This window comes from Cellulomonas sp. P4_D11 (assembly GCF_056401915.1).
This window is the reverse complement of the sequence record NZ_JBFUIK010000005.1, coordinates 1-107,217: the sequence shown is the minus strand read 5'-3', so window position 1 is coordinate 107,217 and position 107,217 is coordinate 1. Positions and strand designations below refer to the sequence as shown.

Below are 107,217 nucleotides of genomic sequence, written 5' to 3'. Positions count from 1 at the left end.
TCGGACGGGTCCGGGGTGCCGGCGGCGCTCGACGCCCACCCGGTCGACGTCGTGCTCATGGACCTGCGGATGCCGGGCGTGGACGGCATCGCGGCGACCCGGGCCGTGCGGCGCCGGCAGGACCCGCCCGCCGTCGTCGTGCTCACCACGTTCGACACCGCCGACGAGGTCGAGGCCGCGATGCACGCCGGCGCGAGCGGCTACCTGCTCAAGGACGCGGACCCGGAGCGGATCGTCGACGCCGTCCTGGCGGCCGCGGCCGGGGAGCCGGTGCTCTCGCCCCGGGTGGCGCGTCGGCTCATGGACTCGACCGCCAGGGCCGGCGGCTCCCGGGCGGCCGCGCGGGCGTCGCTCGGCGCCCTGACCGAGCGGGAGCGGGACGTCGCCGCGGCGATCGGCCGGGGCGCGAGCAACGCTGACATCGGCCGCGAGCTGTACGTCTCGCTGGCCACGGTGAAGGCGCACGTGTCGAGCGTCCTGCTCAAGCTCGGGCTGGAGAACCGCACGCAGGTGGCGCTGCTGGTCCACGAGGCGGACCTGCCCTGACCGCACGGCGAACCGGACTACCGTGGCCCCGTGCTGCTCTCCGACCGTGACATCAGGGCCGAGCTCGAGTCCGGCCGCGTGGCCCTCGACCCCTACGAGCCGGCCATGCTCCAGCCCTCGAGCATCGACGTCCGGCTCGACCGGTACTTCCGGCTCTTCGACAACCACAAGTACCCGTTCATCGACCCCGCGGTGGACCAGCCGGAGCTGACGCGGCTGGTCGAGGTCTCCGCGGGCGAGTCCTTCGTGCTGCACCCCGGCGAGTTCGTGCTCGGGTCCACGTACGAGGCCGTGACGCTTCCCGACGACATCGCCGCCCGGCTCGAGGGCAAGTCCTCGCTCGGCCGCCTCGGCCTGCTCACGCACTCGACCGCGGGGTTCATCGACCCCGGCTTCTCGGGGCACGTCACGCTGGAGCTGTCCAACGTGGCAACCCTGCCGATCCTGCTCTGGCCCGGCATGAAGATCGGCCAGATGTGCTTCTTCCGGCTGTCGTCGGCCTCCGAGCACCCGTACGGCTCGTCGGAGTACGGGTCGCGGTACCAGGGGCAGCGCGGCCCCACGGCGTCGCGGTCCTGGCAGAACTTCCACCGGACGGACGTCTGAGCCATGGCGAGCCTGCCTCGCCTCCGGGCCGAAGACCCCGAGCTCCGCACCCGCCACATCCTCGCGCTGCCGGAGGACGTGGGCGCCGACGAGGTCGAGGTGCTGGCCATCAGCCGGTTCGCCCAGGCGCGCTGGGAGGACGGCGACCTCCCCCAGCCTCGCGGGATCATGGGGCCGATGACGGCGGCGCTCGGCATCCGCGTCGTCGGCTCGTCGACGACCCCGGCCCGCGCGTTGCGGCTCGCGCGGCTGTCCACGCTGACAGGCCCGTACCGGGTGGAGGCCGACGATGCCGTGAGCCTCGGCCTGCCGACCACGTCGACCCTCGCGTACGTGCTGGTCGCCCCACGCGAGCGCGGGGAGAGGCCGTACCCGGGCGGGGACCGCGACGGCCTCAAGCGCGCGTTCCCCGAGGGGATGCCGATCCGCGAGGAGGAGCGGGTGCTGCAGTGGCTGGTCGCGGCGGCGCGCCGGCTCGGCGGCTCGGTGCGCGTCGGCGAGCACGGCACGGTGCTCACGCCCGACGTGGACAGCGCGATCGACCTGACCGTGCTGTCCGACGCCTGGCTCGAGCCCGCCGAGGCGCTCGCCGTGGTCCAGTCCGTGCTGCCGCGCGCGCGCCTCAGCGAGGCGACCGGCAGCTGGACCGGGCCGCAGCCCGGGGTCGGGCGGGACTCGGGCGACCGGCCCGGGTGGGTGGCCGAGGTCGGGGGCCGCGGGCTGTCCGCCGCGCTCGAGCGGTACGGCGTCGGCGACGAGGTCGAGCGTCGGCGCCTCATGGACGAGGCGGCCGCCTACGACGAGATCATGATCGCGGTGCCCCCGGCACCCGAGGCCTACGGCGTGCTCGTCGACCTCGGCCACGACGGGACCCTCTCGGTCGAGGCCGGCGCCGAGACGATGCTGCCGCCGCTCATGCGCGGCCTGCCGTGGACCGCCAACGGCGTCGTGGCGTACCGCGTGCACTGGGAGCCCCCGTTCATCGAGGAGCTCGAGGCCGAGCGGCCGTCGTTCGAGCACCGCGTCGCCCGCTCCCGCGCGGCGCCGCTCGTCCAGTCGGTCGCGCGCGCGGTGCACGGCGCCACCGGCGGGGAGATCGCCGACGAGGCCGACTTCCTGGTCGACCCCGAGGACGTGTGACCGTGCGCGGCCCGGTGGTCCTGGTCACGGGGATCATGGCCGCCGGGAAGTCGACCGTCGCGCAGCTGCTCGCGGAGCAGCTGCCGCGGGCCGTGCACGTGCGGGGCGACGTGTTCCGTCGGATGGTCGTGTCCGGGCGAGCCGACGTCGAGCCGGACCTCTCCGACGAGTCCGTGGCTCAGCTGCAGCTGCGCTACCGGCTGTCGGCCCTCGTGGCCGACGAGTACGCCGACGCCGGGTTCACGGCCGTCGTCCAGGACATCGCGCTCGGCGACGACCTGCCGGCGTGGGTGGCGATGTTCCGGCACCCGCCGCAGGTCGTCGTGCTCGCGCCGTCGGCCGCGGCCGTGCGCGCACGGGAGGATGCGCGAGCCAAGACCGGGTACGGCACGTGGACCGTCGAGGACCTCGACGTCGGGCTCCGCGTCGGGACGCCGCGACTCGGTCTGTGGCTCGACACGTCCGACCAGACGCCGGCCGAGACGGTCGACGCGATCCGGGCGGGGCTGGGGCTGTGACGGCCCGGACGAGCGCCGGGATCCTGCTGTTCCGGCGGACGGCGGGGCTCGAGGTGCTGCTCGGGCACATGGGCGGTCCGTTCTGGGCGCGCAAGGACGAGGGCGCGTGGTCGATCCCGAAGGGGGAGCCGTCGCCCGGCGAGGACCCGTGGGCCACGGCGCTGCGCGAGTTCGCCGAGGAGCTCGGCGTGCCCGCGCCGGCCGGATCGCCCGTCCCGCTCGGGGACGTCAGGCAGAGCGGCGGCAAGGTCGTGACGGCGTGGGCTCTGGAGGGTGATCTCGACGTGTCATCGATCGCGAGCAACCAGGTCGAGATCGCCTGGCCGCCGCGGTCCGGGCGGACGCTGATGGTGCCCGAGCTCGACCGGGCGGGTTGGTTCGCACCCGACGAGGCCCGGCGGCTCGTCGTGAAGGCTCAGGCGGCGTTCGTGGACCGGCTGGAGGAGCTGCTCAGGTGAGGTGGTCGAAGTCGCCGTTCACCCAGCCGATGTGCCGCTCGGCGGAGCGGCGGACGACCTCCTTGGCGTCCGAGGCGATGACGTTGGCGAAGTTGCCGTAGAGGCGGTCGAACTCCAGGCGGTCCAGGTGGTCGGCGACCCGGCGGGCGACCGCGCCGGACAGCGGCAGGTGGTTCGGATAGCTGCGCATGAAGGCGACGGACCTGCGGTCGGGGTTGGGGAAGACCGTGTCGCCCGTGAGCAGGACGCCCTTGCCGCTCGCACCGGCGGCCCAGTGCACGATCGCGCTGCCGGGGAAGTGGCCGCCCGGCTGGGACAGGGTGACGCCGGGCAGCAGCTCCACGTCCTCCGACCACGTGCGGATGGCTGGGTCGGGGCGGTTGACCCAGCCGGCGTCCGCCTCCGCGACCAGCACCTCGGCGCCCCCGAGCGCCCGCGCCCACTCGACCTGCACGCCGAACATGTGGGGATGGCTGGCGGCGACGGCCCGGACCGGTCCCAGGGCCAGGATCTGCTCGACCACGGCGTCGTCGAGGAATCCGATCGGGTCCCACAGCAGGCTGCCCTCGGGCGTGACCAGCAGCTTCGACTGCTGCGCGATCCCGGCGCCGGGCGTGCTGGTGATCGCGTGCAGGTCGAGCTCGAGCTCCTCGATGGCCGCCCGGTAGCCCTGGGAGCGGAGCTCCTCGATGGTGGTCCAGCGTTGGCCGGTGGCCGGCACCCACTGGCGCTCGTCGGCGCAGATGGCGCAGACGTCGGACCGCTCGGCACTCTCGACGGCGCACGTGGCGCAGATCCAGAAGGACATGTGCGTCACGCTAGCCGGACGTAGAGGTCCCTGAGGAGGGCGATCTCGGCGCCGTGGTGGACAACCTCCTGGTTCATCCACCACACGACGTCGAGGAACGTGTCCTCGGCGTCCGACCCGTTCGGGTAGGTGCTGTAGCCGACCGTGTCGAGGGCGGCGTCGTCGGCCGCCAGCAGGGTCGCGCGCCAGGCGGCGATCGCCGTGGCCAGGCCCGCGATCGCCCCTGCGGCGGTGCCCTGCGGCTCGTCGCCCGCCTCCGTGTGGGTGTGGGTGCCGTCGGTGTGGTCAGCGCGGCCGGCCAGCGTCTTGGCCACGTGGTTGATCCGCCAGCCGATGCTGGTGACCGGCGGCGGCCACGGGTGCGGACGGCCGCCGTCGTGACCCCACTCGCCCGACCCGACGAGCCGCGTCGCGCCGAGCCCGCCAGGACCGTCCGTCTGCCGGCGGATCGTCCAGGCGCCCGGGACCGGCTCCCAGAGGAGCTCCGCGTCGGTGAGGGGTGGGACCTCGACCTGCAGGCCGTCGCCGCTGTCCACGGTCGGGCCGCTGAGGCGCTGCAGGAGGCGATGGCTGGCGAAGTCGTACTCGGCCAGCAAGGGGGCGAGGCGTGGGGGGACCGTCATGCCCTGACCGTTCACCCGGGGCTCATCCGCCGCAACAGGATTCACGAGAGGCCGAGGGCCTCGACGGTCGCAGGGTCGAGGGGCACCGCGTTGTCCGGGGTGGCGACGGCCCGGTCGTTCTCGACGGCGTAGAAGCCCTGGTCGATGTTCACGGGGGTCGGTGTCGCGTCGTCCGCGGGCACGGAGAGCAGGATCACGAACTCGTCGCCGACGTCCAGGCCCAGCTGCTCGGCGTCGTCGCACCGGGTGTAGGCGATCTCGAGGGGCGACCCCGGCTTGGCGTCGCCCTTGGCGGTCGCCGAGACGTCGACCGTCGCGACCGTGCGCGGGAAGCCCTCGGAGTCGTCGTCGGTCATCGCGGCGAACGTGTCGCGCACGATGAGGTCGGCGCTGGCCTCGAGCTCCGCCGTCGTGCCGTAGTACGGGTAGTCGGCCTGGCACGACGACCCGGACGCGCCCCCCACGCACGAGGTGAGACCGACGACGAGCAGCGTCGGGACGAGCAGGACGGCCGCGAGCCTCACGCGGGCTTCACCACGCACCACTCGTTGCCCTCGGGGTCGAGCAGGACCTGGAACGAGCCGGCGGTGTCGGAGTGGACCTCGCCGACCCTCGTCGCGCCGAGCGCCTCGGCCTGCGCGGTGGCCGCCGCGATGTCCTCGACCTCCACGTCCAGGTGGACGCGGTTCTTGGCGACCTTGCCCTCCGGCACCCGTTGGAACGCGACGCGGGTCCAGCCGGGCGGGTCGACGTAGTGCCAGTCGGCGTCGCGACCCCGCGGTTCGCCGCCCAGCACGTCCGCCCAGAACCGGGCCAGGGCCGGCGGGTTCGCGCAGTCGAAGACGACCTCGTCGATGCGTCCGATCATGCCCGTGACCGTACCGGGTCGCGGGGGCCGGCTCAGGCGGCGGCGGTCGTCGGCTCCGAGGCGGCGAACTGCGTGCGGTACAGCTCGGCGTAGGTGCCGCCGCGAGCCAGCAGCTCGGCGTGCGTGCCCTGGTCGACGACTCGGCCCTGCTCCACGACGACGATCGAGTCCGCCTGGCGGATCGTCGAGAGGCGGTGCGCGATGACGATGCTGGTGCGGCCGGTCAGCGCCTCGTCGAGGGCGGCCTGGACCGCCGCCTCCGACTCGGAGTCGAGGTGCGCGGTCGCCTCGTCGAGCACCACGACGTCGGGCGCCTTGAGCAGCAGCCGGGCGATGGCCAGGCGCTGCCGCTCGCCGCCGGACAGGCGGTACCCGCGGTCGCCGACCACGGTGTGGATGCCGTCGGGCAGGCTGGCGACCAGGTCCGCGATGTGCGCCTGGCGCAGCGCGCGCTCGATGTCGGCGTCGGTGGCCTCGGGCCGCGCGTAGCGCAGGTTCTCGGCGATCGTGTCGTGGAAGAGGTGGGCCTCCTGGCTCACGACGCCGACCGTGGCGCGCAGCGAGGCGTGCGTGACGTCGCGCAGGTCCACTCCGGCGATCGTCACCGAGCCGCGGGTCGGGTCGTACATGCGCGTGACCAGCTGGGAGATCGTCGTCTTTCCAGCGCCCGAGTGGCCGACGAGCGCGACCATGTGGCCGGCCGGGACGGTGAAGCTGACGTCGAGCAACGTGTCGTCGATGGGCTCGTGGCGCAGGGTCGCGACGGACTCCAAGGAGGCGAGCGAGACCTCGTCGGCACCCGGGTAGCGGAAGCCGACGGCGTCGAGCCGGACGCTCGCGCCGTGCTCCTTCACCTGCGGCCGCAGATCGGTCGCGTCGGGCTTCTCCGCGACCGTGGGCTCCAGGTCGAGCACCTCGAGCACGCGCTCGAAGCTGACCAGCGCGGTCATCACGTCGACCTGGACGTTCGACATCGCGGTGAGCGGTCCGTACAGCCGGCCGAGGTAGGCGGTGAGGGCGACGACGACGCCGACCGTGAGCTCGCCGCGGATCGCCATGACCCCGCCGAGGCCGTAGACGATCGCGACGGCGACGGATGCCAGCGTGGTCAGACCGACGCGGAACCAGGTGGAGTACAGGGCGCGTGTGACGCCGATGTCGCGGACGCGACCGACCTGCGCGGCGTAGCCCGCCGACTCGCGCTCGGGATCCCCGAAGATCTTCACCAGGTGCGCGCCGGCGACGTTGAACCGCTCGTTCATGATCTGCGCGGCGTCGGCGTTGAGCTCGTAGCTCTCGCGCGTGATCTTCGCGATCTTCTTCCCGAACCAGCGGGCCGGGAAGACGAACGCGGGAAGCAGGACCAGGCTGAGCAGGGTCAGCTGCCAGGACATGCTGAGCATCGCGGCGAGCACGAAGACGATGGTGAGCGAGTTGCTGACCACGTTCTGCAGGGTGCTGGTGAACGCCTGCTGCGCCCCGAGGACGTCGCCGTTGAGCCGCTGCACGAGGGCGCCGGTCTTGGCGCGGCTGAAGAACGCCAGCGGCATGCGCTGCACGTGGTCGAACACGGCGGTGCGCAGGTCGAGGATGAGCCCCTCGCCCACCTGGGAGGACACCCAGCGGTCGGCCACCGAGAGGCCGGCGCCGAGGATGGCCAGGCCGGCGACCGCCGCGGCGATGCCGAGGACGAGCTGCGTGTTGCCTTTGCCGATGCCGTCGTCGATGAGGGTCTTGAACAGCAGCGGCGTCACGGCGCCGGCGGCGGCCTCGAGCGCGATGAGGCCGACGAAGACGGCGAGCTTGGCGCGGTACGGGCGCGCGAACGTCAGGATCCGACGCAGCGTGTCGCGGGTCAGCTTGTGCTCCTGGACCGAGCGGTCCTTGGCGAAGCTCCGCATGTTCGGGCTACCGGGTGTCATCGACACGGGCCCACCTCCTCCTCTGCCGCGCGGTGGGGACCTCGCGCGACCGATGGTGAGGTTAACTCACTATGTGCCTGGTTCACAAGTGCGATAGCCTCCCGCCGTGGACGATTCAGGGGAGCTGCTCGAGCTGCTCTACGGCGTGCTGCGGGGCGTCCGGCGTGACGCCGCCGCCCGCCTGGAGCTGCAGGGCACCACGCCCGGGCAGCTGCGGCTGCTGCGCACGCTCCAGCGGTGCGACGGGCCGCGCCGGCTCGGCGAGCTGGCGGCCGCGCTCGACGTCGCGCCGCGGTCGGTGACCTCGAAGGTGGACCAGGCGGAGGAGGAGGGGCTCGTCCGGCGGCTGCCCGACCCGACCGACCGGCGCGCGACGCTGCTCGAGCTCACGCCTGCCGGGCACGCGCTGCTCGCGGCCATCTCCGCGCAGCGGCACGAGGGTGCGGCCGAGCGGCTGGGGCGGCTGACCGAGGCCGAGCAGGCGGAGCTGCTGCGGTTGCTGCGGGTGGTCGCGGAGCAGTAGCGGGACGATCGGCCCGGACGACGGGCATCGCCCGCGACATCATGGTCTCGTGCCCACGACGCCGGACGACGACGAGCTCGAGCTGATCCGGCGCTCGGGCGTGGTGCTCCAGGTCGGGCGGCTGAGCCTGTCGGCGGGAACGGGCGCCTACCGGGTCAAGGCGTCGATGGCTCGCGTGGCCCACGCGCTCGGCGTCGAGCGGCACGAGGCGCACGTGACGCTCACCGAGATCACGACGACGTCGCACCGGGGCGCCAGCTTCCGCACGGAGGTGACCGAGGTCCGCAGCATCGGGGTCGACGTCGACCGGCTCGCGGGGCTCGAGCGGCTGGCCGGCCGGCTCGACACGGCGGGGACCGCGACCGTCGAGGAGGTCACGACCGAGCTGGGCCGTATCGCCGCCAAGCCCGCGCTCTACCCGGTGCTGCTCAACGCGTTGTGGGCGGCGATCGCCTGCGCCGCCTTCTCGTTCCTCAACAACGGGGGCGTCGTCGAGATCGCGGGCGTCTTCGTCGGGGCGTACCTGGGTCAGGCGCTGCGGCGCACGATGCTGCATCGCAAGTTCAACCAGTTCGGCGTCACCATGCTCGCCGCGACCGTGGCATGCCTCGGCTACCTCGGGTTCGTCACGCTGCTGCAGGCGGTGGGGGTCACGGGCGGACGGCACGAGGTCGGCTACGTGTCGGCGGTCCTCTTCCTCATCCCGGGGTTCCCGCTGGTGACCGGCTTCCTCGACCTGGCCAAGCTCGACTTCTCGGCGGCGGTCGCCCGGCTGACCTACGCGCTGATGATCGTGACGTCGGCCGGCCTCGCGGTCTGGGCCCTGTCGCTCGTCGTCGGGCTCACCCCGGACCCGCCCGGCCCGCCCGCCCTCGCCGCGGGTCCGCTGATCGCGCTCCAGCTGGTCGCCAGCTTCCTCGGGGTGCTCGGCTTCGCGCTGATGTTCAACAGCCCCTGGCGGATCGCGCTCGCGGCGGCCGTCGTCGGGATGGCCGCCAACGTGCCGCGCATCCACCTGGTCGCGGCGTCGGTGCCCCCGCAGGCCGCTGCGGCGATGGCGGCGCTGGTGGTCGGCCTGCTCGCCGCCGTCGTGGCGCCACGGCTCGACGTCCCACGCATCACCGTCTACGTCCCCGCCGTGACGATCATGGTGCCCGGCGTGCTGGTCTACCGGGCGGTGTTCCACATCTCCAACGGCCGGACGGTCCAGGCGCTCGACTACGGGGTGCAGGCCGCGCTCGTCGTCGCGGCGCTGGCGATCGGGCTGGCCATCGCGAGGATGCTCACCGACCGGACGTGGGCGTTCGAGCGCTGACGCTCAGACCTGCTGGGCGCGCTGGAGGCGGGCGTAGCGGCCGTCGGCGGCGAGCAGGTCCTCGTGCGTGCCGACCTCGACCACGCGGGCGTCGTCGAGCACGACGATCCGGTCGGCGGAGCGGATCGTCGACAGCCGGTGCGCGACCACGAGCGTGGTGCGGCCGCGCATGAGCCGGGCGAGCGCCTCCTTGACCGAGGCCTCCGACTCGGGGTCGAGGGCGGACGTGGCCTCGTCGAGGAGCAGGATCCGCGGGTCGCGGACGAGCGCGCGGGCGATCGCGATGCGCTGGCGCTGGCCGCCGGACAGCCGGGCCCCGCGCTCGCCGACGACGGTGTCCCAGCCGTCGGGCAGGGCGTCGACGATCTCCGCGGCGTTGGCGTCGACGAGCGCCGCACGCACCCGCTCGTCGGACACCCTCGGCATCCCGTAGGCGACGTTGTCCCGGATGGACCCCTCGAACAGCACCGACTCCTGCGGCACCACCGAGACGTGCGTGCGCACCGAGCGCAGGTCGAGCAGAGCGGTGTCGACGCCGTCGAGCAGCAGCCGGCCGCCGGTGGGCCGCAGGAAGCCGAGCGCCAGGTTGAGCACGGTCGACTTGCCGGATCCGGAGGGGCCGACGAAGGCGACGGTCTGCCCGGCCTCGATGGTCAGGTCGATGCCGTCCAGGGCGTCGGTGTCGGCGTCCGGGTAGCGGAAGTGGACGTGCTCGAGGGTCAGCCGCCCCTCGACGTGGGCCACGCGCCGCTTGCCCGCGTTCTCCTCGAGGTCCGGCTCCTGCATGACCTCCGCGATCGACCGGACCGACTCGATGCCCTTGGCGCCGATGGGCAGGAGCATGAGCAGGTTGGTGACGGCGCCGGTGATGAGCGCGAAGTACGAGCTCAGCAGCACCACCTGGCCGGCGGTGATCGCGATGATCCCGCTGATCGACATCCAGGCGGCGAGCACGAGGCACAGGACGCCCAGCAGCTGCAGGCTGACCCAGCTGAGCGAGGCGAACCGGCCGTTGAGCACGTCGAGGCGGTAGCCGGCGGACCGCACGCCCTCCGCGCCGACCGCCACGCGCTCCTCCGCGGTGGCCTCCAGGCCGTGCGCCCGGGTGATCGGCATGAGCGTGGCCATCTCGCCGACGCGGGCGGAGAAGTGCTCGACCTCGCGCCGGAACGACTCGTTGCGCTCGCGCGACCGCTGCGCCAGCACCGCGCGCAGCAGCACGGCGAGCGGGATGGTCAGCGCGTAGACCGGCAGGAACTCAGGGACGGCCAGCGCGGTCATCACGATGGCGCCGAGCATCACCATGGTGGCGGAGAGCAGCGGGTGGGCGATCTGCTGGAGCATCACCTCGACGTTCTCGACGTCGCGGACGACCTTGGTCTGCACGATCGACGCGCTGACCCTGCTGTGGAAGCCGATCGAGAGGCTCTGCAGGCGGGACGTGAGCCCGTTGCGCAGGTCGGCACCGATCTGGCGGACCACGCCCATGAAGAGCTTGGTCCACTGCACGTGGTTGGGGTAGTTCTGCAGCAGCGCGGCGACCGCGACGGCGGCCCACAGCCACAGCTCGCTGGTGGGCCCCCCTGCCACGACGACGTCGATGACCTTGCCGGTGATGACCGGCATGAGCCAGAGCGGGATGTCCTTGAGCGTGAAGAAGGCGACCGCGCTCAGGACGCGTCGGCGGTGGGCCCCCAGCAGCCCGAAGACCGACCGGACCGGGTGGGCGCCGTCGATGTCGACGACCGCGAGGTGCGCGTGGGTGCTGTCGGTCACGGGTTCCATCGTGACATCCGGCCCGGCTCATGGATAGCGCCTTCCCGCGTGCCGGACGGATCGATTCGATCCAGGTGTGGCCGGACGGGTGGGGCTACGTTGGGCGGGCTGAGGACGACCGGCCCCAGCGGGCACCCTCCACCGCCGAGAAGGAGCTCTCCGCGTGCGCGAGACCGCATGACCGTCTACCGCGACGCCCTCGGCGTGCCCCACGTCCGCGCTGCGGACCACCTGGCGCTGGCGTACGAGCAGGGCCTGGTCACGGCGCGCGACCGCGGGTGGCAGGTCGAGGTCGGCCGCTGGCGGGCCCAGGGGCGCCTGGCCGAGCGGATCGGCCCCGACGGCCTCGCGTGGGACCGGTTCGCTCGGCGCGCGCGGCTCGCCGACACCGCGCAGCGTGCCTACGCGGCGCTCGCCCCGGGGGACCGCGCGTTCGTCGACGCGTACGTCTCGGGCGTGGACGCGGGGCTGACGGCGACGGGTCGGCCCGTCGCCGCCGAGCGCGCCGCCCTCGACGCGCGGTTCGGGTCGGTCACCCCGCACGAGCCGTGGCCGGCGTGGGCGCCGCTCGGGATCATGCTCGTCAACCACGCGCTCTTCTCGATGTTCCCGCGGCTGCTGTGGAACGAGCACGTCAGGCTCACGCTCGGCGAGTCCGCGATGGACCTCTTCGACTCGGCCGAGACCGCCGCGTCGGGCTCGAACGCGTGGGCGCTGCACGGGTCGCGGACGGCGTCCGGCAAGCCGCTGCTCGCGGGCGACCCGCACCGGATGATCGAGCTGCCGGGCGTGTACCAGCAGGTCAGGCTCGCGTGCGACGAGTTCGACGTGGTCGGTCTGGCGTTCCCGGGCGTGCCGGGCGTGCAGCACTTCGGGCACACGGGGGCGGCCGCGTGGGGGATCACCAACGCCATCGCGCACCACGTCGAGGTCTTCCGGGAGCGGCTCTCCGACGACGGCCTGACCGCGCTGGGCCCGGATGGCTGGACCTCCGTCGCCCGGCACACCGAGACGATCCGGGTGCGCGGCGGAGCCGACGTCGCCGTCGACGTGATCGAGACCGACCGCGGACCACTCGTGCTCGACGGCCTGAGCATCCGGTTCCCGGCCCGGGTGGCCTCCGACGTCGGGTTCTCCTGCCTGCTGCCCCTCCTCCGGTCCCGGTCCGCCGCCGACGTGGCCGACGCCGTGCGCGCGTGGGTCGACCCGGTCAACCGCGTGCTCGCCGCCGACGCCGACGGTGCCGTGCTGACCTTCGACGCGGGTCTCGTCGTGACGCGGCCCGCGCACGACCGCCGCCTGCCCCACGACGCCTGGTCCGACGCCGCGCGACCGTCCCCGTGGCACCCGCTGGCGGACCCCGCGCCCGTGGTCGGCGTGGCGGTGGACGCCAACGAGAAGCCCACCGCCCCCGAGCGCGACCTCGGGCGCGCCTACGTGGCGCCGTACCGGGCGCGACGGATCCGGGCGCTGCTGTCCGGGGGCCGCGCCTGGACGCCCGCCGAGATGACCGAGGTCCACGGCGACACCCTGCTCGGCAGCGCCGACGAGCTGCTCGGGTGGGTGCGGCGCGCCGACGACCTCTCGCCCGCGGCCGCCGTGCTGCGCGACCGGCTGCTGGCGTGGGACCGCCACATGTCCGCGGGCAGCGCCGACGCCGGCTCGTTCGCCGCGTGGCGGTCCGAGGTGGCGGTCCTGCTCACCGCGCACCCGGCGCTCGCGCCGCTGCACGAGCCGCACGGGCACGGCGTGCTGCTCGACCCCTGGCTCACGGTGGCCGGACGGGTCGCCGACGCGCTGCCGCAGCTCCTGGCCGCGACGACCCTCGGGATCGACGGCGCGGCCGTGGCGCGCGAGGCCCTGGAGCGTGTCGCGTCGTCGCCGACCGACGAGACGTGGGGCGACCGCCACCGCCTGCAGCCGGTCCCGGTCCTGCTCGGCTTCCCCGCCCCGGCCGTCGACCCCGTCCCGCTGTCCGGAGACACGGACTGCGTCCGCTGCACCGCGAGCGTGCCGGGCGTCAGCGACCGGTCCTGGCGCGGGTCGGTGGCGAGATGGGTGTGGGACCTCGACGACCGCGCCCGCAGCCGGTGGGGCGTGCCGTTCGGCGCGTCCGGCGACCCGGCGAGCCCGCACGCGACCGACCAGCTGGCCACGTGGGCGTCGGCTGGGTCGGTCGAGATCGTCACCGACTGGGACCAGCTCGTGCAGGAGCCCCTGTAGCTGCTGACAGCAGCCCAGACCCGTGGTGGTCGCTTGCGTGAAGACTTCGTCGCGCCCAGCGAGACGAAGTCTTCACACAGACCTCAGACGTCAGGCGTCCGGAGTCAGCCAGGCGCCGTCGCGCATGATCCAACGGCCCGCCAGCTCGTCCTCCTCGCGCCAGGACTGGATCGTCCGTGGCGTGAGCCGGAAGTACGGGTACGGGTCGCGCAGCGAGCGGGGCTCGAAGCCGGCCTTGGCCGCGAAGGCGTCGCCGAGCTGCTCGGTCACCTCAGCGAGCACCTCGACCGTGCCCTGGACCAGCAGGACGTCGCGGGTCAGCCCGATGCCGACCTGCACGGACGGGTTCGTCGCGAGGTTGTGCGCGGTCGGGCTGGTGCCGAGGGTCGAGAAGATCAGCGCGTCGTCGTGCCAGAGGAACGAGAGCGGGGTCAGGCGCGGCGCGCCCGTCGCGGTGTCCGTCGTCGCGACCCACGCGTCGACGTCGTGGCCGAGCCGGTAGAGCGCGTCCTGCTGGCGTTGCTCGGTGCTGCGGGGGCCGATCACGGGGTCTCCTTCACGCGGTCCAGGAGGAGCAGGGCGATGTCGGTGACCTCGGGGACGCCGACGGTGTGGGCCGCAGCGACGCCGTCGGACAGCATCACCGTGCAGAACGGGCAGGCGGTCGCGACGACGTCGGCGCCGGTGGCGATCGCCTCGTCGGCCCGGACGGTGCCGATGCGGGTGCCGATCGACTCCTCCATCCACACGCGCGCCCCGCCCGCGCCGCAGCAGAACGACTGCTCGCGGTTGCGCGGCATCTCGGCCAGCTGCAGGCCCGGGATCGCGCCGAGCAGCTCACGCGGCGGCGCGTAGACCTGGTTGTGCCGGCCCAGGTAGCAGGGGTCGTGGTACGTCACGGTCCGCTCGTCGGTCGACGGCAGCGGGGTCAGCCGACCGTCCGCGACCAGGGTGTTGAGCAGCTCGGTGTGGTGGACCACCTCGTACCGGCCGCCCAGCTGCGGGTACTCGCGCGCGATGGTGTTGAAGCAGTGCGCGCAGGTGACGACGATCCGCTGGGCGCCGACCTCGTTGAGGGTCTCGACGTTGCCGCTCGCGAGCATCTGGAAGAGCAGCTCGTTCCCCGCCCGCCGCGCCGGGTCGCCCGTGCAGGACTCCCGCTCACCCAGCACCGCGAAGCCGACGCCGGCCGTGTGCAGCAGCTCCGCGACCGCCTTCGTCGTGCGGATCGCCCGGTCCTCGTACGCGCCCGCGCAGCCCACCCAGAACAGGTACTCGAGGTCGGCCGCGGACTCCACGTCGACGCCCACCACCGGCACGTCGAAGTCCAGCCCCTTCGCCCAGCTCAGCCGGTTCCGCGCGGGCAGCCCCCACGGGTTGCCCTGCCGCTCCAGCTTGCTGAACGTGCCGCCCAGCTCCTTGGGGAACGCCGACTCCATGAGGACCTGGTAGCGCCGCATGTCGACGATGGCGTCCACGTGCTCGATATCGACCGGGCACTGCTGGACGCACGCGCCGCAGGTGGTGCAGGCCCAGAGGGCGTCGGGGTCGATGACGCCGGACCCGAGCAGGTCGAGGCCCGCGTGGTCCGCCGAGCCCGCCTGCAGGTAGGGCGCCGTCGCGGCGGCGTGGTCCCGCAGGGCGAGCGTGACCAGCTTCGGCGAGAGGGGCTTCCCCGTCGCCCACGCCGGGCACTGGTCCTGGCAGCGGCCGCACTCGGTGCAGGTGGAGAAGTCGAGCAGGCCCTTCCACGTGAAGTCCTCGATCGCGCCGACGCCGAGCCGGGCGTCGTCGGGCAGCTCCTCGAGCGCCGCGAGGTCGACGGGCGCGCCGCCCAGCGTCAGCGGCTGCAGCGGGCCCAGCGCGACGCCGCCGGCGGGCTCGCGGCGCGCGTACACGTTGACGATCGCGAGGAACCGGTGCCACGCGACGCCCATCGTGGGCTGCAGCCCGACGACGACGAACCAGGACATCGAGACGACGATCTTCACGGTCGCGACGACCACGACGGCGGCCTCCAGGGTCGTCGTCGCCACTCCGCTCCACGACGCGCCGAACCAGGCCGTCAGCGGGAAGTGCCACGCGTCCTGCGGGCCGAGCGCGTACTCCAGGCCGCGCAGCACGAGCACGCAGAGCACGACCACGAGCACGGTGGCCTCGACGAAGAACGCCTGCGGCTGGTTCGACCCGAAGAACCGCGACCCGCGCTCCGACGAGCCGAGCCGGACCCGCAGCGTGATCAGCGCCAGGATGCCGACCAGCGATGCCCAGGCGATCGCCTCGATGGCCCACTCCAGCGGCGGGAAGTGCCCGATCAGCGGCAGCGAGAAGGACGGGTCCACCACCTGCCCGTAGCCGGTCACCAGCGTGAGGAACAGCAGGGCGAACGACACCATGACGACCCAGTGCGCGACCTTGACCACCGGGCGGTGCTGGAACCGCCTGTGCCCGAGGACCTCGCGCGTGAGCGTCGCCACCCGGGGACCCACCGGCGCCCAGCGCCCGGACGCCGGCCGGCCGATGCGGACGGTCCGCACGATGGCGCCCGCGCCGCGCGCGAAGATCGCGACACCGACCACGGTCGCGACGATCACGACGACCAGGCACACCACCTGCAGCGCATCCACGCCGCCACGCTAGCGGCGCCGATGCGCCCGCGGCCCGGGACGTCCGTCGCGTCGCCGTCCGGACGGCACCCACCCGTCGGCCGAGGTCGTGAGTCGAGGACGAAGTCGTGCGCTACGACTCGCGACTTCGTCCAGAACTCACGACCTCGGCGCCGGTTCGTGGTGGGTGAGGTCTGAGGTGTGGGAGGGGGTGTGGGAAATCGGTTGGTAGAGTCTTGACCAAATCTTCAGTGCATCGCGGGGGCTCAGGACGACGCCGGCCGCGCATGCTCGTAGCTGCCCGTGACAACGAGAACCTGACGACCTGACCCGACCGACCACCCGCCCTACAGGACGGAGCCGGACGTGCTGCTGCTGCTCGCCGTTCACCTGGCCGCAGCCGTCGTCGCGCCCCTGCTCGTCCGCGTGATGGGTCGCAAGGCGTTCTGGGTCCTGGCGCTCGCGCCGGCCTCGGCGGCCGTCTGGGCGCTGAGCTGGACGTCGCAGGTGCAGGCCGGGAACGGCCCGGTCGAGCAGGTCGACTGGATCCCCGCGCTCGGGCTGGAGCTGACGTTCCGGCTGGACACGCTGTCGTGGCTGATGACGCTCATCGTCGGCGGCGTCGGTGCCCTGGTGCTCGTCTACTGCACGGCGTACTTCAAGACGAGCGCGTCGGGCCTCGGGCGGTTCGGCGGTGTGTTCGTCGCGTTCTCCGGCGCGATGCTGGGCCTGGTCACGGCCGACGACATGCTGCTGCTGTTCGTGTTCTGGGAGCTCACGACGGTGACGTCGTACCTGCTCATCGGCCACTACAACGAGCGCAAGGCGAGCCGGCGCGCGGCCATGCAGGCCATCGTCATCACCACCGCGGGCGGGCTGGCGATGCTGGTCGGCATCGTGCTCCTGGGCGAGTCGGCGGGGACGTACCGGCTCTCCGAGGTGATCGCGAACCCGCCGCAGGGGACCCCCGCGGTGACCGTCGCGATCGTCTGCCTGCTGGCCGGCGCGGTGACCAAGTCGGCGCTGATCCCGTTCCACTTCTGGCTGCCGGCGGCGATGGCCGCACCGACCCCGGTGAGCGCGTACCTGCACGCCGCGGCGATGGTGAAGGCCGGTGTGTACCTGGTCGCGCGGTTCGCGCCGGCGTACTCGCTGGACCCGACGTGGCAGTGGATCGTCGTCGTGCTCGGCTGCGGGACCATGCTGCTCGGCGGGTACCGGGCGCTGCGGCAGCACGACCTCAAGCTCATCCTGGCGTTCGGCACGGTCAGCCAGCTGGGGCTCATCATCCTGCTGGTCGGGCTCGGCACGCGGGCGACGGCGCTGGCCGGGCTGGCGATGCTGGGCGCGCACGCGATGTTCAAGGCGGCCCTGTTCCTCGTCGTCGGTGTGGTGGACGCCGCGACCGGCACGCGGGACCTGCGGCGGCTGTCGGGCGTCGGCCGAGAGCTCAAGCTGACCGCGCTCGCGGGCGCGCTGGCCACCGCGTCGATGATCGGGCTGCCGCCGTTCGCCGGGTACGTGGCCAAGGAGGCCGGGCTCGAGGCGCTCGGGCACCTGGACGAGTCGGCCGTCGGGATGGCCGTGCTGGTCGCGGTGTCGGTGGGCTCCGTGCTGACCGTCGCGTACGGGCTCCGGCTGTGGTGGGGGGCCTTTGCGACGAAGCCGGCCGTGGTGCCCGAGTCGCTCGAGGAGTCGACCGCGCCCGGCACGTCCCTCGGCGAGGCGGCGCACGACGACGCCCGCCCGGCCGCGATCACGCACCCGTCGTTGCTGCTGGTGTGGCCGGCGATGATCCTCGCCGTGCTCGGGCTGGCGGTCGCGCTGCTGCCGCAGCTGGGCGAGCACCTGCTGCGGCCGTACGCGGACACCTATCCCGAGGGGCTGCCGGGCCACCTCGTCCTCTGGGCCGGGTTCACGCCGACGTTCGTGCTCACGCTGGCGATCCTGCTGGCCGGCGCGCTGCTGTTCGTCGTCCGCGACCGCGTCGAGCGCCTGCAGACCGCGGCGTACCACGGGCCGGAGGCGGACAAGGTCTACCGACGCTTCATGCGGCGTCTCGACGACGTCGCGGCGGACGTCACCGCGGTCACCCAGCGCGGTTCCCTGCCGCTGTACCTCGGCCTGATCCTCGTCGTCTTCGTGCTCGCCGTCGGCACGACGACGCTGGTCAGCACCACGGTCCCCAGCAGCTTCACGGTCTGGGACAACCCCGCGCAGCTGGTGTTCGCCGCCGGCACGATCGTCTCCGCGCTGCTGGTGGTCCGAGCTCGTCGCCGGCTCAAGGCCGTGATCCTGCTGGGCATCGGCGGCTACTCCGTGGCCGGCCTGTACCTGCTGCACGGCGCCCCCGACCTCGCGCTGACGCAGGTGCTGGTCGAGACCGTGACGCTCGTGGTCTTCGTGCTCGTGCTGCGGCGGCTGCCCCCGTACTTCTCCGACCGCCCGCTCGCCGCCAGCCGCTGGGTGCGCCTGGCCCTCGGGCTCGCCGTGGGACTGACGGTCGCGGGTGTCGCGCTCGTCGCCCCGGGGGCGCGCATGCACCTGCCGGTGTCCAAGGACTTCGCGGAGGAGGCGGTGCGGTTCGGCGGCGGGAAGAACATCGTCAACGTGACGCTGGTCGACATCCGCGCGTGGGACACGATGGGCGAGATCTCGGTGCTGCTGGTGGCCGCGACCGGCGTGGCGTCCCTGGTCTTCCTCTCCCGGCGGGCCGGCGCCATCTACCGGGCGCAGGACGCGCGCCAGGACCGCGCGGTGTGGGGCGGCACCGCCGACCCGATGGCCGCGCTGCGGCGCCCCGGCGGCGACGAGGCGGTGGTGGACGCGGGCGGCATCGTCGCCGATCGTGACGAGTCCGCGGTCCCGTCGAGCGCCTCACGCGGGCGGGAGTGGCTGCATGCGGGCCGGACGCTGGCGCCGCAGCGGCGGTCGGTCATCTTCGAGGTGGTCGTCCGCCTGCTGTTCCACACGATGATCGTCTACTCGGTCTACCTGCTGTTCAGCGGCCACAACGCCCCCGGCGGCGGGTTCGCGGCGGGCCTGGTCACGGGCATCGCGCTCATCGTCCGCTACCTCGCGGGCGGCCGGTACGAGCTGGGTGAGGCAGCGCCGGTGCAGCCGGGTCTGCTGCTGGGGCTCGGGCTGTTCCTCTCGGCCGGCGTCGGGCTGCTGGCGCTGCTGGCGGGCGGCGAGGTGCTGCAGTCCTGGATCCTCGACATCCACCTGCCGGTGATCGGCGACCTGCACCTGGTGACGTCGCTGTTCTTCGACATCGGCGTGTACCTCGTCGTCGTCGGCCTGGTGCTCGACATCCTGCGCAGCCTCGGCGCCGAGATCGACCGACGGGCCGAGACGGGCGAGGACCCGGTGTCCGTCGACGCCGCCGGCGGCGCCACGGACAGCGAGCGGGACGTGCCGACGCAGGTGCAGGCCGGCGCCAAGCCGTCCGGCTGGGGCGGGGGCGTGCCGTGATCGACATGAGCCCCAACATCGTCCTCGTCGTCACCATCGGCGTGCTCTTCGCGGCGGGGGTCTACCTGCTGCTCGAGCGCAGCCTGTCGCGCGTGCTCATCGGCGTCATCCTCATCGGGAACGGCGCCAACCTGCTGTTCCTCGTCGCCGGCGGTGCCGCGGGCCGGCCGCCGATCGTCGGTGTGGAGCCCGAGGGGCAGATGAGCGACCCGCTGCCGCAGGCGATGGTGCTCACGGCCATCGTCATCACGCTCGGCATGACCGCGTTCCTGCTGGCCATGGCCTACCGCTCGTGGCAGCTGCACCGGCACGACGAGGTCCAGGACGACGTCGAGGACCGCCGCATCGCCCGCCTCGCCGCGCTCGACGAGCTCGCCGTCACGGACTCCGACATGGCGGTCGCCGCGGAGACGCTGGACCAGGAGGCCGCGGAGGCGCGGGACGAGACCGACGAAGGCGCGCCGGCACGAGCCCCGGAGGTGTCGTCGTGAGCGACTTCACCTGGGTGGTCCCGCTGCCCGTCGTCATCCCGCTGTCCGCGGCCGGCCTCGCGCTCGCGCTCTACCGGCGGCCCAACCTGCAGCGGTTCGTCTCGGTGGTGGCGCTGAGCCTGGTGCTGCTGGCCAGCGTGACCTTGCTGGTCCTTGCCGACGACGGCCCGCTGGTGGTCGACGTCGGCGGCTGGGCCGCGCCCGTGGGCATCGACCTGGTGGCCGACCGGCTGTCCGCGCTCATGCTCACCATCTCGAGCGCCGTGACGCTCTGCGTCCTCCTGTACTCGCTGGCGCAGGGCAGCGAGGACGACGAGGAGTCCGCGCCCGTCTCGATCTACCACCCGACGTACCTGGTGCTGACCGCGGGCGTGGCCAACGCGTTCCTGTCGGGGGACCTGTTCAACATCTACGTCGGGTTCGAGATCCTGCTGGCCGCCAGCTACGTGCTCATCACGCTGGGCGGCACCGGCGAGCGCATCCGCGCGGGGACCATCTACATCGTCGTGGCCCTGCTCAGCTCGGTGCTGTTCCTGGTCGCGATCGCGATGATCTACGCCGCCTGCGGGACCGTGAACCTGGCGCAGCTGGCGCTCCGGCTGCCCGAGATCGACCCCGGCGTGCGGCTCGTGCTCCAGGTCCTGCTGCTCCTCGCGTTCGCGATCAAGGCGGCCATCTTCCCGCTGTCCGCCTGGCTGCCTGACTCCTACCCGACCGCCCCGGCGCCGGTCACCGCGGTGTTCGCGGGCCTGCTGACCAAGGTCGGCGTGTACGCGATCATCCGCACGCAGACGCTGCTGTTCCCCGACGGCCGGCTGGACGACGCCCTGCTCTGGGCGGCGCTGGCCACGATGGTGGTCGGCATCCTCGGCGCGGTCGCTCAGGACGACATCAAGCGACTCCTGTCGTTCACGCTGGTCAGCCACATCGGGTTCATGGTGTTCGGCGTCGCGCTCGCCACCGACCTGGGCTACACGTCCGCCATCTACTACGTCGTGCACCACATCACGGTGCAGACCGCGCTGTTCCTCGTGGTGGGCCTGGTCGAGCGCGCGGGCGGGTCCACGTCCCTGACCAAGCTGGGCGGGCTGGCCAAGCTCACGCCCGTGCTCGCGATCCTGTTCTTCGTGCCCGCCATGAACCTGGCCGGCATCCCGCCGCTGTCCGGGTTCCTCGGCAAGGTCGGGCTGCTCGAGGCCGGTGTACAAGTTGGGACACCACTGGCGTACGTGCTCGTCGTCGGCAGCGTCGTGACGTCCCTGCTCACGCTCTACGCGCTGGTCAAGGCGTGGAACAAGGCCTTCTGGCAGGTGCCCGAGACGCCCCGCCCGCCGGTCCGCCTGCCCTTCGGCATGGTCGCCCCGACCGCCGCACTCGTCGGAGTCGGCCTCCTGCTCACCGTCGCCGCGGGTCCCCTGTACGCCTACACGGAGCGCGCGGCCGTCGCGCTCACCGAGCAGACGCCCTACGTCGACGCCGTGCTGCCCGACGGCGAGCGCGGCCAGGGCGTGTCCGACGACGTCGCGGAGACGCACCCATGAGCCTGCACCCGCGCCGTCGAGCCTGGCGCACCCAGTGGGCGACGGTCGCCTGGCTGACCGTGGTCTGGGTCTTCCTGTGGGGCGACCTGTCCGTGGGCAACGTGCTCGCGGGGCTGGTCCTCGCGCTCGCCGTGACCAGCGGGCTGCGGATGGCGCCCATCGAGTTCCACGGCCGGATCCGGCCCGTGGGTCTGGTCCGGCTGTTCGTGCGGTTCGCGGCCGACCTGGTCCGCGCCTCGTTCGAGGTCAGCCTCATCGCGCTGCGGCCCCGCTACGTGCCGCGCGGCGCGGTGATCGGGGTGCAGCTGCGCAGCCACTCGGACCTCTACCTGACCATGACCGCCGAGCTGGCGACCCTGGTGCCCGGCTCGCTCGTGGTCGAGGCGCACCGCCTCACGGGGATGCTCTACCTGCACGTGCTCGACGTGCAGCAGAGCGGGGGCATCGAGGCCGCGCGGCAGTCCGTGCTGGACCAGGAGGAGCGGGTCCTGCGGGCGTTCGCCTCGGACGAGGAGCTGGCCGCGGCCGGGCTGGGGGTGCGCGCATGACCGTCGTCGTCGTGATCTGCGGGGTGCTGCTCACCCTCGGCTTCGCGCTGGCCGTGATCCGTGCGGAGAAGGGTCCGTCGATGCTCGACCGGACGATCGCGCTCGACATCGTGGTGACGACGATGATCGCGGCGGTCGCGCTCTACGCGGCCGTCAACCGCCGGACCGACGTGGTGCCCATCCTCGTGGTGCTCTCGCTGGTCGGCTTCGTGGGGTCGGTGACCATCGCTCGGTTCGCGTCCGTGGAACCCGAGGGCGAGGGGCGCGTGCGGACACGCGAGGAGATCGCAGCACAGGAGGCGGAGCGGATGGACGCCGAGGACGGCGCGGAGGAGGGTCGGCGTACGGGCCGTCGCGCAGAGAGCGACGAGCACCACGGCGGCGGAGCCGAAGGGGAGGTGCGATGACGCAGGACCAGTGGACGACGGTGGCCGACGTGGCCTCCGCGGTCTGCCTGCTGGGCGGCGCGTTCTTCGCGTTCGCCGCCGGCGTCGGCGTGCTGCGCTTCCCCGACCTGCTGGCGCGCATGCACGCCGGCACCAAGCCGCAGGTGCTCGGGCTGATCCTCGTGCTCATCGGGCTGGCTCTGCGGCTGCGGTCGGGCGGCGCCGTGTGGGCCCTGGTGCTGGTGGCCGTGTTCCAGATGCTCACCGCGCCCGTCGCGGCGCACATGGTCGGCCGCGCGGGCTACCGGACCGGGAAGGTCCGGCGGGACCTGCTGGTGGTGGACGAGCTGACCGACGACGTCGAGCGCGCGCAGGGCGACGAGAGCGAGCGCGCGCAGTCATGAGCCGGCCGGACGTCGTCGTCGTCGGCTCCGGGCCCAACGGGCTCGCGGCGGCGGTGACGCTGGCCCGCGCGGGCCTGCTCGTCGAGGTGCTCGAGGCGCAGCCGACGGTCGGCGGCGGGGCGCGCACGCTCGACCTCGGCCTGGCGGACGGGATCGTGCACGACGTCTGCTCGGCCGTGCACCCCATGGCCTGGGCGTCCCCGTTCTTCCGCGCGTTCGACCTGCCGGCCCGCGGCGTGGAGCTCCTGGTCCCCGAGGTCTCGTACGCGCACCCGCTTCCGGACGGCCGGGCGGGGATCGCCTACCGGGACCTCCAGCGGACGGTCGAGGCGCTCGGCGTCGACGGCCCGGTCTGGCGGTCGCTGGTCGGGTCGATCGACGCCGCCGACGCGGTGAAGGTCGCGCTCGGCGACAAGCGGTCGGTGCCGCTCGTCGACCCGCGGGCCGCGGCGCGGTTCGGGCTCGGGGTGCTGGAGCAGGGCACGCGCGCGTGGGACCGGCGGTTCGTCGACGACGTCGCCCCCGCACTCCTCACCGGCGTCGCCGCCCACGCCATCAGCCGCCTGCCGTCCCTCGCGGCCGCCGGGACCGCGCTCCTGCTGGCGACGCTCGGGCACGCCGAGGGCGGGTGGCCCATCCCTCGCGGGGGCTCGGGCGCCCTCACCGCGGCCCTCGTCGACGACCTGGTCGCGCACGGCGGCACCGTCCGCACCGACCACCGCGTCCGGCGCCACGGGGACCTCCCGATGGCGCACTGCTACGTCTTCGACACGACGCCGCGAGCGCTCGTCGAGGTGCTGGGGGACCGGCTTCCGCCGCGCGCGCGGGACCAGCTGTCGGCCTTCCGGTACGGCGACGCCGCGGCCAAGGTCGACTTCGTGCTCGACGGGCCGGTGCCGTGGGCCGTGCCCGAGGTCGGCTTCGCCGGGACGGTGCACGTCGGGGGGACGCGGGCCGAGATGGCGTCGTCCGAGAACGCGGTCGCGCGCGGCGAGCATGCGGAGCTACCGATGACGCTGGTCAGCGACCCGACGGTCGTGGACGGGTCCCGGTCGCACGGCGGGCGGCGCCCGCTGTGGACGTACGCGCACGTGCCCCGCGGGTCAGACGTGGACGTCACCGAGGCGGTCACGCGGCACATCGAGCGGTACGCGCCGGGTTTCCGGGACGTCGTGGTGACCTCCCGCTGCACCCCGGCCGCCCACCTCGCCGACCACAACGAGAACTACGTCGACGGCGACATCTCCGCGGGCGCCGCCACCATCGGCCAGCTGTTCGCCCGTCCGACCCGGCGGCTGGACCCCTACTTCTCGGGCCGCGCCGGCGTCTACCTGTGCTCGGCGTCGACCCCGCCCGGTCCCGGCGTGCACGGGCTCGGCGGGTGGTACGCGGCGCGGCGGGTGCTGCGCGAGTTCGGCATCTCCGGGACGCCGAACCTGAGCCCGTCGGGCTTCAGTCGGTCGGGTTGAGGTCCGGCTTCTCGTCCACCTTCGCGGTGAACCGCGCGGTGCCACGGGTGGCCAGCACCCGGGCCGCCGCGACCAGGGCGCCGGTGAGCGCGGCCGCGACGACGACCTCGGAGAGGCCGGCGTCGCCCTGGTCGTCGGCCTTCGGCGGTTTGTGGCCGGTCTTGGCCTTCCACGCCTGGTTGAGCACCTGCTGCACGACGAACGCGGCGGCGAGGGCCGCGCCCGCGCCGATGAGCTTGGCGACGATCGACTGCGTCTGCTTGTCGTCCGACATGCGGTTCCTCCACGGGTCACGGTGGCCAGTCACGACCGTAGACCCGAGAGGGCTCGTGACGCTCAGCGAGCCGATCGCAGATAGGTGAGCGCAGCGAGGACGCGCCGGTGCGCCGAGGGCTCCTCGGCCAGTCCCAGCTTGGCGAACGTCCGGGTGACGTGCGTCTCGACAGTCCGCTCGCTGACCACGAGACGCTGCGCGATGCCCCGGTTCGACAGCCCCTCGGCCAGCAGGGCGAGGACCTCCCGCTCCCGCGCGGACAGGGTCTCCAGAGGATCCTCGGGCCGGCGCCGGCCCAGCAGCATCGAGACGATCGCCGGGTCCACGACGGTCTCGCCGGCACCCAGCCGACGCAGGGCGTCGAGCAGGACGGCGGCGTCGAACACGCGCTCCTTGAGCAGGTAGCCCACACCCCCGGGTCGCTCCTGCACGAGTCGGAGGGCGTAGGTCGGCTCGACGTACTGGGACAGGACGAGGACCGCGACGGACGGGTGGCTGCGCAGGATCGCCTCGGCTGCGACGATCCCCTCGTCCGTGTAGGTCGGGGGCATCCGCATGTCGATGACGGCGGTGTCCGGCGACAGCGTCGCGACGAGAGCGAGGAGACGCTCGGCGTCGCCGGCCTGTCCGACCACGTCGGCGCCCTCTGTCGTCAGCAGGTGCACGATGCCCTCGCGCGTCAGCAGGCTGTCGTCGGCAACCACTACGCGCACGGCAGCACCGCCCGGACGCCCGCCGAGTCGGCGGCCAGCGTCCCGCCCAACGCCCCGACCCGGTCGTCGAGGCCGTCCATGTCCGGCGCCCGACAGCCCGTGACGGTCACCACGAGCTCGTCGCCGACGGAACGGACGGACACCCGAGCGCTCGCGGCCCCTGCGGCCAGCGCGCGGGCGACCACGAGGTAGGCCGTCAGCTCGACCGCGGGATCGACGCGGCGGTCCGGAACGGGGTCGAGCACCGCGCCGGACAGGTCCGCGAGCGTCCCGAGAGCCGCCGCCAGTCCCGAGTCGGCCAGGACGGCGGGGAAGACGCCATGGGCGAGCCGACGGAGGTCCTCGAGCGCACCGAGTACTTCCGCGAGCCAGTCGGCCGTCTGCTCCGTCGGCGTGGCGAGCCGCAGCGCGTAGCTCGCGGCGATGAGCCGTTGCTGGGCGCCGTCGTGGAGGTCGCGCTCGAGCTGCCTCCGGGCGGCGTCCCCGGCCGCGACGAGCCGCTGCTGCGACGCGCGCAGGTCCGTGAGCTGCGCGAGGGTCTCCGCCCGCATCCTCTCGCTGTCGATCGCCACGCGCGCGGCCGGCCCGACCAGCCGCTCGAGCTCGTCGGAGGAGGCCAGGTCCGCATCGTGCCGGATGGCCGCGACGACCTCGCCGCCGCGGGTGATCGTCGCGGTGCCGGCCCCGCCGGCGGCGAAGGGTCCGACGGCCTGACCGCCGGCGCCGACCCACCGGTGGGAGTGCGGCAGCCAGAAGCGCACCTCGACCCGGGCGTCCCCCAGCGCGCGGGAGAGCTCGTCCTGCAACGCTCCCAGGCGCGGTGCAGCACCCAGCCGGGCGGCCAGCGTGACGACATCACGACGACGGCCCGCGAGGTACAGCGCCCACAAGACGAGTCCGGCGCCGAGTGCGACGAGGACGGCCGACCTCGCCACGAGCAGCACGGTGGCCACCTCGACGGGCGGGCCGTCGACAGGCCTGGCGCCCGGGATCGCGGCCCAGACGACCTCGCCCGCGCCCGCCAGGGCCACCAGGACGAGGAGGCCCGTCCGCGGCCATGAGACGCGGCGGGCGGCGAGGGCGGCGACGACCGCCGCCAGTGCGCCGACGAGGGCCGTGAGGACCAGCAGCGCGACGCCGAGCGTGGAGGCGGGCGCCGTCGACGTCGTGGCGACGACCGCGCGCGCGTCGCACGCCGTCCGGCAGGTGGGGTCGAGGAAGGGGTTCACCACGAGGGCCCGGGCCAGCCCGACGGCACCGAGGAGCCCGTAGGCGACGACGAACCGCCCGTCGGGTCGCCCGCGCACCGCGACGGCGAGGTGCAGCAGGGCGGCGGGCAGGAGGGCGGCCAGCGTCGCCCCGACGACGCGAACGGGGGCGGGTTCGGCGGCCCAGGCGGCCCAGACCGCCGCGCACCAGGCGACGGCTGCGGCGCTCGCAGCCGAACCGACCGCGGGCTCCCGCGACGCGTCCCCCCGCACCGCGCCGCGGGAGAGCAGTGCGGCCAGCCCGCCGGCCGCGAGCGCGAGGCCGGCGGCGACCCAGGCCGCCACGACGAGGCTCGGACGTCCGATGGTGCTCACCCCGCCGGACGTCGACCACCCCGCGCGCAGCACGCCGACGGACACCACGGCCACGACGGCGGCGGCGCAGGCCAGCGCGGCCCGGCCGACGGTCGGGGTCCGCCTGGTCGCGCGGGCGGCACGGACGGTCGGCGCGGGAGCGGTCGCCACGACGCTCACGGCGTACCCGACCCGAGCGGCACCGTCAGGACCAGCCGGGTGCCCTCCCCCGGCGGCGAGGTGACGACGACGCTGCCGCCGAGCGCCTCGAGCCGGTCGGCGACGCCCGCGAGCCCGCCACCCCCGCGCACCCGTGCGCCGCCGACGCCGTCGTCGCGCACCTCGATCGAGAGGATCTCGCCGTCGACGCGCGCGACCAGGTGGACCACGTGGGCGCGAGCATGCTTCGCCACGTTCGCGAGCGCCTCGGCGCACGTGAGGTAGACGGCCGAGCGCGGCGCGTCGCCCAGGCGGACGTCCGGTGCGTCGACGACGACGGGGGTCGGGCCGACGCCCGCGAGCTCGTCGAGGAGCTCGGGCAACGTCCCGGCCGACGCGCGCGGGGACAACCCGCGGGTGAGCGCGTTCAGGTCCTCGAGCGTGCGGCGCAGGTGCTCGGCCGCCGCCGCGAGATGCGGGTCGCCGTGGGCGGGCAGCGCGTCCAGCACGGCGGCGATCCGTGCGCCGCTGCCGCTCTCGATCTCGGCGCGCACGGTGGCGCGCTCCCGCGCGGAGGTCGTGACCAGTCGCGCCCGCGACCGCTCCACGGCGCGGACGTGAGCGCGTGCCGCCGATTGCAGGGCGACGTTGCTGCTGGTCAGGCGCGTGGCGGAGTCGATCGCGGTCAGCAGCGCGGGCTCGTCCAGCAGGGCGACGTCGTGCTCGACCAGCGCGACCGGCCGGCCGGCCGCCACGACCGTGGTGCGTGCGCGCCCCGGGGGCGGTGCTCCGTCGGCGACGACCCTGCCGTCCGCGTCGACGTACCCGTCGCGCTCCCAGAAGCCGACCACGAGGTCCGGGTCGCGCAGCGCGTTCCGTAGCGCGTCCTCGAGCACGCCCGAGCGGACCTCACCCAGCTCGACGACCAGGTCGGTGGCCCGCTGCGCGCGGGCGGGGAGCAGCGCGCCCGCGACGGCGACCGCGGCTGCCACCAGGACCGCGTCGTACGTGAGCAGCACCGCCAACCCGGATCGCGGCAGCACCGACACGGCGAGCACCAGCGCGGCAAGGGCCCACATGACCGCGAGCGCGACACCCGTCCGCAGGGCCACGGTCCGCACGTGCCGGCGCCGACCGTGCGTGCCCGACCGTTCGACGGCGAGCGCGGCGACGACCGCGGCCGCGAGCGCCATCGACACCCAGGGGGCGCTGGTGAATGCCGACGCGTACGCCGCGAGCACGACGACGCGACCGGTGCGCGTCCGGGGCAGGAGACCGGGCATCGCCAGCAGGAGGTGCACCAGTACCGCGCGGTGCCAGAGCGCCGCGGCCGGCTCGACATCGGCGAGGAACCAGGTCACGGCGACGGCCGCCGCCAGGGCAGCGGACGACCGGGCCCGCGGGACCACGACCGCGGCCGTCGCGGCCCATGCCGCACCGACCAGGAGGTCGGGCGCAGCCTCGGCCAGGGGGAGGCCGCGCGCCGGCAGCAGCCCGAGCGCGATCCCGAGCGTGCCGCCGACGAGCGCCCGCCCCGCAGTGCTCACCACGCCTCCAGCAGCTGCCGCAGGGCCGAGCCGCTGAGCTCCGACTTCGGCAGGAAGGCGATCGCGGTCGAGGCCGCGAGCCGGGGCCGGACCTCCGCGACCGAGAGGCTGGACACGAGGACCACCTGGGGTGGCGGCACGAGCAGGTCGAGGCGGGCGGCCGCCTCGAAGCCGCTGATGTCCGGCAGCCGCACGTCCAGCAGCACCACGGCGGGGTGCAGGAGCGCGGCAAGAGCGACCGCCGCCGCGCCGGTCGCCGCTCGGCCGACGACGTCGAAGCCCTCCGCGGCGAGCAGTGTGCAGGCGGCGTCGAGGAACGCCGCGTGGTCGTCGACGACGAGGACTGTGCGCCTCACGCGATCTTCGTGAACGGGCCACCCCCGAAGATCGCCGCGATGAGGACGTCGGAGCCGTGACCCGTGAGGACGTCGGTGAAGGTCATCTGGTCGCCGTCGAGGTGCCAGCCCGCGCTGAACAAGACCTTGCCGGCCGCCTCCCCGCAGTCCGGCCCGGTGGGTCCGCTGGTCACCGTGAGCCGGCCGCCGGTCGTCGTGTAGGTCGTCCCTGGGCATCCCGGGTCGACCAGGACCCCGTCCTTCAGGGTGAGCGACCAGACGGCCGCGTGGTGGCGGGCCGTCACCTCGTCGACGCCTGCCGCGAGCAGGGCGTCGAGCGTGACGTCCCGTCGGTACGTGCCCTCGGGAAAGGTCGCCGGCACGCTCGGCGGGCCGCTCGGGTCCGGGGTCGCGAGCGGGACCGGTGCACCGCACGCCTGCACCGCGCCGGTCGGGGCCGGGGTGGTCCGGTCGATCGCCCGGATGCGGTCGATGAGGTCGCTCGTGGCCGGGTCCTTGGCCAGCCGGTCGGTGACCGGCGCGGTCGCCCGTCTTAGCGCGTCGACCGCCGCCGGGCCCGCGAGGATCACCCGCGTCCCCGGCACGGAGCTGCACAGCTCTCGCGCCTGGTTGGCATCGGACGCCAGGGTCTCGACGGCCCATGCGGTGGTCGCGGCGGCCGCGGCGCGAAGAGCGGTCCGCTGGTCGGGTGCCAGGCGGCCGAGAGCCTCGGTGCCGATCACCAGGGACAGCACGCTCGGGTACGGGATGACGTCACCCAGGACGACGAGGTCGGGCGTTCCCTCGTGCAGCGTCGAGAGGAGGGACTCGGCGGCATCGATCTCGCCGGACGCCAGCTGCAGCCCGAACGCCGGACCGTTCGTGTCGACGGGGGTCGCGCCGAGCGCACGGAACATCGACCAGGTCACCTCGGAGTGCGGGGTGCGCACCGTGGCGCCGGCATAGTCGCCGGGACCGAGAGGGACGTCGCCGACGCCGAAGACGTGCCGCATCCCCCCGGGCACCAGCGCGAGCCCCTGCACCCCCGACCCGTCCAGCCCGTCGAGCATCGAGGCGGCAACGTCGCTCGTGGTCACCGCGTCGAGCAGGGCGTCGTCGGTGATGAGGAACGGGGCGTACAGGGCCTGGAACGACGTGATGCCGAGAACGTCCCAGGCCCGGGCCGGCACCACCGCCAGGTCGAGGTCGCCGTCGATGACCTGCTGGGCGAGCAGCTGGTCGAAGTCGTGCGGAGCGTCGCGGCCCACGTCGTCCACCGGCACCAGCCGGACCCCGCCGTCGGTGGCGTCCGCGACCTGTCGTGCCAGCTCGCGCGACACCTCGGTCGGGAACCGGCCGGTCGGGTCGGCGGCCCCGATGCGCAGGGTGACGACGGGTCGGACGCCACCGGCCTTCGACACCGGGACCGCGGTGCACGCGGCGAGCGCGAGGCAAGCCACGAGGGCCAGCCCGACGACGCGGACCTTCCTCACCGGGACCTCCTCGCGCGGGCCGGCGGACGGTGGCGACCGTCGCACCCCCATCGTGGCCCGGCCGAGGTCCTGCGGACCGGCCCCATCAGGAGGTCTTCGTGAACGGCTGGCCGCCGATCAGGGCGGCGATCAGCACCTGGAACCCGTGCCCCGAGCGGACGTCGGTGAAGGTCATCTGGTCGCCGTCGAGCGACCAGCCCGAGCTGAACAGCACCTTGCCCGCCGCCGCCCCGCAGTCCGGACCCGACGGACCCATCGTGACCGTCAGGCGGCCGGCGTCGGTCGTGTACGTGCCGCCCGGGCAGCCGGGGTCCACGACGGCGCCGTCCTCGAGCGCCAGCGCCCAATGACCGGCGTGCCCGACGGCGGTGGCGCGGTCCACACCGTGGTGCGTGAGGAACTGCTGGGTGACGTCGAGCTCGTACACGCCGTCGGGGAACTCCTCCGGCACGTTCGCGCTCCGGCTCGTGGCGGTCGAGGTCACCCCACCGCACGCCTGGACGGGGTCGGGAGGGGCGTCGACGTCGGCGGCGAGTGCCTGGACCTTCTCGACCCGGCCGGCCTGCGCGCGGATCTCGCCGAGGAGTGCGGCCGTGCCCGCGTCCTGCGCGAGGGCGTCGTAGACCGGCTGCGCCGCCGCGCGCAGCGCGGCGACGGCGTCGTCCCCGACGTTCACGACCGCCATGCCGGGCAGGGCGCAGAACAGCGCAGCCGCGTCCGCGTCGCTGGTCCGGTGGGCGATCGTCGTGTCGCGCGTGCCGGTCGCCGCGCGCCGGAGCGCGTCCTGCTGGTCGGCGTCGAGGCCGCCGAACAGGTCCGTGCGCACCGCGATCGCGAGCGCGTACGGGGAGGGCACCACGTCGCCCAGCGCGGTCGCGGGCAGCGCCAGGTTCGGGGCCAGGGCGAAGGTGGAGTCGGCGGCGCGGATCGAGCCGTCGAGGATGCTCTGCGTCAGCAGGTCGCCGTTCGGGTCCGACGGGACCGCGCCCAGGCTCCGGTAGAACGCGTAGGTCGTCTCGGAGTGCGGCGCGCGGACCGTCAGCCCGGAGAAGTCCTCCGGGGCGACCGGCGCGTCGCCGAACACGAACAGGTGGCGCAGACCCAGCGGCACCAGTGCGAGACCGGTGAGGTCGAGGCCGTCGAGGCCGGCCAGCAGGTCGTCCGCGGTGCCCGAGGTGGCGACGGCGTCGAGGAGCGGTTCCGTCGTGACCAGCATCGGCGCCTGGAGGGCGTCCAGGGAGTGCATGCCGAGCACGTCGAACGCCCGGGCGGGAACCACGGCGACGTCGACCGTTCCGTCCTGCAGGGCTCGGACGAGCGACTGGTCCCAGTCGGAGTCCGTCACGGCGACCTCGTACGACACCTCCGCGGTCAGTGACCCGCCCGACAGGTCCTCGACCTGCCGCGCCAGCTCGTCGACGACGTCGGCGGCCGGACGGCCCTGCGGCTCGCCGGTCCCGATGCGCAGCCGGACCGACGAACCCGAGCTCGAGGCCGGGGCTGCCGACGGTTCCGGTGCCCCCGCGTCGGTGCATCCCGCGACCAGCAGGGCGAGCGCGGCGGCGAGGATGGCGGCGCTCCTGAGCTTCGTGTCCATGAGCCCGACGCTAGGCAGGGCGGACCCGCCGACCATCCGTGCTGGTACCCGTCCTCGAGCGTGCAGCCGGGTCGTCGCGGCGGGCGTAGGATCACGGCGAACGACAGGGGAGCGTCGGACCCACGGGTCTGGACGCTGAGAGTGCGGACCACCGCAGACCCTCGAACCTGATCCGGTTGATACCGGCGTAGGGAGTCGGGCTTCTCAGTCCTCGCCGTCGGCCCTCTGGTCGGCGCGCGTGGACCCCCTCCTTTCCGACCAAGGAGGAGCATCACCCATGGCGAGGATCCACTCGCTCACCATCGGCACCGTCGGCCTCGTCGTCGCCCTCGCGGGCTGCTCGGCCATCGGTCCCGACGAACCCGGCCCCAGCTCGTCGGCCGGCACCGTCACGCTGGTCACGCACGACTCGTTCGCGCTGTCCGACGGCGTCCTGGCCGACTTCGAGAAGCAGACCGGCCTGACGGTCGAGGTCGTGCAGCCGGGCGACGGCGGCACGCTGGCCAACCAGCTGGTGCTGACCAAGGACGCGCCGCTGGGCGACCTCACGTTCGGCGTCGACAACACGTTCGCGTCGCGCGTGGTGGACGAGGGCGTCGTCGCGCCCACCACCACGAAGGACGCCTTCGAGGGCGCGCTCGTCCCGATCGACTACGGCGACGTCTGCATCAACGTCGACCACGCCTGGTTCGCGGCGCGCGGCATCGCCGAGCCCGTGACCCTCGAGGACCTCACGAAGCCCGAGTACAAGGACCTGCTCGTCGTGCCCAACGCGGTCACGTCGTCGCCGGGCCTGGCGTTCTTGCTGGCCACCGTCGGCGCGTTCGGCGAGGACGGCTGGCAGGCCTACTGGACCGCGCTGAAGGCCAACGGCCTCAAGGTGGCGGAGGGCTGGTCCGACGCCTACTACACGGACTTCTCGGGCGGCGGCGCCGACGGACCGCGCCCGATCGTGCTGTCCTACGCGTCGTCCCCGCCGTACACCGTGCCCGAGGGCGGCACCGAGCCGACCACGGGCGCGCTGCTGGATACGTGCTTCCGGCAGACGGAGTACGCCGGCGTGCTGGCGGGCGCGGCGAACCCGACCGGCGCGCAGAAGCTGCTCGACTTCCTGCTCTCCGACGAGGTCCAGGACGACATCCCCGTGTCCATGTACATGTACCCGGCGAGCTCGACGGCCACGCTGCCCGACGACTGGGCGGCCTTCGCCCCGCTGGCGACCGACCCGTTCGAGGTCGCTCCCGACGACATCACGAAGAACCGCGAGGCGTGGCTGACCGAGTGGTCGGACACGGTGATCGGCTGACCATGACCGCCACGACGCTCGCCCGACCCGACGCCCCGCCTGCGGTGGCGTCCGGTCGGGCGCGCGTCGTCGCGTTCTGGTCGCTGGCCGTCGCGGTCCCGCTGCTCTTCCTCGGGCTGTTCTTCGCGTGGCCCGTGGCCGTGATGATCTCGAAGGGGTTCGTCGTCGACGGGCACCTGGACCTCAGCGGGTTCGCGGACGTGTTCTCGCGGCCCCGGACCTGGCGCATCGTCGGGTTGACGATCGCCCAGGCGACGTTGGGGACCCTGCTGTCGGTCGCGCTCGGGGTGCCCGGCGCGTACGCGCTCTACCGGCACTCGTTCCGGGGTCGGTCCGCCGTGCGGGCCCTGGTCACGGTGCCGTTCGTGCTGCCGACGGTGGTGGTGGGCGTCGCGTTCCGGTCGTTGCTGGTCAGCGGCGGGCCGCTGGAGTTCCTGCACCTCGACGGCACCTTCGCGGCGATCGTCGCGGCGCTGGTGTTCTTCAACTACGCGGTCGTCGTGCGCGCGGTCGGCGGCCTGTGGGAGCGGCTGGACCCGCGGGCGGAGCAGGCGGCGAGGGCGCTCGGCGCGTCGCCGTGGAAGGCGTTCCGGACGGTCACGCTGCCGGCGCTGACCCCGGCGATCGCGTCGGCCGCGTCGCTCGCCTTCCTCTTCTGCGCGACCGCGTTCGGCACGGTGCTCGTGCTCGGCGGCCTGCGCTTCGGCACCATCGAGACCGAGATCTGGGTGCAGACGACGCAGTTCCTCGACCTGCGGGCGGCGGCCGTGCTGTCCGTGGTGCAGCTCGTGGTCGTCGCGGGGGCCCTGCTCGTGGCGGGCCGGGCGCGGTCTCGTCGCGAGCGGGCGCTGGCTCTGTCCGTGCCCGAGTCGTCGGTGCGCCCGCTGCGCCTGCGCCGGCCGGCGGGGATGCCGCCCGGCGACGGGCACGCGCTCACCCTCGTCGCGACCGCCGTCACGGCGGTGGTGGTGCTGCTCCTCGCGCTACCGCTGGCCAACCTGCTGGTCCGGTCGCTGCACACGCGCGACGGGATCGGGCTGGGCAACTACACGGCGCTGGGCACCACGGGCGGCGCGCTGACCGTGACCGTCTGGCAGGCGACCCTCAACTCGCTGCGGGTCGCGCTCGACGCCACCGTGATCGCGCTGGTCGTCGGCGGGCTCGTGGCCCTTGTGGTGTCGCGACGACCCCGCCGACCGGTCGGGCGGCGCGCGGTCGCCGGGCTCGACGCGCTGTTCATGCTGCCGCTCGGGGTGTCCGCGGTGACCGTCGGGTTCGGGTTCCTGCTCTCGATGCACCACCCGTTCGGGCTGCCGGTCGACCTGCGGACCAGCCCGCTGCTGGTGCCGATCGCGCAGGCCGTCGTCGCCGTGCCGCTCGTCGTGCGGACCGTGCTGCCCGTCCTGCGGGCCATCGACCCGCGCCTGCGCGAGGCGGCCGCGACCCTCGGCGCCGGCCCCGGCCGCGTGCTGCGGACCGTGGACCTGTCGATCGCCACGCGCTCCCTGGGGCTGGCGGTCGGGTTCGCGTTCGCCGCGTCGCTGGGGGAGTTCGGCGCCACGTCCTTCCTCGCCCGGCCCGACCGGCCCACGCTGCCCGTCGTGATCTTCCGGCTGATCGGCCGGCCCGGGCTCGACTCGTACGGCATGGCGCTCGCCGCGTCCGTGGTCCTCGCGGTGCTCACCGCGGGGATCGTCGCGGCCTGCGAACGACTTCGCGCCCCCGGCGCCGGAGGTGAGTGGTGAACGGTCTGTCCCTGCGTGACGTCGTCGTGCGCTACGGCCCGTCGGTGGCCGTCGACGGCGTCTCGCTCGACGTCGCCCCCGGGTCGGTCGTCGCGCTGCTCGGGCCGTCCGGGTGCGGGAAGTCGTCGCTGCTGCGGGCGGTCGCCGGCCTGGAGCCGCTGGCCGCCGGGACGGTCTCGTGGGACGGCGTCCCGCTCACCGACGTGCCTGTGCACCGGCGCGGGTTCGGGCTGATGTTCCAGGACGGGCAGCTGTTCGCGCACCGGACCGTCGGCGGGAACGTCGCCTACGGGCTGCCGGCCCGGTCGCCGGCCCGGGTGGCGTCGCTGCTCGAGCTGGTCGGTCTCGCGGGCTACGAGGACCGCGCGGTCGCGACGCTGTCCGGCGGCGAGCGGCAGCGCGTCGCCCTGGCCCGCGCGCTCGGCCCCGCGCCGCGGCTCCTGCTGCTCGACGAGCCCCTGTCCGCCCTCGACCGTGCCCTGCGCGAGCGCCTCGCCGTCGACCTGCGCGCGGCCCTCGTCGCCACCGGCACCACCGCCGTGTTCGTCACGCACGACCAGGACGAGGCCTTCGCGGTGGCCGACCGCGTCGCCGTGATGTCCGCCGGGCGCCTGCTGCAGGTCGACGAGCCCGCCGCCCTGTGGTCCCGGCCGGTCACCCGCGAGGTCGCGGCGTTCCTCGGCTACGAGGCGTTCGTGCCGCTCGACAGCCCGGCCGCAGCGCCGCTGCGGGAGGCGCTCGACCTCGTTCCGACCCAGGCCACGTTGGCTCTGGCCGAAGGGGCGTTCGTCGTCGGGCGCGCGGGCGTCGCCAAGGGCACGGTCCGAGGGGTCTCCTCGCGGCGCGGGCGGTCGGAGGTCCGCGTCGAGGTCGACGGGATCGGGGTCGTCACCGCGCTCGGGCCGGTGGGCGGCCGGTGGTCCGTCGGCGACGTGGTGGTCCTCGGGGTCGAGGCCGACGCGCTCGCGGTGCTGCCGGTCGAGTGATCGCGCGCGCGGCCCGGCCGGGCTACCGTCAGAAGGTCCGGTGAGCGGGTCGAGTACCGAGGTGATGGCGATGACGCTGGAGCTCCGACAGATCGTGTCGATCGACATCGCGGCTCCGCTGGGCACCGTGTGGAAGCACGTCCGCGAGCCGGAGCTGGTGCACCGGTGGTTCGGCTGGGACTACGACGGGCTCAAGGCCGAGATCCAGCAGATCTTCGTCGACGGACCCACCGAGCGGCAGGACGTCGTCGGCGACGAGACCATCCACGAGCTCCACTGGCCGCACCACGACACCCTCACGCTGCGCTCCGCCGTGCACGAGCCGAACCACACGCACCTGACCATCACGCGTCGCAGCCACGAGGGCACCTCGTCGTTCGACGGCATCCGCGACGAGGTCGACGAGGGCTGGGTCGCGTTCGCCCACCAGCTGCGGTTCGCGGTCACGGTGCACCCCGACCAGGAGCGCCGGACCCTGAGCAGCTTCGGGCTGCCCGCCGGGGAGCGCGACGACCGCCTGCTCGACCGCGCGGGGCTCGTCGGCGTCCGCGGGGTGCCCGTCGGCGGTCACGTGCAGGCCCGCCGGCCCGACGGCACCCTTCTCGGCGGCACGCTCGACTACCTCACGCCGCTGCAGATCGGGCTGCGGCTGCACGGGATCTCCGAGATGTACCTGGTGCTCATGGAGACGCCCGCGGCCCACACCCCGCCGCACGGCACGGTCGACGCGATCCTGTCGACGTACGGCCTGGACGACGTGACGTTCGGTCAGGTGCAGGAGCGGTGGGGCCGGTGGTGGCAGCAGGCGCTCCCGCACGACGCCCGCGTCAGCTCAGCTTGAGCTGCCACTCCCCGGCGCCGCCCGCCGGCCGGAAGCCTAGGGCCACGTTGATCGCGAGCATGTAGGAGTTCTCCTCGGCGTTCCACGTGCCGATGCGCCGGACTGACGGCCGCTCGGCGGCGAGACGCTGCAGGTTCGCCGTCTTGACCAGCATGCCGAGGCGCTTGCCGCGGTGCTCCTTGAGCACGAGCGTGTCGTGCTGGTGCACGAACTCGTCGGTGTTCGGCACCGCCATGAACGCCGTGAACGCGGCGAGCGTGTGTGTCGGCAGGTGCTCGGCCGCCAGCACCAGCAGCTCGATCCCGCGCTCCTCGAACTGCTTCTCGGTGACGCGGATGCGCTCCGCGTCCCAGAGGTCCTCCTGCAGGTCGAGGCCGCCCAGCGGGGCGTCGGTGCTCATCCGCGTGTTGAGCAGCGCGAACTGGTCCACCCACTCCTCCGGGGCCGAGCCGCGCCAGGTCACGATGCCGTAGTCGGGCCCGGCCGTCGCCTCGGCCTGCGCGCGGTGGTCCGCGACGAACGCGGGGTCGAACGGCAGGTCGAACTGCGAGTAGCGGGCTACCTGCTCGAGCACGAAGCCGCGCTCGAGCGCGAACCGGGTGCCGGCGTCGGCCGTCGAGACCCGTCCCGAGCCGGTCGTCGCGGCCAGGGTGTCGGGGCCCTCGGGCGGCTCGGCCCGCTGGTCCGTCGACATCGTCAGGTTGGTGCGGCCGTCCGCGCGGACCAGCGCCTCCGCGGCGTCGTAGAGGGCCGTCCCGATGCCCTGACCGCGGAACGCCGGCCGGACGCCGAAGTCCAGGTGGGCGGTGTGCGTGTTGTCCTGCAGCGGCATGTTCACCATGGCGTACCCGAGGACTCGGTCGGGGTCCGGGGCGTCGTCGTCGTCCCGCACGGCCACCAGCCGAGGCTTGCGGTCGTAGCGCTGGTCGTGCATCGACCCGAGGACCTCCTGCGCGGTGCGCTCGAAGTCCCGGTTGCCCCACGCCGCGAACAGGACCTCGTTGAGCGCGCCCGTGTATCCGTGCAGCAACCACGCTTCGGGGGCGTCGGCGGTCTCGTAGACCGGTACCTCACGGATCGACCACGTCGTCATGCCGTCCACCATCCGCCTGTCGGGCCCGCGTGGCGAACGCTTTTCGTCGGCGTCGCTAGTCTCACCAGATGGTATGGCTGGAGATCGTCGGTTGGGCCGGCTCGCTGCTGGTCATCGTCTCGCTCACGCAGGCACGGGTGCTGCGCTTCCGGGTGCTGAACCTGGCCGGGGCCGTGATAGCCACGGTCTACAACACGATCGTCGGCATCTGGCCGTTCGCCGTGATGAACGGTGTCATCGCCGTGATCGACGTCTACTGGCTGATCCGGCTCCTGCGCGAGCGGCACGACGAGCAGGTCTACGGCGTCCTCGAGGTGCCCGCCGACGACGCCGTCCTGCACCACCTCCTCGACGCCCACGCCGCGGACATCGCCCGGTTCCACCCCGCGTTCCTCGTCGACGACCCCGCGCCGTCCGCGTCGTTCGTCGTCGTGCGCGGCGACGAGCTGGTCGGCGCCGTCGTCGTCCGCTCCGCCGGCTCCGGGGTGGGCCGCGTCGACCTCGACTACGTGACCCCGCGCTACCGGGACTTCACGCCCGGCGAGTTCGTCTACCAGGACAGCGGGGTCTTCGCCGCCCACGGGTTCCGACGGCTGGTGGTGGGCGGGGCGCCCGCCACCGAGTCCCGCGCCTACCTCGCACGCGTCGGCTTCCACCAGACCGCCGACGGCTGGGAGCGCGAGGTCCCCGCCGCCGCGTGACAACCCGCGTGCCACCGCCTTGAGCCACCGCGCGCTGGCGGCCCTCCGGTCCCGCGCCTGGGTGGCGCGCGCTGGGGATCCGCACGTCCGCTAGCATGAGTTCGGACGACCGAACTTCTCCGAGGTGGGCGATGGCGACGAGCGCGACGGACAGCGAGGTCCGACCCGCGCTGCCGCCCTCCCGCCGTCGTCGCGCCCCGCTCCTGCTCGGTCCCGCGTTCGTCGCGGCCATCGCGTACGTCGACCCGGGCAACGTCGCCGCCAACCTCACCGCGGGCGCGCGCTACGGCTACCTCCTGCTCTGGGTGCTGGTCGTCGCCAACGCCATGGCGGTGCTCGTCCAGTACCAGTCGGCGAAGCTCGGGCTGGTCACCGGGGAGTCGCTGCCGGGCGTGCTCGGCCGGCGGATGCGGCGCGGACCTCGGCTGGCGTTCTGGGTGCAGGCCGAGCTGGTCGCGGCGGCCACCGACATCGCGGAGGTCGTCGGCGGTGCCATCGCCCTGCAGCTGCTGTTCGGGGTGCCGCTGCCGATCGGCGGGCTGATCGTCGGCGTCATCTCGATCCTGCTGCTCGCCACGCAGAACCGGTACGGTCAGCGGCGGTTCGAGTACGTGATCGTCGCCCTGCTCGCCGTCATCACCGTCGGGTTCCTGGCCGGCCTGTTCGTGTCGCCGCCGTCCGCCGCCGGGATCCTGTCCGGGCTCGTCCCGCACTTCGACGGCACCGACTCCGTCCTGCTCGCCGCGTCGATGCTGGGCGCCACCGTCATGCCGCACGCGATCTACGTGCACTCCGCGCTGGTCCGGGACCGGCACGGTCAGGCGTCCGGCGCCTCCCTCACCAGGCTCCTGCGCGCGACCCGGTGGGACGTCGGGTCCGCGCTGGTGGTCGCCGGCATCGTCAACATCGGCCTGCTCCTGCTCGCGGCGTCCGGCCTGCGCGGCGTCGCCGGCACCGACTCGATCCCCGGCGCCTACGACGCGATAGTCGCCGCGCTGGGCATCGGCATCGGCATCGCGTTCGCCGTCGGCCTCCTCGCCTCGGGCCTCGCCTCCACCTCCGTCGGCGCCTACGCCGGCGCCACGATCATGGAAGGTCTGATCCACCGCCGGGTCCCCCTGCTCGTCCGCCGCGCGGTCACCCTCATCCCCGCCATCCTCCTGCTGGCCCTCGGTGCCGACGCCACCTGGACCCTCGTCCTCTCGCAGGTGGTCCTGAGCTTCGGCATCCCGTTCGCCGTCATCCCCCTGGTCCGCCTGACCCGCTCCCGCGCCGTCATGGGCGACCAGCGCAACGGGCCCTGGCTCCACGCCACCCTCCTGCTGGTGGTCACCCTGGTGGTCGCCCTCAACCTGACCCTCCTGATCCTCCTGCTAGCGGGCTGACGGCGACCCTCCGCGCTCGCGGTAGCTCGGTCGACGCTTGCGCCGTCGCGAAGTCGTGAGTTCGGGACGAAGTCGTGGGTCGCAACGCACGACCTCGTCCCAAACTCACGACCTCGCGGGCCGGGGCGTCATGAGCTCGCGCCGCGGGCGGAGGCTGGCGGCGGTCTGCGGCGGCGCCAATCGCAAGATTCGCTGGGTGAGCGCCTCACCGGCGAGGTCTTCCCTGGTGACCCGGAGGACGCGGTGGCCGGTCTCGACGACGGCGTCGTGGCGACGCTTCTCGAGCATGAACCGTTCCGTGTCGCGCTCCCGGTACTTGGTCCGCCCGTCGTACTCGAGAACGAGCTTCCACTCCTCCCATCCGAGATCGGCCCAGAACGTCCCGATGCGCGTCTCGACCGGGATCTGTGTCCGTGGGACGACGAACCCGGCTCGAAGGACGGCGAACCGTGTTGCGGTCTCGCCGGGCGACTCGGCTCCATCGTCAGCCAGCGCGACGATGGCTCGGGCCCGAGAGCTGCCGCGGCGACCCGTCCGCCCGGCGATCAGGTCGTTGATGGCCGCGCGGTCGGCCCCGACACGCAGCGCGGCGTCGGCGACGACGAGGCCCTGGAGCGGAGGCAGCGTGCCGGCGCAGTCGACGAGCGTGCGTTCGAGCGAGGTCACGGGTATCCCGTTCAGGACCGTGCAGTCGAGGGGGAGCAATTGGCCGACATGGTGGGTGACCAACGGGTCGGCGTTCGCGCTCGCCCGATGCTCGCGGAGCAGGTGCGTCGTGCTCGGCACCTTCCACAACGGAAGGCCCCACAGCATGGCCGCGGACTCGTGGCTGAACCAGTGCGGCGCCTGCTGGCGACGGTGGATGCCGGCGATCCGAGCGAGTGCCACGGCACGGCTCCACTCGGGCGTACCGGCGCGCTCGTCCGCCGCCGGTAGGTAGATCCCGCGGCCGATCCGTGTCCATCGACCTGATCGGTGAAGCTGCCGGACCAGCTCCTGCGGGTAGTCGCGAGCATGACGGACCGCCAAGGGTCGCGGCGGCATCGGCGGGGTCATCTCCCCAGGTCGCCTAGGCATTCCGCAACTGTCCGCGGTAGGTGCCGACCTCGCGGGCCGCCAACGTCGGGTGGGCGACGTGCTGCTCGCCGGCGTGGGCTGTGGGCGGATCGCGCTCGTCGGCGAAGTCGTGAGTCTCGGACGAAGTCGTGAGTTGCACCGCACGACTTCATCCCGAACTCACGACCTGGGACGCGGCGGGCGGCGGCGGTTGCGTCAGCCATCCTCGAGGGCCGCTAGGCGGGACTCCAGGTGGGTGCGTTCTGTCGGGTTGGTGACCAGCGCGATCGCCGATCGGTAGTTCGTCGCCGCCGCCGGGAGGTCGCCCGCCCGGACCAGGAGCTCGGCGCGGACGGCCGGCACGCGGTGGTGGCGCGGGAGCGCGTCGTCGAGGCCGTCGAGCAGCAGGAGGCCGGCCTCGGGTCCCGACGCCTCCGCGACCGCCACCGCGCGGGCCAGCCGCACGACCGGCGAGCCGGTCAGCGCCTCGAGTTGCGCGTACAGGCCGGCGATCACGTCCCAGCGGGTGTCGGCGGGGGTCGGTGCCGTCGCGTGCTCGGCGGCGATCAGCGCCTGCAGCCGGTACTCCTGCGCGAGCCGGGTCTGGTGGCTGGCCGCGACTGCGGGGGAAGCCGCCGCGCCGGGCTCGCCGGGCGGCGACGAGGCGCCCGCCGGGCGTGCGGCGGAGGTGGGAGGGGCGGGGAGCGACTCCAGGAGGGTGACGCCCTCGGCGATCTCGTCGCGGTGCCAGCGGGAGCGGTCCTGGTCGGGCAGCAGGACGAGCGCGCCGGACGGGTCGAGGCGCGTGTCGCGGCGGGAGTGCTGCAGGAGCAGCAGCGCCAACAGCGAGCGGACGACGGCGCGCCCGGGCAGCAGGCCGTCGAGGACGCGGAGCAGGCGGATGGCCTCGTCGCCGAGGTCGACCCGCAGCGCGACGGGACCCACGCCCGGGTGGTAGCCGGACGTGAAGGCGAGGTAGACGACGGTCGCGACGACGTCGAGCCGCTCGTCCAGACGCTCCGCGGCGGGCGTCGCGAAGGGGATGCCGGAGGACGCGAGGCGCTTCTTGGCGCGGGTGAGCCGGGCGGCCATGGTCGCCTCCTGGACGAGGAGGAGGCGGCCGATCTCGGCGGTCGTGAGGCCGACGACGAACCGCAGCGTCAGCGCGACGCGGTCGTCGGGGGCGATTGCGGGGTGGCAGCAGGCGAAGATCAGCCGGAGCTGCTCGTCGGCCACGTGGGCGCCGGGGTCGACGACGGCCGCGGCGGCGGCGCGCATCTCGTCGTCGACCACCATCAAGGGTTCCTTCCGTCGGGCGACCGCCTCGGACCGGAGCCGGTCGAGGACGCGCCGGCGCGCGGCCGTGAGCAGCCACGCGCCGGTGTTCGTCGGCACCCCGTCCTCCGGCCAGTGCCGGGCGGCCGACTCGAACGCGTCGGAGACGGCGTCCTCGGCCAGGTCGGGGCGCGCGAACTGCCCGATGAGCAGTCCGATCAGGCGCGACCAGTGCGCCTGCCAGGCCTCGGCGAGGGCGTCGTCGGAGACAGAGGTCGAGGTCACCAAGCGGGCCGCACCTCGAACGTGCCGACCGCGGGCAGGGTGTCCAGCACGGCGTCGAGGTCCGACGCCTCGAGCACCCGGATGCCGGTCAGCTCGGACGCCGGCCCCTCGAACGTGCCGTCCCGCAGGGCGCGGTCCTCCACCGACGTCGCCGTGTCCACGGACCCCAGTGTGAGGCCACCGGCCGGCAGCGTCGCGGACCCGTAGGCGAGGACGACGAACCTCACGACGCCGTCAGCGCGTCGTCGCCGTCCACGGGGACGCCGTCGACGAACCGCACCGTCGGCCGGATCTCGACGGACTCGCCGTTGAGCACGAGCGCGGAGACCGCCTCGGTCAGCGCCTCCAGCGAGGTGCGGGCGACCAGGTAGAAGCCGGCCACCTGCTCCGCGGTCTCGGCGTAGGGGCCGTCGCTGACGACGACCCCGGCGCGGCCGTCGGACCGCAGCGCGCGGGCCCGGGACGCCGCACCGAGGGCGCGGGTGGTGACGATCTCCCAGCCCTGGTCGGCGCAGTGCTGCTGGAACCCGCTGTGGGCGGCCCAGGCGCGCTCGCGCTCCTCGGTGGTGAGCGCGGCGTCGCGGGCGTCGTCGCGGTACAGCACCACGGTGAACTCGGCCATGTCAGCTCCTGCTGGTCGGAAGGACGCCTGGTGCGTCCCGCTGCCCCGATGACGGGCGGGACGCACCACGATCGACAACTCACATCTGCGCGATCTCGCGGACCTCGATCGTGTACTCGGGCAGCAGCATGGCGTGCTTGAGCACGGCCTCCCGGTCGGGCGCCGTGACCAGGTAGAAGCCCCCGAGCTGCTCGACGGTCTCCGCGAAGGGGCCTTCGGTGATCTCGGCGTCGTCGCCGGACCGCCGCAGGGTGACGGCCGTGGTCACCGACTGGAGCGCCTCGCTGGCCAGGAACGTCACGCCGAATTCGGCGGCCTGGTCGTCGTAGTCGCCGTGCTGCCGGTAGTACTCGGCCTTCGTCGCCTCGTCGGCCGCGTCCCAGTCGCCCTCGGTGGCGTACATGAGGACGATGAACGTCTTCGGGCTCACGGCTGGCGCACGATCACGGGACGCAGCTCGGCGCCCCCGCCGTCGGTGAGCAGCAGCTCGCCCGTGAGCCGGGCGAGGCCCTGCACGTCGTCGGTCTCGACGATGTAGTAGCCGCCCAGGTGCTCCGCGAGCTCGACGAACGGCCCGTCGGTCACGGTCAGGGCGCCGTCCTCGGCGCGCACGGTCACCGAGCTCTTCGAGAACCCCAGCTCGTCGCCGCCGAGGATCTTGTAGCCGCGCTCGTCGCACGCGGTCGAGTACGCCTCGTGCTCGCCCATGATGCGGTCGCGCACCTCGGGCGACGCGTTCTCCCAGAACGCCTCGTCGCCCCACAGCATGACCATCCAGCGGTCGCTCATGTCGCCGTCTCCCTTCGTCGGTCCCACCCTGCCCGTCGGGGTCATGACGCGCGAGGGTTCCGGAAATCGACAGTCCTTGACAGGCAAGTGAGCGCTTGCCTATAAAGAGGGTGTGGCAGCGGACGTCTTCAAGGCTCTTGCCGACGCCACCCGGCGCGCGATCCTCGACGAGCTCCAGGACCGGGACGGGCAGTCGTTGTTCGAGCTGTGCACGCGGCTGACCATGCGGCACGGGCTGGGCTCGACCCGCCAGGCGGTCTCGCAGCACCTCGACGTCCTCGAGGAGGCCGGCCTGGTGGTCGTCCGCCGCGAGGGCCGCTACAAGTTCCACCACCTCGACACCGGGCCGCTGCGGGAGATCGCCGAGCGGTGGCCCGTCCCCGACGAAGGAGAGACCTCATGATCCGGATCACCGTGACCAGCGTGTTCGTCGACGACCAGAGCGCGGCGCTCGACTTCTACACGGGCGTGCTCGGGTTCGTGCTGAAGAACGACATCCCGCTCGGTGGCGACGACCGCTGGCTGACCGTCGTCTCGCCAGCGTCCCCCGACGGCGTGGAGCTGCTGCTCGAGCCCAGCGGGCACCCCGCGGTCGGCCCGTACAAGGCCGCGCTGGTCGAGGACGGCATCCCGGCGACGTCGTTCGGGGTCGACGACATCCAGGCGGAGTTCGAGCGGCTGACCGCGCTCGGCGTGCGGTTCGTGCAGCCGCCGACGGACATGGGGCCGGTGATCGTCGCGACGCTCGACGACACGTGCGGGAACCTCATCCAGATCGCGCAGATGACCGCCGCTTCCTGATCGACAGGCCGCCCCCCGCGTGTTTCGGTGGTCCGATGAGGACTGCGGTGGTGACGGGCGGCGGGACGGGCATCGGGCGCGCGGTGGCACGGAGGCTCGCGGCCGACGGGGACGACGTGGTGATCGTCGGACGCCGCCGCGAGGTGCTCGAGGAGGCCGCCGCGGGGGCGATGCGGGTGGAGGTCGCGGACCTGCGTGACCCCACGGAGGTGGCCGCGCTCGCGGACCGCCTGGGCGCGGTCGACGTCCTGGTGCTCAACGCCGGCGGCTCGCTCGAGGCCCGGGACGCGAGCCTGGGCGCGACGGCCGAGCTGTGGACCGAGGAGTTCCGGCTCAACGTCCTCACCACCGTGCTGCTGGGCGAGGCCCTGCTGCCGGCCATGCCGCGGCCCGGCGGCCGGATCGTCGCGATGAGCTCGGTGGCCGCCCTGCGCGGCGCTGGCTCGTACGGTGCGGCCAAGGCGGCGATCAACTCCTGGGTCACGGGGACCGCCGCGACCGTCGCCGCCGACGGGATCACCGTGAACGCCGTCGCGCCGGGGTTCGTGCCGGACACCGAGTTCTGGTCCGGGCGGCTCGACGACGCCGAGTACGGACGGCGGCTGGCCCGCGTGCCGATGGGCCGGCCGGGGACGGTCGAGGAGATCGCGGCCGCCGTCGCCTACCTGGCCTCGCCCGGTGCGGGCTGGACCACGGGCCAGGTGCTGGGGGTGCACGGCGGGGCGGTGCTGGCGCGCCTCTGAGAACGATGTATCGGTAGGAGTTGTCAAAGATCTATCGACGATATATCGTTACGTCGTCCGGTCGAGATCGCGAGACCTCCCGGACCCGCCGAGGGCCACCTCGGCCCGGCGGCCCACATCGTCAAGGAGAACTCTCATGCGACACCCCCACACCCACTCCCACGGTCGGTTCACCGGCCCCCAGCTCGACACCACCGACCCGACCGCCCAGCGCGGCCGCAACCGTCGCCGTCGCGGCGACTTCCCCGAGGCCCCCTACGAGGAGGGCTTCGACCCCCGGCGCGGCGGCCCCCGCGGAGCGTTCCCGCACGAGCACCACGAGCACCACGAGCACGGCGGGCACGGCGGGCACGGCGAGTTCCGCGGCCGTGGCGGCTTCGGCCCCGGCGGTTTCGGCCCCGGCGGTCCGCGCGGCTTCGGCGGCGGTCCCGGTGGTCGCGGGCCCGGCCGGCGCGCCGGTCGCGGCGACATCCGCGCCGCGATCCTGCTGCTCCTCGCCGAGGAGCCGATGCACGGCTACCAGCTGATCCAGCAGATCGGCGAGCGGTCGGGCGGCACGTGGCGGCCCAGCCCGGGCGCCATCTACCCGGCGCTCAACCTGCTCGAGGACGAGGGCCTGATCGCCATCACCTCCGAGTCGGGCCGCAAGATGGCCACGCTCACCGAGGCGGGCGGCACCTACGTCACCGCGAACGCCGAGCAGCTGGGCACTCCGTGGGAGGACGCCGCGAGCCGGCCGACCTCCCCCGGTCGCGCCCTGCGTGGCGCCCTCGAGGCGCTCGCCGCGGCGGCCCACCAGGTCGCCCGCACGGGCACGGACCAGCAGGCCACCAAGGCCCTCGAGGTCCTCGACCGCGCGCGCCGGGACCTCTACCTGATCCTGGCCGGCGACCCGGCTCCGACCTCGGAGCCCACCCCGGAGGACTGACCTCCGCATCCCGACGAGGCACCCCCGCGATGGCGGGGGTGCCTCGTCGCGTCCGTAGGGTGCGTCCTCGCGTCCGGCTCGTGGGTGCAGCGATGAGTGCAGGATCCGTCGCCTCCAGGGCCACGAGTGATGCGCCCATGGCTGCACCGCGGGGTCGTGGCGACTCACGACGACCGCGCCGGCCCCCCCGTCCGGAGCTCCGCGGCTCCCCACGCGAACCCGACGGCCGTCACCGCGGCGAGCGCGCCGAGCGCCGGCAGAGCCGCGAGCACCGGGATCAGCGCGACGGTCACCGCCGCGCCGAGCAGCCGGGCGACCGGCCAGCCGGCGCGAGCGGACCGCAGGAAGACGGCGGTCCCGGCGAGGTAGGTGGCCACCCCGCCGGCGAGCGCCGCGGCGCCGAACGTGCCGAACGCCTCGGACGACCCGACCTCCGCCATGGCCTCCTCGACCCCGAGGGCCGCGACGACCACGCCCGCGATCAGCACGTAGTGCAGGTAGGTGTACGCGAGCGTCCCGTACTCGGCGCGGGGCACACCCTCGAGCCGCGCGAGGACGTGCTCGGCCACGTCGGCGGTCCGCAGGAAGTAGACCCACCACAGCACGAGGGCGAGCGCGATGCACAGGACGGCGCCGGCGATCACGGGGACGCCGACCGGCAGGCGGGAGGCGCCGACGCCGATCGCGACCACCGACTCGCCGAGCGCCAGGATGACGACCAGCCCGTAGCGCTCGGCCCAGTGCGCGGGGGAGTGCAGTCGCCAGTCGCCGCCCCACCCGGTCAGGAGCGTCAGCCCCACGTCCCACACCAGCGCGCCGAGCCAGATCCAGGTCTGCGCGGGCTGCCCGACCAGCGCGCCGACCACCAGCAGCACGATCGACGGCAGCATCGCGACGACCTGGGTCAGCAGCACCTGGCGCTGCAGCGCCCGGTCGCCCGCCCCCGCGACCAGGTACAGCGAGGTGTGCACCAGCCGGACGACGGCGTACGCGACGACCAGCACGAGCGGTCCGTCCAGCCCGCCGGGCAGGTCCTCGAACGCCTCGGGCACGGCCAGGGTCGCGACGAAGATCGCGGCCATGGCCACCCCCATCCCCACCCGCAGGATGCCCTGGTCGGCAGGCGACTGGTTGGCGAGCCAGCTGTACGACGTCCACGTCCACCAGAGGAACGCGAGGACGATCAGCGCCTGCAGCACGCCCAGCCCGGAGTGCGTCTCGGCCATCAGGCGGCTGACCTGGGTGAACGCGTACACGTACACGAGGTCGAAGAAGAGCTCGAAGGTGGTGACGCGGTGCCCCTCGTCGGAGGTCCGCAGGCCGAGGCGTCGGATCACGCGCCCACCTTGCCGGACCGTGCTGCCCGGAGGCGAGGGTTCAGGCGAGCGGCGGGGCGAACCGCGCGTGCACCCCGGGCGAGTACAGGACGGAGTCCGGCGGTCGGTCGGCGATCCCCGGCAGGCCGGCGGCGGCGACGAGCTCGTCGTCCAGCGACACCAGGGACGCCCGCCGCAGCGGCCAGGGCTCGTGCTCGTTCGGCACGAACCGGGTCCGGCCGCGCAGCACGGTGTGCATGCCCCACCGCGCCGTGAGGAAGTCCGCCAGCGGGTCGCCGACGACCGGCTCCCGCGTCGGGCGGACCACGATCCGCGACGACGGCCGCGTGCCGGTCAGCCGCGTCGAGCGGTAGTCGATCGCGTCTCCGGTCCGCCGGATCGACATCCGCGCCCACTCGTACGGCACGTTCATCACGGCCCGCGCGCCGAGCACGGTGAGCACGCGCGACGCCTCGAGCGACCGGAACAGCACCCCGCGCCGGCCCTCGTCGTCCACGGTGTAGAGCCGCACGTTGATCTCCGGGAACGTCCCGATGTACGGCAGCGGCGGGCCCGGGACCAGCGTGAACCGGGCCATGCGGAAGGCGATCAGGCCGACCCACGACGAGCCGTCGACCTCGTCGGGCCGCGTGCCCGGGGGCAGCAGCGGCGCGACGTCGTCGGCACCCACCCGCCAGTGCAGGAAGCTGACCCGCTGCCAGTCCTGCGACAGGATCACGCGCCCGGCGAGCGGCGGCGCGGTCGGGCTGATGGGGTCCACCGGGCCACCGTAGGCGCGCCCGCGGGCCAGCTGCGCGCGAGGTCGTGCGTGTGCGACGACGTCGTGCGTTGCCACGCACGACGACGTCCCCAACTCACGACCTCGCAGACCCGAGTCGACGAAGGCCCGTGGCGCACCACGGGTGCGGCCGACGAGAACGGCAGTTCGCCGCGAGAACGGCAGTTCAAGGTGACGTTCTCGCGGCGAAGTGACGTTCTCGGTCGGACAGGGGGCCCGGCGGTCAGCTGGCCGGGATCGTGGAGGTGTCGATGACGAAGCGGTAGCGGACGTCGCTGTTCACCACGCGGTCGTACGCCTTGTCGACGTCGTCGGCACCGATGGTCTCGATGAGCGAGCCGATGCCGTGGGACGCGCAGAAGTCGAGCATCTCCTGGGTCTCGCGGATGCCGCCGATGTTGGACCCGGACAGGTTCCGACGGGCGCCCGTGAGCGAGAAGACGCGGAACGACTGCTTGTTCTCGGGCAGCCCGACGAACACGAGCGAACCCTCGAACCGGAGCAGCGACAGGTAGGCGTCGACGTCGATGTCCGCGCCGACCGTGCTGATGATGAGGTCGAACGACCGGCGCAGGTCGCGGAACGTCTGGCGGTCGCTCGTCGCGAAGTAGTGGTCGGCACCCAGCGCGAGGCCGTCGGCCTGCTTGGACAGCGACTGGCTGAGCACGGTGACCTCGGCGCCGAGCGCGTGCGCGAGCTGGACGCCCATGTGCCCGAGCCCGCCCATGCCGACGATGGCGACCTTCTTCCCCGGGCCCGCGCCCCAGTGCCGAAGTGGGGAGTAGAGCGTGATGCCGGCGCACAGGAGCGGGGCGGCGACGTCCAGGGAGATGCCGGCAGGGATGCGCAGCGCGTAGTTCTCGTCGACCACGATCTGCGTCGAGTAGCCGCCGTAGGTGGGCGAGCCGTCGTAGGCCTTCGAGTTGTAGGTGCCCACGTTGCCGCGCAGGCAGAACTGCTCCTCGCCGGCCAGGCACATCTCGCACTCGCGGCACGAGTCGACGAAGCAGCCGACACCGGCGCGGTCGCCGACGGCGTGCTTGGTGACGCCCGAGCCGACGGCCGAGACGACGCCGGCGATCTCGTGCCCGGGGACCATCGGGAAGGTCGCCTTGCCCCACTCCTCGCGGGCCTGGTGGATGTCGGAGTGGCAGATGCCGGCGTAGGCGATGTCGATGAGGACGTCGTGCTCACCCAGCTCGCGGCGCTCGACGGTGCCGCGCTCGAAGGGGGCGCCGGCGGCGGGCGTGAGCAGGGCGGGAACGGTCAGGGACACAGGGGTCTCCTCAGAAGGACGGCGGGGTGGCTGGTCCCATCATGCGCCAGCGGCGATCCACGTGCGTGTCAGCGACTGCACCGCGGACCCGTCGAGGTCCGCCAGCTTGGTGCCCGCGAACGCCCGGGCGGTCGGCGAGGTCTGCACGCGCACGGGCGGGTCCTCGTCCATGAGGAGCTCGACCAGCAGGGCGGCGACGTCGTCGGCGGACTGCGCGTGCGCGAACGCACCCGCGGTCCGCTCGAGGTACGCGGCGAGCAGCGGCCCGTACACGTCGTCGGTGGCCGACGACGGGCGCCCCACGTTGGCGACGAACTCGCTGGCCACGGCCCCGGGCTCGACGATCATCACGGCCACGCCCACCGCGGCGGCCACGGGCGCGAGGCTCTCGAGGAACCCCTCGACGGCGAACTTGGCGGCGCAGTAGGCGTCGTTGAAGGGCTGCCCGACGACGCCCCCGACCGAGCTGATGGTGAGCAGCCGCCCGCCGGACGCACGCAGGTGCGGCATGGCGGCCTGCGTCATCCGCACGACCCCGAAGTAGTTGAGCTCCATGCACGAACGGAACGCGTCCATGCCGAGCGTCTCGGCGGTCCCGACCTGCCCCCCGCCGGCGTTGTTGACCACCGCGTCCAGCGAACCGTGGTCTGCGACGACGGCCGCGACGGTGTCGAGCACCCCCGCGTCGTCGGTGACGTCGAGCCGACGGATGTCGAGCGGGAAGCCGGCGCCCCGCTCGCGGAGCTCGCCGGCCTTCGCGAGGTCCCGCATGGTCGCCACGGTGGTCCAGCCCGCGTCCGCGGCCGCGAGCGCGGTCTCGAGCCCGATGCCCGTCGACGTGCCGGTGATCAGGACGGTGGGCATGAGGACCTCCGGGGACGACGAGGGCGGGCGGATCCATGATCCGCCCGCCCGTGCCGATCCGCTCAGTCCTGCGCCAGCCCCACGGTGTGCCCGTCGATGTCCGTGAGCGTCGCGATCGTCCGCGTGCCGCCCACCTGGGTCGCGTCCTGGATCACCGTCGCGCCCGCGGCGACGAGCGCGTCGCGGGTCGCCGCGAGGTCCTCGACGTGCCAGTAGTAGACCGGTCCGGCGCTCACGTCGCCGTGGGGGTTCAGGCCGAAGTGCTGCCCGGCGACCTCGAAGCCGACGTAGTACGGCGCGTCGTGGGCCGGCTCGATGCCCAGCAGCTTCGTGTAGAACGCCTTCGAGGCGGCCAGGTCGCTCACCGGGACCACCACGGTCTTGATGCCATCGGTCATGATCGTGCTCCTTCGTGTCGTGATCAGCGGGCGGTGGTTCTGCCGCCCTCGATTGTCTGACGGACGAGCCCCGACGAGTGTGACGGCCGACCGCAGGACGATGTCGATCTCCGCCGCGCGGCTGAGGTGGTGGGACCGGCCCAGAGGCCACCATGACGCCATGACGACCGCCGTGCTCACCGCTGCGCCACCCCGCACGAGCTCCCGCTGGCGGGACTGGGTGCCGTCGATCGCCGCAGCGTCGCTGGTCGCGGGGTTCTTGCTCATCACCCCCCGGATCGTCGACTACGCGACGATCCCCGGCGGGACGTCCTGGTCGACGCCGGGCGGCGCGGACCCGTTCACCGTGGTGGCCGGCGTGAGCGTGGTGGCCGGTGTCCTCCTCGGCCGGCGGTGGCCGATGTGGGCGACGGCATTGACCTTCCTCCCGTTCCTCCAGGTGCCGTGGAACGGCGGGTTCGTGTGGGGCTGGTGGCTCGGCATGCTGGCCGTGGCCGCGCTCGCCGCGCTGGACGGCGTCCGCCGCGCGATCGTGCCGACGGCCGCCACCCTGCTCGTCGCGGCCTGGTACTGCGGTACGGAGACCCCCGCGTTCCTGCCCATCGGCGCGGTCACCTCGGGGACGGGCTCGGGTTACGAGTGGGGCACCCTCGCCATCTACTCCTTCTGGGTCCTGGCCGTGGTCGGCGTCGCGGCGGCCATCGGTACCACGAGGCGCTCCCGGCTGCGGGAGGCCGAGGCCGAGCTCACCGAGCAGCACGCCCTCCAGGTCGAGTCCCTCGCCGGTGAACGAGCCCGGCTGGCCCGCGACCTGCACGACGTCGTCGCGCACCACGTCTCCCTCGTCGCGGTCCGCGCGGAGTCGGCGCCCTACCTCCACCCGGGCCTGAACGACGATGCCCGCGGGGTCCTGGCGGCGATCGCTCTCGACGCCCGCGAGGCGCTGACCGAGCTGCGCCAGGTGCTCGTCGTCCTGCAGCGCACGTCCGACGACGGTGATCGCACCCCTCAGCCGACGGCGTGCGACGTGGACACGCTGGTGGCCAGCGCCGTCGCGGCGGGGCAGACGGTCGAGCTCGAGGGGGCGTGGCACGACGTCCCGCCGGCCGTCGGGTACGTGCTCTACCGCGCGGTGCAGGAGGGCCTGACCAACGCGCGGCGGCACGCACCGGGCACGTCGACGACGCTGGTGCGGACGCAGACCGACAGTGCCGCCGGGTTCCGCATGAGCAACCCGACGGACGCCGCCGCTGCCGACGGACGCGGCCTCGTCGGCATGCGGGAGCGCGTGGAGGCGCTCGGTGGCACCATGACGGCGGTGGTCGTCGACAAGGAGTTCGTGCTCGAGATCGTCGTGCCCACGTGACCCGCGTCGTGGTCGCCGACGACCAGCCGGTCGTCCTGCAGGGCTTCGCCGCGATCATCGGCGCGGCCCCGGACCTCGAGGTGGTCGGCGCCGCGACGGACGGCCGAGAGCTGCTCGACCTGGTCGCCCGAGAGCGGCCGGACGTCGCGGTGGTCGATGTCCGGATGCCGGTGCTCGACGGCATCGCGGCGACGGCACAGATCAGCGCGCAGCACCCGGGCACCCGTGTCCTGATCCTCACGACGTTCGATCTGGACGAGTACGTCTACGACGCCCTGCGCGCGGGAGCCAGCGGATTCCTGCTCAAGGACGTGACGGCGGACAGGTTGGTGGAGGCGGTCCGGATGGTCGCGGAGGGGTCGATGCTGCTGGGCCCGACGGTCACGCGGCGGCTCGTCGAGGACTTCACGACGCGGACGCCACAGCGGACGCCGGTGAAGGGCCTCGCCGACCTCACGCCCCGCGAGCGCGAGATTCTCGGGGCCGTGGCCCGGGGGTTGTCCAACGCCGAGATCGCCGCGGAGCTCTGGATCGCCGAGCCGACGGTGAAGTCCCACGTGTCGGAGGCGTTGCGGAAGCTGGGCTGCCGTGACCGGGTCCAGCTCGTGATCGCGGCGTACGAGTCCGGGTTGGTCAGCTGACGCGTCGGCCGGCGTACAGCAGGTGGCCCGCGGTGCCCAGGATGCTCGGGTCCTCGGCGAGGTCGACCAGCCGGTCGAGCAGCCGCAGGTAGGCCGCCGGCTGCTCGACGCGCAGCGCCTCGAACCCGTCCTCGACCCCCGTGAGGAACCCGTGGGTCGAGGCGAGCAGGACCGGGTCGAACCCGTGCGACGAGAAGAACGGCTCGACGGCGGACGGCTCGACGCCGAACACCTGCGTGAACCGGCCGGGCACCGCGTTGTCGAAGACGCCGTCGTCGAGGACGCGGTCGAGGAACGCCGGGTCGGCCAGCTGCCAGCGCTCGTCGGGCAGCGAGAGCAGCCGCCGCAGCGACACGTACCGCGGCATGAGCGCGACGGCGACCAGGCCACCGGGCCGGATCACGCGTGCCAGCTCGTCGGCGGCCCTGGACCGGTCGGCGGGACTGGTCAGGTGGTACATCGGACCGAGCGAGAGGACGGCGTCGAACGTCCCGTCGTCCCACCGGGAGAGGTCGCGGGCGTCGATCTCGACCACCTCGCGGACGGTGCCGGCGGGCAGCGACGACGCGGCGATCTCGAGCAGCTCGGGGGACAGGTCGGCCAGCGTGACGTCCCAGCCCAGCTCGGCCAGCCAGACGGAGTACGGTCCCGTGCCGCCGCCCAGGTCGAGCGCGCGCCCGGGCTCGCCGAGGTGCGGCTCGAGCAGCCGCGTGGTCAGCACGCGCTCCAGGAGCCCCTCGGCGGAGAGCAGCCGGTCACGCTCGTGCTGGCTCTTCGCCGCGTAGTACGCCCGGACCGCGGCCGCGTCCATCAGGCCCGCTTCACCAGCGCGAGCACGCCCCACCCGAGGTACGGGCGCTGGTACGTCACGTACGCCAGCGGTGCCGTCGAGAGCTCCTCGCGGAACGCGGGGGCGAGGGGGTCGTCGGGGTGCTCGTCGAGGAACCGGCGCATGTTGAGCCACTGCGCGGCGACGTACCGGTCCCAGCTGGCCTCGTCGGCCAGCACCATCTCGACCAGGTCCCAGCCGGCGTCGCGCGTCTCCTCGACCAGGCCCGGCAGGGTGCGGAAGTCGCCGATCAGGGTCCGCGCCGCGGCGGGGGGCTCGGAGCGCCAGAACGGCTCGCCCACCAGCGCGATCCCGCCCGGCCGCAAGGACCGCTCGAGCAGGGCCAGGGTGCCGACCACGCCGCCGCCGATCCACGTCGCCCCCACGCACGCGGCGACGTCGACGGCCGTGTCCGCGACGTAGTCGGAGGCGTCGGCCTGGACGAACGTCACCGCGACCCCGAGCGCGGTGGCGCGCTCGCGGGCCGCGGCGACGAACGGTGGGTTGAGGTCGACGCCCGTGCCGACGACCCCGTGGTCGCGGGCCCACGTGCAGAGCAGCTCACCTTTGCCGCACGCGAGGTCGAGCACCGTGTCGCCCGCGCGCAGGTGCAGCGCGCGGCCGAGGGTCGCCAGCTGGGCGTCCGTGAACGGGTCGAGGATCCGGTGCGTGCTCTCGCGGATCGTGTGGTGGCGGAGCGGGTCGGTCATGGCCCGGACGCTACGACCGGTCGGTCGGTCGAGCGAGGTCAATACCTCACTGGTCGCGGTAGCGGACCGCCTTCGCCAGCGCCGCGCGCATGCCGTCGGCGTCGTAGGGCTGCACGTAGGCGGGCTCGTCGCGCTGGGCGCGCCAGCCCTCGGCCAGCTCGCCCGCGTCGACGACGTCGAACCCGAACTGCTCGATCAGTGCGGACACCGTGGCCTTGGCGTCGGCGGAGTCGCCCGCGATCGACAGCGCGCGGCGGTTCGGCGTCCCCGCGGGCACGCCCTGCGAGCCCAGGTCGTTGAACGCGATGTTGTTGAACGCCTTCACCACGTGGGACTCCGGCAGGTGGCTCTGGAGCAGCTCCGACACGGTGGTCGACTCGTTGTCGAGCGCCTCGATCTGCCCGTCGCGCTGCGGGTAGTAGTTGTTGGTGTCGATGACGACCTTGCCGACGAGGGGCTGCACGGGGACGTCGGGGACGTTCTTGGTCGGGATGGTCACCACGACGATGTCGCCGGCGGCCGCCGCCTCGGCCGGGGTGCCGGCCCGCGCGCGGTCGCCCAGCTGCTGCACCAGGTCTGTGAGAGTCTCCGGCCCGCGGGAGTTGCTGACGACGACGTCGTAGCCGTTCTCGATCGCGAGCTGGGCGAGGGTGCCGCCGATGTGTCCGGCGCCGATGAATCCGATGGTGGTCATGGGTCACCGCAACCTCCGCGTCGGTCGCCCTGTTCCCGCGTAGCCTCGGCGGGTGACCCGCTCCGCACCGCACCCGTGGCACGGGACGCCGGTGCCGGGCGCCCCGACGGTCGTCGTGGGCGTGCTCCCGCACCAGTCCCCGGCGGTCGTCCACCAGGCCGCGAGCCTCGCCCGGTCGCTGGGCGCCGGGCTCGTCTGCGTCTGGTCCGACCCCGCGCGGACCTTCGTCGCCCAGGAGCCCGACGGCACGCTGGTCACCACCCCGCTGGACCCGGACCACGCCGACAGCCAGGAGGGCGACGGCGTGGCCGAGACCGCGACGGCGGCGCAGGTCGCGAGCCACCTGGAGGGCGTCGAGCTGCCGTGGCGGTTCGTCTACACCGTGGGCGAGGCGTCCCGCGCGCTGGCGCGGGTGGCCCAGGAGGTCGGCGCGACGATGATCGTGATCGGCAGCCGGCGCCCGGGGCTCGGCGGCTGGATGAACCACCTCATCGGCGGGTCGACCGCCGGGCACCTCGCGCACACGCAGCCCCTGCCGGTCACGATCGTGCCGTTGACACCCGAGGAGCCGTCTCGGTGACCCGACCGCCTCACCTCGACCCGAGGCTGGTCGCGGTCGTCGCGCTCGGCGGTGCGCTGGGCACGACCGCGCGGTGGGCGCTGACCGAGGCCGTCGGCACGTCGGCCTCGGGCTGGCCGACCGCGACGTTCGTCGAGAACGTGCTCGGCTCGTTCCTGCTGGGCGCCCTGCTCGAGGCGCTGCTGCGGCGCGGGTCGGAGTCGCGACGCGGGCGGCTCGTGCGGCTCGGGGCGGGGACCGGCGTGCTCGGCGGCTTCACCACGTTCAGCAGCCTCGCCCTCGAGATGGAGCGCCTGATCGCCGCCGGCCAGGTGACGATGTCGCTGGTCTACGGCGCCCTCAGCGTGGTCCTCGGGCTGCTCGCGTGCGTCGCGGGGATCGCGCTCGCGGCCCGGCACCACACGTGGCGGCAGGCGCGATGACCGTCCTGCTCATCGCCGTGCTCGGCGGCATCGGCGCCGCGACGCGGTTCGTCGTCGACGGCTCCGTGCGCAGCCGGTGGACCCGCGCGTTCCCGGTGGCCACGCTCGTGGTCAACGTCTCGGGGTCCTTCCTCATCGGCCTGCTGAACGGCGCGCACCTCTACCACGGGCTCGGTCCCACGTGGCTGGCGATCGCCGCGACGGGGTTCTGCGGCGGGTACACCACGTTCTCGACCGCCATGGTGGAGACGGTCCGGCTGATTCAGGCGGGGGAGGTGCGCCGCGCGACCGTGAACGCCGTGGGATCTGTGCTGCTCTGCCTCGGCGCCGCCGCCCTGGGCGTCGGGCTGATGGCGCTCTGACGCACGGTCGTGCTATTCATGTCGTATGTCCAAGGGTGAGGCGACGCGGCAGGCGGTGATCGACCAGGCGGTCGAGATCGCCGGGCGCCTCGGTGTCTCCGGGTTGACCATCGGCACGCTCGCCTCGGCGACCGACCTGTCGAAGAGCGGCCTGTACGCCCACTTCCGTTCCAAGGAGGCGCTGCAGCTCGCGGTGCTGGCCCGCGCGCGGGAGGACTTCGTCGACCAGGTGATCCGGCCGGCTCTTGGGGCACCGCGCGGCGAGCCGCGGGTCCGGGTGCTGTTCGAACGCTGGCTGACCACCTCGTCGTCGGGCGCCGCGGGCTGCCTGTTCGTGTCGGCGGCCACCGAGTTCGACGATCAGCCCGGACCGGTGCGCGACCAGCTCGTGCGGGACCACTGGGACCTGCAGGACACGCTCGCGCAGGTGTACCGGTCCGGCGCGAAGGACGGGGCGTTCCGCGAGGACCTCGCGCCGGAGCAGTTCGCCCACGACATGCACGGCCTGCTGCTCGCCCACTTCCACGCGTTCCGGCTGCTGCGCGACCCGGCCTCCGAGTCCCGCACGCGGTTCGCCTTCGAGCGGCTCATGCAGTCGCTCCTCCGCACCGACTGACCCCCGAAGGAGCACGCCATGACCTCCCCGTCGACCGAAAAAAGCACGACCGTTCGTACGCAACTGCCCCCGATCCCCCCGCTGGTCAGCTCCGCGGTCGGCGCGCTCGACCGGGTCGCGCCGGAGCTCGTGGCCCGCGGCGCCCTGCGGTTGTGGTGCCGGCCGGCCCGCGCGACGCACCGGCCGACGATCCCGGGCGGCACGGCGTTCCGGGTGGGCCCGATCGTCGGCCAGACGTGGGGCGACGGCCCCGCCGTCTACCTGGTGCACGGCTGGGGTGGTCACCGCGGCCAGCTCGCCTCGCTGGTCGAGCCCCTGGTCGCGGCCGGGCTGAGGGTGGTGGCCTACGACGCCCCCGCCCAGGGCGACTCGGGCGCGGGCGATCTCGGGCGTCGGCGGACGACCCTGCCCGAGATGATGTCCGCCCTGGACACGGTGATCGCCGCGCAGGGTCCGGCGCATGCCGTCGTCGGGCACTCGATGGGTGCGGCGGCCAGCGCGCTCGCCGTGCTGGACGGCACGGCGACGCAGCGGCTCGTGCTGGTGACGCCGCTGGCGGACCCGAGCACGTACACCGTCGGCTTCGCCCACACCCTGGGCTTCAGCGAGCGGACCCGGCACCGGTTCGTCGTCCGGATGGAGGCCCTCGCCGGCCGTCGGCTGGCCGACCTCGACATCCCGGTCCGGGCGGCGAACGCCGGTCGACCTCTGCCCGCCGCGCTGATCCTGAGCGACCGAGACGACAAGGAGGCCGACCACGCGGACGGCGCCCGGATCGCGCGCGCGTGGCCCGGTGCGGAGCTGGTGGTCAGCGAGGGCCTCGGGCACAGGCGGATCCTGCGCGACGAGGAGACGATCAAGCGGATCGTCGAGTTCGCCTCGGACTAGTCGTCGTCGGCCACCAGCAAGGCGCTGACGGGCGTCGGGCAGGCGTCCCCGCGCCACGCCTCGAGGCCCTCGTGCACCGCGAACCCCGCGATCACCAGAGCGGCGAGCGGGTCGGCCCACGCCCAGCCGAGCGTGCTGTTGAGCACCAGCCCGACCAGCAGCACCGCGGACAGGTAGGCGCAGATCAGGGTCTGCTTCGAGTCGGCCACGGCGGACGACGAGCCGAGCTCGCGCCCCGTGCGGCGCTCGAACCACGAGAGGACCGGCATCACGACGAGGCTGACGGCGGCCAGCGCGATGCCCACGGTCGAGTGCTCCGGTGACGACTGCCCGAGCAGGGTCCGCGCGGCGTCGACCGTCACGACCAGCGCGAGGCCGAAGAACGACACGGCGATGAGCCGCAGCGCGGTGCGCTCCCGGGTCTCGGGGTCGGGCGCGGCGAACTGCCAGGCGACGGCGGCCGCGGACAGCACCTCGACCACCGAGTCGAGCCCGAAGGCGATCAACGCCGCCGACGAGGCGACCCGCCCGGCCGCGAGTGCGACGACGCCCTCGACCACGTTGTAGGTGATCGTCAGTGCGACGACCCAGCGGATACGTCGTTGGAGGACCGCGCGACGGGTCACGAGCACGTGCACCCGTCCGTGCCGCAGCAGGTCGGGTCGACCGCGACGACGAGGCGCAGCAGGTCGTCGAGCGCCGGCGCCAGGTGGGGGTCGGCGAGCCGGTACCAGGTGCGCCGGCCGTCGGGGATCGCCTCGACCAGGCCGCAGCCGCGCAGGCAGGCGAGCTGGTTGGACATGACCTGGCGCGAGACGCCGAGCGCGTCCGCGAGGTCCGACGGGTAGGCGGGTGCCTCGCGCAGCGCGAGCAGGACCCGGGTCCGGGTCTCGTCGGACAGCGCGTGCCCGAGGCGCGCGAGCGCGGCCGTGTGCGTGAGCGTGACCGTCTCCATGAGAGCGAGAGTACAGCGTTCCCTGAACCGATCGATTTATTGCGTATCTACGCAATAATGGATGGATGCTCGCCGCCCTCGCCCACCCGGTCTACCGACGCCTGTTCGGCGCCCAGGTGGTCGCGCTCGCGGGGACCGGCCTGGCGACGGTCGCCCTCGGCCTGCTCGCGTACGACCTCGCGGGCGCCGACGCCGGCGCCGTGCTGGGGACGGCGTTCGCGATCAAGATGCTCGCGTACGTCGTCGTCGCGCCGGTCGCCGCCGTCGTCGTCGCCCGGGCTCCCCGGCGCGCGGTGATGATCGGCTCGGACCTCCTGCGCCTCGCGGTGGCGCTCGCCCTGCCGTTCGTCGGTGAGGTCTGGCAGGTGTTCGCCCTGATCTTCGTCCTGCAGGCGGCGTCGGCGACGTTCACGCCGACCTTCCAGTCGGTGATCCCGCAGGTCCTGCCCGACGAGGGCGACTACACCGCGGCCCTCTCCTTGTCCCGCCTGGCCTACGACCTCGAGGCCGTCCTGTCGCCCGTGCTCGCGGCCGCGCTGCTGCTCGTCGTGCCGGCGGACGCGCTGTTCGTCGGGACGGCGGCCGGGTTCGCCGGCTCCGCGCTGCTGGTGAGCTCGGTCGTCCTGCCGCGCGGTCCCGCGCCGTCCACCGCACCGTTCCGCGCGAGGGTGCGCCGGGGTGCCGACATCCTCGTCCGCACGCCCGCGCTCCGCCCGATCCTCGCGCTCAACCTCGTCGTCGCGGCGGCCGGCGCGTTCGTCCTGGTGCAGACCGTGGTCATCGTCCGCGGGGTGCTCGGGCTGGGGGACGGGGTCGTCGCCCTGGTGCTCGCCGCCAACGGTCTCGGCTCGATGGCCGCCGCGCTGTCGCTCCCGCGCGTGCTCCGTCGGCTCCCGGAGCGCCCGGTCATGCTCGGCGGAGCGGTCGTGCTCTGCCTCGCGACCGCCGCCGCCCCGCTCGCGCTGCACCACCTGGCGGCCGTGTGCGTCCTGTGGGTGCTGGTCGGGCTCGGCTGGGCCGCCGTCGAGACCCCGGTCGGGCGCCTCGTGCGCCGGGAGGTCCCCGCCGACGACCTGCCCGCCGCGTTCGCCGCGCAGTTCTCGCTCTCGCACGCGTGCTGGCTGGTCACCTACCCGCTGGCGGGCTGGCTCGGCGCGGTCGGCCTCCCGCTCGCCGCCGTGGTCCTGGCGGTCGTCGCGACGGCAGGCACGATCGCCGCGGTGGCGCTCTGGCCCGCGCGGGTGGTGAGCCTGCGATCATGACCACGATGGCCACGACCCCCGCCGACGCCGACCTCGACCACGCGGTCGACATCCTCCGCCTGCTCGCGGACCGCACGCGCCTGGCGGTGCTCGCGATGCTGGACGGCACCGAGATGTCGGTGAGCGCGCTCGCCGAGGCCCTCGACCGGCCCACCCCCGCGGTCTCGCAGCACCTGGCGAAGCTGCGCGCGGGGCGCCTGGTCACCGCACGTCGAGAGGGCACGACGATCTACTACTCGCAGGCGAACGAGCACGTGTCCGCCCTGGTCACCAACGTGCTGCAGCACACGGAGCACACCCTGTACCCGGTGCCGCCGCACCACCGCTAGGTCAGAGGCGCTTCTCGACGAGGACGACGTCCCGCCACTGGTCGGCGCGCGGCCCGTACGTCATCCGCCCCAGCCGCTCCCGTGTGCCCACCACGCGGAAGCCGGCAGCCGCGTGGACCGCGAGGCTGCTCTCGTTCTCGGGGAAGATCCCGGACTGCACCGTCCACACGCCCTTCTCCCGGGCGCCGTCGAGGAGGGCCTGCAGGAGCGCGCGGCCGATGCCGCGGTGCTGGGCGGCCGGGTCGACGTACACCGAGTGCTCGATCACCCCGGCGTAGGCGCAGCGGTCGGAGACCGACGAGGCCGCGGCCCAGCCGACCACCGCGCCGTCGAGGTCCAGGGCGACCAGCCGGTGGTCGGGCAGCCGGCCGGCGTCGAAGGCGTCCCAGGAGGGCGGCGCCGACTCGAAGGTCGCGTGCCCGGTCGCGATGCCCGCCGCGTAGATGCGCTCGACCGCGGGCCAGTGCGCCGGGGTCATCGGGACGATCTCGACGCTCATGCGTCGGCTCCGGCCGTCAGGTGCGTCCCCAGCTGATGGGTGACGGCCTCGAGCGCGCCCGGCACGACCGCGTAGTAGGCCCAGACCCCGCGCTTGTCGCGCGTGATCAGCCCGGCGTCGACCAGCACCTTGAGGTGGTGCGACACGGTCGGCTGGCTCAGGCCCACCGGGTCGGTCAGGTCGCACACGCAGGCCTCGGACCCGTCGTGCGCGGCGATCAGCGACAGCAGCCGCAGCCGCGCCGGGTCGGCGAGCGCCTTGAGAACCTGGGAGAGGTCCGCGGCGGCCCGCTCCGAGATCGCGTCCCGGGTGCGCGGTGTGCAGCAAGCGGCGGGCGCGGCGGAGGCAAGGGGCAGCAGGTCGAGAGCCATGGGACCCATCCTGCCTCAGACATTGACACATGTCGATGTCTCGGGCACGGTACATATCGATGGTTGTCGATGCCTGAGGAGGCGGACGAGATGGACGACGTGCGGGAGCAGGTGCGGCAGCGGTACGCGCTGGCCGCGGTGCAGGCGGACGGGTGCTGCAGCGCAGGGAGCTGCGCGCCGGGCTCGGTCGAGGTCGACGAGCGGTTCGGGGCGGGCCTCTACGACGCGCAGGACGCGGTGAGCCTCCCGCCCGAGGCGCTCGCCGCGTCGCTCGGGTGCGGCAACCCGCTCGCCGTGGCGGAGCTGCGCGCCGGTGAGCGCGTGCTCGACCTGGGCTCGGGCGGCGGGATCGACGTCCTGCTCTCGGCTCGTCGCGTCGGTCCGACGGGCTTCGCCTACGGGGTCGACATGACGGACGAGATGCTCGACCTGGCCCGCGCGAACGCCGGCCGGGCGGGCGCCACCAACGTCGAGTTCCGCAAGGGGACCATCGAGGACCTGCCGCTGGACGACGCCGTGGTCGACGTCGTCATCTCCAACTGCGTGGTCAACCTGTCCACCGACAAGCAGGCGGTGCTGACCGAGGCGTACCGCGTGCTCGTCCCCGGCGGCCGCGTCGGCATCTCGGACGTCGTCGCCGAGGACCACCTCACGCCGCAGGAGCGCGCCGAGCGCGGGTCGTACGTCGGCTGCATCGCCGGGGCGCTGTCGCGCACCGAGTACCTCGACGGCCTCGCGGCCGCGGGCTTCACGGACACCGAGGTCACCTTCACCCACCAGGTCGCGGACGGCATGCACGGTGCCGTCGTCCGCGCCCGCAAGCCGTCCACCGAGGAGTAGTCATGCACCCCGAGCTGTTCGCCCTGCTTCACCAGGAGCGCGAGAGGGAGCTCGAGGCCGACCTGCGCCGCCGGCTCGCCCTCCGCGAGCGCGCAGGGGCGCCTGCCCCGCGACGCCCGGGTCCCGGGTTGCTCGTCCGGATCAGGCGCGCCGTCCCTCGTCGCCAGGCGGCGCCGTCGGCGATCTGCTGCGCCACCGCCTGACCGGACGCGACCGCGCTCATTCCGCGTGGGCGCGATCGCGTCCCCGGCGCAGCGCCCACGCGCCCGCCCCGACCAGCGCCACGGCCGCGCCACCGAGCACGGAGGCGAGCGGCAGGGTCACCGCGAGCACCACGCACCCGGCCAGCCCGAGCACCGCGACCCAGCGCGGCGGGCGGCCCTCGTCGGGAGCCAGGCGCAGCGCGCTCGCGTTGGTGAGCGCGTAGTACGTCAGCACGCCGAACGACGAGAAGCCGATCGCGCCGCGCACGTCGAGGGTGGCGACGAGGACGACCACGACGGCCGCCACCGCGAGCTCGGCGCGGTACGGCACGGCGTGCCGGGGATGGATCGCCGCGAGGAACGGCGGGAGCTCGCGTTCCCGCGCCATGGCGAGCGTCGTGCGCGACACCCCGAGGATCAGGGCCAGCAGCGCGCCGAGCGAGGCGACCGCCGCGCCGACCTGCACGACCGGGCTCAGCGCGGCGAGCGACCCGGCCTCGACCACCGCGCGCAGCGGCGCGGTGGTCGCCGCGAGCCCGTCGGCGCCGACCGCCAGCAGGGCGCTGACCCCGACGACGACGTACACGACCAGCACGATGCCGAGCGCGACCGGGATGGCCCGCGGGATGGTGCGGCGCGGGTCCACCACCTCCTCGCCGAGCGTCGCGATCCGCGCGTAGCCGGCGAACGCGAAGAACAGCAGCCCCGCGGACTGCAGGATGCCGCGCAGGTCGCCGCCGGGGAACGGGCTCAGCCGGGCGGTGCTCGCGGTGCCGCCGGCCAGGGCGGCCACGACGACGACCGCCAGAGTGACCAGCGTGAGCGCGACGATCACGCGTGTGACCAGGGCCGACTTCTGCACGCCGCGGTAGTTCAGGGCGGTGAGTGCGACGACCGCGAGGATGCCGACCAGCCGCTCGTGCCCCGGCGCGGCGTAGGACGCGAACGTCAGCGCCATCGCCGCACAGCTCGCGGTCTTGCCGACGACGAACGACCACCCGGCCTGGAACCCCCAGAACGGGCCGAGGCGACGACGCGCGTAGACGTAGGTCCCGCCGGACGCCGGGTGGACGGCCGCCAGCCGCGCGGACGACGTGGCGTTGCAGAACGCCACCACCGCGGCGATGCCGAGCCCGATGAGCAGACCCGACCCGGCGGCCTGCGCAGCCGGCGCGAACGCCGCGAAGACCCCGGCGCCGAGCATCGCGCCCAGCCCGATGACGACGGCGTCGGTGACCCCGAGCCGCCGGACGAGCGCGGTCACGCGCCGACGGCCTGGACGCCCAGCTCGTCGAGGAGCGTGAGGATCCGCCCGCGGATCTCGTCGCGGATCGGACGCACCGACTCGATCCCCTGACCGGCGGGGTCCTCGAGCACCCAGTCCTCGTACCGCTTGCCCGGGAAGTACGGGCACGCGTCGCCGCAGCCCATCGTCACGACGACGTCCGACGCCTGCACGGCCTCCGTCGTGAGGACCTTGGGCTGCTCGGCGCGGATGTCGATCCCGACCTCGGCCATGGCGTCGACCGCGACGGCGTTGACCCGGTCGGCCGGCATCGACCCGGCCGACCGGACCTCGACCGCGCCGCCGGACAGGGCGGTGAGGAAGCCCGCCGCCATCTGGGACCGGCCCGCGTTGTGGACGCAGACGAACAGGACGCTGGGCGTGGTCATGACTCTCCAGGGGTGTCGAGCGAGGCGAGCAGGCGGCGGACGCGGGCGTCGATGTCGGCGCGGATGGCCTCGACGCCTGCGGGGGACGCGAGGGCCGGGTCGCCGACGGCCCAGTCCTCGTAGCGGATGCCGGGGTAGACCGGGCAGACGTCGCCGCAGCCCATGGTCACGACGACGTCGGCGGCACGGACCGCGTCGTCGGTCAGCGGCTTCGGGAACCCGTCGGCACCCAGGGCCTCGAGCTCCGGGCGGACGTGGGTGTGGATGGCTGCCGCGGGCCGCGACCCCGCCGAGCGCGCCAGGACGGTGGTGCCGGCGTAGTGCTGCAGCAGGGCGGCGGCCAGCTGCGAGCGGCCCGCGTTCGCGACGCAGACGAACAGCACCCGCGGCACGGTCGATCCGCCCTCGATGCGGGCCAGGTCGTCGAGCCGCTGCCGCGCGAACCGGTCCGTCAGCCCGACGAGCTGGGCACCGACCCCGGCGGTCCGCGCGAGCGCGGTGGACGAGTCGCGGACGACGTCCCGCACGCGCGCCGGGTCGAGCGTGGGGTAGCGGGGGGCGAGCGCGGCCGCGACGGCGTCGAGGTCGTGGTCGAGGTCGGGCTGCGGCTGGGGCGGCCGGGAGTCGACCGCGGCGAACCCCTCCAGCACCGCGCGCACCGCGACCCGGTGGTCGGGGGCGATCCGGTACCAGACCCAGGTCCCGCGCCGCTCGGCCGTGACCAGGCCGGCGTCCCGGAGCACCTTGAGGTGGTGCGACACGGTCGGCTGCGACACGTTCGTGAGCTCGCTGATGTCGAGGACGCACGCCTCGCCGGACGGGCTCGCGGCGATCAGCGAGAGCGCCCGCAACCGCAGCGGGTCGGCCAGCGCCTTGAGCGCCCGCGCCACGTCGTGCGCGGCGGGCGCGCTCATCGCGATGGTCGAGGTCACGCTGCCTATATTGATGAATCTCGATGCAGACGTCAAATGCCTCTCCGCGGCGGCGCACTCACGAGCCGGGCGGCGGATGCCGATGCGGTGGTGGCGGCCACCGATCGAAGGAGCCCAGTGCGAGCAGCGTGGACCGTGTACGCGGTGACCGGAGTGCTGGTGCTCTCGGCATGCCAGTCCGGCGAGTACCTGACCGCCACGCCCGTCCAGCCGACGGCCGCCGCACCCGCCGCACCCGCCGCCCCCGCCGCACCCGCCGCCTCGGAGGCCGCCGACCCGAAGGCCACCCCGTCTCCGACCGCCGTGGCCGTCGACGCACGCTGGGCCGACGCGTACGCCGCCGCCTACTACGCCATGGAGTACCTGCTCGAACCCGAGGACCTCGCGCGGATCGCCGCCAGATGGGGCGCGGCCGTCACGGCACAGTTCGGCGAGGGCGCCGTCACCGCGGACCCCGCGCTGTTCGCCCCGTGGAGCACCGACGGGGGCTGGACGCCGATGCTCGACAACGACGTCGACGTGGTCGGCGGCGATCCGGCGGCCGTCCGGGCGGGCCTGGAGGCGGCCGCGGCGCGGTTCTTCCTCGTCGATGGCGACGGTGTGGAGCATCCCTGGGCAGAGGCGGAGGACCCCGAGGTCGTCGAGACCCTGATCGTGGCGTACGTGAGCCCGGTCGAGGACGACGGCACCGGCCTCGGCTACTCCATCGACACCCAGGGTGCCGGCTACCCCGAGGCGGCGCGGACCATGATGACGATCCTCGTCGAGGAGCTCGAGCGGGCGGGTGTCGTCGGCGCCCGCCTGGTGCCGATCCCCGACTGACCGCCCTCAGGCCGGTTCGGGCGCGTCCTGCTCGTCGGTGTGCGCGACGTGCCGGAGCTGGTGCCAGATGAGCACGACGAAGATCGCGGACCCCACGAAGGCGAACCAGAAGGGCGCGGTCACGCCGTAGCGCTGCGCGAGCGCGCCACCGATCGCCGCCCCGACCACGAGCCCGCCGAACACGCCGACGAGGTTGACGCTGCCCACCCGCCCCTGCAGCTCCGTCGGCACGGCCCGCTGGCGGATCGTCACCGACGTCGTCCCCCACACGAAGGCGTGCGCGCCGAACACGAAGAACACGATCAGCGCGAACCACGCCGTCGTCGTCAGCGCCAGCGCCAGGTGGGTGAGCGTCTCGATGATGAGCCCGATCCGCATGAGGTTCGCCAGGCTGACCCGCCGCGTGATCCACCCGTAGGACACGGTGCCGACGAGGCCGCCGAGGGCGCCCACGGTGGTGATGATCCCGAAGCCGACCGCCCCGAGCCCGAGATGCTCGCGCGCGTAGAGCACCAGGACGGACCACGCCGCCCCGAACGTCACGTTGAAGATGAGGATGGTGAGGACCAGCGTCCGCACGGCGGCGTGGTGCCGGACCCAGCGGACGCCCTCGGCGATGTCGTGGCGGATGTGGGTGTCAGGCCGCTCGCTGCGGTGCGGCGGCAGGGCGATCCGCGAGACCAGGACGGCCCCCGCGGCGACCAGGAGGGCGTCCGCCGCGAACGGCAGCGCCTGTCCGGCGGCGAACAGGAGCGCGCCGAGGGGCGGCCCGATCAGCTGGTTGACGGTCACGAACCCCGCCTGGATCCGGCTGTTGGCCAGCGCCAGGTCGTCGCGCTGCACCAGCATCGGCACCAGCGTGCTCGACGCGTTGTCCGCGAACGTCTCGGCGGTGCCCAGCAGGAACATCGCGACCAGCACGAGCGCGATCGTCGCGACGTCCGTGGCCACGGCGACGGCCAGCAGCACGAGCACGACGGTCCGCAGCGAGTCGACCAGGATCACGAGCCGCCGCCGGTCCAGCCGGTCCGTCAGGGCGCCGGCCCACAGGCCGAACAGCAGGGGCGGCAACCACTGCAGCAGCGCGGCGAGAGCGACGAGGAACGCGTCCTCCGTCCTGCTCGCCACGAGCAGCGGGCCGGCCGCGATGACGATGCCGTCGCCCAGGTTCGAGCTCCACGACGAGGCCAGCAGCCACCGGAACCGGGAGCCCAGCCGCGGCGGGACGACGGTGTCGAGGATCCGGCTCACAAGGGCGAGACGGTAGTCCCTCGGACCGGCACGGCGACAACGCAATGCCGTGGCCCCTGGCTCCCCCGGTGCAGGGCGGTGGGCCATAGTGGTGCGGTATCCGCTGACCCGAGCACAGGAGCTCCCATGGACTGGACCCTCGAAGTCGTCGTCGTGCCGGTGAGCGATCTCGCCGCCTCCATCGCGTTCTACCGCGACCAGGTCGGGTTCGACCTCGACCACGAGACCGAGAACGAGTTCATGCACGTCGCCCAGCTGACTCCGCGCGGCTCCGGCTGCTCGATCGTCATCGGCAACCTGCCGTCGCAGTCCGAGATGGCGCCGGGGTCGCTCAAGGGCGTGCAGCTGGTGGTCGCCGACGCGGCGGCCGCGCGCGACGAGCTGGTCTCCCGCGGCGTGGAGGCCTCGGAGATCACCGTCTTCGACGAGCGCGACGGCGGCACGTTCTTCGGCTTCAGCGACCCGGACGGCAACTCCTGGGCGGTGCAGCAGCTGAAGGTCCGCGGCGAGAAGCCGCTGATCCCGCACGAGGCGCGGGGGCGTTTCGGCGCGGAATGACCCGCCCGCGTCAGTCCGTCACGAGCACCCGAGGCCGCGGGGTCGGCTCCCCGTAGCCGCGCCGCCGGGCCCGCAGCGACCGCGCCACCAGGGTGGGCCGCAGGAGCAGCAGCGGCGACCCCATCAGGTGGTAGACGCGCGCCATGGACGCCTGCGCGACCACGTCGCCGTGCGCACCGAGCCGCCCGAGCTCGCGGGTCCACCGGGAGAACAGCGCGGAGAACCGGGGTACGCGGCCACCGGCGGCGGGGTAGCGCAGGTCCTCGCTGGTGGCGATCTGCCACGGGAGGTCGACGAGGCGGGCGAACCGACGCAGCAGGCGCTGGGTGTGCAGCGGGCCGCCGGCGACATCGCGCAGCGCGAGCGCCTCGAGCGCCGCGACGGTGACGCCCTGGCCGTAGACGGGGTTGAACGAGCAGAGGGCGTCGCCGACGACGAGCAGCCCCGCCGGCCAGCCCGAGACCCGGTCGTAGTGGTGGCGGACGTTCCCGGTCTGCCGGTGCACCGCGACGTCGCCGTCGGACGTCGCCACCAGGTCGGCCAGCGCCGGGTCGGGCAGGGCGGCGAGGCTTCCGACGAAGGCCGCACGCTCGCGCCCCGGACGACGCTCGCCGGACCCGACCGCGCAGACGAGCCAGCGGTCCCCCTCGACGGGCAGCGCGAGACCGCCGGACCGCTCAGGCGTCTGCAGCAGCACGATGCCGTCGGCGGCCACGGTGCCGGCCGGCACGTCGACCTCGGTCGTCGCGTACCCGACCCGGGCGTCCACCTGCGACGTGCGGGCGGCCGGGGCGCCGAGCGCCTGGAGCCAGTGCGGGAGGCGCGACGACCGCCCGGAGGCGTCGATCACCAGGTCGGCCGCCACGGCGTCGCCCCCCTCGGTGTCGACCCACCAGGGCGGTCCTCCCGACCACCCGCGCCGCAGGCCGCCGACGGTTGTCCGGTCGCGCACCTCGACGCCCGGCAGCGCCCGGACGCGACGGCGCAGGACGTGCTCGAACAGCGGTCGGGTCGCCGACGCGATGCCGTACTGCTCGGCCCGCGGCGCCCACCCGGACTCGCCCAGCCAGGCGAGGTGCCCCGTGTCGAGCGGGACCGCGCCGGCGGCGCGCAGGTCGGCGCCGAACCCCGGCAGCAGCTCCTCGATGGTGAGCAGCCCGCGGTGGAGGAACACGTGCGGCTGCCGGCCCTGCGGGACGCCCTTGCGAGGCTCCGGGCGGTCGGGCAGCGCGTCGCGCTCGAGCACGGTGATCGCGCGGTCGGGCCCGGCCAGCGCGGCGGCGGCGAGCATCCCCGCGACGCTGCCCCCGACGATGACCACCCGCCGGATCTCGTCCTGACTCTGCACCTCGCCAGCATGGCGTGCAGATCGCCGCCTGGGGAGGGTGTCAGGGTCGGACGGTCGCGGCGACGGCCACGAGGTCGACGCCCGGCGACCAGGTGTCGAGCGAGATCGTCACGGGCGGTCGGCTCGCCGAGCCGGGTCGGCGGTCAGCCCAGGAAGCCCAGGGCCTGCCCGAGGAGGGCCGCGCCACCGACGCCGATCAGCGTCCACGCGAGCATGCTCCCCGCCAGGTACACGACGTACCGCCCGTGCTCGGCCGCCGAGTGGCCCCAGCGCGGGGCCGGCGCCCAGCGCAGGGTCTCGAGCACGTCGGCGAAGCGCCTGGACGGCCGGATCGACGAGTAGGCGGGTGTGGCGGCGGACATGGGAGCTCCTGGTGGGTGCTGGCGTGGGCGTCGGGATCGCCGACACGACCATTCTTCCACCGTCGGCCGGCCCGGATCCGGGCCGATGGGCCCAGTGTGATCAACCCGTCGGATCGAGGATCGCGTCGACGGTCGCCGTCCGCACGACGCCCTCGACGGCCCGTGCGAGCTCGTCGTCGAGCGTCACGAGGTACTCCCCTTGGAGCTGCGTGAGGGCGACGTACTCGGCCGCGTAGGTCGGCGCCCAGCCCAGGCTGTCGGCGACCTTCCACGCCGCGCCCCGGAGCACGTTGTCGCCGAGCAGCCGGATCTTCAGCCGACCGACGCGCGCCACCCGGTCGCGGGCCACGGCGGCCGTGAGCTCGCCGCGGTGGACCGCCTCGTGCATCGTCGACAGCGTCTGCGACCGCAGCAGCGTGGGGGCGAGGAGCACGTGGGCGGCGGGGATCGTGGTGCCCGTCTCCGCCAGTCGCAGCGCGGCACCGGCGTCGACGACGAACCTGGTCATGGGGACCTCGCTTCGGGAGGGGCGGTGGGCCTGCCCTGGCATCGTGGCACCGGCCGGTGACATCGCGGCGTACGGTCGCGGGGTGACCAGCACCGTCGTGATGCGGACCTTGAGCGGCGTGCATCGCGCGATCGTCCGGGTGAGCGGCGGCCGGTTCGGTGGTGAGCTCCTCGGGCTGCCGTCGATCGAGCTCACCACCGTCGGGCGCCGGTCGGGGAGGCCCCGGGTGTCGATGCTGACGGTGCCGGTGCAGGTCGGGCCGGCCCTCGTGGTCGTCGCGTCGGCGGGCGGCGACGACCGACACCCCGCCTGGTACCTCAACCTGGTCGACGACCCGCACGTGCGGGTCGCGGTCGCCGGCGGCCCGCCGTCCCCGATGGTGGCGCGGGTGGCGACTCCCGACGAGCGCGCCGAGCTGTGGCCCCGCGTCACGGCCGCGCTCGCGAACTACGCGGAGTACCAGGAGCGGACCTCGCGGGTGATCCCGCTCGTCCTGCTCGAACCCGCCTGAGCCCCGGGGCTGTGCCCGACCGGGCGGCGGTGGCAGCCTGGAGCGCCATGGGGGCGACGAAGGCGACGTACTGGGACCGGCAGGCACCGACGTACGACCGCACCACCGCGTTCGTCGAGCGCCGGCTGCTAGCCCGGGCACGCGGCTGGATCGCCGACCGGGTCATCGGCACGACGCTCGAGGTCGCCGTCGGCACGGGCGCGAACCTGCCCTACTACGCGCACCGCGCGGACGACCTCACGCTCACCGACGCCAGCCAGGCGATGCTCGACGCCGCGGCCGACCGCGCGCGCGGCATCGGCAAGCCGGTCCGCCTGATCCGCGCCGACGCCGCCGACCTCGGTCTGCCGTCGGACGCGTTCGACACCGTGGTCTGCACCTACACGATGTGCTGCGTGGACGACGAGCTCGCCGTCCTGCGCGAGCTCGCGCGGGTGCTCCGACCCGGCGGTCGGCTCCTCATGGCCGACCACGTCGAGTCGTCCGCCGCGCTCGGGCGGGGCGTCCAGCGCGTGCTCGACCGCGTGACCCCCGACGAGGCCGGCGAGCACCATCGCCGCCGGCCCCTGCTCCTGATGGGAGAGGCCGGGCTCCAGGTCACCGAGAGCACCGCCTCGCGCTGGCGCCTCGTCGAGCAGCTCAGCGCGACGACGACGGTCGAGCCCTGATCACCGCTGTCGACGACCGACCGCGAAGATGCGGGAGAACTCCAGCACGACGCCCCACGGGTGTCGGGGGTAGGCACGGTCGAGCTCGGCGACGTAGTCGTCGAGGAACGCGGCTCGCTCGAGGTCGTCGGTGAGCACGTCCAGGACCGGCCGCAGCCCGGTTCCCGTGACCCACTCCAGCACGGGCGAGCGCTGCGCGCCCGCGGGGTCCAGCACGTGCAGGTAGGTGGTCCGCCACACGTCCGCCTCGAGCCCGAGCGCGGCGAGGTCGCCGAGGTACTCCGCCGGCGTCGCCACCGCGGCCGCCCGTTCGAGCGGGGGGAGCAGATCCGCCGCCCGGACGTGCCGCGCGGCGACCTCCCGCATGAGCCGGTGCGACGGGGCGTCGTAGTTGTCCGGCACCTGCAGCGCGAACCAGCCGCCGGGTGCGAGGGCGCCGACCCAGCGCGGGAACAGGTCGCGGTGGCCCGGGACCCACTGCAGCGCGGCGTTGGAGACCAGGACGTCGATCGGACGACCCAGGCCGGCCGGGTCCCAGTCCTGCGCCCGCTGCTCGACCCATTCGACCCGGCAATCGGCATCGTGACCGCGGGCGGCGTCCAGCATCTGCCGGGACGAGTCGATGCCGACGACGCGCGCGTCCGGCCAGCGCTCGGCCAGGCCGAGCGTCAGGGGGCCGTCACCGCACCCGACATCCACGACGAGGGCGGGTGCCGACGCCTCGACCCGCGCGAGGAGGTCGGCGAACGGTCGGCCACGGTGCGTCCCGAACAGCGCGTACTGGCGCGGGTCCCACATGGCACTCCTCCGTCACCGGCCGGAAAGTATCTCGACATCAAGATACATCCGACGAGAGGCGGTGCCGGACGACCTGGGGGTGCCGACCCTCGTCGGCACCCCCCACCGCTCAGGTCCGGCAGGTCGCACCGGGCGTCGTGCTGCTCCCGTTCTTGTAGAAGGTGACGCCGAAGGTGTTGCCGGACCCGTTCGGCGTGACGGTCCGGGTGGACCCGCTGCCGCTGACCGTGGCGTTCCAGCTGCTCTGCACGCTCTGGCCGCCGTTCAGCGTGAGCGTCACGGTCCACGCGCTGCCGCCGCTGACGGCGTACGTCACGTTGAACCGGTCGGACCACTCCTCACCGCGCGTGACCGTGACGGTGCAGGAGCCGCCGCCCGCCGGGGGAGGCGTCGTCGTGCCCCCGCCTCCCGAGGCGGCGCAGGTGGCCGACGGCGTCGTCGCGTTGCCGTTCTTGTAGAACGTCACGCCGAACGTGTTGCCGGCACCGTTCGGTGTGACGGTGCGGGTCGAGCCGCTGCCGGCGACGTTCGCGTTCCAGCTGTTCTGGACGCTCTGGCCGCCGTTGAGGGCGAGCGTCACCGTCCACGCGCTGCTGCCGCTGACGGCGTAGGTGACGTTGAAGCGGTCGGACCACTCGTCGCCACGGGTCGCGGTGACGGTGCAACCGTTGCCCGATCCGCCGCCGGTCGGTGGAGGCGTGGTGGTCCCGCCGCCGCCCGTGCCCTCGCTGACGGTGATGTTCGAGCTCCCGCTCGACTGGTACCCCTCCGTCGCCATGATCATGTAGTTGTGGGTGCCGAGGTTCATGCCCTTGGACGCCCACGCGTCGAAGTGGTTGCCCGTCGTGATGGTGCCGCCGCCGGACTTCTTCGCCTGCCGCACGCTCCAGTACTGGTAGAACGTCGCGGTGCCCTGGATGGAGGGCTGGTTGACCCGCTGGGTGCGGTAGATGTCGTACGTGCCGCCGTCGCTGCTGACCGTTCCCATGAACGTGCCGGTGGGTCGGTACGTGCCCCAGCTGTCGACCACGTAGTACTCGACCAGCGGGCTCGTGGTCCAGCCGTAGAGCGCGAGGTAGGCGTTGCCCGACGGGTTGAACGTGCCGGAGTAGTTGACGGTCTTGCGCCCGCCGGTGCTCCAGCCCTTGCCGGCGACGAAGTTCCCCGTGTTGCTCCACCGGGTGGAGTAGCTCCCGCCGGACCCGAGGTCCATGGAGACGGTGCCGGGGCTGTCGGTCCAGAACGAGTAGTAGAAGCCGTTGTCGGTGCCGGTCTGGTTGGAGGTCACCGCGGCGTTCGCGGCGCTGGCCGCGACCAGCCCGCCGGCGACCAGGGCGGCAGCGGCGAGGGCGCCGACGAGGGCGCGCAGCGACCGCTGCCGGATCGGCGCTCCACGCGTCTGGGCGAAACTATCGGACATCGTGCACTCCCTTGTGCGTCTTCCGGGTCAGGACGGATGCGGACAGGTGCCCGCATGCGAGAGCAGGGAGCAGGTGACCGCGTGTCACGTCGTCATCGATATCGACAACGTTATCGAGCAGTGTGTCGCCGGCGGCCCAGCGTGAGAACGGCTCGTGCGAGAGATGAACCGTTTAGGTTAGCGTGGAGGGCTCCCGGCGCCGCTGGCGCGCCAGGTATCGCAACTCCACGGGCGGCGGTGGCCGCGCCTCGCCCGACCCGTGCCTTGCGGCCGAACATCCGCAAGCGGGATCAGCGCCGCAGAACGGACACGGTGCCCTAGTCTCGCCTCATGCTCATCCTCGGCCTGATCCTCTTCGGGATGCTCATCGGCGCCCTCGCCCAGCTCATCCTCGGCAAGGGGCGCAAGGGCATCGACTGGACCATGGCGATCATCGCGGGCCTCGTCGGCTCGTTCGTCGGCGGCCTGCTCGCCAGCCTCCTCGCCGGCGACGGCCTGGAGCTGCGGCCCAGCGGCATCATCGGCTCGATCATCGGCGCGCTGATCATCACGCTGATCTGGCGCTGGACCAGGGACCGGTCGGCCGCCTGAGGTCCGCCCCGGGTGGTCAGCGCCCGCGCTGCACCAGCGCGCGACGCGTCACCATCTGCTGGCCGACGATCAGCAGCGCGAAGCCCCAGATCGCGTAGCGGTCGCTCGCGGCCGACGCCTGGAGGACGAACGACCCCTCCGAGCCGGCCATGCTCTTCGTGATCGCGTTCCAGTTGAGCGCGGCGACCAGGTTGCCGACGCCGACGGCGCACAGCAGCCCGCCGACCGACACCCAGCGACGGGCCCAGTCGCGCCACCGGTCGGTCGTCCCGACGCTGTCGAGGTCGCTCGTCGTCTGCATGGCCTGACCTCCGTCGGAAGACCGCACCGCTCTGTCGCGCCGACGGTAGCGGTGCAAGCCACCCGGTGACCGGCGTTCGCCCATCGTCTGGCCAACGAATTGGCCACGCGCGCGATGCTGCCGGCCGGAGTGCGCGCGCGGGACGCCGGCATCGCTCCGCCGACTGACCGGGTGGCGGAGCGCCCTACGACCCCGCGGCCGCGGAGCTGGCGCCGCCCGCGTCCGAGGCCGCCGGCTCGTCGTCGGCGCGCTCGTGCCGCAGCAGGTCACCGGGCTGGCAGTCGAGCACCTCGCACAGCGCCTCGAGCGTGGTGAACCGGACGGCCTTGGCCCGGCCGTTCTTCAGCACGGCGAGGTTGGCGGGCGTGATGCCGACGCGGTCCGCCAGGTCCCCGACGGACATCTTCCGGCGGGCCAGCATCACGTCGATGTCGACGACGATCGGCATCAGATCACCTCGTCGAGCTCGGCGCGCAGCGTGGAGGCCGTGGTGTCCAGCGCGACGGCCTTGGCCAGCAGCACGCGCAGCACGAGGACGAGCAGTGCGATGCCGGCCGTGCCGACGCCCGCGATCACGACGACCATGACCATGCCGGGCGGCACGGCCTCCCCGGGGGCGAGGACGAAGGACAGTGCGACGGCGAGCAAGGTCGCCGCGACGGCGGAGCCGATGATGACGTCGACGAACCGGAACGCCGCGGGGCTGAACACGGTGTCCCGCTTGACCATGGTGAGCAGCCGCCAGATACAGACGAGCGCGACCTCGACGGTGAGCACGCCGAGGATGCCGATGACGACGACGGCCCAGCGCAGGAACACCAGGTCAGGGGCCTCCTCGGCGATGTCGATACCGAGCAGCGGGAAGAGCATCACCTGCAGGAACAGCATCCCGGCGCACATGAGCACGATCAGGCCCCGGAGGGCGAGGACGGTGAGGCGTCCCACGGAAGACCTCGATTCATCTATTGATTAACGATAGATAACTATCGTTCCTCGTCGCCAGGAAGGCAAGGGCAGTCGGTTGGCCCACCGGTCGGGCCGCGACCCGATTGAGTCAGTCGATGAGGAGCGGGGGTGCAGCTGACGCGCTCACAAGGGGAGCGGCCGGTTCTCGACGACGGACTTCATGACCAGCGTCGACGCCGCGCGCTGCACGCCGGGCAGCGTGGAGAGCCGGTCGTCGTCGAGCTGCTGGAAGGGCGGGAGGTCTCGGCCGACGACCCGCAGCAGGTAGACGAAGGTAGCGGCTCAGGCGGGGCCGGCGGCGGTGAGCCGCGCCACCTGCGCGTCGAGGTAGCGGCGCTCCGCCACGTTCGTGGCACGGCCGGCCGCCTGGCGGTAGTGCGCGAGGGCACGGACCGTGTCGCCCGCGAGCTCGTGCAGGTACGCGCGCAGCTGGTCGACGCGAGGCAGCGAGTCGTCCACGCCGTCGAGGATCGCCAGCCCCGCGGCCGGCCCGTGGACCATCCCCGCCGCAACCGCCCGGTTGAGCGTCACCACGGGGCTGCCGGTCATCCGCTCGAGCAGCTCGTACAGCGCGAGGATCTGCGGCCAGTCCGTCGCGTCGGCGGTCCGGGCCTGGTCGTGGATCGCTGCGATCGCCGCCTGCAGCTGGTACTCGCCGACCGCCCCCCGGCCGATCGCGCCGTCGAGCAGCGCGGTCCCCTCGGTGATCCGCGCGCGGTCCCATCGACCCCGGTCCTGCTCGGCCAGGGTCACGGGCCCGCCGGAGGCGTCGGTCCGGGCGGCCCGCCGGGCGTCGGTCAGCAGCATCAGCGCGAGCAGACCGGTGACCTCGGCGTCGTCGTCGGCCGCGTGCAGCAGCCGCGCGATCCGGATCGCCTCGTCCGACAGGTCGACGCGGGTGAGGTCCTCGCCCGCGCTGCCCGTGTAGCCCTCGTTGAACATCAGGTAGAGGACCCGCAGCACGCTGCGCAGCCGGGCCAGGCGTTCGTCGAGGGCAGGCATCGAGAACCGCTCGCCGGCGACCCGCTGCTTGGCGCGGCTGATGCGCTGCGCCATGGTCGCCTCGGGCACGAGGAACGCGCGGGCGATCTCGGCCGTGGTCAGCCCGCCGACCGCCCGGAGCGTGAGCGCGATCGCCGATGCGGGTGTGAGGACCGGGTGGCAGCAGAGGAAGAGCACGGTCAGCGTGTCGTCCTCCTCGATGCCCCCGCCGGCCGCCGGCTCCGTGGCGACGCGGACCTCGCGGTCTCGTCGGGACGCGTCGCTGCGCCACTGGTCGACCATCCGTCGTGACGCCGTCTGCAGCAGCCAGCCGCGCGGCTGCGCCGGGACGCCCTGCTCCGACCAGTGCCGCGCGGCCACGATCAGCGCCTCCTGGACGGCGTCCTCGGCCGCGTCGAAGTCGCCCCACCTCCGCGCGAGCGTGCCGAGGACCTGCGGCGCCAGCTCGCGCAGCAGGTCCTCGACGTCGCGCGGGACGTTCAGCGCGGGTTGCTCGCCGTCTCGAGGAACGCGTTCATCTCCTCGACGTCGGAGGGTCCGTCGTCCATGATCCGACGCACCTGGATGGGCTGCTGCGTGGGGACGCCGCCACGACCCGGCACCGCCGACACGAGTCCGGCGATCTCGACCGCGCGCTCCTCGGTCTCCACGTCGACGATCTGGTACCCGGCGACCCACTCCTTGAACTCCTGGAACGGGCCGTCGGTGACCACCGTCGTCGCGCCGTCCGACCGCACGACCTTGGCCAGGTCCGGGCCGGTGAGGATCTCCCCGCCGACCAGCTCGCCGCTCGCGATCAGCTCCTGGTTGAGGCGCCCGTAGTAGTTCAGGTGGTCCGCGACCTCCTGGTCGGACCAGTCGGACATGGGCGCCTCGTCGGGACCGCTCTGGAAGTCCACGATCAGCAGGTACTTGGCCATGATGCTCCTCCTTCGTCGTGCCCAGATTGGCACCTTCACTCGTCGAACGGAGCCCGCTGCCGTTTCTCTACATCGTCGGCAGGAGTAGTTTCCGCGCATGGACTCCTCGTCCTCGACCCGCCTGCCCGGCCGGCTCGTGCCCGCGAGCGGCGGCCACGTGCCCGTGCGCGTCCGCGGGTTCCTCGAGCAGGCCGCCCCCCGCCGCGCGGGCCGTTCGGAGCGCGGGTTCGCGGTCTCGCTGGCCCGCACCGAGCACGCCGTGGTCAAGGTCCTCGACGGCAGCACGGTGCTGGGGTTCCTGCCCCCGACCTGGTCGCAGGCCGTCGACTTCGAGCTGTGGTCGTGCGAGCAGGCGGGCGAGCCGGCGCTGGCCCGGGCCATCCTCGAGGGCGTGCCCGGCGAGCGCGACCTGTTCGTGATGCTCGACTGGCCGCGCCCGCGGTCCTAGCGGCCGTCGCGGTCGAGCGCCGCGGCATCACGCGTCGGGACCAGCAGTCAGTGCGCGAGGTACGCAGCCACCCAGACCAGCGGTGCGTTCCAACGGATGCACACGTCGTTCGTCACCTCGGACGTCGGCTCGTCCAGGTAGCACAGCTGCGGCGGGAGGCCGACGAGCCGCGCGTCGTAGGGGAAGTCCGGCGCCGGGCAGGAGTTCGCGCCGCCCGCGAGCGCGCCCCGCGGCGGCCCGGGCATCGACGGGTCGAGGGCGTGGCCGAACAGCCGCGTGCGCTGGCGGTGGCTGTCGTCCTGGCCGTAGCCGGTGACGTAGCTCTGTCCGAGCGCGTTGCGGCCCAGCAGGTAGTCCATGCCGGAGGCGACGGCATCCCGGTACCGGGCGGCGCCGGTGACCAGCTGGGCGACGCCGAGCACGACCAGGTTGTTCAGGAGCCGGCCGTTCGAGCCCCAGCCCCATCCCGTCGCCGGCGCGTAGGGCTGGTCCCACGGCTGGCGGGACTGCAGCTCGAGCAGCCGGTCGGCGCCCCGGCGCACGCTGTCGACCACCCGGTCGTGGTCGTCGAGGAGGCCGCCGTGCTGTGCCAGGCCGAGGCGGGCCGGGGCGCTGACGCGGTCGAAGTCGAAGCCCGCGTCGTCGAAGGGGTCCGCGGCATGCTCGGGAGACGCGAGGACCTGCTCCGCGTACGCCCGGTCCCCGGTGGCGAGCCACAGCTCGGCGGCCGCCCAGTAGAAGTCGTCGACGACGTCGCCGTCGTTGTACGGGCCGCCGCCGTGGCGCGCATGGTCGTCGGGGGCGACGAGGTCGGGGTGGAGCCGGGCTGCGTCGTAGGCCGACCGCGCCGCCGCGACCAGCCGCTGCGCGTAGCCGGCGTCGACGGACCGGAAGCGCCGGGCACCAGCCGCGGCAGCCGCGGCCAGGTGCAGAGCGGCGTTCGTCGACGGGCGGTGCAGGACCCGCACGGTCGGGTCGAGGTGCGGCCAGCCCGGCAGCGGCGACCAGGTCGTGCCGTGGACGCGGTGGAAGGCCAGGCCGGCCAGGGGCCGCCCGTCCGGCACCTGCATCCGGAGCAGCCAGTCGAGCTGCCAGCGGCACTCGGCGAGCAGGTCGTCGCGTAGGCGGGAGCCACCTGGCAGGACATCGAGGGTGCCGAGCAGCTGCCACACCGCGAGCGCGCCGCTGGTCGTGTACTTCCCGTAGTCGCCGGCGTCGTACCAGCCCCCCGACACGTCGTACGTGCCGTCGTCGTGCCACCCGGGATAGAGCAGCTCCGCCTCGGGTCCCGTCCACGCGGGCACTGCGGCATCGCCCAGGTGCCCCGCGGGTCGGGCGTACCCGGGAACGTCGATCGCGGTCCCCGATCGCATCAGCGAGAAGAAGCCGAGGGCGTCCTCCGCCAGGCCGGCGTACAGTCGCTCGTCCACCCGGAAGGGGTGGCTGACGCCGTCGGCGCACCGGACGCGGAACGTGCCCGCCGGGAGGCCGGCCAGGTCGAGGACGTGCACGGTGAGGCCCGAGGTCGGCTCCGGCCGGACGTGCCACGGCTGCGAGACGCCGCCGCCGACCTCGAGTCCGTCGTCGCCCACGACGCGGAACGGCACGGGGTCGGCGCTCGACGAGACGAGCGTCGCCCGCATGGGGAGGCCGGCGAGGTAGCCCAGCTGGTTGACCCGCACGGCCGGTCGCTCGGCGAGCACGTCCGTCACGGACCAGGTGGGCGCGCTCACCTGCCGCAGCCTAGAACCGTCGCCCTCGGCGGCACGAGGCCCTGACCTCGCCGTCGCCGGGTGCCGATGCAGCGACGGAACCTAGGCGACGACGCTCTCCGTGGGGTCGGCGTCGATCAGGGTGGCGAGCGCGGACGCGGTGACGTTCGCGCCGAACGCCGGGCTGCCCGGCTGGAGGCGCGCGCCGGCGCGCAGGGGTCCGACGACGACCGGGTCGAAGCCCAGGCGGTCGACGAGCTCGGAGACGGCCGCCGTCGCGGGCGAGTCGTCGCCGGCGATCGCGATCGCCTTGCGCCCCGGCGTCCCGGCGGGCCGGGCCTCGCCGTCGAGGTCGTGGTACCCCATGTGGTTGAACGCCTTGACCACCCGGGATCCGGGCAGGAGCTGCTGCACGAGCTCGCTGGTGGTGGTGGCGGGGTCGGTGAGGTCGTCGCGGAGGCCGTCGATCTCCCACCAGTAGTTCATGGCGTCGACGACGAGCTTGCCCGACAGGGCGTCGACGGGGATCTCGCGATACTTGCCGAGCGGGAGCGCGAGGATCACGACATCGGCCGCGGCAACGGCGTCGCGAGCGGTCACGGCCGAAGCGCCGGGGACGAGCACCTCCACGGTCAGGGCGATCTTGGCGGGGTCGCCCGAGCCCGCCACCAGCACGCGGTAGCCGGCGGCGACGGCGAGCCGGGCGAGCACGGTACCGACCTTCCCGGCTCCGAGGATGCCGACGGTCGCGGGCGTCACGCGTCGGCCACGAGGTCGCGGACCATCGGGATGACCTTGGTGCCGTAGAGCTCGACGTTGCGCAGGCGGGCGTCGGCCGGCTGGGCGCCGGTGGTGTAGATCATGTCGAACCGGCCCACCCCGAGGCCCGTGACGGCGTCGGCGATCTTGCGCGCGACGGTCTGCGGCGACCCCACGTACAGCGAGCCGTGGGCGACCTCGGCGTCGAACTCCTCCCGGCGCACCGGCGGCCAGCCGCGCAGCGCTCCGATGCGGTCGCGCTGGACGCGGTAGTGGGGCCAGAAGACCTCGACCGCCTCCTCGTCGGTGTCGGCGACGAACCCGGGCGAGTGCATGCCGACAGGGTGGGCGGTGGTGCCGAACTGCGCAGCCGCGCGGCGGTAGAGATCGAGGTACGGCGCGAAGCGCAGGGGATCGCCGCCGATGATCGCCAGCATGAGCGGCAGGCCGTACTGGGCGGTCCGCACGACGGACTGCGGAGATCCGCCGACGCCGACCCAGGTGGTCAGGTGCCCGGACTCCGTCTTGGGGAAGACGTCGGCGTCCGTCAGCGGAGCGCGCGTGGTGCCGGACCACGTCACGGGCTGCTCGGTGAGCAGCCGGGAGAACAGCTCGATCTTCTCCTCGAAGAGGACGTCGTAGTCGGCCAGGTCGTACCCGAACAGCGGGAAGGACTCGGTGAACGAGCCGCGCCCGAGGATGACCTCGGCGCGGCCGTCGGACAGGGCGTCGAGGGTGGCGAACCGCTGGAACACGCGCACGGGGTCGTCGGAGCTCAGCACGGTCACGCCGGAGGCGAGGCGCAGGCGGGAGGTCCGGGCGGCGATCGCGGCGAGGACGGTCTCCGGGGACGACACGGAGTACTCGGGGCGGTGGTGCTCGCCCAGCGCGATGACGTCGACGCCGACCTGGTCCGCCAGGACCGCCTCCTCCACGACCTGCCGGATCGACCTGGCGTGCGAGACGAGCTCCCCGTCCGGACCGAGCGGGCGGTCGCCGAACGAGTCGAGTCCGAGCTGGAGGGTGGTCATGAGCTGCTCCGTCTGAGGCATCAGTAGTTGACGAATCAACTATCCATCGTCAGAATTGACATGTCAACCCGAGGAGCGACCGCCATGAGGTCCACACCCGACGCCGACCAGCTGCGCATCTGGCGCGACTTCGTCGAGACCACCGAAGCGCTGCGCACCCGGCTGTCTGCGCGTCTGCAGGCCGAGTCGTCGCTGTCGTCGGGCGACTACTCGGTCCTCCTCGCGCTCACCGAGGCCACCGACCGCCGGCTCCGCTCGTCGGAGCTCGCCGACGCGGTCGGCTGGGAGCGCAGCCGGCTCTCCCACCACATCGGCCGCATGGAGCGGCGCGGGTTGGTCGCCCGGCAGGCCGGCCCGGGAGCCTGCATCCAGCTCACCGAGGCCGGCGCCGGCACGTTCCGTCGCGCGTCGGTGCCCCACCTGCGCGCCGTCCACGACCTGTTCGTCGACGCCCTCACCCCGGAGCAGATCGTCGCCGCCGGCCAGATCGCCGCCGCACTGCAGGCCAGGCTCTCCGACCCCGGCGCCTGACCGCCCCCGCGGCCCGGGCTGATAGGAAGGTGGCCGTGCCGATCCTTCCGAGAGAGCGCGACCCCCGGCTCATCACGATCCGGCGCGGCGGAACGCTGACGGACGAGGACCACCGGCTGCTGGCCGGCTGGGCCCTGGCGTGCGCCGAGCACGTGCTCCCCCTGTTCGAGGCCGAGCGACCGGACGACAGCCGCCCGCGGCAGGCACTCGACCTCGGCCACGCGTGGATCCGCGGCGAGGTGCCGATGCGCGTCGCGCACCAGATCGCGTTCCAGGCGAACGCCGCGGCGCGCGGGCTGCCGGACCCGGCGAAGTTCGCGGCGTTGTCGGCGGGACAGGCGGTCGCGGTGGCCCACGTCGCGGCCCACGACCTGGGCGCGGCCGCGTACGCGATCAGGGCGGCGGGCACGGCCGGGGCGACCGAGCGTGAGTGGCAGCGCGCGCGGCTCCCGGAGACCGTCCGTGAGCTGGTCCTCGACGACCAGCGACGCCGGAGCGCCATCTGCTGGCACGTCTTCGACGACTGACGGGGTCCTACCAGCTGCGGCGCACGGTCGCCTTCGGCCCGGACACCAGGCTCGCCGCGGGCACGTCGTCGACCACGACGGCGCCGGCGGCGATGACCGCGTCGCGCCCGATGCTCACGCCGGGCAGGATCGTCGCGCCGGCGCCGATCCACACGTTCTCCGCGACGTCGATCGGTGCGCCCGTCAGGTACAGCGTGCGCTCGGCGGGATCGACGGGGTGGCCGCCGGTGATGAACGTGACCTGCGGGCCGATCATGACCCGCTCGGCGATGCGGATGCCGGCGTAGTCCAGGAACGTGCAGCCCTGGTTGATGAAGACTCTCTCGGCCAGCTCGAGGTGCAGCCCGTGATCCGTGTAGAACGGCGGGTAGATCGTGAGCCTCGAGGGGAGCGGCCGACCCAGGATCTGCTCGAGCAGCGCGGCCTTGCCCGCGTCGTCGTCGAACGGCAGGACGTTCAGGCGCGAGGTGAGGGCGGTGACCTCCAGCACCCTGTCCGCCATCGCCTGGAACTCGGGGCTGTGGATGCGCATGAGGTGGCCGCTGGACACACCGCGATCCTCTCCCGGGTTCGGCGGACGACGAGGAGGAGGGGCGGCGAGCCGGGATGTCGGAGGGCGCTCCTAGCGTGGGCGCATGAGCATCCGACCGTTCGTCGTCGACGTCCCGCAGCCGGTCCTCGACGACCTGCACGACCGCCTGTCGCGCACGCGCTTCCTCGACGACTCGCCCCGGCGGCCGGCCTCCGGCATGTCGGCGTCGTACCTGAGGGACCTGGTTTCTTCGTGGGAGAGGTTCGACTGGAGGGCTCGCGAGGCCTGGCTCAACCAGCACCCGCAGTTCCTCGCCGACGTGGACGGCACCACGCTGCACTTCGTGCACCTGCGTTCGGGTGCACCGGACGCGCCCGTCCTCCTGGTGATGCACGGCTGGCCGCACACGTTCGCGCTGCAGCTGGACTTCGCCGACCTGCTGACCGGCTTCGACGTGGTCGTCGTGAGCCTGCCGGGGTTCGCGTTCTCGCCGCCGCTCGACGGGGCGATGACCGAGCAGAGGCTCGCCCACCTGGTGCACGCGCTCATGACGGACGTGCTCGGCTACTCCCGCTACCTGACCTACGGCGAGGACCTGACCGCCAACGTGAGCGACCTCGTCGCCGCGTCGCACCCCGATGCCGTCGCCGGGATCGTCGTGACCCACGCGCACTTCCTGTCGCAGGAGGAGCAGGGGGCGACGACGGACCCGACCGAGAAGGCCTTCTACGAGCGCATGTCCGCCGGCTGGTACCAGCAGGCCGGCTACGCCCACCTCCAGGGCACCCGACCCGACACGCTCGCCGCCGGCCTGAACGACTCCCCGGCCGGCCTGCTCGCGTGGCTGACCGAGAAGCTGGTCGAGTGGAGCGACACCCCGCAGGGCGACCCGGCGGGCGTCGAGCGGCGCATCTCGCGGGACCGGATACTCACCGAGGCCACGCTGTACTGGGCGACCCAGACCGTCGCGACGTCGTTCCGGTCGTACTTCGACGGGGGAGACGCCGTGATCCCGCCGGTCGAGGTGCCCGCCGCCGTCTTCGTCCAGCGGCACGAGCACGACAACCCGGAGTCGGTGGCGCGGCGGTTCTACCGGGACCTTCGGGTCTTCGAGCGGTTGCCCGAGGGGGGCCACTTCGCCGTCGCGGAGGTGCCGCAAGCGATGGCGGAGCGGGTGCGGCGGTTCGTCCAGGAGCTCCGTCCGGCGCGATGACCCTGGCGCTCGGGCGCCCCGCCGGAAGGTCAGCCGACCGTCAGGGCGCGGACGAGGGCTCCGGGGCGCCATGATCGGCTCATGGACGACGAGGCAGCGCAGAGCCCGGGCGTGGACTGGCGCGAGATCGCCGTCGTCGTCCTGCTCTCCGTGACGACGATCCTGACCGCGTGGGTGGGGTTCCAGTCGAGCAAGTGGGGCGGGGCCATGTCGATCTCGTTCAGCCAGGCCTCGACGCAGCGCATCGAGGCCACACGCTTCGAGGGCGTCGCGAACCGCAAGATCACCGTGCAGGCGACCCTCTTCTCGCAGTGGCTCGCCGCGTACTCGGCGAACGACATGGAGCTCGCGGACTTCCTGTCCGAGCGGTTCCCGGAGCCGCTTGGCACGGCGTTCCCGATCTGGGTCGAGTCGAAGCCGCTGCAGAACCCCGACGCTGCCGCCACGCCGTTCGACCTGCCCGAGTACGCGATCCCGGAGCTCGCCCAGGCGAAGGCTGCCGACGCCCGCGCCGACGCGAAGTTCCAGCAGGCACTGACCAACAACCAGCGCGGCGACAACTACACCCTGCTGACCGTGGCGTTCGCCGCTGTGCTGTTCTTCGCGGCGATGTCCGGCCGGATGCGCTCGACGCGCGGCGGCGACGTCCTGCTCGGGCTCGCCGTCGTGCTCTTCCTCGTGGCGTCGTCGTTCCTGGTCGCGTTCCCCAAGCTGGTGTAGAGGTCTGTTCTCACCGCAGCCCGTGAGCCTTGAAGAGCAGCGTCTCCTGCTCCTGGTCGGGCAGGAGCTCCCGGACCTCCTGCGCGCAGCGGCAGCCGACGGCGATCTTGGCCGCCCACGCCAGCGCCTCGTCGCGCGTGGCGACGTCGACGACCGCGAACCCACCGACGACCTCCTTGGTCTCCGGGTAGGGACCGTCGGTGACCGTGCCGTCCGTCGCCACGATGCTCGCCTGCTGCCTCTGCAGTCCCGCGCCGTACACCCACACGCCCGCGTTCACGGCCTCCTCGACCACCGCGTGCGCGGCCTTGCCCACGTCGGGCCAGTCCTCGTCGGGGATGTGGTCCATCGCGCCGTCGTTGAACGAGATCAGGTACCGCGTCATCTCAGACTCCTCCGCCCGGCTGCCTGGTGCGGCTGCCTCTCACCAGTGCAACGAACCATGCGCATCGAATCCGACGCTAGGCCATCGATGTCGTGAGAAGAGCGACCATCGAGCAGGTCGCCGGCCGTGTCGACCAGGGCGCCGCCGGCTTCGGCGAACGCGTCCAGGACCCGGCGGGAGGCGGCGTCGTCGGTGGTCCGGCCGAAGGTGTTGCAGCCGAGTCCGACGGCCACCGAGAGGTCGGCACCCCATCGATCCTCATCCATCGGGCGGCCGGCGTCGTGGCTCACGAGGGCTCCGGTTCCATGCGAACGGTGGTCCCCAGAGGAAAGCAGCCGGCACCGACAGTGTCGTCAGGACTCCCGCTGCTCGGGCGCGAACGCCAGGCGCACGGCGCCCCGGTGGAGCTGCACGGCGATGAGGACGACGAGCACGCCCAGGAGGACCTGCTCGATCTTCATCCAGACGGGGTAGCCCGTGTCGGGCGCCAGGACGATGGCCACGATCCCGACGGGTGCCAGGAGCGAGATCCACCGCATGCGGACGTAGGCCGTCCGGCTCCCGCGGGCCGCCGCAGCGGTGACGGCGACGAGCACGAAGCAGGCCACCGCGACGGCACCCCCGCGCAACCAGACGACCCAGTTGACCTCCTTCGGGTCGATCGCCGCGAGCAGCCCGGCGACCGCCAGCGTGACGACGGACAAGACAGCGCAGGAGAGCCAGAGGCGTCTGACCGTGCCCAGAGCGGCGGTCACCTGCGGGTCCTTCGTGGTGTCGATGGTCATGTCGGGCGTCCTTCCGGTCGGGTGGCACGGTCGTAGAGCGCGACGATCTCGTCGATGGCGCGGTGGGTGGCGGCCTGGCCCGCGGGCATCCGGGTGGCGAACGCATCGATCGTCGCCCGGATGGATCGGGCGACGACGGCGGCGTCGAAGTCGCGGAGCTCGCCCGCCTCCTGCCCCTGGGTCAGCAGCAGGGCGAGGAGCAGGGCCGAGGTGTCCTCCCGCAGCGAGCTGTCCTGTCGGGGAGCGTTCGAGATCACCTCGATCACGGCACGCGCAGCGTCGCGGTTGTCGGCGAGGTAGCGCAGGTTCGTGCGGATGTACGCCGCGAGCTTGCCCCGAACGGTCTCCTCACGTCCCATCGCCGGCACCATCACCGCCGCCGCGTCGGTGACGACGGTCTCGACGACCGCGCCCATGAGCGCGGCCTTGTCGGCGAAGTGGTACGAGATCATCCGGGTGCTGCTCAGCTCGGCCCTCTGCCGGATCGACTCGAAGGTCGCGCCGGCATAGCCGAGATCGGCGAGCGCGCCGATCGTCGCGTCGACGATCTCCCGTCGGCGATCGACGGCTCTGCGGTAGACGCGTGCTGCGGCGGCCATGGGCCCGATATTACTCAGATGAGTAAATCTGGCAAGATCGCGCGGCATCCGCCGTGGCCGCGGGTCGTCCTCGATGAGGAGTGGGGGCACCGCCGGTACGCGGAGCGCCACCTGACCCGCGGGACGTGGCGGGTCAGAGGAGGTCGGCGCGGTGCCGGCTGCTGGCCGGATGGATGAAGTCGGCGGCCGGTCTGCGCAGCCACTGGGTCAGCCGCATCGCGAGAGCCATGTCGGCCATCCGCGCGCGCCGCAGCCCGGTCAGCCGAGCGGGGGTGCAGCCGATGTGATCGGCCAGCGCCGCCCAGGTGAGCCCTTGCTCCCGCCGCTGTTCGTCGACCGCGGAGTGGAGCTGGGCCAGGTCCCAACGGAGTCGGCTGTCGGGGCCCGGCTCCGGGAGCCGGGTGTCGCCGACGTCCACAGCGGGGCCGACGAGGAACGCCTCGGGCGGGTCGCCGAGCCAGCGCAGCAGGTAGAGCGCGTACTGGCACGACGTCTCGCCTCGCGCACCGAGCCGGGAGACCGCACCGCCGCAGAGCGGGTGGTCGTCGCGTTCGGCATTGAGCTGCACGGACAGGTCCCACAGCTCGTCGGCGAACGCGTGCCAGTGCAGGCCCTGGCTCCGGCGTGCGTCGTCGACGGCGGTGAAGAACGCCGCGAAGTCGAACGTGGCGAGCGCATCGGTCGTTTCGCTCACGTGTCCCCCTGCCGTTCCGCGTGCTTCCTGCGCACACGACGAGCCTGACCTACGCGCGTCGGGCATGTCGAGCGTCCGTGCCGGCTACGTGGCAGCCAGCCCTGGGCGTCACTCCCCGTGCACATGGACGGGTCGCTGGGCGACGAGCTCCAATCGCATGACCGGCCGACTCGGGTAGGTGCGGCCGATCTCGTGGAAGCCGGCCGCCTCGAACATGGCGAGCGTTCCGGTGAACAGCGCCGAGCCGGAGACGGTGGCGGCCCGGAGCCTGGGGACGTCGACCGGGTGACCCTCGATGGCCGACGCCCCGTGCCGACGGGCGTGCTCGACGGCGGCCACCAGCAGAGCCGTCCCGACGCCTGCGTGGCGGTGCTCGCGGCGAACCGCGAAGCAGGTCACCCACCAGACCGCCGGATCATCGTCGAGAAGGCGTTTCACCGCCCGGTTCCTCACGACCCCCGGGAGCGTCAGGCGCGGCACGACCCGGGACCATCCCGCCGGGTGGCCGTCGACGTAGGCGACGAGCCCCACGGGGACGTCGGCCGCCTCGATCTCCCGGTGCAGCTCGTCGCGATTGCTCGGCTGGTCGTGCGTGCGAAATCGTTGGCACCAGCAGGAGTCGGGGGTGGCCGCGCGACCGCCGAACGCCGCGACGACGTCGGACCAGCGATCCGGCGCAGCGGTCTCGACGCGAATCCGGGCGCCGGTCATGGTCGACGGACCTGGTCCGCGATCGACGACACGAACCCGCTGAGCTCGCCCACCCGTGCTCCCTCGTCTCTCCGGCACGTCCCGCGGCTTCCCCCGCCTGCCCGTTCCCACCCGGAGCTCCGACCCTATTCGCCGGGCCACTGCCCAGGGGTTCGCGCGAGTGCGCTCCTGTCGGGGGAGACTGGGGGACAGCAACCTTTTGCTTCGACGAGGAGTCCACCGTGCCCCAGGGAACTGTCCGCTGGTTCGACGCCGAGCGGGGGTTCGGCTTCCTCGCCCTCGGGGACGAGGCTGAGGACCTGTTCGTGCACGCGTCCGAGATCATCGGCGACGACGGGGCGAGGGCGCTCCGAGAGGGGCAGGTCGTCGAGTTCGAGGTGGGCGAGGGGGACCGCGGCCCGCAGGCCCGCCGTGTCCGGGTCACGGGCGACCACGCGCCGGACGCACCCCTGGGTGTGCTCGGCACGGTCTCCTGGTACGAGCCGGGCAAGGGATACGGCTTCGTCACGCCCGACGGCGGTGGTGCGGAGATCTTCGTGCACAGCTCGGCCATCGTGGGCGGCGGCGTGATCTCGGACGGGCAGCGGGTGGCGTTCCTGGTGGTCGACGGGGACAAGGGGCCGCAGGCGGACCACCTGCTGCCGCTCGGGGCGGAGGCCGCCGGGCGGCCGCGGTCGTCCGACGGAGCGGACGGCACCGTGTCCTGGTACGACGGGGAGAAGGGCTTCGGGTTCGTCACACCGGATACGGGCGGCGAGGACCTCTTCGTCCACGTCCGGGCGCTGCCCGGCGGGGTGACCGAGCTGTTCGAGGGCGATCGCGTGACCTACGACGTCGGCACCAGCGAGAAGGGGCTCCAGGCCCGCAGCATCCGGCTCGTGGGCGGCTCGGACGCCCCCGCGGCGCCGGTACGCGGTCGGTCGGGCCCCCCGGCGGCACCCGGCGACGCTGTGCGCGGCGGCGAGGGCGTGGTGGCGCGCTACGACGCGCAGCGCGGCTTCGGCTTCATCACACCGGATGCCGGGGGCGCGGACCTGTTCGTGCACGTCTCCGTCGTGCGGGGCGCCGAGGCGCTGGAGGAGGGCGACCGGGTCCGGTACAAGGTGCGTCAGAGCGATCGAGGTCCACAGGCCGACAGCGTCGAACGGGTGTGAGCCGGGCCGAACCGCGGTGCCGGGGCCGTCGTGTCACAACGTGACGGCTCCGGGTGACGGTGTCACCGTGGTGATGCAGAACGGGTGGCCCGCCGGGTCCAGGAGCACCCTCCACCGCGAGTCCGGCTGCGGATCGGCCAGCCTGGCCCCCAGGGCCACGGCGCGCTCCACCGGCTCGTCGAGGTCGTCGCCGGCCGTCAGGTCGAGGTGGACGATCGAGGTGCCCGGCCACTGCGGGGGACGGTAGTCCTCCACCCGCTGCGGGACGAGCAGCAGCCCGGGGACCTGCACGCCCACGCTGGCCGGGCGGCTCCACAACAGACGTCCTCCCAGCAGCCGGAGGTAGAACTCCGCCAGCTCTGCCGGGTCGGCGCAGTCCAGTGACACGCCCACGAACCGCACGTCGCCGGGATCTGCTGACGCCGCCATCGCGCCATCGTGCCACCACGACATGGCGAGGGACGCGCGGCGCCGACGGGTGTCAGGTGACGGTTCGTACTGCGTGGCGCACGTAGATCACGCCGTTGCCGAACCGTCGGTGATCCAGCAGCTCCAGGTCGAGTCGCACGCCCCGCGGCAGCGCCGGCTTGCCGCCGCCCACGGTCACGGGGCACAGAAGCAGCACGCACTCGTCGACGAGCCCGTGCCGGAACGCCTCGGCCCCGAGGGTCGCGCCGCCGACGCTCAGGTCCGAGCCGGACGCCTCCTTGAGCCGACGTACCGCCTCGGGATCGAACTGACGCTCGATCCTCGTCCGCGCCGTCGACACGGCGTCGAGCGTGGTGGAGTAGACGACCTTGTCGGCGTCGCGCCAGATCCCCGCGTACTCGCGGACGACGGCTGGCTCGTTCGTCAACCAGCCGTCGTGCTCCCAGACGCGCATCGTCTCGTACATGCGGCGGCCGTAGAGCGACGTGCCGATGTGCCGTTCGTGCTCGTTCCAGAACGTGTGCACCTCGTCGTCGGGTACCGACCAGTCGAAGGCGCCGTTCTCGTCCTCGAGGTAGCCGTCGAGAGAGGTGTTGGCTGCGTAGATCAGCTTGCCCATGAGTGCCTCCGGCCGGACGGGGCTCCAGGTTTGCAGCGACGCGGCGGCACCGGCAAGAGACCGGGAGCAGTGCCGCCCACCCGTGGCTGTCGGAACTCCTCGGCAGCTTCACGCGGACACGCTCGCCGCCTGACTACGTCATCGTGCTTCTGCCGCGGCAGCCGCGGCCCGCGCCAACCACCGCGGGACGTCGCCGTAGCGTTGGTTCGGCACGAGCTCGCCCTCGGCGCAGCACTGGATCAGCTGTGTCATCCGGCGGGCGCGGGTGACGTCTTGCTTGGCTGACGTGACCCAGACGGCGCAGACCTTGCGGTAGGTCGCAGTCGAAGCCTCCCAGAAGGCGGTGGCCGCCGGCGACGCAGCCAGCTCCTCGGCATACGAGTCCGGCAGTCCGGCCCAGGGTCGATCGTGGTCGAGTGCGCTGCTCCCAGATCGCCAACCCGCTCGGCTGCATCCGCCCCTCGACGCGCAGCTTCTCGACAAGGTCGAGATTGACCCGGCTCCAGTGGGACGCCCTCTTGCGAGGGGTCCAGCGCTGCCGCCGTGACTCGTCGTCGATGCGTTGCGCGACCGAGTCGATCCATCCCCAGCACAGCGCCTCGACGACCGCTTGCTCCCAGGTCAGGCCACGATCTGCCACGCCCTTCTTCTTCAAGCCCATCCACAGCAACGTCTCGCTGTCGTGGTGCATTGCCAGCCAGGCACCAAACTCCTCGGGACCGTCGAAGAAGCGCGCAGGTCGTTCGGGTGAGCCGCCCATCCGGCCCGGAGTGTCGGACTCCGCCTGGTCACGTGTCATGCGCCGAGTGTGCCGCCGAACGCGTGCTTCGACATCGACCCCGGTGCGTCGAGGACCTCGGCCGGTGCAGTCGGCATCGGACGGATCGCGATGGCTTCCACCTCGACCAGCTGGTCGTCATAGCCGAGCACGGTGACCCCGAGCAACGTGCTGGGCGCCTCGTGGTCGCCGAACGCCGCATGGACCACGTCCCAGGCGGTCCCCAGGTCCGACTGCCGGGAGGAGGCGACGTAGACGGTCGTCTTGACGACGTCGGTCAGCTGCGCTCCGGCGGCGTGCAGTGCGGTCACGAGATTGGACATCACCTGGCGCGCCTGTCCGGCGACGTCGCCGACGGCGACCGTCTTGCCATCGGCGTCCAGCGGGCAGGCGCCGGCGGTGAAGACGAACTCACCGGGACCGGCCACTGCGGCGTAGGCGTAGGGCGCCTTCGGACCCAGCTGCTCGGGTCGGACGAGGGCGATGGCGGGCTCGAGAGGCATGCGCCCATGATCCACGCCCGGCGCAGTGGAGGAACTCATCCGAGTCGTCTGAAGCCCCGCTCGAGTCGGAGGTCATGAGCGGTGGGTAGTGGCGAGGAATCCCGTTTTCGACCTGTGACGGGCGGGCTGCTCATGTAGTCACACGTTGGCGCGCATGACCCACCGCCACTTGGCGATGCGCCGGTCCCTGACAAATCCATGCCGCTCGTACAGCTCTTCGGGTCCGGTATGGAGATATGCGCCCCGCTGCGGGGGTCGATCCGCCGTTTGTTCCGGATAGGCCTCGACGACGCCTCCGCCGGCGCGTCGGATCTCGTCCAAGGCCCCGTGCACGGCGGCCGCTGCGATCCCGTTGCCGCGGTCCTTCGAGTTCGTGAAGATGCAGCCGATCCGCCAGTCGGGCGGATCCTGCGCTTCCGCGTCGTAGGCGCGGCGGCTCTTGATGTTGGGGAGCTCCGGCGGGGTGCCGAACTGACACCAGCCGACACATCTCTCCTCGTCGTAGACCAGTACCTGGTGCACCGCACCGCGCTGCACGAGCTGCTGCTTGGCGTCATGGTTGCCCTGGCGTGACCCGGTGGAACCGCCTGGATGGAATCCCATGCACCAGCAGCCACCCCACACACCGTTGTTCGACTCGACGAGCGCAGCGAAGTCGTCCCACGTGTCCGGCGTCAGCAGCCGGGTGGTCAGCGCCATGACGCGATTCTCACCGAAAGCGACGACACCCTCAACGGTCCGGTGCAGCCCCGAGCTCCGCGCGCGGTCCGAGCTCGGCTAGCCGATGGTGGTCGTTCCTGATCGGACGGCGACGCCAGCTGCCGTCGATCAGCCAGGCGGGGGGCCTTCTTCCCACGTGGTCGGCACAGGCCCGCCGATAGGGTCATCGACCGTGTGGATCTATGAGCCGGGTACGTCGATCCAACGATTCGAGGTGCTGCACGACCGCGTGTGGCTGCAGCATCCGGTGACCGTCGTGTCCGACGACGGCGCGACGTTGGCGGTCCGCCTCGATCCGGGCTCGCGCTTCACCTTCCCTCCGCATCCGTTCGGTGCGCACCCCTGGAGCTCGTACTCGGCCTGGGGGTCCACTGTGGTGCTCCAGCTCCACCGGAGCGGCGATCACTACGGGGTCTGGAAGTTCTTCGATCGCACGGGGGCCTTCCTGCACTGGTACATCAACTTCGAAGCGCCCATCGTGCGCGGACGAGAGGGGTTCGAGACAGACGACCACGGCCTGGACCTGATCGTCTTCCCGGACGGCCGGCGGGAGTGGAAGGACGTGGTGGACCTGCACTGGCAGCGAGTCACCGGACGCATCGACGAGGTCACCGTCGGCCTCGTGCTGGCCGCCGCCGCCGACGTCACAGCCCAGCTCGATTCGACCAGCCACTGGTGGAGCGCGTGGGACGGCTGGACACCGTGACCATGCCGAGCCACGAACCGGTCGACTACCGCTGTCCCTTCTGCCGGCTTCAGCGCGGCATCGTCAGCGAGCACAACCGCCAGAGCGACGTCGTCGCGACCACCGACCTCGCACTCGCCCTCATCTCACCCAAGTGGTGGCCCGCCAACCCCGGGGCGGCCCTGGTAGTCCCTCGGGAGCATCACGAGAACCTCTACGACCTTCCCCGAGCGATCGGGCACGCGGTGTGGGACCTGGTCCAGGAGGTCGCGGTCGCGATGCGCACCGCCTATGCGTGCGACGGAATCTCCATCCGGCAGCACAACGAGCCTGCGGGTGGCCAGGACGTCTGGCACCTCCACGTCCACGTCTTCCCCCGCCACGACGGCGACCGTCTGTACGAGCGCGACCTCGAGGCCAGATGGGTCGCCACCGACGAGCGGGCTCGGTACGCACGGATGCTGACCGCCGAGCTGGACCGCCGTCGCGACCGTTCGTAGTCAACCCTCGTTCTCGCGACAACGTCGTGCGAACGATGACAAGCCGGATCAGATCCCACACACAGCGTCGGCGGAGCTCTGTCGTCCGATGGTGGGAATGCATCCCCTCAGCTCAAGGTTGAGCCAAGCAGACTCAAGTTCGGCCCTTTCGGGTTTGCGCGCGGGACGATCCCGACGCAGACTTGAGCCAGTCGGACTCAAGAGCGGTCCGTACGGACCACAGGAACCCCGGTACGACACGAAAGAAGGCACACACATGGCACGAGCAGTCGGCATCGACCTCGGTACCACCAACTCGGTGGTCGCTGTCCTCGAGGGCGGCGAGCCCACGGTCATCGCCAACGCCGAGGGGTCGCGCACGACGCCGTCGGTGGTCGCGTTCTCCAAGACGGGTGAGGTGCTGGTCGGCGAGATCGCCAAGCGCCAGGCCGTCACCAACGTCGACCGCACGATCACGTCCGTCAAGCGCCACATGGGCACGGACTGGTCGCAGACGATCGACGACAAGAAGTACACCGCGCAGGAGATCAGCGCGCGGGTGCTCTCCAAGCTCAAGCGTGACGCCGAGGCTTACCTGGGCGAGCCCGTCACCGAGGCCGTCATCACGGTCCCGGCGTACTTCAACGACGCCGAGCGCCAGGCCACCAAGGACGCCGGCGCCATCGCGGGCCTCAACGTCCTGCGCATCATCAACGAGCCCACCGCGGCCGCCCTGGCCTACGGCCTCGAGCGCGGCAAGGAGGACGAGCTCATCCTCGTCTTCGACCTCGGCGGCGGCACGTTCGACGTGTCCCTCCTCGAGGTGGGCAAGGACGACGACGGCTTCTCGACGATCGAGGTCCGCGCCACCTCCGGCGACAACCGCCTCGGCGGCGACGACTGGGACCAGCGCATCGTCGAGTTCCTCATCTCCGAGGTGAAGAACTCCACGGGCGTCGACCTGGGCAAGGACAAGATCGCCGTGCAGCGTCTGCGCGAGGCGGCGGAGCAGGCCAAGAAGGAGCTCTCGTCCGCGACGAGCACCAACATCTCGCTGCAGTACCTGTCGATGAGCGAGAACGGCCCGGTCCACCTGGACACCAAGCTCACGCGCGCGCAGTTCCAGCAGATGACGCAGGACCTGCTCGACCGCACCAAGTCGCCGTTCCAGTCCGTCATCCGCGACGCGGGCATCAAGCTCGCGGACATCGACCACGTGGTCCTCGTCGGCGGCTCGACCCGCATGCCCGCGGTCACCGAGGTCGTCAAGGAGCTCACGGGCGGCAAGGAGCCCAACAAGGGCGTCAACCCGGACGAGGTCGTCGCCGTCGGTGCCGCGCTGCAGGCCGGCGTCATGAAGGGCGACCGCAAGGACGTCCTGCTCATCGACGTCACCCCGCTGAGCCTCGGCATCGAGACCAAGGGCGGCGTGATGACCAAGCTCATCGAGCGCAACACCGCCATCCCCACCAAGCGGTCGGAGATCTTCTCCACGGCCGAGGACAACCAGCCGTCCGTGCTGATCCAGGTGTTCCAGGGCGAGCGCGAGTTCGCGCGGGACAACAAGCCGCTCGGCACGTTCGAGCTCACCGGGATCGCGCCGGCTCCGCGTGGGGTGCCGCAGATCGAGGTCACCTTCGACATCGACGCCAACGGCATCGTGCACGTGTCCGCCAAGGACCGCGGCACGAACAAGGAGCAGTCGATGACGATCACCGGCGGCTCGGCCCTCCCCAAGGAGGACATCGAGCGCATGGTGCGCGAGGCCGAGGAGCACGCCGCCGAGGACAAGGCGCGTCGCGAGGAGGCCGAGACCCGCAACACGGCCGAGCAGCTGGTCTACTCGACCGAGAAGCTGCTGGTCGACAACGCGGACAAGCTGCCCGAGGACGTGAAGACCGAGGTGCAGACCGCGGTCACCGAGCTCAAGACGGCGCTCGCGGGCACCGACGTCGACGAGGTCAAGGCCAAGCACTCGGCCCTGCTCGCGGTGAGCCAGAAGATCGGCGAGGCGATCTACTCGGCGGACAACATGGCGGCCAACGCGCCGGCCGACGAGCAGCCCACGGCTGACGCGTCGTCCGACGAGGACGTCGTGGACGCCGAGATCGTCGACGACGAGGACGAGGCGGTCAAGTGACGACCACTCCTGAGGGCGACGACCTGACGCCTGAGGAGCAGGTCCTCGCCGACGCCGAGAACATCGCGGCCGGTGCCGAGGAGGAGGTCGTCCTCGAGGGACTCGTGGCGGCCGAGACCCTCGCGGCCGAGCGGCTCGAGGAGCTCCAGCGCTCCAAGGCGGCGTACTACAACCTCGAGCAGCAGTACTCCGGGTTCGTGAAGCGGTCGAAGGCGGACGCTCTCGCCGCTCACGACCGCGGGGTGCACGCCATCGTCGAGGCGCTGATCCCGGTGCTGGACGACATCGAGCTGGCCCGCCAGCACGGTGACCTCACCGGGCCGTTCGTGTCCATCGCGGAGAAGCTCGAGGCGACCCTCGGTCGCTTCGGGGTGGTCCGCTACGGCGAGGCCGGCGAGGCGTTCGACCCCGCGGTGCACGAGGCGCTCATGCACTCGCACTCCGCGGACGTCACCGAGTCGACCGTGCAGATGGTGCTGCAGCCCGGCTACCGCACCCCCGACCGGGTCCTTCGGGCCGCCCGCGTCGCGGTCGTGGACCCCGAGGCGTAAGAACCGCAGTAGCGTCCGAGCAGATGGGGGCCAGAACCTCCATCTGCTCGGACGCTGCACAGACATCAAGGAAGGAGCGGCGTGACCGGTCAGGACTGGCTCGAGAAGGACTTCTACTCGGTCCTCGGCGTCCCCAAGGACGCTGACGCCGCGACCATCAAGAAGGCGTACCGCAAGCTCGCGCGCCAGATGCACCCGGACCACAACCCGGGCGACGCGAAGGCCGAGGCCAAGTTCAAGGACGTCGGCGAGGCCTACGCGGTCCTCTCCGATGCCGAGCAGCGCGGTCAGTACGACCAGCTGCGCGCCATGGCCGGCGGCCCGCGCTTCACGTCGGGCGGCCGCGGCGGCACCGCCGGGTTCGAGGACGTGTTCGGCGGCATGTTCGGCGGCCAGCAGGGCGGCGGTCGCGTCCGGTACAGCAACGCCCCCGGCGGGGCGGCCGGGTTCGAGGACATCCTCGGCGGCCTGTTCGGCAACGGCGGCGCGGGCGGGTTCGCGCCCGGCCCCCAGCAGGGTGTCGACCTCGCGACGAGCGCGACCCTGCCCTTCCGCCAGGCGGTCGAGGGCTCGACGGTCTCCCTGAGCGTCGAGGGCCGGACCGTGAACGCCCGCATCCCCGCCGGCGTGCGCGACGGCCAGAAGATCCGCCTGCGCGGCAAGGGTCGGCCCGGCGAGCGCGGCGGACCGGCGGGCGACCTCGTCATCACCGTCCGCGTGACCCCGCACCCCGTGTTCTCGCTCGACGGCGACAACCTGCGGATCACGGTCCCCGTCGCGTTCGACGAGGCCGCGCTGGGCGCGACGATCGAGGTGCCGACGCTCGACGGGTCCACCGTCCGCGTCCGCGTGCCCGAGGGCACCCCGTCGGGCCGTGCCCTGCGCGTCAAGGGCAAGGGCGTCCCCGGCACCAAGGGCGACCTGCTCATCACCGTCCAGGTCGTCGTCCCGCAGCGGCTCAACACCGCGGCCCGCGAGGCGGTCCAGGCGTTCGGCATCGCGACCTCCGGTGAGGACGTGCGCGCCGGCCTGCTCGACGCGGCGAAGACGTAGCCGTGGCCACCGAGGACGCCAAGGTCTACGTCATCTCGGTCGCCGCCGAGCTGGCGGGCATGCACCCCCAGACCCTGCGCCAGTACGACCGGCTCGGCCTGGTCAGCCCCAGCCGGGCGAGCGGCCGTGGGCGGCGCTACTCGCTGCGCGACATCGCGACGCTGCGCGAGGTCCAGCGCCTCTCGCAGGACGAGGGCGTCAACCTGGCCGGCATCAAGCGGATCCTCGAGCTCGAGGCGGAGCTCGACGGCCTGCGCCGGCAGATCGAGTACCTCCGCGCGTTCGTCGAGCCGGGCCGCCGCGTCTTCACGGCCGACCCGACGGGCGCCGTCGAGGCGGTCAGCCGCACCGCGAGCCGCAGCCGGCGCCCGACCACCACGGCGGACCGCGCCGCGATCGTCCTCTGGCGCCCGACCTCCCGCTGAGGTCACCACCGAACGACACGAGGCCGCCCGGCCCGCGCTCCGAGAAGGAACGCGGGCCGGGCGGCCTCAGTCGTGCTGGGCGCGACGGTCAGGCGCGGCGGCGACGGGCGAGCAGGACGCCACCGATCCCCGCGAGGACGAGCGCGCCGGCCAGGGCGGCCGTCGGCCCGTTCTGCGAGCCGGTGACCGCGAGCTCCGCCCCCGCCTGGGCAGAGGCGGCAGGCGACGGGGTCGTACCGGCGGGTGCCGGGGTCGTCGGGGTCGCGGAGGGCGCGGCCGCTGCGACGAACGGCGTCACGAGCGAGCTGTCCGTCACGTCGATGCGCCAGTCGCCGTCGGGGTCGACGAGGCCGGTCGAGTCGGTGTACGCACCGGCGCGGGCACGCACGAACGGCACGAACTCGGTGCTGTCGTCGCCCGGGAGCGTGCCCGAGTACGTGGGCGGCACGTCGACCGATCCGAAGGCCGTCACCACGTCGCCGTCGGCGTCGAGCGGGACGACGGTGCCCGTCCAGGTGCCGTCGGCCGCGATCGTGACCGTGTACCGCTCGGTGGAGATCTGGTCCATGGCGGTGCCGTCGGCGCTGTCGAGCGGCAGCACGCAGTGCTCACCGGGCCCGAAGACGAAGTTGCCGGCGACGAAGAACTTGTCGTTGCTGCAGAAGGCCATGCCGCCGACGCCGGAGCCGGCGCCCTGGTTGTCCTGGCCCCAGATGACCGGGTCCTGGTCGTGCGCGGGGCTGGCGAGCGCCGTGCCCTGGACGGGGGTCTCGTTCGCGACGACCCGCAGGAAGCCCACGGCGTACAGGTTCGCCTGCGAGTCCTGAGGATCCTTCCAGTGGGCGGCGTTCGGGTTCGCGGCGATCGTCGTCGTGAACGTCACGGTCTCGCCCGCGGCGAGGTCCGACACCGAGAAGCCGAGGTCCGCGTCGTACGCGAAGTACGCCGGGCGGGTCGTGCCGTCGGTCGCCGACGCGCGGTGGCCGCTGGCGACCCCGTCGTAGCCGGTCGCGGCCGCGGCCGCAGGGCCGGCGAGGGCGAACGTCAGGGGGACTGCGGCGACTGCGCCGAGCGTGAGGGCGAGGGAGCGCCGCATGGGGGAGCCTTTCGGAGGCATGGTTTTGGACAAGCGTCCAACTTCAGCGTCCATGGAAACACCCGACAGCCGGAGCTCCGACCGAACCTCCCTGCCCGGTGCCCGCGGGTGTCCGATCCCTCCGGGGACCTCCCGACTCGGACCGCGCGGACGTGACCGATCTCACGTCCGGTCCGGCCGTGCCGTCGCGTGGTGCCGCCGCCGGGGCAACCACTTCCTGCTAGGTGGCCATGGGGGCGACGCGGGTGGCTGCCTAGACTCGGCGGTCGTGACGATCGACCTCGAACGCGCCCGCCGCGACACGCCCGGCATCGACCACGTGGCGCACCTCAACAACGCCGGTGGCGCCCTGCGACCGAGCGTCGTGACCGACACCGTCGTCGCGCACCTGCGCCGCGAGGCGGAGATCGGTCCGTACGAGGCGGAGGCCGAGTCGGAGGACCGCGTGTCCGCCGTGTACGACTCCGTGGCCGCGCTCGTCGGCGCGCACCGCGACGAGATCGCCCTGGTGCAGAGCGCCACGGCCGCCTGGAACGTCGCGTTCTCGGCGATCCCGGTGACCCGTGGTCAGCGCATCCTCACGGCCCGGACCGAGTACATCAGCAACGCGATCGGCCTGCTCCAGGCGTGCGAGCGCTCGGGGGCGACCCTCGAGGTGATCGAGGACGACGAGCACGGCCAGGTCGACCTCGACCAGCTCGAGCGGCGGCTCGACGACGACGTCGCGCTCGTCGCCCTGACGCACGTCCCGACCGGCGGCGGCGTGGTCAACCCGGCCGCGGAGGTCGGCGCCCTCACCCGGAAGGCCGGCGTCCCGTTCCTGCTCGACGCGTGCCAGTCCGTCGGCCAGCTCGACGTCGACGTCGAGGAGCTGGGGTGCGACCTGCTCGCCGCCACCGGCCGCAAGTTCCTGCGCGGCCCGCGCGGCACCGGCTTCCTCTATGCGAGCCGCGGGATCGTCGACAGCCTGGTCCCGCCCGTGCTCGGCCTGGGCGCGGCCCGCTGGACGTCCGCGAGCACGTACGAGGTCGTGCCCGGCGCCCTGCGGTTCGAGACCTGGGAGCGGTCGATCGCCGACAACCTCGGCCTCGGCGCCGCGGCCGACTACGCGCTGTCGTTCGGGCTGCCCGCCATCGAGGAGCGCGTCACCGGCCTCGCGGCGCGCCTGCGCGCGGAGCTCGCGGAGCTGCCGGGCGTGACGGTGCGTGACAAGGGCGAGCGCCGGTCAGGCATCGTCACGTTCACGGTCGAGGGGCAGCCCGCCGACGAGGTCCGCGCCCGCGTCGCGGCCGCGGGCGTGAACGTCAGCGTCACGCGCGTCTCGTCCGCCCAGCTCGACTTCGGGGCGCGCGGCCTGACCGAGGTGGTCCGTGCGTCACCGCACTACTACACGTCGGACGAGGAGCTGGATCGCCTCCTCGCCGCCATGCGGTGAGTCGCGCCGAGCGCGGCATGCTCCGGTAGGTTCGCTGGACGAACCCCGCCCGTCCGACCGCACAGGAGCAGCCGTGCGCGCGATCCCGAAGGACTACCCGCCGATCGTCTACATCCCGGCGGCCCGGCACGTCGCCGACCCGCGGGACCTCGAGGTCCTCTACCGGGAGACCAAGGACGGCCGGATGGCCCTCCTCGTCTACTCCGCGCTCGACCGGCTCATGCGGTGCTGCGGCGAGGACCAGCCGTGGTTCACGCTGCCGACGGCGGACCTCCAGCAGCTGTGGGACGTCCGGCCGTTCGACCTCGTGCTGCTCGACCTGCCGATCCCGGACGAGGAGCGGCAGGGGGCGTCCGCATGAGCGTCGAGACCGATCACCAGGCCCTCGACCAGATCGCCCAGCGGCTCCGCGACGCCGGCGCTGCCCTCGACACGGCGTCGGCGAGCATGCCCGCGTCCGTCGACGCCGGGGTCGCGGCCGAGCTGCTCGCGTCCGTCCTGCACACGTTCGCGGACACCTCCGCCCGGCTCACCTACGAGGCCGACCACCTCGCCGGGGTGACGGAGCAGTGCGTCGCGGACTACCGCAGCACGGACAGCGGCGTCCTCGAGCGCTTCCGCGTCCTGGGGCAGCCGTGACGGCCGCGCTCCAGACGGAGATCGCGGGGTCCCCCGCGAGCATCCGGGGGGCGGCGACGTGGTTGCGCGGCTCGTTCTCCACGGCGTCGACCGCGCTGTCCGACGACGTCCGCGCGCAGCGGGCCCAGTCGGCGACGGCGTGGGTCGGGGACGCCGGCGACGGCCAGCGCCGGCGGCTGACCACGCTGGCGGACACGGCCGACTCGGTGTCCGGCATCGCGTCCAGCACCGCCGGAGACCTGGACACGCTCGCGGCGGCGCTCCAGACGGCGCAGTCGGAGATGGAGCGCGCACGCTCGGTCGCCCGCACCGGTGGGCTCACCGTGACCGGCACCCTGGTGCAGGCACCCGGCCCCGCGCCTTCCTCGGTCGGGCCGCTACCGGCCGACGCGACGCCGGCCGAGGTCGCGGCGCACGACCAGGGCGTCGCCGCCATCACCGACCACAACGCGCAGGTCACGGCGTGGAACACGACGGTCGGGATCGCCGAGGGGGCGCAGGCCGGCTGGGCCGAGGCACTCACCTCGGCCGCGGGCACCTGGCAGTCGAACTCGGGCAACCTCACGGGCCTGGCCAACGACCTCATGTCCGCGGGCGTCTCCGCCGCCGCCATCTCCGTGGTCGCGTTCAACGCCTCCCAGCGGATGGCCGGCTACCAGGCCGCCTCGCAGTCGTACGCCGCCCACGTCCGGGCGGTGACCACCCCCGAAGGGCGCATCACGACGTCGGCGTCGCACTTCTACGAGCTGCTCGACGGGTCCAAGGACAACGCCGCGCTGGCCGCCCGGGCCGCCGAGGACCTGCGCGGCGCGCGCGTCCCCGTGGGGCTGGCGCGCGGCCTCCTCGTGCTGGGCGTCGCAGCGACCGGCTACAGCATCTACGACGACATCGAGCACGGGGAGTCGCCCGCGCAGGCCGCCGTGTCCAACGGCGTCGGGTTCCTCGCGTCGCTCGGCGCCGGTGCCGCCGCGGGCGCGGGGGTGGGCGCGCTGGTCGGCACGTTCATCCCGGTGCCGGTCGTCGGGACGGTCGCCGGCGCGGTCGTCGGGACGATCATCGGCACGGGCGTCGGCCTGATCACCTCCGGCGCGATCGACTCGATGTGGGAGAACGGCGTGGACGACCTGGGCGACGTGGGGAACGCGATCGCCGACGGCTGGGACGAGCTGACCGGCACGGTCTCCGACGCGGGCGACCTGGTCGGCGACGCGGCGGACGCGGTGGGTGGCGCAGCGAAGGACGCGTGGGATGCCATCTTCTGAGTCCACGGGCGCGGGGCGGGGCATCCTCTGGTTCGTCGTCGTCGTCAACGCCGTGCTGGGCGGGTTCGTGCTCGTCCTGTCGGTCGCGATGCTCGTCGCGCGCGACGAGGGCACCTGGAGCGTGCCGGCCAGCCTGCTCGGCATCGTCGTCGGGCTCGGCTGGGTCGGCCTCGGGTCGGTCGGCTTCCACCGCACGTACCTGCACCACCCACCGCGGGACGGGCGCAGCGTCACCCTCGAGCCGGTCGACGGCGTCCCGGCCGTCGTCCTGCCGTGGCGCTCGACCCTCCTGCTGGCGCCCCTGCTCACGGTCGCCTTCCTGGTGCTGGTCCTGGTGGGCGTCGCCGTGGCGCTCCTGCGCGGGGAGAACGCGGGCGCGTGGCTGGTCGCCGTGCTCGCGGTCCTGCTCGCCGCGCTGCTGCCCGACACGGTCCTGCGGCTCGCCCGGCGGTCGCGGCTCGTGCTGACGCCGCAGGGCCTCGGTGCCCGCGGCTGGGACGGCGACGCGTGGCTCGACTGGGACGACGTCGCGTCGGCCGAGCTCGTGAGCGCCGGGCAGTACACGGTCGTGCGCTTCCACGGGGCGCCGGGTGCGCGGTCGTGGCGGTGGGCGCGACGCCCGCGCGTGCTGTTCGCGCCGCAGCCGCGGACCCCCTGGGTGGACGTCCCGGCGCCCGCCCTCGACGTCGATCCGCAGTGGCTCGCGGGGATCGTCCTGTACTACGCGCACACCGCGTCGGCCCGACGCGAGATCGGCACGGACGTCAGCCGGCGACGGATCGTCGAGCACCTGGACCCGCGCACCTGACACCGGGGCGTCGGCCCCGTGTCGGCGACGTGTCGGTGCCCTGTCAGCGGGCTCGGTGAGGCTGAGGCCATGACACAAGACCTGGTGATCGAGGCCGACGGCCTCGTCAAGCACTTCGGCGAGACGAAGGCCCTCCAGGGCGTCGACCTCGCCGTCGCTCGCGGCACCGTCCTCGGTGTGCTCGGCCCCAACGGGGCCGGCAAGACGACGGCGGTCCGCATCCTGTCCACCCTCCTCGTCCCCGACGCGGGCCACGCCCGCATCGCCGGCTTCGACGTGGTCAAGGACGCCGAGCGCGTCCGCCAGTCGATCGGCCTCACGGGGCAGTACGCGTCCGTCGACGAGGACCTCTCCGGACGTCAGAACCTCGTGCTCTTCGGCACCCTGCTCGACCTCGGCCGGGTCGGCGCCCGTGCGCGCGCCGCCGAGCTGCTCGAGTGGTTCGACCTGACGGCCGCGGCCGACCGGCCCGCGAAGACCTACTCCGGTGGCATGCGCCGCCGCCTCGACCTCGCCGCGAGCCTCGTCGGCCGCCCCGACGTCATCTTCCTCGACGAGCCGACGACGGGCCTGGACCCGTCCAAGCGCGAGGACATGTGGGACGTCGTCCGGTCGCTGGTCACCGACGGCTCGACCGTCCTGCTCACCACGCAGTACCTCGAGGAGGCGGACGCGCTCGCGGACGAGATCACGGTCATCGACCACGGTCGCGTCATCGCGCACGACACCCCCGACGGCCTCAAGCGCATCGTCGGCGGCCAGACCCTCGAGGTCCGCCCGGCCGACCTGACCCGCATGGAGGAGGCTGCGACGATCCTGGCGCAGGTGTCCTCCGACGGCCGCGCCGAGGAGATCCGCAAGGGCGTGCTCGCGGTGCCGGTGACCGACGACTCCGCGCTGACCGCCACGGTCTCCCGCCTGGCGAGCGTCGGCATCTCGGTGACCGAGCTCTCCCTGCACCTGCCCAGCCTGGACGAGGTCTTCTTCACCCTCACGGGTCGGACTGCGTCCGAGGACGACACCACCGAGACGAAGGAGGTGGCGTGATGACCACCACGACCGCTCCCACCGGGATCGCCTCACGGTCCCCTCGCAACACCCCCTCGTCGGCCGTCGCCGGCAAGAAGCGGCCGTTCCCGCTGGTCCGGCACTCGCTGTCGCTGGCCAAGCGCAGCCTGATCAAGACGTGGCGGACGCCCGAGGCGCTCATCGACGTCACGCTGCAGCCGGCGATCTTCCTGGTGATCTTCGTGTACATCTTCGGCGGCGCGGTCGCCGGGGACACCACGACGTACCTGCAGTTCCTGCTGCCCGGCATCCTCGCGCAGACGATCGCCCAGGGCGCCATCGCCATCGGCGTGAACCTCAACACCGACCTGGAGAAGGGCATCTTCGACCGCTTCAAGTCGCTGCCCATCCCGCGACCGGCGCCGCTGGTCGGTGCGGTGATCGGTGACGTCGTCCGCTACGTCATCGTCATCATCTCGACGTTCGTCGTCGGCTACCTGATGGGCTTCCGGATCCTCACCGACCCGCTGAGCGCGATCGCCGGCTGCCTGCTGGCCATCGTGTTCGCCCTGTCCCTGTCCTGGGTCTCGGTGTTCGTCGGCATGAAGGTCCGGACCTCCGGCGCCGTGCAGGGGATCATGTTCCTCATCATCATGCCGCTGAGCTTCGCGTCGAACGTGTTCGTCCCGGCAGCGACGCTGCCCAGCTGGATGCAGACGTTCGTGCAGTGGAACCCGCTGACCCACCTGGTCGCCGCGATGCGCGGGTTCTTCCTCGGCGCGCCGATGGGCAACAGCGTGTACTACACGCTCGCCTGGTGCGTCGGGCTGGTCGCGGTGTTCATGCCGCTGGCCCTGCGGGCGTACCGCCGCAAGGTCTGACCGATCCCGTACGACGAAGGGCGGCCCGGAGCCCCGGGCCGCCCTTCGTGCACGATCAGGCCACGTCCGCCGTCAGCTCGCGGATCCTGGCGGCGGCGGCCGTCGGGGGCTGGTCCCGCCAGGGCTCGAGCAGCCGCTCCCGCTCGCCCTCGTCGCCGAGGACGTCGGCCAGGGGCCCGAAGATCCCGAGCTGGAAGAGCATCACGAGGTTGGCGCCCAGCCGCATGCCGAGCGACCACAGGTCCCGGGCGAGCGCGTCGTCCCCGCGGTGCGCCGCGAGCTCCGCGATGCCGAGCGCGAACCCGCCCAGCACGGGCATGTCCTGCGTGACCAGCGCCTCCGGGGTCGCGGCGGCGAGCAGGTCGACCGCGTGGGCCACGGCCGCCGCCCGCCGATCCGCCGCCATGCCGGCCACGCGGAGGTGGACGACCGCGGCGGCGACGCGGAACGAGATCCGAGCCTGCGGGAGCTGGATGGACATCGACTCGACCAGCGCGGACGCCGACTCCGCGTCCTGCAGCGCCTCCTCCGCGCGGCCGGCCTGCCACGCGACGTGCGCGAGCCCGAGCAGCGCCTGAGCGGCGTCGACGTCGTCCACCTGCGACGACGCGGTCACCTCCCGGAGCCGCACCAGCGCGTCGTCGTCGCCCTCGAGCGCGCGCTGCACGTCGAGCATGACGCGGATGCTCCGGACGTCCTGCATCGCTCCGACCAGCTCGAGGTGGCGCAGGCCGCGCACCAGCCACTCCTGGGCGTCGTCGCCGCCACGGGCGCTCTCCCACTGGCCGACGCCCTGGGCGGCCATCCCCATGCCCCAGTGGTCGCCGATCGACTCGAACTGGCGGTACGCCTCGCGCGCGTCGCCGCTGGAGTGCAGCGAGTCACCGGCGTTCTCCTGGACCGCCGCGCGCATGAACAGGCCGAGCCCGTGCAGGAACGGGTCGCCGCTGTCGATGAGCCGGGCCGCCGCGACCAGGCTGGAGCCCACGTCGTTGGAGCCGAGCGCGGGCATCGCACCGGTGAGCGCCCTCATCCGCGCCGAGACCTCGTCGGGCCGCTCGGTGACCACCAGGCGCAGGGAGCGCCACGCCAGGGCCGCGAGCCGCATCGACTCGGAGACGCCCGCGTTGACCTCCGCGAACAGGCAGGTCGCCGCGAGGCGGTCGGCGTCGGGCAGCGGACGGCCGGACGCCGCGCCGAGGAACAGCGGCGACACCCGACGGGCGGCGTGGTCGTCGGCCAGGAGCACGCGCTTCGCCCACTCGATGACCTCGACGTGCAGGCCGCGCACGCTCCAGAGGTGGAACAGCGCCGCGGTGATGTCGATGGCCCCGGCCGCGTCGCCGTGCTCGACGGCCCAGCGCAGCGCCGCGAGGAACGTCTCCTGCTCCGCGGCGCACCGGTCGAAGGACTGCACCTGCCCGGAGCCGACGAACCCCGACGAGAGCCGGACCGCCTCGGCACCCGACCACCGGACCAGCCCGGACATCGCGTCGACCCGGTGACCGGACGCGTCGAGCCGCGCCTCGCCGTACTCGCGGACGGTCTCGAGCATCCGGTAGCGCGCCTGCCCGCCGTCCTGCTCGTCGAGCGTGAGCAGCGACTGCTCGACCAGCGTGGCGAGCCGGCGGCGCACGACAGGCGCGGTGCTGCCGCCGCTCCCGTCGACGGCGACCGCCGTCTCGGTGGTGAAGGGCGCGGGGATGACGGCCAGCCGCTGGAACAGCTCGCGGTCGGGCGGGTCCAGCAGCTCGCGGCTCCAGTCGACCATCGCCCACAGGCTCGCGTGCCGCTCCGGCAGCCCGCGCAAGGCGTCGTCCAGCAGGGCGAACCTGTCGGACAGGCCCTCGAGCACGTCCTCGACGGTCATGGACCTCAGCCGGGCCGCCGCCAGCTCGAGCGCGAGCGGCAGGTTGTCCAGGCGGTGGCACAGCTCGAGCGCGCGGTCGGGGTCCCACCCGATGCTCTCCCGACCGGCCCGGGCGCGCGTCTCCAGCAGCTCGAGCGCGTCGGCGTCGGGGAGCGTCCGCAGGCGGTGCACGGACTCGCCGACGAGGCCCAGCGGCGCGCGGCTGGTCGCCAGCACCACGACGTCGGGGGAGGCGACGGCCAGCAGGTCGCCGACGACGACGGCGGCTGCGTCGAGCACGTGCTCGCAGTTGTCCAGCACCACCAGCCCGTCGAGGTCCTGGGCGGCCAGCCGCAGGCGGTCCTCGGGCGTGAGCAGCCGCCGGTCGACGGTGAGGTCCGCGCGGGCCGCGGTCGCGTCGGACCCGCCGATCGCCGCGAGCACGGTGGGCAGCACCTCGGCCGGCGCGCGCAGGCCCGCCAGCTCGATGACGCGGACCGACCGACCCCCGGCCGCGGCGCGACGCGCGACCTCGCCCGCCAGCCGGGTCTTGCCCGCGCCGCCCGTCGCGACGACCGTGACCAGCGCGGACGACCCGAGGGCGGCCTCCACCTGGGCGACGTCGTCGTCGCGACCGACCAGCGCGGTCGCGGGGCGGCGCCAGGCGGCCGGCAGCGCGAGGACCGCGCGCGGCGGGGTCGGCGTCGGCCGTCGCGCGGGCCC

At 73.3% G+C, this 107,217-nt stretch carries 126 protein-coding genes and 1 riboswitch (1 of these 127 only partly in view); of the genes, 60 read left to right on the top strand and 66 right to left on the bottom strand.

Going from position 1 to position 107,217, the window contains the following annotated elements; genetic code table 11:
• The 5 genes in view from AC1DT4_RS05005 to AC1DT4_RS04985 are tightly spaced (at most 30 nt apart) and all read left to right on the top strand, a layout consistent with a single transcriptional unit that may run on beyond the window.
• Positions 1–546 carry the 3' portion of a response regulator gene (locus AC1DT4_RS05005; RefSeq protein ID WP_477088666.1) on the top strand. 102 nt of this gene lie to the left of the window's left edge, so only the last 546 of its 648 coding nucleotides appear in the window; its start codon lies beyond the left edge, outside the window; the stop codon is at positions 544–546.
• 30 nt (positions 547–576) lie between these two features.
• The gene (gene dcd / locus AC1DT4_RS05000; RefSeq protein ID WP_477088665.1) at positions 577–1,152 is read left to right on the top strand and encodes a dCTP deaminase; all 576 of its coding nucleotides are present in this window, start codon (positions 577–579) and stop codon (positions 1,150–1,152) included.
• A 3-nt stretch (positions 1,153–1,155) separates the two neighbouring features.
• Positions 1,156–2,292: a hypothetical protein gene (locus AC1DT4_RS04995; RefSeq protein WP_477088664.1), complete on the top strand. Its 1,137-nt coding sequence runs from the start codon at positions 1,156–1,158 to the stop codon at positions 2,290–2,292.
• Positions 2,293–2,294: 2 nt separating this feature from the next.
• Positions 2,295–2,810 carry an AAA family ATPase gene (locus tag AC1DT4_RS04990; RefSeq protein ID WP_477088663.1) on the top strand — a complete coding sequence of 172 codons (516 nt, stop codon included), beginning with the start codon at positions 2,295–2,297 and terminating at the stop codon, positions 2,808–2,810.
• Entirely contained in the window at positions 2,807–3,268 is a 462-nt protein-coding gene (locus AC1DT4_RS04985; protein WP_477088662.1) for an NUDIX hydrolase, read from the top strand. Before AC1DT4_RS04990 ends, AC1DT4_RS04985 begins: the two co-directional genes overlap by 4 nt.
• Here the strand turns inward: AC1DT4_RS04985 and AC1DT4_RS04980 are convergent.
• From AC1DT4_RS04980 to AC1DT4_RS04960, 5 genes are read right to left on the bottom strand one after another with little or no spacing between them, the layout of a single operon-like run.
• The gene (locus AC1DT4_RS04980) at positions 3,261–4,076 is read right to left on the bottom strand and encodes an MBL fold metallo-hydrolase (RefSeq protein WP_477088661.1); all 816 of its coding nucleotides are present in this window, start codon (positions 4,074–4,076) and stop codon (positions 3,261–3,263) included. The genes AC1DT4_RS04985 and AC1DT4_RS04980 overlap by 8 nt on opposite strands.
• 5 nt (positions 4,077–4,081) lie before the next feature.
• Positions 4,082–4,699: a DinB family protein gene (locus tag AC1DT4_RS04975; protein ID WP_477088660.1), complete on the bottom strand. Its 618-nt coding sequence runs from the start codon at positions 4,697–4,699 to the stop codon at positions 4,082–4,084.
• Between the two features lie 41 nt (positions 4,700–4,740).
• The gene (locus AC1DT4_RS04970; RefSeq protein ID WP_477088659.1) at positions 4,741–5,223 is read right to left on the bottom strand and encodes a hypothetical protein; all 483 of its coding nucleotides are present in this window, start codon (positions 5,221–5,223) and stop codon (positions 4,741–4,743) included.
• A complete protein-coding gene (locus tag AC1DT4_RS04965) occupies positions 5,220–5,567 on the bottom strand; it encodes a VOC family protein (protein WP_477088658.1) in 348 nt (115 codons plus the stop codon). The genes AC1DT4_RS04970 and AC1DT4_RS04965 overlap by 4 nt, the downstream gene beginning before the upstream one ends.
• Positions 5,568–5,599: 32 nt before the next feature.
• Positions 5,600–7,489 (bottom strand): ABC transporter ATP-binding protein, encoded by a 1,890-nt coding sequence (locus tag AC1DT4_RS04960; protein WP_477088746.1) that lies wholly within the window; start codon positions 7,487–7,489, stop codon positions 5,600–5,602.
• Between the two features lie 106 nt (positions 7,490–7,595).
• On the opposite strand from AC1DT4_RS04960, the gene AC1DT4_RS04955 reads away from it, so the two are divergent.
• Both AC1DT4_RS04955 and AC1DT4_RS04950 read left to right on the top strand, forming a co-directional pair.
• On the top strand, positions 7,596–8,012 hold the full coding sequence (locus AC1DT4_RS04955; protein ID WP_477088657.1) for a MarR family winged helix-turn-helix transcriptional regulator: 417 nt from the start codon (positions 7,596–7,598) through the stop codon (positions 8,010–8,012).
• A gap of 49 nt (positions 8,013–8,061) precedes the next feature.
• Positions 8,062–9,327 carry a threonine/serine exporter family protein gene (locus AC1DT4_RS04950; protein WP_477088656.1) on the top strand — a complete coding sequence of 422 codons (1,266 nt, stop codon included), beginning with the start codon at positions 8,062–8,064 and terminating at the stop codon, positions 9,325–9,327.
• Positions 9,328–9,330: 3 nt separating this feature from the next.
• Here AC1DT4_RS04950 and AC1DT4_RS04945 read toward each other — a convergent pair whose 3' ends face one another.
• On the bottom strand, positions 9,331–11,103 hold the full coding sequence (locus tag AC1DT4_RS04945; protein ID WP_477088655.1) for an ABC transporter ATP-binding protein: 1,773 nt from the start codon (positions 11,101–11,103) through the stop codon (positions 9,331–9,333).
• 177 nt (positions 11,104–11,280) lie between these two features.
• Here AC1DT4_RS04945 and AC1DT4_RS04940 point away from each other — a divergent pair, with 177 nt between their 5' ends.
• A complete protein-coding gene (locus AC1DT4_RS04940) occupies positions 11,281–13,326 on the top strand; it encodes a penicillin acylase family protein (protein WP_477088654.1) in 2,046 nt (681 codons plus the stop codon).
• Between the two features lie 90 nt (positions 13,327–13,416).
• Here the strand turns inward: AC1DT4_RS04940 and AC1DT4_RS04935 are convergent, their stop codons facing one another.
• Both AC1DT4_RS04935 and AC1DT4_RS04930 read right to left on the bottom strand, forming a co-directional pair.
• A complete protein-coding gene (locus AC1DT4_RS04935) occupies positions 13,417–13,872 on the bottom strand; it encodes a pyridoxamine 5'-phosphate oxidase family protein (RefSeq protein WP_477088653.1) in 456 nt (151 codons plus the stop codon).
• The gene (locus AC1DT4_RS04930; protein WP_477088652.1) at positions 13,869–15,953 is read right to left on the bottom strand and encodes a (Fe-S)-binding protein; all 2,085 of its coding nucleotides are present in this window, start codon (positions 15,951–15,953) and stop codon (positions 13,869–13,871) included. The genes AC1DT4_RS04935 and AC1DT4_RS04930 overlap by 4 nt, the downstream gene beginning before the upstream one ends.
• 345 nt (positions 15,954–16,298) lie before the next feature.
• Between AC1DT4_RS04930 and AC1DT4_RS04925 the strand changes: the two genes are divergently transcribed.
• Genes AC1DT4_RS04925 through AC1DT4_RS04895 form a run of 7 tightly spaced genes read left to right on the top strand, consistent with a single transcriptional unit; the run spans position 16,299 to position 24,245 of the window.
• Positions 16,299–19,406 (top strand): Na+/H+ antiporter subunit A, encoded by a 3,108-nt coding sequence (locus tag AC1DT4_RS04925; RefSeq protein WP_477088651.1) that lies wholly within the window; start codon positions 16,299–16,301, stop codon positions 19,404–19,406.
• Positions 19,407–19,411: 5 nt separating this feature from the next.
• Positions 19,412–19,897, top strand: a complete 486-nt coding sequence (locus AC1DT4_RS04920) for a Na(+)/H(+) antiporter subunit C (RefSeq protein ID WP_477088650.1) — start codon at positions 19,412–19,414, stop codon at positions 19,895–19,897.
• Entirely contained in the window at positions 19,894–21,438 is a 1,545-nt protein-coding gene (locus AC1DT4_RS04915) for a Na+/H+ antiporter subunit D (RefSeq protein ID WP_477088649.1), read from the top strand. The genes AC1DT4_RS04920 and AC1DT4_RS04915 overlap by 4 nt, the downstream gene beginning before the upstream one ends.
• Positions 21,435–21,986 carry a Na+/H+ antiporter subunit E gene (locus AC1DT4_RS04910; RefSeq protein ID WP_477088648.1) on the top strand — a complete coding sequence of 184 codons (552 nt, stop codon included), beginning with the start codon at positions 21,435–21,437 and terminating at the stop codon, positions 21,984–21,986. The genes AC1DT4_RS04915 and AC1DT4_RS04910 overlap by 4 nt, the downstream gene beginning before the upstream one ends.
• Positions 21,983–22,393, top strand: a complete 411-nt coding sequence (locus tag AC1DT4_RS04905) for an MrpF/PhaF family protein (protein WP_477088647.1) — start codon at positions 21,983–21,985, stop codon at positions 22,391–22,393. The genes AC1DT4_RS04910 and AC1DT4_RS04905 overlap by 4 nt, the downstream gene beginning before the upstream one ends.
• Positions 22,390–22,776 carry a monovalent cation/H(+) antiporter subunit G gene (gene mnhG / locus AC1DT4_RS04900; RefSeq protein ID WP_477088646.1) on the top strand — a complete coding sequence of 129 codons (387 nt, stop codon included), beginning with the start codon at positions 22,390–22,392 and terminating at the stop codon, positions 22,774–22,776. The genes AC1DT4_RS04905 and mnhG overlap by 4 nt, the downstream gene beginning before the upstream one ends.
• On the top strand, positions 22,773–24,245 hold the full coding sequence (locus tag AC1DT4_RS04895; RefSeq protein ID WP_477088645.1) for a phytoene desaturase family protein: 1,473 nt from the start codon (positions 22,773–22,775) through the stop codon (positions 24,243–24,245). Before mnhG ends, AC1DT4_RS04895 begins: the two co-directional genes overlap by 4 nt.
• Here the strand turns inward: AC1DT4_RS04895 and AC1DT4_RS04890 are convergent.
• The 7 genes from AC1DT4_RS04890 to AC1DT4_RS04860 form a co-directional block, all read right to left on the bottom strand.
• Entirely contained in the window at positions 24,229–24,519 is a 291-nt protein-coding gene (locus AC1DT4_RS04890) for a DUF4235 domain-containing protein (RefSeq protein WP_477088644.1), read from the bottom strand. The two genes, AC1DT4_RS04895 and AC1DT4_RS04890, sit on opposite strands and share 17 nt — an antisense overlap.
• A gap of 62 nt (positions 24,520–24,581) precedes the next feature.
• Positions 24,582–25,232, bottom strand: a complete 651-nt coding sequence (locus AC1DT4_RS04885; RefSeq protein WP_477088643.1) for a response regulator transcription factor — start codon at positions 25,230–25,232, stop codon at positions 24,582–24,584.
• The gene (locus tag AC1DT4_RS04880; RefSeq protein ID WP_477088642.1) at positions 25,223–26,974 is read right to left on the bottom strand and encodes a hypothetical protein; all 1,752 of its coding nucleotides are present in this window, start codon (positions 26,972–26,974) and stop codon (positions 25,223–25,225) included. The genes AC1DT4_RS04885 and AC1DT4_RS04880 overlap by 10 nt, the downstream gene beginning before the upstream one ends.
• On the bottom strand, positions 26,971–28,500 hold the full coding sequence (locus tag AC1DT4_RS04875) for a sensor histidine kinase (protein WP_477088641.1): 1,530 nt from the start codon (positions 28,498–28,500) through the stop codon (positions 26,971–26,973). The genes AC1DT4_RS04880 and AC1DT4_RS04875 overlap by 4 nt, the downstream gene beginning before the upstream one ends.
• Entirely contained in the window at positions 28,497–28,856 is a 360-nt protein-coding gene (locus AC1DT4_RS04870) for a response regulator (protein WP_477088640.1), read from the bottom strand. The genes AC1DT4_RS04875 and AC1DT4_RS04870 overlap by 4 nt, the downstream gene beginning before the upstream one ends.
• Entirely contained in the window at positions 28,853–30,328 is a 1,476-nt protein-coding gene (dctP, locus tag AC1DT4_RS04865; protein WP_477088639.1) for a TRAP transporter substrate-binding protein DctP, read from the bottom strand. Before dctP ends, AC1DT4_RS04870 begins: the two co-directional genes overlap by 4 nt.
• A gap of 85 nt (positions 30,329–30,413) precedes the next feature.
• Positions 30,414–31,925: a TRAP transporter substrate-binding protein gene (locus AC1DT4_RS04860; RefSeq protein ID WP_477088638.1), complete on the bottom strand. Its 1,512-nt coding sequence runs from the start codon at positions 31,923–31,925 to the stop codon at positions 30,414–30,416.
• Positions 31,926–32,020: 95 nt separating this feature from the next.
• A riboswitch (TPP riboswitch) is annotated at positions 32,021–32,136 on the top strand.
• A gap of 66 nt (positions 32,137–32,202) precedes the next feature.
• Here AC1DT4_RS04860 and AC1DT4_RS04855 point away from each other — a divergent pair.
• The 4 genes from AC1DT4_RS04855 to AC1DT4_RS04840 all read left to right on the top strand — a co-directional run bounded on the left by AC1DT4_RS04855 (position 32,203) and on the right by AC1DT4_RS04840 (position 36,803).
• Complete coding sequence (locus AC1DT4_RS04855) at positions 32,203–33,231, top strand: thiamine ABC transporter substrate-binding protein (RefSeq protein ID WP_477088637.1); 1,029 nt, start codon at positions 32,203–32,205, stop codon at positions 33,229–33,231.
• A 2-nt stretch (positions 33,232–33,233) separates the two neighbouring features.
• Positions 33,234–34,976 carry an ABC transporter permease gene (locus tag AC1DT4_RS04850; protein ID WP_477088636.1) on the top strand — a complete coding sequence of 581 codons (1,743 nt, stop codon included), beginning with the start codon at positions 33,234–33,236 and terminating at the stop codon, positions 34,974–34,976.
• Positions 34,970–35,962, top strand: coding sequence for an ABC transporter ATP-binding protein (locus AC1DT4_RS04845; protein ID WP_477088635.1), 993 nt, complete (start codon positions 34,970–34,972; stop codon positions 35,960–35,962). The genes AC1DT4_RS04850 and AC1DT4_RS04845 overlap by 7 nt, the downstream gene beginning before the upstream one ends.
• A gap of 70 nt (positions 35,963–36,032) precedes the next feature.
• On the top strand, positions 36,033–36,803 hold the full coding sequence (locus tag AC1DT4_RS04840; protein ID WP_477088634.1) for a hypothetical protein: 771 nt from the start codon (positions 36,033–36,035) through the stop codon (positions 36,801–36,803).
• On the opposite strand, the gene AC1DT4_RS04835 is transcribed toward AC1DT4_RS04840, so the two are convergent.
• Positions 36,790–37,896, bottom strand: a complete 1,107-nt coding sequence (locus AC1DT4_RS04835; RefSeq protein ID WP_477088633.1) for a GNAT family N-acetyltransferase — start codon at positions 37,894–37,896, stop codon at positions 36,790–36,792. The two genes, AC1DT4_RS04840 and AC1DT4_RS04835, sit on opposite strands and share 14 nt — an antisense overlap.
• A gap of 68 nt (positions 37,897–37,964) precedes the next feature.
• Here AC1DT4_RS04835 and AC1DT4_RS04830 point away from each other — a divergent pair, with 68 nt between their 5' ends.
• Both AC1DT4_RS04830 and AC1DT4_RS04825 read left to right on the top strand, forming a co-directional pair.
• Positions 37,965–38,597, top strand: a complete 633-nt coding sequence (locus tag AC1DT4_RS04830) for a hypothetical protein (protein WP_477088632.1) — start codon at positions 37,965–37,967, stop codon at positions 38,595–38,597.
• A 131-nt stretch (positions 38,598–38,728) separates the two neighbouring features.
• Positions 38,729–39,982, top strand: coding sequence for an Nramp family divalent metal transporter (locus AC1DT4_RS04825; RefSeq protein WP_477088631.1), 1,254 nt, complete (start codon positions 38,729–38,731; stop codon positions 39,980–39,982).
• A gap of 105 nt (positions 39,983–40,087) precedes the next feature.
• On the opposite strand, the gene AC1DT4_RS04820 is transcribed toward AC1DT4_RS04825, so the two are convergent.
• The 6 genes from AC1DT4_RS04820 to AC1DT4_RS04795 form a co-directional block, all read right to left on the bottom strand.
• Complete coding sequence (locus AC1DT4_RS04820) at positions 40,088–40,870, bottom strand: hypothetical protein (RefSeq protein ID WP_477088630.1); 783 nt, start codon at positions 40,868–40,870, stop codon at positions 40,088–40,090.
• 384 nt (positions 40,871–41,254) lie between these two features.
• A complete protein-coding gene (locus AC1DT4_RS04815) occupies positions 41,255–42,598 on the bottom strand; it encodes an RNA polymerase sigma factor (RefSeq protein ID WP_477088629.1) in 1,344 nt (447 codons plus the stop codon).
• The gene (locus tag AC1DT4_RS04810; RefSeq protein ID WP_477088628.1) at positions 42,595–42,825 is read right to left on the bottom strand and encodes a hypothetical protein; all 231 of its coding nucleotides are present in this window, start codon (positions 42,823–42,825) and stop codon (positions 42,595–42,597) included. The genes AC1DT4_RS04815 and AC1DT4_RS04810 overlap by 4 nt, the downstream gene beginning before the upstream one ends.
• Positions 42,822–43,220 carry a YciI family protein gene (locus AC1DT4_RS04805; RefSeq protein ID WP_477088627.1) on the bottom strand — a complete coding sequence of 133 codons (399 nt, stop codon included), beginning with the start codon at positions 43,218–43,220 and terminating at the stop codon, positions 42,822–42,824. Before AC1DT4_RS04805 ends, AC1DT4_RS04810 begins: the two co-directional genes overlap by 4 nt.
• Positions 43,221–43,299: 79 nt before the next feature.
• Positions 43,300–43,650 (bottom strand): YciI family protein, encoded by a 351-nt coding sequence (locus tag AC1DT4_RS04800; protein ID WP_477088626.1) that lies wholly within the window; start codon positions 43,648–43,650, stop codon positions 43,300–43,302.
• Positions 43,647–44,009 (bottom strand): YciI family protein, encoded by a 363-nt coding sequence (locus AC1DT4_RS04795; protein WP_477088625.1) that lies wholly within the window; start codon positions 44,007–44,009, stop codon positions 43,647–43,649. The genes AC1DT4_RS04800 and AC1DT4_RS04795 overlap by 4 nt, the downstream gene beginning before the upstream one ends.
• Before the next feature lie 112 nt (positions 44,010–44,121).
• Here AC1DT4_RS04795 and AC1DT4_RS04790 point away from each other — a divergent pair, with 112 nt between their 5' ends.
• The 4 genes from AC1DT4_RS04790 to AC1DT4_RS04775 all read left to right on the top strand — a co-directional run bounded on the left by AC1DT4_RS04790 (position 44,122) and on the right by AC1DT4_RS04775 (position 46,481).
• On the top strand, positions 44,122–44,412 hold the full coding sequence (locus tag AC1DT4_RS04790) for an ArsR/SmtB family transcription factor (RefSeq protein WP_477088624.1): 291 nt from the start codon (positions 44,122–44,124) through the stop codon (positions 44,410–44,412).
• A complete protein-coding gene (locus tag AC1DT4_RS04785) occupies positions 44,412–44,810 on the top strand; it encodes a VOC family protein (protein ID WP_477088745.1) in 399 nt (132 codons plus the stop codon). Before AC1DT4_RS04790 ends, AC1DT4_RS04785 begins: the two co-directional genes overlap by 1 nt.
• Before the next feature lie 35 nt (positions 44,811–44,845).
• The gene (locus tag AC1DT4_RS04780; protein ID WP_477088623.1) at positions 44,846–45,553 is read left to right on the top strand and encodes an SDR family NAD(P)-dependent oxidoreductase; all 708 of its coding nucleotides are present in this window, start codon (positions 44,846–44,848) and stop codon (positions 45,551–45,553) included.
• Between the two features lie 136 nt (positions 45,554–45,689).
• On the top strand, positions 45,690–46,481 hold the full coding sequence (locus AC1DT4_RS04775; protein ID WP_477088622.1) for a PadR family transcriptional regulator: 792 nt from the start codon (positions 45,690–45,692) through the stop codon (positions 46,479–46,481).
• A 164-nt stretch (positions 46,482–46,645) separates the two neighbouring features.
• On the opposite strand, the gene AC1DT4_RS04770 is transcribed toward AC1DT4_RS04775, so the two are convergent.
• The 5 genes from AC1DT4_RS04770 to AC1DT4_RS04750 all read right to left on the bottom strand — a co-directional run bounded on the left by AC1DT4_RS04770 (position 46,646) and on the right by AC1DT4_RS04750 (position 51,134).
• Positions 46,646–47,818, bottom strand: coding sequence for a low temperature requirement protein A (locus AC1DT4_RS04770; protein WP_477088621.1), 1,173 nt, complete (start codon positions 47,816–47,818; stop codon positions 46,646–46,648).
• Between the two features lie 40 nt (positions 47,819–47,858).
• Positions 47,859–48,578 (bottom strand): YqjF family protein, encoded by a 720-nt coding sequence (locus tag AC1DT4_RS04765; protein WP_477088620.1) that lies wholly within the window; start codon positions 48,576–48,578, stop codon positions 47,859–47,861.
• Between the two features lie 241 nt (positions 48,579–48,819).
• Positions 48,820–49,872, bottom strand: coding sequence for an NAD(P)-dependent alcohol dehydrogenase (locus tag AC1DT4_RS04760; protein ID WP_477088619.1), 1,053 nt, complete (start codon positions 49,870–49,872; stop codon positions 48,820–48,822).
• Positions 49,873–49,911: 39 nt separating this feature from the next.
• Positions 49,912–50,736, bottom strand: coding sequence for an SDR family NAD(P)-dependent oxidoreductase (locus AC1DT4_RS04755; protein WP_477088618.1), 825 nt, complete (start codon positions 50,734–50,736; stop codon positions 49,912–49,914).
• Between the two features lie 62 nt (positions 50,737–50,798).
• Positions 50,799–51,134: a VOC family protein gene (locus AC1DT4_RS04750; RefSeq protein ID WP_477088617.1), complete on the bottom strand. Its 336-nt coding sequence runs from the start codon at positions 51,132–51,134 to the stop codon at positions 50,799–50,801.
• 160 nt (positions 51,135–51,294) lie between these two features.
• On the opposite strand from AC1DT4_RS04750, the gene AC1DT4_RS04745 reads away from it, so the two are divergent.
• A complete protein-coding gene (locus AC1DT4_RS04745) occupies positions 51,295–52,500 on the top strand; it encodes a sensor histidine kinase (RefSeq protein ID WP_477088616.1) in 1,206 nt (401 codons plus the stop codon).
• Positions 52,497–53,141 (top strand): response regulator, encoded by a 645-nt coding sequence (locus tag AC1DT4_RS04740; protein WP_477088615.1) that lies wholly within the window; start codon positions 52,497–52,499, stop codon positions 53,139–53,141. The genes AC1DT4_RS04745 and AC1DT4_RS04740 overlap by 4 nt, the downstream gene beginning before the upstream one ends.
• On the opposite strand, the gene AC1DT4_RS04735 is transcribed toward AC1DT4_RS04740, so the two are convergent.
• Genes AC1DT4_RS04735 through AC1DT4_RS04725 form a run of 3 tightly spaced genes read right to left on the bottom strand, consistent with a single transcriptional unit; the run spans position 53,134 to position 55,374 of the window.
• On the bottom strand, positions 53,134–53,952 hold the full coding sequence (locus tag AC1DT4_RS04735; protein ID WP_477088614.1) for a class I SAM-dependent methyltransferase: 819 nt from the start codon (positions 53,950–53,952) through the stop codon (positions 53,134–53,136). The two genes, AC1DT4_RS04740 and AC1DT4_RS04735, sit on opposite strands and share 8 nt — an antisense overlap.
• Positions 53,952–54,680, bottom strand: coding sequence for an SAM-dependent methyltransferase (locus AC1DT4_RS04730; protein WP_477088613.1), 729 nt, complete (start codon positions 54,678–54,680; stop codon positions 53,952–53,954). The genes AC1DT4_RS04735 and AC1DT4_RS04730 overlap by 1 nt, the downstream gene beginning before the upstream one ends.
• Before the next feature lie 46 nt (positions 54,681–54,726).
• Positions 54,727–55,374, bottom strand: coding sequence for an NADPH-dependent F420 reductase (locus AC1DT4_RS04725; RefSeq protein WP_477088612.1), 648 nt, complete (start codon positions 55,372–55,374; stop codon positions 54,727–54,729).
• 52 nt (positions 55,375–55,426) lie between these two features.
• On the opposite strand from AC1DT4_RS04725, the gene AC1DT4_RS04720 reads away from it, so the two are divergent.
• Genes AC1DT4_RS04720 through AC1DT4_RS04700 form a run of 5 tightly spaced genes read left to right on the top strand, consistent with a single transcriptional unit; the run spans position 55,427 to position 58,242 of the window.
• Positions 55,427–55,954, top strand: a complete 528-nt coding sequence (locus tag AC1DT4_RS04720) for a universal stress protein (protein ID WP_477088611.1) — start codon at positions 55,427–55,429, stop codon at positions 55,952–55,954.
• Positions 55,951–56,376: a fluoride efflux transporter FluC gene (locus tag AC1DT4_RS04715; RefSeq protein ID WP_477088610.1), complete on the top strand. Its 426-nt coding sequence runs from the start codon at positions 55,951–55,953 to the stop codon at positions 56,374–56,376. The genes AC1DT4_RS04720 and AC1DT4_RS04715 overlap by 4 nt, the downstream gene beginning before the upstream one ends.
• Positions 56,373–56,738, top strand: a complete 366-nt coding sequence (gene crcB, locus AC1DT4_RS04710; RefSeq protein ID WP_477088609.1) for a fluoride efflux transporter CrcB — start codon at positions 56,373–56,375, stop codon at positions 56,736–56,738. Before AC1DT4_RS04715 ends, crcB begins: the two co-directional genes overlap by 4 nt.
• Positions 56,739–56,763: 25 nt before the next feature.
• Positions 56,764–57,354 carry a TetR/AcrR family transcriptional regulator gene (locus AC1DT4_RS04705; RefSeq protein WP_477088608.1) on the top strand — a complete coding sequence of 197 codons (591 nt, stop codon included), beginning with the start codon at positions 56,764–56,766 and terminating at the stop codon, positions 57,352–57,354.
• 18 nt (positions 57,355–57,372) lie between these two features.
• Positions 57,373–58,242 carry an alpha/beta fold hydrolase gene (locus AC1DT4_RS04700; RefSeq protein WP_477088607.1) on the top strand — a complete coding sequence of 290 codons (870 nt, stop codon included), beginning with the start codon at positions 57,373–57,375 and terminating at the stop codon, positions 58,240–58,242.
• Here AC1DT4_RS04700 and AC1DT4_RS04695 read toward each other — a convergent pair.
• Complete coding sequence (locus AC1DT4_RS04695) at positions 58,239–58,874, bottom strand: cation diffusion facilitator family transporter (RefSeq protein WP_477088606.1); 636 nt, start codon at positions 58,872–58,874, stop codon at positions 58,239–58,241. The two genes, AC1DT4_RS04700 and AC1DT4_RS04695, sit on opposite strands and share 4 nt — an antisense overlap.
• Entirely contained in the window at positions 58,865–59,197 is a 333-nt protein-coding gene (locus AC1DT4_RS04690; protein ID WP_477088605.1) for an ArsR/SmtB family transcription factor, read from the bottom strand. The genes AC1DT4_RS04695 and AC1DT4_RS04690 overlap by 10 nt, the downstream gene beginning before the upstream one ends.
• A 65-nt stretch (positions 59,198–59,262) precedes the next feature.
• On the opposite strand from AC1DT4_RS04690, the gene AC1DT4_RS04685 reads away from it, so the two are divergent.
• Together AC1DT4_RS04685 and AC1DT4_RS04680 are read left to right on the top strand one after the other, a co-directional pair.
• Entirely contained in the window at positions 59,263–60,459 is a 1,197-nt protein-coding gene (locus tag AC1DT4_RS04685) for an MFS transporter (protein WP_477088604.1), read from the top strand.
• A 5-nt stretch (positions 60,460–60,464) separates the two neighbouring features.
• Complete coding sequence (locus tag AC1DT4_RS04680; RefSeq protein WP_477088603.1) at positions 60,465–60,788, top strand: ArsR/SmtB family transcription factor; 324 nt, start codon at positions 60,465–60,467, stop codon at positions 60,786–60,788.
• A gap of 1 nt (position 60,789) precedes the next feature.
• On the opposite strand, the gene AC1DT4_RS04675 is transcribed toward AC1DT4_RS04680, so the two are convergent.
• Entirely contained in the window at positions 60,790–61,287 is a 498-nt protein-coding gene (locus AC1DT4_RS04675) for an N-acetyltransferase family protein (RefSeq protein ID WP_477088602.1), read from the bottom strand.
• Positions 61,284–61,658 (bottom strand): ArsR/SmtB family transcription factor, encoded by a 375-nt coding sequence (locus AC1DT4_RS04670; RefSeq protein ID WP_477088601.1) that lies wholly within the window; start codon positions 61,656–61,658, stop codon positions 61,284–61,286. The genes AC1DT4_RS04675 and AC1DT4_RS04670 overlap by 4 nt, the downstream gene beginning before the upstream one ends.
• A 90-nt stretch (positions 61,659–61,748) precedes the next feature.
• Here AC1DT4_RS04670 and arsM point away from each other — a divergent pair, with 90 nt between their 5' ends.
• Positions 61,749–62,498 carry an arsenite methyltransferase gene (gene arsM / locus AC1DT4_RS04665; RefSeq protein WP_477088744.1) on the top strand — a complete coding sequence of 250 codons (750 nt, stop codon included), beginning with the start codon at positions 61,749–61,751 and terminating at the stop codon, positions 62,496–62,498.
• Positions 62,499–62,500: 2 nt separating this feature from the next.
• Positions 62,501–62,701, top strand: coding sequence for a hypothetical protein (locus tag AC1DT4_RS04660; protein ID WP_477088600.1), 201 nt, complete (start codon positions 62,501–62,503; stop codon positions 62,699–62,701).
• Between the two features lie 16 nt (positions 62,702–62,717).
• Here the strand turns inward: AC1DT4_RS04660 and AC1DT4_RS04655 are convergent, their stop codons facing one another.
• From AC1DT4_RS04655 to AC1DT4_RS04645, 3 genes are read right to left on the bottom strand one after another with little or no spacing between them, the layout of a single operon-like run.
• Positions 62,718–63,965 carry an APC family permease gene (locus AC1DT4_RS04655; RefSeq protein WP_477088599.1) on the bottom strand — a complete coding sequence of 416 codons (1,248 nt, stop codon included), beginning with the start codon at positions 63,963–63,965 and terminating at the stop codon, positions 62,718–62,720.
• The gene (locus tag AC1DT4_RS04650) at positions 63,962–64,375 is read right to left on the bottom strand and encodes an arsenate reductase ArsC (RefSeq protein ID WP_477088598.1); all 414 of its coding nucleotides are present in this window, start codon (positions 64,373–64,375) and stop codon (positions 63,962–63,964) included. The genes AC1DT4_RS04655 and AC1DT4_RS04650 overlap by 4 nt, the downstream gene beginning before the upstream one ends.
• The gene (locus tag AC1DT4_RS04645) at positions 64,372–65,289 is read right to left on the bottom strand and encodes a metalloregulator ArsR/SmtB family transcription factor (RefSeq protein ID WP_477088743.1); all 918 of its coding nucleotides are present in this window, start codon (positions 65,287–65,289) and stop codon (positions 64,372–64,374) included. The genes AC1DT4_RS04650 and AC1DT4_RS04645 overlap by 4 nt, the downstream gene beginning before the upstream one ends.
• 162 nt (positions 65,290–65,451) lie before the next feature.
• On the opposite strand from AC1DT4_RS04645, the gene AC1DT4_RS04640 reads away from it, so the two are divergent.
• A complete protein-coding gene (locus AC1DT4_RS04640) occupies positions 65,452–66,129 on the top strand; it encodes a hypothetical protein (RefSeq protein ID WP_477088597.1) in 678 nt (225 codons plus the stop codon).
• A 6-nt stretch (positions 66,130–66,135) separates the two neighbouring features.
• Here the strand turns inward: AC1DT4_RS04640 and AC1DT4_RS04635 are convergent, their stop codons facing one another.
• Complete coding sequence (locus AC1DT4_RS04635; protein ID WP_477088596.1) at positions 66,136–67,380, bottom strand: MFS transporter; 1,245 nt, start codon at positions 67,378–67,380, stop codon at positions 66,136–66,138.
• 126 nt (positions 67,381–67,506) lie between these two features.
• Here AC1DT4_RS04635 and AC1DT4_RS04630 point away from each other — a divergent pair, with 126 nt between their 5' ends.
• Entirely contained in the window at positions 67,507–67,938 is a 432-nt protein-coding gene (locus tag AC1DT4_RS04630) for a VOC family protein (protein ID WP_477088595.1), read from the top strand.
• A 10-nt stretch (positions 67,939–67,948) separates the two neighbouring features.
• On the opposite strand, the gene AC1DT4_RS04625 is transcribed toward AC1DT4_RS04630, so the two are convergent.
• The 3 genes from AC1DT4_RS04625 to AC1DT4_RS04615 all read right to left on the bottom strand — a co-directional run bounded on the left by AC1DT4_RS04625 (position 67,949) and on the right by AC1DT4_RS04615 (position 70,156).
• On the bottom strand, positions 67,949–69,286 hold the full coding sequence (locus AC1DT4_RS04625; protein ID WP_477088594.1) for an NAD(P)/FAD-dependent oxidoreductase: 1,338 nt from the start codon (positions 69,284–69,286) through the stop codon (positions 67,949–67,951).
• Positions 69,287–69,429: 143 nt separating this feature from the next.
• Positions 69,430–69,648 (bottom strand): chemotaxis protein CheW, encoded by a 219-nt coding sequence (locus AC1DT4_RS04620; protein ID WP_477088593.1) that lies wholly within the window; start codon positions 69,646–69,648, stop codon positions 69,430–69,432.
• Between the two features lie 100 nt (positions 69,649–69,748).
• Positions 69,749–70,156, bottom strand: a complete 408-nt coding sequence (locus tag AC1DT4_RS04615) for a type II toxin-antitoxin system VapC family toxin (protein WP_477088592.1) — start codon at positions 70,154–70,156, stop codon at positions 69,749–69,751.
• An 82-nt stretch (positions 70,157–70,238) separates the two neighbouring features.
• Here AC1DT4_RS04615 and AC1DT4_RS04610 point away from each other — a divergent pair, with 82 nt between their 5' ends.
• Together AC1DT4_RS04610 and AC1DT4_RS04605 are read left to right on the top strand one after the other, a co-directional pair.
• Entirely contained in the window at positions 70,239–70,667 is a 429-nt protein-coding gene (locus tag AC1DT4_RS04610) for a nitroreductase/quinone reductase family protein (RefSeq protein WP_477088591.1), read from the top strand.
• A gap of 47 nt (positions 70,668–70,714) precedes the next feature.
• Complete coding sequence (locus AC1DT4_RS04605; RefSeq protein WP_477088590.1) at positions 70,715–71,335, top strand: class I SAM-dependent methyltransferase; 621 nt, start codon at positions 70,715–70,717, stop codon at positions 71,333–71,335.
• Here AC1DT4_RS04605 and AC1DT4_RS04600 read toward each other — a convergent pair whose 3' ends face one another.
• On the bottom strand, positions 71,336–72,133 hold the full coding sequence (locus AC1DT4_RS04600) for a methyltransferase domain-containing protein (RefSeq protein ID WP_477088589.1): 798 nt from the start codon (positions 72,131–72,133) through the stop codon (positions 71,336–71,338). It lies immediately after the preceding gene.
• Positions 72,134–72,242: 109 nt separating this feature from the next.
• A complete protein-coding gene (locus AC1DT4_RS04595; RefSeq protein WP_477088588.1) occupies positions 72,243–73,553 on the bottom strand; it encodes a glycoside hydrolase family 11 protein in 1,311 nt (436 codons plus the stop codon).
• 330 nt (positions 73,554–73,883) lie between these two features.
• Between AC1DT4_RS04595 and AC1DT4_RS04590 the strand changes: the two genes are divergently transcribed.
• On the top strand, positions 73,884–74,144 hold the full coding sequence (locus AC1DT4_RS04590) for a GlsB/YeaQ/YmgE family stress response membrane protein (protein WP_477088587.1): 261 nt from the start codon (positions 73,884–73,886) through the stop codon (positions 74,142–74,144).
• 16 nt (positions 74,145–74,160) lie between these two features.
• On the opposite strand, the gene AC1DT4_RS04585 is transcribed toward AC1DT4_RS04590, so the two are convergent.
• The 6 genes from AC1DT4_RS04585 to AC1DT4_RS04560 all read right to left on the bottom strand — a co-directional run bounded on the left by AC1DT4_RS04585 (position 74,161) and on the right by AC1DT4_RS04560 (position 77,333).
• Positions 74,161–74,445, bottom strand: a complete 285-nt coding sequence (locus AC1DT4_RS04585) for a hypothetical protein (protein WP_477088586.1) — start codon at positions 74,443–74,445, stop codon at positions 74,161–74,163.
• Between the two features lie 184 nt (positions 74,446–74,629).
• On the bottom strand, positions 74,630–74,893 hold the full coding sequence (locus tag AC1DT4_RS04580) for a helix-turn-helix domain-containing protein (protein ID WP_477088585.1): 264 nt from the start codon (positions 74,891–74,893) through the stop codon (positions 74,630–74,632).
• Entirely contained in the window at positions 74,893–75,390 is a 498-nt protein-coding gene (locus AC1DT4_RS04575; protein ID WP_477088584.1) for a DUF2975 domain-containing protein, read from the bottom strand. Before AC1DT4_RS04575 ends, AC1DT4_RS04580 begins: the two co-directional genes overlap by 1 nt.
• Positions 75,391–75,534: 144 nt before the next feature.
• Positions 75,535–75,672, bottom strand: a complete 138-nt coding sequence (locus AC1DT4_RS04570) for a hypothetical protein (RefSeq protein ID WP_477088742.1) — start codon at positions 75,670–75,672, stop codon at positions 75,535–75,537.
• 21 nt (positions 75,673–75,693) lie between these two features.
• Positions 75,694–76,857: an RNA polymerase sigma factor gene (locus AC1DT4_RS04565; RefSeq protein ID WP_477088741.1), complete on the bottom strand. Its 1,164-nt coding sequence runs from the start codon at positions 76,855–76,857 to the stop codon at positions 75,694–75,696.
• A 35-nt stretch (positions 76,858–76,892) separates the two neighbouring features.
• Positions 76,893–77,333 carry a YciI family protein gene (locus AC1DT4_RS04560; protein ID WP_477088583.1) on the bottom strand — a complete coding sequence of 147 codons (441 nt, stop codon included), beginning with the start codon at positions 77,331–77,333 and terminating at the stop codon, positions 76,893–76,895.
• 97 nt (positions 77,334–77,430) lie between these two features.
• Here AC1DT4_RS04560 and AC1DT4_RS04555 point away from each other — a divergent pair, with 97 nt between their 5' ends.
• Positions 77,431–77,781, top strand: a complete 351-nt coding sequence (locus AC1DT4_RS04555) for a hypothetical protein (RefSeq protein WP_477088582.1) — start codon at positions 77,431–77,433, stop codon at positions 77,779–77,781.
• 47 nt (positions 77,782–77,828) lie between these two features.
• On the opposite strand, the gene AC1DT4_RS04550 is transcribed toward AC1DT4_RS04555, so the two are convergent.
• The 3 genes from AC1DT4_RS04550 to AC1DT4_RS04540 all read right to left on the bottom strand — a co-directional run bounded on the left by AC1DT4_RS04550 (position 77,829) and on the right by AC1DT4_RS04540 (position 81,283).
• Entirely contained in the window at positions 77,829–79,514 is a 1,686-nt protein-coding gene (locus AC1DT4_RS04550) for a glycoside hydrolase family 9 protein (RefSeq protein ID WP_477088581.1), read from the bottom strand.
• Between the two features lie 81 nt (positions 79,515–79,595).
• On the bottom strand, positions 79,596–80,252 hold the full coding sequence (locus AC1DT4_RS04545) for an NADPH-dependent F420 reductase (protein WP_477088580.1): 657 nt from the start codon (positions 80,250–80,252) through the stop codon (positions 79,596–79,598).
• The gene (locus AC1DT4_RS04540; RefSeq protein WP_477088579.1) at positions 80,249–81,283 is read right to left on the bottom strand and encodes an LLM class flavin-dependent oxidoreductase; all 1,035 of its coding nucleotides are present in this window, start codon (positions 81,281–81,283) and stop codon (positions 80,249–80,251) included. Before AC1DT4_RS04540 ends, AC1DT4_RS04545 begins: the two co-directional genes overlap by 4 nt.
• 84 nt (positions 81,284–81,367) lie before the next feature.
• Here AC1DT4_RS04540 and AC1DT4_RS04535 point away from each other — a divergent pair, with 84 nt between their 5' ends.
• Together AC1DT4_RS04535 and AC1DT4_RS04530 are read left to right on the top strand one after the other, a co-directional pair.
• The gene (locus tag AC1DT4_RS04535; RefSeq protein ID WP_477088578.1) at positions 81,368–81,814 is read left to right on the top strand and encodes a MarR family winged helix-turn-helix transcriptional regulator; all 447 of its coding nucleotides are present in this window, start codon (positions 81,368–81,370) and stop codon (positions 81,812–81,814) included.
• A gap of 35 nt (positions 81,815–81,849) precedes the next feature.
• Positions 81,850–82,341 carry a putative immunity protein gene (locus AC1DT4_RS04530; protein WP_477088577.1) on the top strand — a complete coding sequence of 164 codons (492 nt, stop codon included), beginning with the start codon at positions 81,850–81,852 and terminating at the stop codon, positions 82,339–82,341.
• A 7-nt stretch (positions 82,342–82,348) separates the two neighbouring features.
• On the opposite strand, the gene AC1DT4_RS04525 is transcribed toward AC1DT4_RS04530, so the two are convergent.
• Positions 82,349–82,891, bottom strand: a complete 543-nt coding sequence (locus tag AC1DT4_RS04525) for a DapH/DapD/GlmU-related protein (RefSeq protein ID WP_477088576.1) — start codon at positions 82,889–82,891, stop codon at positions 82,349–82,351.
• 85 nt (positions 82,892–82,976) lie between these two features.
• Here AC1DT4_RS04525 and AC1DT4_RS04520 point away from each other — a divergent pair, with 85 nt between their 5' ends.
• A complete protein-coding gene (locus AC1DT4_RS04520) occupies positions 82,977–84,086 on the top strand; it encodes an epoxide hydrolase family protein (protein ID WP_477088575.1) in 1,110 nt (369 codons plus the stop codon).
• Positions 84,087–84,167: 81 nt separating this feature from the next.
• The gene (locus tag AC1DT4_RS04515; RefSeq protein ID WP_477088574.1) at positions 84,168–84,806 is read left to right on the top strand and encodes a hypothetical protein; all 639 of its coding nucleotides are present in this window, start codon (positions 84,168–84,170) and stop codon (positions 84,804–84,806) included.
• Positions 84,807–84,816: 10 nt separating this feature from the next.
• Here AC1DT4_RS04515 and AC1DT4_RS04510 read toward each other — a convergent pair whose 3' ends face one another.
• The 6 genes from AC1DT4_RS04510 to AC1DT4_RS04485 all read right to left on the bottom strand — a co-directional run bounded on the left by AC1DT4_RS04510 (position 84,817) and on the right by AC1DT4_RS04485 (position 87,980).
• Positions 84,817–85,191, bottom strand: coding sequence for a YciI family protein (locus AC1DT4_RS04510; RefSeq protein ID WP_477088573.1), 375 nt, complete (start codon positions 85,189–85,191; stop codon positions 84,817–84,819).
• A complete protein-coding gene (locus AC1DT4_RS04505; RefSeq protein WP_477088572.1) occupies positions 85,188–85,481 on the bottom strand; it encodes a hypothetical protein in 294 nt (97 codons plus the stop codon). Before AC1DT4_RS04505 ends, AC1DT4_RS04510 begins: the two co-directional genes overlap by 4 nt.
• A 63-nt stretch (positions 85,482–85,544) precedes the next feature.
• On the bottom strand, positions 85,545–85,976 hold the full coding sequence (locus AC1DT4_RS04500; protein WP_477088571.1) for a hypothetical protein: 432 nt from the start codon (positions 85,974–85,976) through the stop codon (positions 85,545–85,547).
• Complete coding sequence (locus AC1DT4_RS04495; RefSeq protein WP_477088570.1) at positions 85,973–86,575, bottom strand: TetR/AcrR family transcriptional regulator; 603 nt, start codon at positions 86,573–86,575, stop codon at positions 85,973–85,975. The genes AC1DT4_RS04500 and AC1DT4_RS04495 overlap by 4 nt, the downstream gene beginning before the upstream one ends.
• 133 nt (positions 86,576–86,708) lie before the next feature.
• The gene (locus tag AC1DT4_RS04490; RefSeq protein ID WP_477088569.1) at positions 86,709–87,269 is read right to left on the bottom strand and encodes a hypothetical protein; all 561 of its coding nucleotides are present in this window, start codon (positions 87,267–87,269) and stop codon (positions 86,709–86,711) included.
• A gap of 108 nt (positions 87,270–87,377) precedes the next feature.
• Complete coding sequence (locus tag AC1DT4_RS04485; RefSeq protein WP_477088568.1) at positions 87,378–87,980, bottom strand: GNAT family N-acetyltransferase; 603 nt, start codon at positions 87,978–87,980, stop codon at positions 87,378–87,380.
• A gap of 221 nt (positions 87,981–88,201) precedes the next feature.
• Between AC1DT4_RS04485 and AC1DT4_RS04480 the strand changes: the two genes are divergently transcribed.
• Positions 88,202–89,134, top strand: a complete 933-nt coding sequence (locus AC1DT4_RS04480; protein ID WP_477088567.1) for a cold-shock protein — start codon at positions 88,202–88,204, stop codon at positions 89,132–89,134.
• A 33-nt stretch (positions 89,135–89,167) separates the two neighbouring features.
• Here the strand turns inward: AC1DT4_RS04480 and AC1DT4_RS04475 are convergent, their stop codons facing one another.
• The 5 genes from AC1DT4_RS04475 to AC1DT4_RS04455 all read right to left on the bottom strand — a co-directional run bounded on the left by AC1DT4_RS04475 (position 89,168) and on the right by AC1DT4_RS04455 (position 92,162).
• Positions 89,168–89,563: a VOC family protein gene (locus AC1DT4_RS04475; RefSeq protein WP_477088566.1), complete on the bottom strand. Its 396-nt coding sequence runs from the start codon at positions 89,561–89,563 to the stop codon at positions 89,168–89,170.
• A 52-nt stretch (positions 89,564–89,615) separates the two neighbouring features.
• The gene (locus AC1DT4_RS04470; protein ID WP_477088565.1) at positions 89,616–90,182 is read right to left on the bottom strand and encodes a dihydrofolate reductase family protein; all 567 of its coding nucleotides are present in this window, start codon (positions 90,180–90,182) and stop codon (positions 89,616–89,618) included.
• A 138-nt stretch (positions 90,183–90,320) separates the two neighbouring features.
• Entirely contained in the window at positions 90,321–90,665 is a 345-nt protein-coding gene (locus tag AC1DT4_RS04465) for a YdeI/OmpD-associated family protein (protein WP_477088564.1), read from the bottom strand.
• Positions 90,666–90,977: 312 nt separating this feature from the next.
• Entirely contained in the window at positions 90,978–91,463 is a 486-nt protein-coding gene (locus AC1DT4_RS04460; RefSeq protein WP_477088563.1) for a RidA family protein, read from the bottom strand.
• Positions 91,464–91,601: 138 nt separating this feature from the next.
• Positions 91,602–92,162, bottom strand: coding sequence for a GNAT family N-acetyltransferase (locus AC1DT4_RS04455; protein WP_477088562.1), 561 nt, complete (start codon positions 92,160–92,162; stop codon positions 91,602–91,604).
• A 235-nt stretch (positions 92,163–92,397) separates the two neighbouring features.
• On the opposite strand from AC1DT4_RS04455, the gene AC1DT4_RS04450 reads away from it, so the two are divergent.
• The 6 genes from AC1DT4_RS04450 to AC1DT4_RS04425 all read left to right on the top strand — a co-directional run bounded on the left by AC1DT4_RS04450 (position 92,398) and on the right by AC1DT4_RS04425 (position 97,516).
• Positions 92,398–92,889 carry a ribonuclease FAU-1 family protein gene (locus tag AC1DT4_RS04450; protein WP_477088561.1) on the top strand — a complete coding sequence of 164 codons (492 nt, stop codon included), beginning with the start codon at positions 92,398–92,400 and terminating at the stop codon, positions 92,887–92,889.
• Positions 92,868–93,368, top strand: coding sequence for an HIT family protein (locus AC1DT4_RS04445; RefSeq protein WP_477088560.1), 501 nt, complete (start codon positions 92,868–92,870; stop codon positions 93,366–93,368). Before AC1DT4_RS04450 ends, AC1DT4_RS04445 begins: the two co-directional genes overlap by 22 nt.
• Positions 93,369–93,624: 256 nt before the next feature.
• The gene (gene dnaK, locus AC1DT4_RS04440; protein WP_477088559.1) at positions 93,625–95,487 is read left to right on the top strand and encodes a molecular chaperone DnaK; all 1,863 of its coding nucleotides are present in this window, start codon (positions 93,625–93,627) and stop codon (positions 95,485–95,487) included.
• A complete protein-coding gene (gene grpE, locus AC1DT4_RS04435; RefSeq protein ID WP_477088558.1) occupies positions 95,484–96,038 on the top strand; it encodes a nucleotide exchange factor GrpE in 555 nt (184 codons plus the stop codon). Before dnaK ends, grpE begins: the two co-directional genes overlap by 4 nt.
• Before the next feature lie 81 nt (positions 96,039–96,119).
• A complete protein-coding gene (locus tag AC1DT4_RS04430; RefSeq protein WP_477088557.1) occupies positions 96,120–97,091 on the top strand; it encodes a DnaJ C-terminal domain-containing protein in 972 nt (323 codons plus the stop codon).
• Positions 97,092–97,150: 59 nt separating this feature from the next.
• Entirely contained in the window at positions 97,151–97,516 is a 366-nt protein-coding gene (locus AC1DT4_RS04425; RefSeq protein ID WP_477088740.1) for a heat shock protein transcriptional repressor HspR, read from the top strand.
• 88 nt (positions 97,517–97,604) lie between these two features.
• Here AC1DT4_RS04425 and AC1DT4_RS04420 read toward each other — a convergent pair whose 3' ends face one another.
• Positions 97,605–98,612, bottom strand: coding sequence for an LPXTG cell wall anchor domain-containing protein (locus AC1DT4_RS04420; protein ID WP_477088556.1), 1,008 nt, complete (start codon positions 98,610–98,612; stop codon positions 97,605–97,607).
• 268 nt (positions 98,613–98,880) lie between these two features.
• Here AC1DT4_RS04420 and AC1DT4_RS04415 point away from each other — a divergent pair, with 268 nt between their 5' ends.
• The 7 genes from AC1DT4_RS04415 (at position 98,881) to AC1DT4_RS04385 (ending at position 104,645) form a co-directional block, all read left to right on the top strand.
• Entirely contained in the window at positions 98,881–100,047 is a 1,167-nt protein-coding gene (locus AC1DT4_RS04415; protein WP_477088555.1) for an aminotransferase class V-fold PLP-dependent enzyme, read from the top strand.
• 73 nt (positions 100,048–100,120) lie between these two features.
• Positions 100,121–100,408, top strand: a complete 288-nt coding sequence (locus AC1DT4_RS04410) for an SAV_915 family protein (protein WP_477088554.1) — start codon at positions 100,121–100,123, stop codon at positions 100,406–100,408.
• Positions 100,405–100,686: a hypothetical protein gene (locus AC1DT4_RS04405; protein ID WP_477088553.1), complete on the top strand. Its 282-nt coding sequence runs from the start codon at positions 100,405–100,407 to the stop codon at positions 100,684–100,686. The genes AC1DT4_RS04410 and AC1DT4_RS04405 overlap by 4 nt, the downstream gene beginning before the upstream one ends.
• Positions 100,683–101,948, top strand: a complete 1,266-nt coding sequence (locus AC1DT4_RS04400; RefSeq protein WP_477088552.1) for a hypothetical protein — start codon at positions 100,683–100,685, stop codon at positions 101,946–101,948. Before AC1DT4_RS04405 ends, AC1DT4_RS04400 begins: the two co-directional genes overlap by 4 nt.
• Positions 101,935–102,756: a hypothetical protein gene (locus tag AC1DT4_RS04395; RefSeq protein WP_477088551.1), complete on the top strand. Its 822-nt coding sequence runs from the start codon at positions 101,935–101,937 to the stop codon at positions 102,754–102,756. Before AC1DT4_RS04400 ends, AC1DT4_RS04395 begins: the two co-directional genes overlap by 14 nt.
• 69 nt (positions 102,757–102,825) lie before the next feature.
• Positions 102,826–103,803, top strand: a complete 978-nt coding sequence (locus AC1DT4_RS04390) for an ATP-binding cassette domain-containing protein (protein ID WP_477088550.1) — start codon at positions 102,826–102,828, stop codon at positions 103,801–103,803.
• Positions 103,803–104,645 (top strand): ABC transporter permease, encoded by an 843-nt coding sequence (locus AC1DT4_RS04385; protein WP_477088549.1) that lies wholly within the window; start codon positions 103,803–103,805, stop codon positions 104,643–104,645. Before AC1DT4_RS04390 ends, AC1DT4_RS04385 begins: the two co-directional genes overlap by 1 nt.
• A 55-nt stretch (positions 104,646–104,700) precedes the next feature.
• Here AC1DT4_RS04385 and AC1DT4_RS04380 read toward each other — a convergent pair.
• Positions 104,701–107,217 (bottom strand): ATP-binding protein (locus AC1DT4_RS04380; protein ID WP_477088548.1); only part of this gene is annotated, 2,517 nt, incomplete at its 5' end.

Excerpts from the sequence above, each read along its gene's own strand:
- AC1DT4_RS04560 (WP_477088583.1), bottom strand. The coding sequence starts at position 77,333 with ATGGCCAAGTACCTGCTGATCGTGGACTTCCAGAGCGGTCCCGACGAG.
- AC1DT4_RS04975 (WP_477088660.1), bottom strand. The coding sequence starts at position 4,699 with ATGACGGTCCCCCCACGCCTCGCCCCCTTGCTGGCCGAGTACGACTTC.
- AC1DT4_RS04725 (WP_477088612.1), bottom strand. The coding sequence starts at position 55,374 with ATGACCACCATCGGATTCATCGGCGCCGGACACATCGGCGGCACCCTC.
- AC1DT4_RS04405 (WP_477088553.1), top strand. The coding sequence starts at position 100,405 with ATGAGCGTCGAGACCGATCACCAGGCCCTCGACCAGATCGCCCAGCGG.
- AC1DT4_RS04835 (WP_477088633.1), bottom strand. The coding sequence starts at position 37,896 with ATGACGACGTGGTCGATCCGTGAGGTACCGGTCTACGAGACCGCCGAC.
- AC1DT4_RS04590 (WP_477088587.1), top strand. The coding sequence starts at position 73,884 with ATGCTCATCCTCGGCCTGATCCTCTTCGGGATGCTCATCGGCGCCCTC.
- AC1DT4_RS04460 (WP_477088563.1), bottom strand. The coding sequence starts at position 91,463 with ATGCCTCTCGAGCCCGCCATCGCCCTCGTCCGACCCGAGCAGCTGGGT.
- AC1DT4_RS04515 (WP_477088574.1), top strand. The coding sequence starts at position 84,168 with ATGGACGACGAGGCAGCGCAGAGCCCGGGCGTGGACTGGCGCGAGATC.
- AC1DT4_RS04795 (WP_477088625.1), bottom strand. The coding sequence starts at position 44,009 with ATGAGCGACCGCTGGATGGTCATGCTGTGGGGCGACGAGGCGTTCTGG.
- AC1DT4_RS04750 (WP_477088617.1), bottom strand. The coding sequence starts at position 51,134 with ATGACCGATGGCATCAAGACCGTGGTGGTCCCGGTGAGCGACCTGGCC.
- AC1DT4_RS04475 (WP_477088566.1), bottom strand. The coding sequence starts at position 89,563 with ATGGCGGCGTCAGCAGATCCCGGCGACGTGCGGTTCGTGGGCGTGTCA.
- AC1DT4_RS04705 (WP_477088608.1), top strand. The coding sequence starts at position 56,764 with ATGTCCAAGGGTGAGGCGACGCGGCAGGCGGTGATCGACCAGGCGGTC.
- AC1DT4_RS04585 (WP_477088586.1), bottom strand. The coding sequence starts at position 74,445 with ATGCAGACGACGAGCGACCTCGACAGCGTCGGGACGACCGACCGGTGG.
- AC1DT4_RS04395 (WP_477088551.1), top strand. The coding sequence starts at position 101,935 with ATGCCATCTTCTGAGTCCACGGGCGCGGGGCGGGGCATCCTCTGGTTC.
- AC1DT4_RS04780 (WP_477088623.1), top strand. The coding sequence starts at position 44,846 with ATGAGGACTGCGGTGGTGACGGGCGGCGGGACGGGCATCGGGCGCGCG.
- AC1DT4_RS04825 (WP_477088631.1), top strand. The coding sequence starts at position 38,729 with ATGGCGACGAGCGCGACGGACAGCGAGGTCCGACCCGCGCTGCCGCCC.
- AC1DT4_RS04735 (WP_477088614.1), bottom strand. The coding sequence starts at position 53,952 with ATGGACGCGGCCGCGGTCCGGGCGTACTACGCGGCGAAGAGCCAGCAC.
- AC1DT4_RS04520 (WP_477088575.1), top strand. The coding sequence starts at position 82,977 with ATGAGCATCCGACCGTTCGTCGTCGACGTCCCGCAGCCGGTCCTCGAC.
- AC1DT4_RS04860 (WP_477088638.1), bottom strand. The coding sequence starts at position 31,925 with ATGGACACGAAGCTCAGGAGCGCCGCCATCCTCGCCGCCGCGCTCGCC.
- AC1DT4_RS04495 (WP_477088570.1), bottom strand. The coding sequence starts at position 86,575 with ATGGCCGCCGCAGCACGCGTCTACCGCAGAGCCGTCGATCGCCGACGG.
- AC1DT4_RS04960 (WP_477088746.1), bottom strand. The coding sequence starts at position 7,489 with ATGACACCCGGTAGCCCGAACATGCGGAGCTTCGCCAAGGACCGCTCG.
- AC1DT4_RS04650 (WP_477088598.1), bottom strand. The coding sequence starts at position 64,375 with ATGACCACGCCCAGCGTCCTGTTCGTCTGCGTCCACAACGCGGGCCGG.
- AC1DT4_RS04675 (WP_477088602.1), bottom strand. The coding sequence starts at position 61,287 with ATGAGCGTCGAGATCGTCCCGATGACCCCGGCGCACTGGCCCGCGGTC.
- AC1DT4_RS04500 (WP_477088571.1), bottom strand. The coding sequence starts at position 85,976 with ATGACCATCGACACCACGAAGGACCCGCAGGTGACCGCCGCTCTGGGC.
- AC1DT4_RS04670 (WP_477088601.1), bottom strand. The coding sequence starts at position 61,658 with ATGGCTCTCGACCTGCTGCCCCTTGCCTCCGCCGCGCCCGCCGCTTGC.
- AC1DT4_RS04895 (WP_477088645.1), top strand. The coding sequence starts at position 22,773 with ATGAGCCGGCCGGACGTCGTCGTCGTCGGCTCCGGGCCCAACGGGCTC.
- AC1DT4_RS04805 (WP_477088627.1), bottom strand. The coding sequence starts at position 43,220 with ATGGCCGAGTTCACCGTGGTGCTGTACCGCGACGACGCCCGCGACGCC.
- AC1DT4_RS04840 (WP_477088634.1), top strand. The coding sequence starts at position 36,033 with ATGACGCTGGAGCTCCGACAGATCGTGTCGATCGACATCGCGGCTCCG.
- AC1DT4_RS04455 (WP_477088562.1), bottom strand. The coding sequence starts at position 92,162 with ATGGCGCTGACCACCCGGCTGCTGACGCCGGACACGTGGGACGACTTC.
- AC1DT4_RS04600 (WP_477088589.1), bottom strand. The coding sequence starts at position 72,133 with ATGTGGGACCCGCGCCAGTACGCGCTGTTCGGGACGCACCGTGGCCGA.
- AC1DT4_RS04620 (WP_477088593.1), bottom strand. The coding sequence starts at position 69,648 with ATGTCCGCCGCCACACCCGCCTACTCGTCGATCCGGCCGTCCAGGCGC.
- AC1DT4_RS04685 (WP_477088604.1), top strand. The coding sequence starts at position 59,263 with ATGCTCGCCGCCCTCGCCCACCCGGTCTACCGACGCCTGTTCGGCGCC.
- AC1DT4_RS04390 (WP_477088550.1), top strand. The coding sequence starts at position 102,826 with ATGACACAAGACCTGGTGATCGAGGCCGACGGCCTCGTCAAGCACTTC.
- AC1DT4_RS04755 (WP_477088618.1), bottom strand. The coding sequence starts at position 50,736 with ATGCCCACCGTCCTGATCACCGGCACGTCGACGGGCATCGGGCTCGAG.
- AC1DT4_RS04910 (WP_477088648.1), top strand. The coding sequence starts at position 21,435 with ATGAGCCTGCACCCGCGCCGTCGAGCCTGGCGCACCCAGTGGGCGACG.
- AC1DT4_RS04690 (WP_477088605.1), bottom strand. The coding sequence starts at position 59,197 with ATGGAGACGGTCACGCTCACGCACACGGCCGCGCTCGCGCGCCTCGGG.
- AC1DT4_RS04420 (WP_477088556.1), bottom strand. The coding sequence starts at position 98,612 with ATGCGGCGCTCCCTCGCCCTCACGCTCGGCGCAGTCGCCGCAGTCCCC.
- AC1DT4_RS04905 (WP_477088647.1), top strand. The coding sequence starts at position 21,983 with ATGACCGTCGTCGTCGTGATCTGCGGGGTGCTGCTCACCCTCGGCTTC.
- AC1DT4_RS04890 (WP_477088644.1), bottom strand. The coding sequence starts at position 24,519 with ATGTCGGACGACAAGCAGACGCAGTCGATCGTCGCCAAGCTCATCGGC.
- AC1DT4_RS04645 (WP_477088743.1), bottom strand. The coding sequence starts at position 65,289 with ATGAGCGCGCCCGCCGCGCACGACGTGGCGCGGGCGCTCAAGGCGCTG.
- dnaK (WP_477088559.1), top strand. The coding sequence starts at position 93,625 with ATGGCACGAGCAGTCGGCATCGACCTCGGTACCACCAACTCGGTGGTC.
- AC1DT4_RS04595 (WP_477088588.1), bottom strand. The coding sequence starts at position 73,553 with ATGTCCGATAGTTTCGCCCAGACGCGTGGAGCGCCGATCCGGCAGCGG.
- AC1DT4_RS04730 (WP_477088613.1), bottom strand. The coding sequence starts at position 54,680 with ATGACCGACCCGCTCCGCCACCACACGATCCGCGAGAGCACGCACCGG.
- AC1DT4_RS04940 (WP_477088654.1), top strand. The coding sequence starts at position 11,281 with ATGACCGTCTACCGCGACGCCCTCGGCGTGCCCCACGTCCGCGCTGCG.
- AC1DT4_RS04830 (WP_477088632.1), top strand. The coding sequence starts at position 37,965 with ATGGTATGGCTGGAGATCGTCGGTTGGGCCGGCTCGCTGCTGGTCATC.
- AC1DT4_RS04580 (WP_477088585.1), bottom strand. The coding sequence starts at position 74,893 with ATGCCGATCGTCGTCGACATCGACGTGATGCTGGCCCGCCGGAAGATG.
- AC1DT4_RS04920 (WP_477088650.1), top strand. The coding sequence starts at position 19,412 with ATGAGCCCCAACATCGTCCTCGTCGTCACCATCGGCGTGCTCTTCGCG.
- mnhG (WP_477088646.1), top strand. The coding sequence starts at position 22,390 with ATGACGCAGGACCAGTGGACGACGGTGGCCGACGTGGCCTCCGCGGTC.
- AC1DT4_RS04605 (WP_477088590.1), top strand. The coding sequence starts at position 70,715 with ATGGGGGCGACGAAGGCGACGTACTGGGACCGGCAGGCACCGACGTAC.
- AC1DT4_RS04630 (WP_477088595.1), top strand. The coding sequence starts at position 67,507 with ATGGACTGGACCCTCGAAGTCGTCGTCGTGCCGGTGAGCGATCTCGCC.
- AC1DT4_RS04615 (WP_477088592.1), bottom strand. The coding sequence starts at position 70,156 with ATGACCAGGTTCGTCGTCGACGCCGGTGCCGCGCTGCGACTGGCGGAG.
- AC1DT4_RS04980 (WP_477088661.1), bottom strand. The coding sequence starts at position 4,076 with ATGTCCTTCTGGATCTGCGCCACGTGCGCCGTCGAGAGTGCCGAGCGG.
- AC1DT4_RS04855 (WP_477088637.1), top strand. The coding sequence starts at position 32,203 with ATGGCGAGGATCCACTCGCTCACCATCGGCACCGTCGGCCTCGTCGTC.
- AC1DT4_RS04995 (WP_477088664.1), top strand. The coding sequence starts at position 1,156 with ATGGCGAGCCTGCCTCGCCTCCGGGCCGAAGACCCCGAGCTCCGCACC.
- crcB (WP_477088609.1), top strand. The coding sequence starts at position 56,373 with ATGACCGTCCTGCTCATCGCCGTGCTCGGCGGCATCGGCGCCGCGACG.
- AC1DT4_RS04850 (WP_477088636.1), top strand. The coding sequence starts at position 33,234 with ATGACCGCCACGACGCTCGCCCGACCCGACGCCCCGCCTGCGGTGGCG.
- AC1DT4_RS04535 (WP_477088578.1), top strand. The coding sequence starts at position 81,368 with ATGAGGTCCACACCCGACGCCGACCAGCTGCGCATCTGGCGCGACTTC.
- AC1DT4_RS04775 (WP_477088622.1), top strand. The coding sequence starts at position 45,690 with ATGCGACACCCCCACACCCACTCCCACGGTCGGTTCACCGGCCCCCAG.
- arsM (WP_477088744.1), top strand. The coding sequence starts at position 61,749 with ATGGACGACGTGCGGGAGCAGGTGCGGCAGCGGTACGCGCTGGCCGCG.
- AC1DT4_RS04745 (WP_477088616.1), top strand. The coding sequence starts at position 51,295 with ATGACGACCGCCGTGCTCACCGCTGCGCCACCCCGCACGAGCTCCCGC.
- AC1DT4_RS04540 (WP_477088579.1), bottom strand. The coding sequence starts at position 81,283 with ATGACCACCCTCCAGCTCGGACTCGACTCGTTCGGCGACCGCCCGCTC.
- AC1DT4_RS04385 (WP_477088549.1), top strand. The coding sequence starts at position 103,803 with ATGACCACCACGACCGCTCCCACCGGGATCGCCTCACGGTCCCCTCGC.
- AC1DT4_RS04555 (WP_477088582.1), top strand. The coding sequence starts at position 77,431 with ATGGACTCCTCGTCCTCGACCCGCCTGCCCGGCCGGCTCGTGCCCGCG.
- AC1DT4_RS04485 (WP_477088568.1), bottom strand. The coding sequence starts at position 87,980 with ATGACCGGCGCCCGGATTCGCGTCGAGACCGCTGCGCCGGATCGCTGG.
- AC1DT4_RS04425 (WP_477088740.1), top strand. The coding sequence starts at position 97,151 with ATGCACCCCCAGACCCTGCGCCAGTACGACCGGCTCGGCCTGGTCAGC.
- AC1DT4_RS04700 (WP_477088607.1), top strand. The coding sequence starts at position 57,373 with ATGACCTCCCCGTCGACCGAAAAAAGCACGACCGTTCGTACGCAACTG.
- AC1DT4_RS04660 (WP_477088600.1), top strand. The coding sequence starts at position 62,501 with ATGCACCCCGAGCTGTTCGCCCTGCTTCACCAGGAGCGCGAGAGGGAG.
- AC1DT4_RS04470 (WP_477088565.1), bottom strand. The coding sequence starts at position 90,182 with ATGGGCAAGCTGATCTACGCAGCCAACACCTCTCTCGACGGCTACCTC.
- AC1DT4_RS04965 (WP_477088658.1), bottom strand. The coding sequence starts at position 5,567 with ATGATCGGACGCATCGACGAGGTCGTCTTCGACTGCGCGAACCCGCCG.
- AC1DT4_RS04680 (WP_477088603.1), top strand. The coding sequence starts at position 60,465 with ATGGCCACGACCCCCGCCGACGCCGACCTCGACCACGCGGTCGACATC.
- AC1DT4_RS04510 (WP_477088573.1), bottom strand. The coding sequence starts at position 85,191 with ATGACGCGGTACCTGATCTCGTTCAACGACGGCGCGATGGACCACATC.